Below are 115,343 nucleotides of genomic sequence, written 5' to 3' on the forward strand. Positions count from 1 at the left end.
ATTATGAGAAGATGTATTTTTTTAATGTTATGATGGAGAATTTTCATGAGAAAATTCTCATAGATAATTTACTGAATAAAAATAATAATCCTCAGACTGCCGAAGGCTGTTTATTCTATTTAGCAAGAAAAAAACTCATCACTGAGCTTTTTAAGAAACCAAAGAACTTTAAGGAGTTTGTTTTTAATTATTTTAAGCTCAGTGATGAGGAAATGAAAGTTTTTGATGTGTTTTTAAGAAATTGCGTTCGATACGATATTAAATGGTCCATCACTCCTTATCCAAAAAGCAAGATTCGTGATTTTGCAATTAAATATGGTCTTGGTCAAAAAAGAATTGCTTTAGGTTATTACTCTTTTGAAGATGACGAAAGAATTTTGATTGATGAGATTATTGATAAATTCTTATAACAAAATCCCTATAAATAGGGATTTTATTATATCTATTAAATTTTCTCAATTATATAATCCTCTGTATATGGTAAAATAAATTGGTTCTTTCCAAGGTTACTTGATATTTACAATTTTCCATCCCTTTTCTTTTGTAAATTCTATAAGTGTAATTTTTTCTTCTTTGGCCAATGAAATTAGATTTTCTTCAAATCCGCTTTTTGATACCAAAATAAAATTATCCACACTTATTTTAGATTTTTCTGTTTTGAATTTTAGGTTATAAAAATCTTTTATATTCATCTTCCTATTTCTCCATTTTATTTCTGCAGCATATATTTTATTTTCAAAATCCTTTCCAAGCATATCTATTTCAATATTTTTATTCCAATAATTACCTGCTTCAGCAAGATTAAATTTTTCTTTCAAAAATATTATGCTTTGTTTTTCAAACTCAAAAGAAACATATTGCGTCAAATCATTTTTTATAATTTCAATAACATTGGAATAATCATTTAAATCAACACTATCTTTATGTGGGAAAATGTATCTATACCAGAAATTAAATAATTGATCATCGATTTTATATATAAAGTTCTTTATTCTATGTGGATTTTTAGTAAAAGCAGGATATTCCCTTTTTACTATTTTTAAAAGCTGCAATGATTTTAAATAAGGCTGTATCCTTCTTGAATCGGTTTCACCAATAAATGAGGTTATTTCGTTAATTCTTGTTTTTCCACTGGCGACTGCTTCAAGAATTGATTGATAAATAGATGTTTCTCTTAATTCCTGTGTTAAAATAAAATATGGCTCTTCTTTTAAGGGTGCCCCAAGAGTTAAAAATAAATTTTCTATGTTTTTTAATATATCTAATTGACTATTCCACAATTGAAGATAATATGGAACTCCACCAATAATGGAATAAATTGTCATTAATGAATGGTAATCATTATCTGGAATAAATAAATTAATATCTTTAAAGGCTATGGGATTTAATTTTAGATTTCCTGTTTTTCTACCATATAATGGATTATTATAACTTAAAATACCTTCCATAAAACTTATGCTCGAACCACATAGGATTAATTTCATTTTTGATGATACAAACTCATCAATTAATAATTGTAATATAGAAAGTATTTCCTGATTTTTTTCAACTAAATATTGAAATTCATCAAGAACCATGATTATACTTTCTCTATTTGAATATTCGAATAAAACCCTAAAAGCATCTTCCCAATTTTCAAAAGATATTTTTCCAAATTTCAAAAATTCTCCAACTTTATTGGAAAATGTTTTTAATTGCTCTTTTGGAGAAATTTTTCTAGCTGTATAATATAATATGTTTTTATTTTTTGTAACTTCTTTTAATAAAAAACTCTTTCCTATTCTTCGACGACCATATAATACAAATACCTCTTTTTTATTTGAATTTAATATCTTTTCAAAAAATTCTCTTTCTTCAAATCTGTCTATAAAAATAATATCACCTCACAATTAATTATACTAAACTAGATTAGTATAATTTAAATTAGTATAATAACACTTATAATTATATCATAAAAATCTAAATAAAAAAACAAGCTGAAAAATCTCAGCTTGTTTTTATTCTGACAAGTCTATAATTTCTTAGAAATTTTTAAACTTCACCTTTCAAATATTTTTTTCTTTCAGTTTCTGGATACTTTTCAATTGCATATCTTAACATTGTTCTCGGCATTTTCTCATAATATTTCTTTAAAAATTCATCTTCAACTTTTTTATTTCTTTTTCCTATTTCACGTAACATCCATCCAACTGCTTTATGAATTAGATGATGTTCATGATTAATAAGAATTTCAGATATTCTAAGTGCATCACTAAAATCATTCCTTTTAATAAAATAAAAAGTTGATAAGATGGCTATCCTTTGCTTCCATAAATTATTTGACTTCGCAAAATCATACAGAAGACTTTTATCCTTTTCATATAAATATGCACCTAAAATGTGTGGTGCAGAACTATCTACAAGATCCCAATTGTTTACATTATCAATATTTTTTAGATATACTTCTACTACTTTATCAGGATATTTTTTATATTTGTGTGTCAATATAAAAAGAGCTAATAATCTAAATTCATGATATTCAGAATTTAAAAATTTCTCAATTTCTGAAAAATCTAAATCTTTGTATTTTTTTGCAAATCTTCTTATAATAGGAACTTTTATTCCCAAAAATTTATCTCCTTTTCCATACCCATCATTACCTTTAAAATACTTTTGAGAATGTTCGGCTCTTTCACTATTTTTAAATTCAGATATTTCAGAAATGATTTTTTCAATTCTTCCCATTATATCACCACCAAAAAATTCAATTTTTTTCATAACACTTCTCTTTTTTAACTTCTTGATAAGTTTTTAAAAAACTCCAATTTAACCACTTTCTTTTTAGATTAAATTCTATATTCTTATATAATATCATAATTTTTCTGGAATAAAGTCAATAATAATATTAAAAAATTTTGACTATATTCCAATTTTATTTTATCATTTTAAAGTAATATTTCTATTGACAAATAAATTTAAACGGTATATAATTATACTGGATAGTATAATTATATATAGTATAATACTGATTAGTATAATACCGAGGTGAGAATATGAAATTCTATAATAGAAAAAAGGAATTGGATTTTTTTGAAAAAATTAAGAATTCTAAAGATAAAAAATTTATTGTTTTATATGGAAGAAGAAGAATTGGAAAGACTACATTAATTAAAAAAGCTTTTAAAAATGAATATAATTCATTCTATTATTTTGTTGAAGTAAAAAAGGAAGAAACACTGTTAAAAGAGTTAAGTTTAGCTTTTTCAAAAAGTATATATATGCGTTGGTATGATTTATTTACAGAGCTGTTTGAAAAATATGATTATGTTATTTTTGATGAATTTCAAAATTTCTATAAAATCAATCCGGAAATTTTATATGCTTTTCAACATGCCTGGGATGATACTGAAAATAATATTAAATTAATTGTTTTAGGTTCATATGTTGGAATGATTAAAAAAATATTTATGGAAGAAAAGATGCCATTATTTGGGCGAAGTGATTATTTTTTGAAAATAAAAGATTTCTCATTAAAAGATTCTCTTATTATGCTCAAGGATTTTGGATATAATATTATTGAGTCTCTGGAAATTTATGGGATGGTAGGAGGAATTCCAAAATATTTATGGCTTTTTAAAGAAAAAAAAGATATAAAAAGTTTAATTTATGATATTTTTATTGATGATTTTTCCCCTTTACGAGAAGAAGCCAAGAATATTTTAATAAGCGAATTCGGCTCTGAACATAAGTCATATTTTTCAATTCTTGAAGCACTTGCTGGTGGCATGAAAACAACATCTGAAATAAAGGATATTTCTAAAATCCCACAAACAAGTCTGCCAAAATATTTAAATGAATTGAGCGATATATACGAAATCATTTCAAGAGAAAAATCGTTGTTTTCAAAGAAAAATAAAGATATTCGTTATTCTATAAAGGATAAGTTTTATAATTTCTTTTTTTATCATATTTATAGAAATTACTCTTTAATTGAATTTTTTCCTGAAAAGGCAATTAAAAAGATTTATAATGAATTTAATACATATATGGGTTTTCAATTTGAAGAGATATGTAAAACTTTTATCCAGGAAAATCCTCAATTATTTGACTTTATACCTGAAAATATTGGAAAAGTATGGGGACGGGTTCCTTATAAGAAAAATGAGTCGTATGATATTGACATTGTAGCTTATGATGAGAATAATATACTTTTCGGCGAATGTAAATGGAATAACAAAAAAGTTGATTTATCCATTTATGATAAATTAAAATTGAGGAGCGAATTTGTAAATTACGGAAATAAAAATAAGAAATTTGTGATTTTTTCTAAAAGCGGATTTGCAGAAGATTTACTTAGTTTAAAAGATAAAAATTTATTTTTGCTTACCCCTGAAGATTTTTAAAAAACAAACTCTTCTGGATTGTAATTTCCAGAAGAGTTTTAATTTATCAGTCTCTTTCCTCAAAATATTTTTTTAATGTAAGATATGTATCGTTTTTTGAAAGTTCAAATATAATTGCATGCGTTTTTTCAGTCATTTTTATGGCATTTATGCTTTCGCCTATATATTCAATAATTTTTTCTTCACTTAATATATTTATTGTTTTTTTCAACATACCGATTTTATTATGAATACTGCTTCTTTCTTTTGTTAAATCACTTCTCGAAATTTCTTTCATTTCATCCCATATTTTTATAAGCCCTTCAAAATTCCAATTGTATTTTTGATTGATATTTTCTTTTGAAAGGTCTGTTTTTATTTTGTTTATATACTCTTCTGCTATTTCATATACTTTATCAACCTTCACGCTAATTTCCTGTAAGTCATTAAAGATATGCAATATACAAAATGTATAGAACATAAATAACATATATGAATTTTTTTCTAATCCGTATCGCTTATATATATCATCTTTAGTGTAGGCGTAAATACTTCTTACACTTCGTGGAATAATACATATATAATTTTCCGATGGAGATTCATATAATGAAAGGTTGGCTTTTTCAGCAAATATTTCAACAATTTTTTTTACTTCTTCATCATTGAAATATATATGAATTAATTCTCTATTTTCCTCTTCTGAAATCTCTGTTTTTTCTATTAATTTTGTTATTATCTGTATTGCATTCTCTATGGATTCCATTTTCTCACCTTGATTTTTTAAATATGTATTCTGTAAATGTAAAATCTTCAATTGTTATTTCCTCTTCAAGGGGTATAATATGTATTTTTTTAAATTCAAATATTTCGTTGAAATCTTTTAAAGCTTTTTTAAATAACGGCTCTCTGGTAATATTTATTGTCTTTAGCTGGTGCATATATAAGACTGTATCCAGGATAATTTTATTTGGTTTTTCTATAATCTGACTTAAATATATTTTATTTTCGACCTCTTTTAAAGCTTTTAATAATTTTTTTAGAAAAGAAATTTGCATTTCTTCTATCATTTTTTGTTCGTCTATATTTTCTACTTCATTTTCATCTAAAATTATACTGCTCTTTTGATTATGTTCATATGAATTATTAAAGAATACATTAAAGGCTATGCTTTTTTTTGGTTTTAATGATGAAAATATGTATATTGAAAAAGGATTTAATTCTTTGTATAAAAATAATTTATCAAGGTATTTCTTTTCAATATTTATTTCATTTATTATATGTTCCCAGAAGTTCTTTTCACCAGCTCTCATGATTTCCGTTGTTATCTGTTGATACTTTGTAAGCAATCTGGAATGCATTTCCCTTGATTCTAATAATATTTTCTTTATATAATTCAGATTTTTTGCTTTTTCTTCTGATAAAGTATCAAGATTGTATTCATCAATTAAAAAGAATATCCTGTCAAATATTTGTTTTTCATTTTGTAATTGATTTAGAGTAAAATCATACGTTTCCTCTATTTTTTTAAATTCCACTCTCCATGGAGCTCTGCGGATTTCATATATTAATTTTTCAATATTTTCCAGCTCTGATGAAACCACTAATTTCAATTTTTCAGCTGAGTTTCTTGCATTTATAAATGTTCCTTTTCTAAATTGTTCTTGAAGAAATAATAATTCCATGGTTATCTGTAGCTCTTTATAAACTTCCAGTGTTTTAAGCATAAAATCCTTGCCTGACTTTGTTAAAGAAACCACCGTTTTTATTCCGCTAATATCCCTTTTGGGAAGTATATCAAGAAAGTTATATTTTATTTTTTTCTCTATTCCCTCTACATAATCATAATATTGAAAAGACAAACCATTAAAACCATTTTCAAAGATTAGTCTTTCAAATATTTCCTTTAATAGATCCTCAGATATTTTATTATCTATATTTTTCATATTTTCTATTATAGATTTAACTTCAACCTCTTTTTCACCTTCAAGTGTTTTATTAAATATATATATTAGCATGAGTATTCCAATTGAGAAAGAACGTGAAGGAGAAATTTTTTTAAAGGATGTGAGATTTCTATATAATGCTGCAAATTCTCCAATTGTAAAAACTCTTTCATGAAATGTTTTAAACACTTTCACTCACCAGCTTTTTTAATAACTGATAATTAATTGCTTCCTGAGGAATATTCTTCCCTTCTCTTATTATATTTAATAACTCTTTTATAAGGTTATTTTCACTTTTTATACTGAACTTTCTTTCCTTGCTTTTTTTAGATTTTTGATTAAGCATAGCTTTATATCCCTTTTCCCAGGGGATAATATGATGTTTATTATATCTTTCTATTAATTTGTTTAGAATAAATATACCATCATAATCTATATCTCCCCAATAATAAAAAATGGTATTAACAGGCACATATTCATATATAAATTCAAAACTGCGTAAAATCTTTTTTCCTTCGCCAAATATAACTGCATCAAAAGGATTTATTCCTTCTTGGTGTAAAAGATAAAAATTATAAAATGGTGTTTGATTTTCTGATATTAAAACCTTTTTTATATTGTTATTAAATGCAAATATATAAAATGGTTCTCTTGAATCAAAGGTATATAAATCTTCTTTTATGTTTATTTTTATGTTTCTTAATACATTTAGTACTTCTCTATCCCTTTCAAATGCCTTTTCATTATCAAATATTTCATAGGCCCTTTCACGCATAGCAACATACTTTTTATCACCGTTTTTCAAGTAATTATCTATCTTCAAAATAATTTCTCTATCTTTTTGATACTCATTTATATGGTTTAAATAATAATCTATATTTATTTTAGGATGTAATAAAAAGAGTTCGTCTTTTTTATTATTTATATTTATACGATATTTGGCCGGTAATGAGGGATATCTTCCATTTTCTTTTTTATTTTTTACAGGTATTAGAATTCCTTTATTCATTAAATTTGTTATTTTTTTATATATTTCTTCATATTCATTATTTGAAATTTTTTCCAGTTCTTCATAGGTGATATATTTCTTTTTATATGATTCAAGATATTTTTTTAAATTCATATTTTCACCATTCCACATAATACCCTTTTTCAAATGTTTCTTTATGTTCTTTTCTGGCTATTTTTAATATGTTATTAGAAACAACCTTATTTTTTACAAGGACAAGGCTATAATTATAATTAAAATATCTGGATATATTCATGTCATTATGTGCCGTAAAGGTGATGAATTGTGCATTATTCTTTTTCATGAGTATCATTAATGGTGAAAGTATATGTTCTGAACTTGCCTTTCCAAATGGATTATCTGATATAACAACCATATTTCCGCCAATATTATTTTTTAATACTTTTACAATTGATATGTATATTGAAAAAAATGCAAAGAACTTTTCTCCACCAGACCAGGCTGATACATTTTCAAGAAAATACCATCGTGGATTTTCAAATGTTTTATCCGGTTTTAATATTTTAATCTTTATCGGTCCATTATTAACCACTTTTAAGAGATTAAAAATTGAAAAACTAATATTTATATACTTCGTTATCTCCTCTTCGCTTTTAAACTTTTCGTTGTTTTTATCTGTGATATGCTTTATTATTTCATCTATATACTCTGAAATTTTTGAATATGCTTCTTCTTCGTTATATTTATTAAATATTATTTTTATTGTTTCAATTTTTCTATCTTCAACATATATTTCTGAATATTTTGAGAGTTTTTTTAATGCTGACATGTATATTGAAACTTCACTCAGAATATTTTTTATCATCTCATTTTTAAATCGCATGGCTTTTTCTTTATAACTTTTTAATGTGTTAATTTTCTTTTCTATTAAATCTTTTACTGTTATATAGAGATTTTTAGCGGTTTCATAGTTAAATTGAAAATCATTTCTTTCATACAAAAATCCCATATTTACTATTAAATCAAATCCTTCTTCTGAAATTAATAATTTCATTTTCTGCCAACCATCTGATATCTCTTCCCTTTTCTTCTTTTCGGTATTTTCCAGATCTTTTAATTCCTGAAAAACTGCTATAAAATTATTATGCAAATGTTCTTTTTGAAATACTGATAAATTTGTTATTATCTGTTTTCCAGGGAATTCATATGGTTGAAGTAATTTTTCTTCATCATTTATATTCATTTCCAGGCGCTCTATATTTTTTTCAAGCGCGTTTATTTGATTTTCAATTACTGATAAATTTTCTTTTTTGTCGGATAATTCTTTTTCAAATTTTTCTTTTAAAATAATATATTTTTCTTCAGGAATTTCTTCTACTTCAAAATTGGTTATATCCTTTTTCAACAATTTTATTTCGGCTTCAATTTTTCCAATTTCTCTATTGAATTCACCTATTTCATTTCTATAACGCCTAATATTACTTCGATAATAACTTTCATCTTTTAATTCTGCATTTTTAAGATTTTCAAGTGTTTCCAATTCATATTTATAGCGTTTTATTTTCTGTAATTTATTATTGAGCTTTTTCTGTAATTTTTCTTTCCTTTTATATAATTCTTTTGTATCAATTTGCTGTATAAGATATTCATAGCGTGAAGACAATTCATAAATATCTTCGTTTTCATATTTCCATATTCCCTTTTCATATATATTTAAATATGATTTATATTCAGACTTTTTTAAAAATGTTTCATCTTTTTCTGCACTGATGTATCTCTTTTCTTCTTTAAGTTTTTCCAGCTCTTTGTTTAATTCCAATAATTTGAGATCTATAGATTCTTTTTCTCTATATAATTTTTTATTGAATTCATTTATCTGGAATATATCTATTCCAAATCGGTCATTTAATGTGTTTCGAATATCTCTAATTTTCATCTGTTTTTCCAGTAACTGATTTAACTTATTTGATATCTCTTTTATTTCCGTTTCTAATCTGGATTTTTCATTGATAAGTTCTGCTTTTTCAGAATTTAATTTTGAAATCTTTAATAGGATATTATCTTTATCTTTTTCTAAAACCTTTATTCTTTCTTGAAATTCATTATCTTTTTCAATATCATTTTTTCCATATAGATTTTCAAATTTAATTACAATATCCTGATATTCTTTTATACGATTGTATTCTTCGGATATACTTTCCAGTTCTTTTTCTAATTTTTCTTTATCTGTTTTATATCTCTCATATAATTCTTCAATAGAAATTTCACCAGAAACAAATTTATGATAATCATTCATAATTATCTGAATTCCAGAATTATAAATACTATCATTTATTTCATAATTTGCAAGATTTTCCCTATTTTGTATAAAAATTATGTCATTTGAAAATCTATATTTTCTAAGTTTTTCAGATAATTTTTTTATATCCTTTTTTTCCACTATAATAGAATTTAACAATATTGGATTTTTGTGTTCTATTCCATCTCTTAATAATTTATATCCTGTTGTATAATCATAAAAATTTTTCTCCTGAAGATAATTATCAAGTTTTTCTATAGATTCCGGTATTGGAATATAATTATCTCTTTTAATTCTATCCATTAAAATATCTATAGCTGTTATTTTTTTTGAAATTGATTCTTTTTCAATAAGCAACTTTTTTGAATTTTCTAAAATCTCTATATATAACACTTTAAAAGTTTTTACTCCATACAGTTTTTTTAGAGCATCAATATCATTATATAACTCCTTAAACTTTTCATATTCATCTTTTAATTCTTTTATTTTTTCGACTAAGTTTTCTTTTTTACTTGTATTACCTATTAAATCATTATCAATGGTTTTTATATTGATGTTTATTTCACTAATCTTTTCCTGAATAACATTTACTTTATTCTTTATCTCTTCTATTTGAATATCAAGTGTTTTTATCTTTTTAATTTCAATTATTTTATTTATCTCGGATAGCTTTCTTTCAAGGTATTTTATATCATTAACAAGTGTTTTGATTCTATTATTTTTTTCAGATATGATTTTTATAACTTTATCTCGTCTAACTTCAAGTTTATATATATTTGATTCCAGATCCCTTAATTTTTTATTTAATTCTTTTATTTGCATATCATAATAATCATATAATTTTGAAGATACCTTTTTTATTTCTCTTTTTAAATCTTTATTTGAACTCTTATTTTTTATTTCTTCATCAATAACATTTATCTCATTTTCTAATTCACAATATTCGAGATACTCATCCAACGCTTTTTTTAAGGATATTTTTTCTTCCTCTTCTTCAATTAACCTTTCATATTCGTATTTTGAATCTTCAATTTTTTTAAGTTTTTTCTCATTATTTTTTAATTGATATAATAAATAACCGTTTTTTATATTTTCAATTTTATGATAAATAAAATTTATTTCATTTTGAAGATTTTCAAAAATAGCCGTGTTTTTCACATACTCTTCTTTATATTCTTCTTTTTGAATTTTTAATAATCTATTTATTTCAAATAATGTATATATCTTTTTATTAATTTCAATCTGCGTTTGATATAATTTTTCCAGTTTTTCTACCTGCACTTTAAATAGATTTTCTACCCTTTTACTATCTTCAATCTGTTTTTCCCATATTGGTAGATTTTTAATATTGTCAATTTGTTTTTTGAAAGCTTCAGCAATTTCATTATTTGATTTCTTTCTTTTCAAAGAATACGTAATATTCGGTATAATAAATTGAGAAAGTAGTTTTTCTGTACTTTTCCTTGCTCCAGAGGATATAAACTCCGATACCCCACCTTCGATACGATTGGTACGTGCCATCATTTCCCATTCACTTTTAAATATTCTATATGTTTCAAGATATTTTCTATATTCACTTTTTAAGGTTTCACCGAATATTCTTATGTTATATACTTTCTTATTTCTTTCAAGGTATTCACGAAATTCATTATATTCTACAACTTCACCATTTTCTTTTACATATTCTATATCCTTTAATGTATAATCATATGGAATTTCTATAGTGTAATTATAATAATTTATCCTTTCCGCCTTTTTAGCAACAAACCCTGTAATTAGTTTCTTATTGTTATCGAGTATATGACATAATGTTATATGTGCTGTTCCCTCAATATCCTTTAGCATTGTCTCAAAGGTTCTACCCTCTGCAGAGATTTGTCCAGGAATAATTGTTTGGAATAACAATGAAATAATAAAGGTTTTACCAGAACCATTAGCTATTATAATATTGGTATTTTTTCCAGACATTTCAATATATAGATCATTTATTTTCTTTGTTTTATTATCATAATCAACATTAATTATTCTAAAACTATCTATTTTAGGCATATTAATCTTCTCCCAGATTTATATATTAAATTAGTTTTCAATTATCAATACATTATATTTCAATATCGACATCGCCACCATGTCGCTTTATTTTTAACATTATATCATTTAACGATTTTTTTAATGCAAATATGTTATGTTCATTATCAAAGTACGTAAATACAATCTTTAGAGGTTTTATTATTAGAAGCCCATCAACTACCTTATTTATCTTTTCAAGAACTCTCCCGCTTATTGGTTTTTTTATATATATCTTTAAAACTCCATCTATATTGTAAACTTCAACTATATCTTCTTCATCCTGTTTTTTGTACAAATTCCTTATTTTAGAAACTTTATTTGGTGAAATAAAGATTTTATTAAGTGCTTTTCTTAATTTTTCTTCGGTGATTGGTTTTATGATAAAATAATCAGCACCGAAATTTAAAGCATCAAAAATTTCTTTTTTATTATTTGTAACACTAATAATTATTACTTTTGAATCCGGGAAATTTTTTTTAAGTTTTTTTAATGCATCTAATCCATTGCTCTTTTTCAAAACCAGATCCAGGGTTATTATATCCGGTTGTAACTTTTGATACAAATTAACTAAATTATTACTATCTTCTAATTCGCCAATTACTGTATGGCCAAGACTTTCAATAATTTTCTTTAAGTCTTTTCTTACAACTATATTATCTTCAACAATTAATATTTTGGCCATATATATTCAATCACCTCTATTAAAAATTTTCAGGAAGTATAAACTCAAATGTAGTCCCTTTATTTTCTTCTGAGTAAACCAGTATTTTACCATTAAGTTTTTCAATTTCTTCTTTTACTGCAGATAAACCAACACCTTTACCTCCATATTCATCAGGATTTTCTTTCGTTGTAATTCCATCTCTAAATATAAGATTTAGTATATCTTTTTCTTTTATATTTTCTTTCTCAGCCTTCTCTTTTAATTTTTGCTTATCAATACCTTTACCATCATCGGAAATTTTTATATGTATTTCATTATTTTCAGTATAAACTTTACAATATATATTCCCACCGTAAGATTTTCCTAATATTGAACGTTCCTGTGGATATTCAATCCCATGAACTATTATATTTCTAAATATGTGAATAAGTGATTTATTGAAATTGTAAAATATTTCTGGATCAAAAAGTATATTATCATCAACTTCAACTATAAAATTATCTATTTTCTTTTCAAATTTTTCAGCAAGATCTATAGTATAGTTTTTATACATATTAAAAAGATTGTTGAAATCTTTATAATATAATCTTTTTAATTCTTTTAATATATATTCTGCCTGATCTTCTGGAATACTCTTTTGTACATATTCTTCTAAGGAAAGTATCTTCTTTTTATCAACCCAGATCATCTCATTATTTAGAAATTCTTTACCCAATACTTTTTTTATTAGATCCAGTTCATACATTAAATATGTATCCATTTTTTTCTTTTTAATAAAAGATATTATTTCAGCTTTACTCTTGATGTTTGATTCTTTTAATATATTTATCTCATTTTCAAGTTTATCCAATTCTTTACCAAATTTCAACATATTCCATTGTAAAAATATTCCTTTATATGTATGAATTTTTCTATAAAATTCTGATATAAATTTTTCAATGGTATATAATTCTATATCTTCATATATTTTAGAAGTAACATATTGAAGATAATCGTCTATGTATTTTTTTACTAAATCTTTATATATTATCACATTTAATAACATTTTATTGTTATTTTTTTCTATTTCGAGATTTTTTTCCAGCTGTTTTTTTTCAGTTATGTCTTTTATTATACACATAATTCTTTTTTCAGAATTCATATATATAATCTTATATCTAACCTTTAAAATTTTATCTTTTCTTTTTATTTCCTGCGGTAAAAGTTCTAAATAAACATCTTCCTTTTCCGAATCTTCAAAAATATGTTCAAAAATTCTTTTTTCTATGTCATAATCCTTTTCAAAGAGTAACTCGAATATATTTTTTTTTGAAATATCTTCCATGTTAAAAATATTCAAACATTCGTGACTATATTCATTGTAAACTAAAAAATCCTTCCCAAATGCAAGAAATCCTTCTTCTGAATTATCCAGAAGTAATTTCAGATGCGTTTTGGTTTCATTAAGTAATCTATGATTAATATCGCTTATTTTTGAAATTTTTTGTGTTTGTTTTAATAAGCGTTTATAACTCTTTATTAGATCATTATAATGTGATTTTAATTCTTCGTATGAAATATCTTTTTTGATAAATTCTTCATGTTCTTTTAAGTTATTAATTTCATTAAAAAAGATATTTTCAGACATATTTTTCATAATGTCACCTCAAGAGTTTTACTTTTTTATCATTTCAAATGGAATATTTAAATCCTCCATAAAATTTTCTGCAATTTCATATGAAAATTCATTATCTTCATCATAATACCAGTTTATTTTTATTTTTTTATTTTCTTCATAAGCTTCTTCAAGTATATCTAATATAAACATTATAGATTTTGTGCTGCTTGTATTTAAATAACTAATTTCAAATTCAAAAATTACTTCTTCATCAGAAATTTCATTAAAAAAATCTTCTAACCATTTAAATATTGGATTATAAAATTCAAAAGAATTTTCCGGATAAGATTCACCACGTATAGATAATTTCCTTTTTTCTGGATCAAAATTTATTTCAGGTGTAGATTTTGTTGGTTTAATATATAATTTTTCCATTATTGTCCCTCCTATATTTTTACTATTAGTATGAAATAATAAAAATTATTTTCAAGTTTTATGAATTCATACTCTAATTTTCCTTTTGAATGTCTTGCCATTTCCAAAAAACCCAATCCAGCCCCACCAGTATTACTATTTATACTCTCGCGTAATTTCTTTTTATATAATTTTTTTATTTCAGACTTTTCAAGAGAATTAATCTCATCCAATCTTTTTTTTACTCCATTTATATGCTCTTCTCTTATTGCATTTCCTGAACAAATAAAATAATTTTCACCATCTTTACCTACTAATAAAATAGAATCAAGATGAACTTTATTAATATCCTCTTTTGAAAGAATACGTTCATAGTTTTTTATATTCTGGCTTTGTTCAATAAATACTGAGAAAACATTATTTGATCCTACACTCAGATCAGGATCATTTTTTAAATGTTCTCGTAACGCACTTCCAATTTCTTCTATAATACCCTGCGAAAAAGGTCCTATAAAACTAATTATTACATTATTTTCTGTAATTTTGTTTTTCAATTCTAAAATCTTTTTTGGATTCAATTCTCTCCCCCCTAAATAATTAAGAAATCATATTTCTCCCATTTTCTTTAGATTTATATAAAGCTTTGTCTGCCAATTCAATAACCTCATCTATACTCAAACCCTTTTTATATTCTTCAACTCCAAAGCTAGCTGTTAAATTAATCTTTTTCAGAAATTTATCCTGCAAAATTTTTCTTTTTAGTTTTTCAGCAACTTTATGTGCTTCAAATTTATTTGTTTCCGGCAAAAGGATAATAAATTCATCTCCGCCCCATCTAAAAACATAATCAATTTTTCTTAAATTTTGAATCAAAAGCTTTGAAAACGCTACTAAAACTTCGTCTCCAAAGTTATGACCATAGGTATCATTAATATTTTTAAAATAATCAATATCACACAAAACTAATGAAAAAATACGATTATACCTTTTAGCATATTCTATCTCCTGAGAGATTACTTTATCAAATTTTAATCGATTATATAAATTTGTCAATTTATCTCTTTCAGATAAATTTTTCAATTTTTTATTTGAAATTAATAGCTCATCTTTTAGTTTGTGTAAATAGTTTCCCTGAATATCAGAAATATTGGTTATCTTTACAACCTCTTTTAGTAATTTTTCATATTTTTCAATTAGATATTTATATTCCTCTTTTAATTTCTCAAAAGTTATTTGTTCATCTTTTAGTATTTGTTTAGCGTGATTTAATATTTCCATTTCTATTTTAAAATTTTTTTCTAAAATAATATCACCTCAATTTAAACCCTAAAATGGTTATATCATCTCGCTGTTCTTCTCCATTCATATGTTCATATAATGCTTTTTGTAATATTTCCTTTTGTTTTTCCATTGGATATATTTGTATTTCACGAAGCAACTGTATAAATTTCTTTCTTCCAAATCTCTTATTTTGTGGATCATTTTGATCTTCAAATCCATCAGTTGCTAGATAAAAATTCATATTTTTTTCTATATCTATCGATATCTCTTCAAAATCATAATGTGTTTTTGATCTTTTATATCCTATTCCAATATTTTTCCCTTTTATTCTTGTTACTTCTCCATTATTAGTATAATATAAAGATATCCCGGCACCGGCATATAATAATCTGTTTTCATCAGGAATTATATGACAGATACCAATTTCTAAACCATCGTCCATTCTAAAATCCTTTTTATTTGAATTTAATGTTTTTTTAAATATGAGATTTAATCTATTAAGTATTTCTGAAAGGGATAAATGATTAAAATCTTCTGTTATTCTATTTAAAATGGAATTTACTGTCATTGTCATCAATGCACCTGGAACTCCATGTCCAGTACAATCAACTATTGCAAGATAATATGATCCGTCATCATTTTGTTTAAACCAATAAAAATCGCCACCAACACCATTTGCTGGATTCCAGAAAACAAAAATATCTTCAAAATAATTTTTTAAACTATTTTCAGATGGAAGAATTGAATTTTGAATATGCCTGGCATAATTTATACTATCAGTTAATTTTCTATTAGTTTTTTCAAGAACTTTATTCTTTTCTTCAAGAGTCTTTTTTAATTTTAAATTAGAATATACTATATTTTGAATATATAAGAATGCTATTAATAATGTCAATAGAACTACTGAATACAAACTCACACCCTTTATAACAGGCGAAGTAATTTCCGAAGCTTCAACCATTGTAATAACATACCATCCTGTTGAAGGCAATCTTGTGTAGGCAATATAATATTTTTTCGAATTAAAAGTTGATTTAATAATTCCATTATTTCCTTTAAATTCACTTAAATCATTAAATAATTTTTTATTTATATATTCAAGATCTTTATGTAAGATAACCATTCCATCTTTATTTATTACAAAAGATTGTCCTGTTTTATAGCTTAATTCACTGTTAATAAGATTTACAAAATCTTTTATTGAACAATCGGCAGAAAGGACACCTACAACTTCTCCATCTTTTATCAGAGCCTTTCCTGTTGAAATTAACCATTGTTTGCTTGTATATTCTCTATATGGTGTTCCAATATACACCGAATTCGGATCTTTAAGACCTTCTGTATACCACGGCCTTATAGTTGGATCATAGTCTTCAGGAACTTCCCAATTATCAATGATTATTTTTTTATTTTTGTATCCAGTATATATAAACTCAATATTTTTATTTGCGTTTCTATAATTTCTTAATGTTTCCAAAACTTTTTTCTCACTTTCCTTAGAAAAACCGCCATTAATAAAATCTTTATCATTGGCAAATGTTTCAATGATATGTATTAATTCAGTAAAGTAATCATCAATAAATGTTGAGATTACAGAATTTTCACTTTTAATATAATCCTGTGATTTATTTAAATTTGTATTATAATAATATACAGCAGAAATAACGCTGATAGTTGTAATAATTATAAATGAAATAATCAAAGCTAAACTAAGCAGTCTATTTTTTTTAAAATCACTTATAGCCATCATTCACCTCTCGATAACAAAATATTATAATATCATTATATCAAAAAAAATAGGAATTGTAAATTCAAGAAAATCATACTGTTTTTTTATTTTTGAAAAGAGTCTTTTTAACAGTATAAATTACAAATATACACAATAAGAGTTAGTTATTAAGTGTATAATCTAGTATAATTGATTATACACTTAATTTTTTATATTGAAAAATTTTTCAATAAAGGTTATAATGGAGATGAAATTGAATTTTTGGAGTGATCAGGTTGCATTATTGGTTAGCTGTAGTCTCAGCATTTTCATCATCTATAACGTCTGTATTAGGTAAATTTTCCTATACTTTAGGTGCTACTGTTACGCAAATCCTATTTTTAAGATTCTTTTTTTCTTTTTTAATTGCTCTTGTTTTATTTATGGGGTTTGGGTATAAGTTTAAATTTAAAAAATTTTTTATTTTTGGCAGTTTAGGAATTGTTAATTATGGAATAGCTGCCTATTCATTTTTTTTGGGACTTCAATATCTAAGCCCAGCTTATGCAACTGTAGTATATTTCACCAACCCTATTTTTGTTTCTCTATTACAAACGAAAACTACTAATAGAAAGCTCAACTTTTATAATGCAGTTGCGGTAGGCTTATCTTTTGCAGGAGTTTTAATTGCCAATATGGGTGAAAAAGCATTTTTGCAAAATGAAAGCCTGATTTTTGGAACTATAATGGTTTTATTTGCTGCTTTTGTAAACGCTCTTTTTGTAGTTACTGTAAGTGAAAATATAAAAACAAAATATCCAAATCCTCTGGAAAATAGTTTTTACACTTTTTTAGGAACATTTATTTATTACTTTATTTTAATGTCAATTACCAACGGTTTTGAAACTTTAAGTTCCAAATTCTTATTATCAGGATTTTTATTGGCAGTTTTTGCAACATTTGTACCATTAACTTTAAATTATTTCGCACTTAAAAAATTACAATCTCACACTTTAGCCTTATTAATGCCTTTAGAATTAATTTTTGCTTCGGTTTTATCTGCAATTTTTTTATCAGAACAATTTAATGTTTTAAAAGTTTTAGGCTTTTTAATGGTTGCTTCTGCTCCAATTATAGACATTACCTCTATTGAATCACAGGAATCCAATTTTTAAATTAAAATAGATATAGGAGGTTGAATATGTTAAAAGAAATACTTTTCGATCAGGTTAAACCCGCATACGGCTGTACAGAACCTATTGCTGTTGCTTTGGCCGTTGCAGCTGCTAAAAAACATTTTGAAGGCGAAGTTGAAAGGATAGAAGTAGAACTTGATAAAAATACATATAAAAACGGTCTTGAAGTAAATATTCCTGGAACTCCATTTATAGGCTTAGAAATTGCAGCTGCATTATCTTACACATGTGGCGATGCAAGTTTAGGCCTTGAAGTTTTAAAGAATGTTAATCAGAAATGCATAGATGAATCGCATAAATATCTTGGAAAAGTAAAGATTAAGGTGAATAAGGATTTTAATGGTTTAAAGGTTAATTGTGTTTTAAGAGGAAAAAGCAATGTTCAGGTAATTATTGAAGGAAAACATGATAATATCGTTCACATAGAAAAAGACGGGACACCTATTTTAGATAAACCTTTTGAACCTGGTGGAACTTTACTTGATAAAATTAAGGATTATTCAATTGATGAAATTTTGGATTTTATTGAAGATTTTGATGAAGATATTAGAGAATTACTTGAAAAAGCAATTGAAATGAATACTGGTATTGCAGAAAGAGGTTTAAAAAATCCTCAAAATTTCGGAAATGTACTTGATTATGAACCGGTAAATATTGTTCAGGCTGCTGTTGATGCAAGAATGAGTGGTGAGTTAATGCCTGTAATGACTGTTGCAGGAAGTGGCAATCAAGGATTATCCTGTACATTACCTGTAATTGAAATTGGAAAAAAATATGATAATGAAAAAGTATTAAAAGCTATATTATTAAGCATGTTAGTGACTATCTATATAAAAGCATATACAGGAGTTTTAACTCCAATTTGTGGTGCAGGTTCTATTGCGCCAGCTGGTGCTGCTGCAGGTATAGTTTATCTAAAAGGAGGAAATCGTGATCAGATAAAAAACGCTATTAATAATGTTCTCTCTACATTATTTGGTTTAACCTGCGATGGAGCTAAAAAAGGCTGTGCGCTAAAAGCAGGAACTGGAAGTTTTACGGCACTTCAAAGTGCTCAACTTGCATTAAATAATATAAATATTCCGTGTGGTAACGGAATAGCTGCAGACGATGTTGAAGAAACTATTAAAAGAGTTGGAATTTTAACAACTTCTATTAAGAAGTTTGACGAAGATGTTTTAGATTTTATCGGAAAATGCTAATATAAAAGGCGAGTCCATATTAGGATTCGCCTTTTATAATTATATTTTATATTTTTCAAAAAATTCTTCTTCTGTCATTATTGGAATTCCAAATTTCTGTGCTTTTTGTAGTTTGCTTCCTGCATTTTTCCCAACTACCAAAAGGTTGAGCTTCTTAGTTACTGTATCTTTAAAAATACCTCCATTTTTTTCAATTAACTCTTTCAATTTACTTCTTGGCATTCTTTCCAATTCACCTGTTGCACATATTGTCATTCCAGAAAAGACACCTTCTGTATTTTCTTCTGTTTCATATGTTAGAGAAACTCCAGCTTCTTTTAATTCTTCTATAATTTCTTTTACATGTGGATCTTTAAAGAAATCATAAATCTGTTGTGCAATATCTTCTCCAATTCCTTCAATTGCAAGAAGTTCATCATAATTTGCATTCATAAGATTATCTATTGTTTTAAATTTTTTAGCAAGATCTTTTGCTATTTTTTTACCAACATTGGGAATTCCTATAGCATATAATACTCTATCTAATCCACTATTTTTTGAATTTTCAATTTGTTGAAGTATATTACTTATCATCTTTGGCCCAATTCCATGACCTAATGTTGCAAGTTTAAAATGGTCCAATTTGTACAAATCGGGTATTTTTTCAATTAATTTTGCTTCAACCATTCTGTCAATTAATTTTGGGCCAAGCCCCTGTATATTCATTGCATCTCTTGAAACCCAAACTTCAAGATTTCTTTTTAATTTTGCTTTACATAAAGGGTTTAAACATCTTATAGCTACTTCCTCAGGATTTAATTTCCCAACCTTTCCACCACATACTGGACATTCTTTTGGTTCTTCTATTGGAATTTCATTACCTGTTCTTTTTTCTGCGAGCACTGTAACAACTTGAGGAATAATTCCTCCTGCTTTTTCTATTTTTACATAATCCCCAATTCTTATATCTCTTTCTTTTATATATTCAAAATTATGCAAACTTGCCCTTTGAACAGTAGTGCCTTCTAAAAAAACAGGTTCAAATATGGCAACGGGAGTTATTACTCCAGTACTACCCACCTGATATTTTATGTCTTTTACTTTAGTTATAGCCTGTTCTGCAGGAAATTTAAATGCTATAGCCCACCTTGGAGAACGAGCGGTATTTCCAAGAATTTGTTGTTCTTCAAAACTATTAACTTTTATTACAACGCCATCTACATCATAATTTAACTTTGCTTTATTTTCTGTCCAATATTTCCAGTATTCGATAACTTCATTTATATTTTTAGCAAGTTTTGTATTTTCATTTATTTTAAATCCTAATTTTTTTAAATATTTTAAAGCATCAATTTGAGTTGTTATATTGTAATTTTCCGGTGAAATTATATAATATATATATGAATCAAGATGTCTTTTGGCAACTTCCGAGGTATCCAATAATTTAATTGTTCCAGCAGTTGCATTTCTCGGATTTGCAAATACTTGAAGACCTTCACTTTCCCTATATTCATTTATTTTCAAGAATTCTTTTTTGGGCATAAATATCTCGCCTCTAACTTCAATAGTTACATCTTCAGAAAGTTTTAAAGGAATACTTCTTATAGTTTTTACATTATCTGTTACATCGTCGCCTGAAATTCCGTTTCCCCTCGTTATAGCCTGAACTAAATATCCATTTTCATATTTTAAGGCTATTGATATACCGTCAATTTTTAATTCACAGGAATATTCGACATTTTCTTTGTTTAATAATCTTTTGACTCTATTATCAAAGTCTATTATTTCATTTTCATTATATGTGTTGTCAAGACTGAGCATTGGAATAGAATGCTGAACAGTTTTAAATTCACTGATAATTTTACCGCCAACCCTAAAAGAAGGTGAATCAGCTGTAATTATTTCAGGATATTTCTTTTCTATTTGAAGTAATTTTTTAAATAATTTATCATAATCCGTATCGCTTATAATAGGATTATTCAACACATAATATTGATAATTATGTTTTTCTATAACTTTTTTAAGTTCTTCATATTCCTTTTTTATGTCTTCTGGTATCATCTTTTTTCCTCCATACTTCATTAATGTTCGTCAATTATATTTATATTTTCTATTCCTTCTAAATATGCCAGTTGTTTCTGAAGTTTGGATAATACTTTTGGTTCAATCCCTTTGAATATAAAATACAACAAACCATCATTTTTTTGAGAAAAATCTACATTCTTTAAAATTAGATCTTCATTATTGTTTAATATATCAAGTATTCTTTTTATAGTTTTATTATCTTTTACAGTAATTTCAATAGTTGTTTCGTCTGTTAGGTGTTTTGAAAATTTATTAACGTATAGAATAATTAATGTTGCTATTAACGCCGAAAATCCTATAAAATATTCTCCTGCACCAAATGTCATTCCAATTGATGCTGCAACCCACAATGTAGCAGCTGTTGTAAGACCTTTTACTTTATTTCCATTCTTTAAGATAGTACCTGCTCCCAAAAAACCTATTCCCGAAACGATTTGAGCTGCTATTCTTCCAGGATCTCCCATTTTTGTTACCGGATCAAAAAATACATAGATTGAAAGTATTGTAAGAATACATGATCCGAGAGATAATAAAGCATGTGTTCTAATTCCTGCTGGTCTATTTATTTTTTCACGATTATATCCAATTGCTGCTCCGGCAATTGTTGCAAAGAATATTTTTAATATTACATCATATGTTAAAATCATTTATTCCACCTCTTCTATAACTACCATAGTTACAACGTAATGTTTTTCATGAGAAATAGATATATGTATATTCTTTTTGCCAAATTTTTTGAATAGATACTCTTTTGATTCTTCAATTATATAAGGCTTACCAATTTCATTATTTAAAATAGCAATTTTTTTTAATGGAATATATTCTCCAAATGCTTTAATAAGAGATTCTTTTAAAGAGAATCTCCCGGCAACAAATTCTTTTTTTCGTCGTTCTCCATTAAATTTTTCAAGGATTTCCAATTCTTTATCATGCAATACTTTTTTCTCTAAGCCTTGAGAAATTCTATCAATTTCAACGATATCAACACCTATTCCTTTGATCATTCAAATTCCATCCTTATTTCATCACCAGGATTAAGTTTTTCATTAAAACTGAATATTTCTTTGTTATTTATATATATTTTGTATTTTGTAAAATTTGATACATCAAAATCTATATGAGTAAATAAATCCAATAAACGTATTTCTTTTTCTCTTTTTTCTACTTTCAAATGCATATCATCATATACTTTACTGTTTATATTTACTCTCTTTTCTCTGTCCTTTACTATTATTTCTTCTAAAGGTAATTCTATTGGTGAGCCGTTTAAAACTATACTCATAACTTTTTCGGGATTAACATCTATAAAATCTTTTATTAATGGTACTTCTACCATTTGCGTATATAATTTATCGTTATCATATATTTCATCAAAATCATTCAATATTTCATTTTTTCTCATTAATACTTTACCAACAGGTATTTCATAAAATTTGTCATTGATAGAGAATTTTATTGTTTTTGATTTTAATTTGCTTTTTAATTCTTTTACAAGAGGATTCCTTATTTCAAATTTATCGCCATCATGAACAATATCTTCTAAATTTACTTCTTCATTGTTTTTATATACTCTGGGATAGATAGAATATAATTCGCCATCAATAAATATTTTATAAGGTTTTATAATCTCTTTCACAGTTGGATAATGAATCTTTCCATCTTGAGGTTTACCAACCTCCAATACATCACCAGGTTTAACAGGACTTTTTAAATCTGCTTCTTTTCCATTTATTTTTATAGGTGCTTCTTTACCTTTTTCTCCCGGCAAGAATTTTAATTCACCATTTATTTCATACGATATCGCAGGTGCCGGTTTTCCAACAATATCATTTATTCCAAATCCAGCCTGTAATAAAACCTGCATTACACTTAATTCTCCACCAACAAGCATCATATTTATTGGCTTATCATTTACTATAATTCTTGCAAAAACATTCCCTTCATTTTTATGTGCAACATATGCAATTCCAACAGGTGTAATAAATTCGCTTCCTTCAAGTGTTTCATCAGTTAAAAATTCAACATATTCTATATTTTTTATATCCTTTAAAGTAATTCTATTTCTGGAAAGGTTGAGTTTTAATGCAAGTTTATCAATAAATTGCGGTACTTTCCCTCCACCACCAACAACCATAACAGCTATTGGAGGTTTTCCATTTAATTCAAGTATTTTTTCTGCTATTTTTGAAGTTATTTCCTCAACTACAGGTTCGATAATTTCAAGAATTTTTTCTTTTGAAATTTCCTGTTCAAAATCAAGTATATCTTTGTATGTAAATACATCTTTTTCCTGATTATTTAATTCTCTTTTTAGTCGTTCTGCTGTTTTAAAATCCACTAATAATTCTTTTGAAATGGCTTCAGAAATTTCATCTCCTGCCATTGGAACCATACCATATCCGATTATTGTTCCATCTTTTGCTATTGCAATATCGCTTGTTCCAGCTCCTACATCAACCATGGCGATATTTAATGTTCTTAAATCTTCCGGAACAATTAGATTCATAGCTGCTATAGGTTCAAGAGTAATGTGAACTGGCTCTAAATCATTTAATTCTAAAACGGCAAGCATTGCATCAACAACATTTTTAGGCAAAAATGCTGCAATAACCTTTGCCTTTGCTTTTTCACCTTTTTGTCCTTCTAATTTTTTTATCCATTCTCCATCTATTTCATAATATAATACAGAATAACCTACGCAATAGAAATTTTTTTCTATTTCTAAATTTTTAACTGCATCTTTTACTGCTTCCAATTCCAATGTCTTAACGGTATTATAATCAATATAATTCATGTTAGAAATTTCCATTTCATATTCGCCTATTGTTGTTACTAAAAACCTTCCTGCAAGAGCAACGGCTACATTTTTTATTTTGGATTCATCATCTATGTTTTCTTTTAATTGTTTAATTATCTTTTCAACACCTTTTGAAACCTTTGTAACATCATGTATTTGTCCATCAAGCATTGCACGATTTTCATGTTCTTTTACAGCAAAATTTTCTATAATAATTTCTCCATCTTCTGTCATTTCTGATATTATTCCAACTATAAAGCGTGTTCCTATATCAAGAGCAAACATTTTTACACCTCCACGTAGGTAACTCCTGTACCCCCTTCATTATCATTTCCTAATCTGAAAGATTTTATTCTCCTATTTTTTCTTAGATATGCCCAGATTCCCATTGCAAGTTTTCCGGTACCTTTCCCGTGAATAATATATCCACCTTTCATATTAGAGGCTATTAAATCTGATATGAATTTTTCTATTTCTGGAATTGCGTCTTCTACTGTATAACCTCTAATATCAATTTCATTTTTTATAGGTTTTAATACCGGAATATGCATAGAATTTTTTTGATTTTTATTTTTTTCGTCTTTACTTTTTTCTAATTTGATTTCATCTGGAGAAACAGTCAATTCAAATGGTTTTTCAATAAATTTTACCTGTATTTTATCTTTTAAAATTTTTATTACCTTTGCCTTTTCACCACTGATTAATACTATATCTCCTATATTTATATTATTTTCATTCTTTTTATTATTGTTTTTTATCTTAGTTTTTTCTAATTCTCTTTTTTTCTTTTCAATTTTTTTATTTAAATCCTTAATTTTGTCTATATTCTTTTCGTTTTTCAATATGGAAATATAATTTTCTACATCTTTTTTTAGATTTTTTAGATATTCCTTATACTCTTTTATTTCTTCATCAATTTTTTCTAATTCTCTTTTCTTAATTATTTCCAATTGTTCTTCAAGATTTCTTTGAAGTTGTATAACTTCTTTATGCTTTTGTTTATGTAATTCTTTTTCTTTTTCTAATTCTTCATATATTTGCGAAAGATTTTCTATTATTTTTTCATCATATACCTGTTCTTTACTTAAAAAGTTGTTGGCTTTAACCAATACATCATGAGGAAGCCCAAGACGTTCTGCAATATCAATTGCATGTGATGCACCTGGGACACCTATTAATAACCTGTACGTTGGAGATAATGTATTTTTATCAAATCCCATAGAAGCCGATAATAATCTTTCATTTTCTATAGAGTACATTTTTACTGCGGATAAATGTGAAGTAATAAAAAATGTGCTGTTTAATTCGAAAAGTTTTTCTATTATGGCTATTGCTAAAGCGGATCCCTCAATAGGATCGGTTCCCGTGCCAAGTTCATCAATTAATACCAATGTTTTTTCATGTGCATTATCCAATATATTTTTTATATTTTTCAAATGCGAAGAAAAAGTACTCAATGTTTGTTCAATACTTTGTTCATCACCAATATCAGTAAAAATATTTGTTATATATGGGATATTCGCCATTTCCGCAGGTACTGGATATACAGCATGAGAAAATACAACGCTTATCCCTACAGATTTTAAAACTACAGTTTTTCCGCCTGTATTTGGCCCTGTAATAATCATTCCAGACTTATCTTTAGGTAATTTTAGAGTTACTGGAACTACCTTTTCTTTTTCTATTAAAGGATGTCTTATATCGGAAAGATATATATACTTTTTATTTTTCTCTGGTTTTGAAAATACATATCTATTTTCTTTAGCGTATTTTATTCTAGCCTGTAATGAATCAATATACTCAACTATACTTATAGTTTTTTTTACTTTGGGAAGTATTTTTACAAGTTTAAGGTATATTTCACCTAAAATCCTTGATATTTCTGCTTTTTCCTGAGCAAATAAATCAGAAAGTTCAGCATTGAGTTTTCCTACTTCATACGGTTCAATATATACCGAAACTCCTCTATCTGAATATGCAATAATAGAACCATTTATTTTATTTTTATATTCACTTCTTATAACTATGCAATATCTATTATTTTTTACAGTAGGCTGTTGAATACTTACATATTTTTGATATTTTCCTATTATTCTTCTTAAAGTTACAGAAATGCTTTTTTTATTATTTTCTATTCTTTTTCTTATTCGTCTCAATAAATCGCTTGCGGAATCTTTTACATTCCCATCTTCATCAATAGCTTTATATACAATATCAATAAAATTATCTGTTTCAGGAATAGAAAATATTAAATCCTGTAAATGAGTATATTTAATAAGATTTTTTCTATTTTCTTTATATAAATTTTGTGTCTGAGAAAGAAAATCAGCAATTCTTTTATATTCAATTGGATCTAAATATGTACCATTTTCAACTTTTTTTATTTCATCATATATTATAGGGATTCCGCGAATATCAAATTCACCGTATTCATATATATAATTATTAATCTCATCTATTATTTTGTATTCTTCTTCAATTTTTTCATAATCTTGGAAATATTCAAACTCTTCAAGTATATATCTTTTTCCATATTTTGAAGAGGCTTTTGAGGATATTAAATTTAGTATTTTATCTATTTCAAGATCTTTATATGTTTTGGAATTCATATTTTATTAAAAAGACACCTCCAGAGCTATATTAAGAGGAAAATAATTGATAGTTGCCATTTTATTATCAGTAGAGAAATATCTTGACTCGTATCCACCCAATAACATAATATTGAAATTAGAAAATTCATATGACAATCCAAGATTAATGTTTATTATTGTAGAAAGAGTTTTAAACTCATCTTCTGTATGCATTCCACCAACTGCTAATACATTGAATTTTGTATTAAATAAAAAATCGGTGTTATATGTTGTAATTATCCCGATTTCATAACCAGTATCTTCTATAATTGCATTTAAATCTTTTAATTGTGTTTGTGATATATTATCATAAACTGTATAACCAAAATATGGACCAAATGACATTTCTGGAGAATCTTCTGCTGGAAAGAGCAAACCTATTCTAACTGTATAATAATCAAAGTTTTTAAATGTATCATCCCAACCAGCTATATCAATAGATGTAGAAGATGCAGTAATTCCATATGTTCCCATAACAGCTATGTTAATAGTAAAAGCAGTAATGGCAACAACAAATATAGAAATCAATAATAAAACTTTTTTCACTTTCAACGCCCCTTTCATTTTGTTTTATGGGTAATTCCTATTTTTTCTCTTAAATACCCTGGTTTTACTATATATTCATCTAATAATTCTTTTCTTGTTCCCTGAGGAATAAATTCATCGTTAGCTCCTAATTCTACTAATGAATCTATATTTATTTTATTCTTTATAATATATGTTTTTATTTCTTCATTAAATCCGCCTTTTATCGCATTCTCCTCTACAATAAAAATATTTGTATTATCCTTTATATATTCTTTTAAAATCCCTTCATCAATTGGTTTAACGCTTCTAACACCAATAATTGTTGCATTAAGTTCATCCCATAATTCTTTATATTCTTCAATTAATTGTCCAACAACAAAAACAATATTTTCTTTTGATTCTTCTTTTATTACTTTCCATTTTTCATCCACTAATTCTAAATTATTTATTATATCTTTTATATCTATATATTCTCCACCTCTTGGAAATCTTATAAATGTAGGTTTTTCTAGATCGTTTTCCAATACGGTATATAGCATATTAGCTAAATCCTGGGCATTTAATGGTGTCAATATTTCAATATCTGGCACCAATCTCAAATAAGATATATCAAATACACCATGATGAGTTGGTCCGTCTTCTCCAACGATACCAGCTCTATCGAGCAAATATAATACAGGAATTTTTTGTAAAGCTATATCATGAATAATTGAGTCAAATGCTCTTTGCATAAATGATGAATATATATCAACAATTGCGAATGTCCCTGCAAGTCTCGTCGCTCCTGCAGCTGTAACTATTGATGGTTCTGTAATTCCCATATCAATAACCTTTTCAGGATATCGGGACTTTAAAATATTTAACCCTGTTCCTTCCTCCATAGCAGCGGTAAAGGAAACAAAATTATATTTCTCACCTAATTCTTTAAGAACATTACCAACTACCTTACTATAAGAAAGTTTTTCTGATTTTTTATTGCTCACTCCATGATATTTTGTTGGATTTTCTTCAGCAAAGTCCATTCCTTTACCTTTAATGGTTTTTAAATGTAAAATACATGGACCATCATCATAATTTTTTATAAATCTAAGATATTTTTCAAGGGATTTTATATCGTGCCCGTCTACTGGACCATAATATTTTATTCCCATACCTTCAAATATACTCATTGCTTCATTATATACTGTATGTTTAATACCATCACGTATTTTTTTCAATGTGTGTTCAATATCCTGACCAACTTCTGAACTTTCAAGAGTATCTTTTATTTTTTCCTTTATTGCATAATAATCATTTGATAATCTTACTTTATTTAAAATTTTTGCAATAGCTCCAACATTTTCTGAAATAGACATTTCATTATTAACAAGTATTATTTTTATTTTAGAATGAAGTGATTTTAACTGATTTAATGATTCAAGTACCATACCACTGGTAAATGCACCATCACCAATAATAGCGATAATATTCTTATCAATATTTTGATTTTTAAACCCTATTTCATATCCCAAAGCAGCAGAAATAGAAGTGCCAGCATGCCCAGCACCAAAATAATCATATTCACTTTCGAATATATTTGTAAATCCACTAATTCCATTTTTCTGTCTTAATGTTTTAAATGCTTCCCATCTTCCAGTTAGTAATTTATGTATATATGCTTGATGACTTGTATCCCAGATAACAATATCCTCTTTCGGGTCAAAAATTCTATATAGTGCAAGGGTTAATTCAACCACTCCAAGATTTGAGGCAAGATGTCCTGTATTTTTTGTAACCGTTTCATATATATAATTCCTTATTTTATTCGCTAAACTCTCTAATTCTTCATAATCCATTTCCCGTATCTTGTGGTACAAAGGGTTTTCCATATCCATCCAACCACCTCTATAGCCTTTTAAATTCTTCTTTTGCTATTTTATCTAAAATACCGTTTATAAATTTGGCACTTTTTTCATTGGAATATTTTTTTGCTAATTCAACAGCTTCATCAAGAATAACCTTAGGCGGAATATCCTTTCTTTTTTCTAACTCAAATATTGCAAGTCTTAAAATAGTTTTTTCAATATTTGCAACTCTATCAAAATCCCAATTAATAAGATATTTTTTTATATATTCATCATATCTATCTTTATTTTCCAAAATATTTTGTAAATAAATTTCCCCTTCTTCAAATAGGTTTTGAGGGACCTTTTTTTCTTTTAAAAGGTCCCTCAATAAATCTATTACATTTTCATATTCTATACCCTCAATAAAATCAAGTTGAAATGTCGCTTCTAATACTGCTTCTCTAACATATCTTCTTTTTGGAATCAATTTTCAACACTCCCATTTTCATCTTCGATTTTTTCATAGTCTATTTCTTCTTCAATTTCTGGTTTTTCTGCTTCTTCTAATTCTTCATAATTATCTTCCGTAGAAGAAATAATTAATCCATCAAGAACAATATCAACATTTCTTACAGGCACTTCTGTCATTTTTTCTACTTCTGATTTTAAGAATTCCTGTAAATCTTTTGCAAATTTTATTATGCTTTCTCCATATTTTGCTTTTGTTTTTACGAATACAGATATTGTTCCATCATCATTTTCATTTACTTTAATTAATTTTGCTAAATCTCTTTCATTTAAGTCTGCACCTTCAACATTTTCTTTAAAAAATAATTGATACGATTTCATGGCCAATTCTTTTAATGCACTATCAGTGAAGGTTAATTCACCAAATTGATTTTTTTCATACATGGCCATATTATCCCTCCCTTCTCAGGCTCTTTCAATATATTCACCGGTTCTTGTGTCTACTTTTACTTTTTGTCCCACTTCAACAAAAAATGGAACTGTTGTTTTTAATCCTGTTTGTAAAATTGCTGGTTTTCCTCCTCCTGAAGCAGTATCTCCTTTAAAATTAGGTTCTGTTTCAACAACTTCAAGTACCACAACTGTTGGCAATACTATTCCAACAGGTTTTTCATCATAGAATGTTAAAGTAACTTCGAGATTGTCTATTAAATAATCTTTAGCATCTGCAACATCTTCTTCTGATAATAAATATTGCTCATATGTGTTTAAATCCATGAATACATAACTATCTCCATCGTGATATAAGTATTCAGCTGGTCTATATTCAAGAGCAGCTTCTTCAACCTTTTCACCAGAGTTGAAATTTTTATCTATTACATAACCTGTTTTTATATTCTTTAATTTTGTTTTTATTATTCCACTACCTCTACCTGTGAAATGTTTCTGCATTCCTAATACTCTGTATAATTCCCCATCTAAAAGTATAATCATTCCTTTTTTTAAATCTCCAACTACTACCATTCTTACATTCCTCCTATCTTTTTTCTTTTTTATATTATAATAAGATTTTTATCAAAAGTTGTTAATAATTCATAACCATCTTCTGTTACCAATACATCATCTTCAATTCTTATTCCAACTTCTCCTGGAATATAGATTCCCGGTTCTATTGTAATTATATCACCAGGTTGTGAGGTTTCAGTTGATAATTTAGATACTCTTGGACTTTCATGAACTTCAAGCCCTACTCCATGTCCAAGTCCATGTGAGAAATATTCACCATACCCTGCTTCAGAAATAATGTCTCTTGCTATCTTATCTATTTCAGAATATGCCAATCCAGGTTTTACACCTGCAACAGCAGCTTTCTGTGCCTTTAAAACTATTTCATATATTTCTCTATGTTTTTCTGAAATTTCACCAATAGCAATGGTTCTTGTAATATCTGAATTATAACCATTTGCATATGCTCCAAAGTCAATTACTACCAATTCACCTTTATTAATAGTTTTATCTGATGCAATCCCATGAGGTAAAGCACCTCTTGGACCTGATGCAACTATTGTTTCAAATGCATAAGTGTCTGAACCGAAAATTTTCATATTATATTCAAGTTTTGCTGCAAATTCTTTTTCTGTCATTCCTAATTTAAATGTATCCAATGTTTCTTGCAAAGCTTTTTCAGCTATTTCAACAGCTTTTTTTATATATTCTACTTCTTCCATTGATTTTGTTCTTCTTAATTCCAATAAAAGTTCTTCAGCTGGAACAAATGTATATTTTTCAAATTTCATTAATATATTTAAATATATATGAGAAGAAACAGTGTTAGCTTCAAATCCTATTTTTGCTCCTTCAGGTAATTCAATAAGTTTTTTTATTTCTTCTTCCAATTTTCCTTTTAAGATAATTGGTTTTTCTCCTGTTTGTTTTGTAGCCTGTTCTATGTATCTTCCATCTGTCATAAACTTTACTTCTTTTTCTGTTATTAAAACAACAGAAAAAGATCCGGTAAATCCTGTTAAATAGTATGATGATGGTTTTGAAGAGCTTTCAATATTAATAATTAAATATCCATCTAAACCTTTATTTGCCATTTTTTCTCTTAAGAGATTGATTCTGTCAAAAAACATGATCTATCCCCTTTCATAAATATTTTAATAAAACACTAAAATATATTATATCATAGTTAGGCTAAAAAAGTTTTAATTGTTTGGTATTTTTTTGATACTTTCTATGTTTTATTTTTTTCATACTCTTTAATTTATTTTCAAATTCAGTTTTGTTTGAAATTTCTTCCATAACCTCTTTTGCACGTGAAACAACTTCTGCCGGTAATCCTGCAAGTTTCGCTACTTCTATACCATAACTTTTATCACTAATTCCATCTTCTATTTTATGCATAAATATTATACCTGATTCTGTTTCCATAACCTTTACTCTTTTATTTAAAATCCCATCATAAAAATCCGCCAACATAGTAAGCTCCATATAATGTGTAGCAAAAATAGTATATGATTTTAAAATCTGATATATATATTCGGATGTCGCCCATGCAACACTTATTCCATCTATTGTTCCCGTTCCCCTTCCAACTTCATCAAGAAGAACAAGACTTTTTTCGTCAGCATTATTTAGAATACTTGAAACCTCTGACATTTCCACAAGAAAGGTTGATTTCCCGCTTACAACATCATCTTTTGCACCTATTCTCGTATATATATTGTTTAATATAGGCATTTCAGCATATTCAGCCGGAACAAATGATCCTATTTGTGCCATTATTGAGATAATTCCAATTTGCCTTAAATATGTAGATTTACCGCTCATATTTGGTCCAGTTAAAATAACAAATCTCTTATTTTCATCAAGCATTATATCATTTGGCGTGAATTGTTCTACAAACCTTTCTACTACAGGATGTCTTCCATTTTTTATAATAAATTTATTATCAGAAAATATAGGTCTCACATAATTATATTTAATCGAGGCTTCTGCAAAACCACGTAAAATATCTATTTTTGAAATATTTTCAGCAAATATTTTAAGTGTTTTTACATATCTTTGTAAATCCCTTATTAAATCTTCAAAAATCCTCTTTTCAAGTTCATCTATCTTCTTTTCTGCTATACTAAATTTTTCTTCTAACTCTCTAAGTTCTTCTGTAATATACCTTTCAGAATTAACCAAAGTTTGTTTTCTTATATAATACCCGGGCACTTTATCGCTGTTTGCTTTTGTAACTTCAATATAAAAACCATATATTTTATTTCTTCCTACTTTAAGATTGGTAATTCCAGTTTTTTCTTTTTCTTTTATTTCTATTTCCTTTAGAAAATCTGAGGATTTTTCAAATATTTTTTTATATTGGTCAAGCTCCTCATTAAATCCTTCTTTTATTACTTTTCCTTTACCAATTTGATTGGAAGGCTCATCTACTATTGCACGATTTAGTAATTCTTTTAATTCAAAAAACTCTTCAAGCGTTTCAAGACCTAACATTAGAAGTAATTCATTTATATATGGAATTACTTCTAATGTTGTTTTTAATGCCGTTAAATCGCGCGGAGTAGCTTTCATTAAAGAAATTCTTGATGCAATTCTTTCAACATCTCTTACAGCAGAAAGATACTCCTTTAATTCTTCCATAACCAGCTGATCATTTCTAAATATTTCCAGAATATCCTGCCTTTCTTCTATTTCTTTTTTTGATATTAATGGCTTTGATATCCACTGTTGAAGATGCCTTGCACCCATTGAAGTTTTTGTAAACTTCAATACATCATATAATGTTTTTCCTTTAGTTTCTTTATTTGGTAATAATCCGAGATTTAAAATAGTCGTTGAATCAAGAATCATATTATTGGATGTTTTAAATCTTTTAGGAAATGAAAAATGCGTTATTTTTTGTTTTTGGGAAACTTCAAGATATTTAAATACAGCTCCAAGAGCATAAATTTCTTCATCATTTAATTTTAGAACATCCGGGTTTAATATCCCATAACTTTCTTTAACTATATCAATATTATTTTTATTGAAATACCAATCTTCTAATTCTTCAACGTACAAACCTGGATAAGAATTTTTGATATTATTTTTTATATTTCTAAGATTGTTTGTTAATAACACTTGCACAAATGAATAGGAAGAAATAAAGTCCATAATTTCATTTTCAGTATATTCAAATGTGTCTATATACAAATCACCTGTACTAAAATCAAAAATCACAAAAACATATCCTTTTTTTGCAGGATATATTAATAACGAATATCTATTATTTTCATCTATCATATTTTCCTCAACAACTGTACCCGGAGTTAAAACCTGAGTAACCTCACGTTTTACTATACCTTTTGCTGTTGAAGGATCCTCCATTTGTTCACAAATAGCCACTTTAAAGCCCTGATCAAGCAGTTTTTTTAAGTAATTATCAAGCGCATGATGAGGAATACCGGCCATAGGATGACCATTTCTCTGGGTTAAAGTAATTTGAAGGGCTTCGCTGGTTATTTTTGCGTCTTCAAAAAAGGTTTCATAAAAATCACCTAGTCTAAATAAAACGAGACAATCCTTGTAATCTTCCTTTATTTCAAGATATTGTCTCATCATAGGGGTAAGAGTTTTAATAATATCACCTTCCCATTATTTCAGGGTGCTTTCGCACCCTGAATTTTTACATATAATAATGTTATTAATCAGGGCAAAAATGCCCTGATTAATGTTATTTTATTTAATTTCTTTTCGACTTTTTATTACTTTATCAATTAATCCATATTCTTTTGCTTCTTCAGCAGACATAAAGAAATCTCTATCTGCATCTTTTTCAATTTGAGAAACATCTTTTCCTGTATGTTCGCTTAATATTTTATTTAACATTTTCTTCATCCTTAAGATTTCCTGAGCCTGTATTTCTATATCCTTTGCAGTTCCCTGCGCTCCACCCCAGGGTTGATGAATCATAATCCTTGAATTTGGAAGAGCAAATCTTTTCCCTTTTGCACCAGCAGTTAACAACACAGCACCCATTGATGCAGCCTGACCTATACAAATTGTAGAAACATCTGGCTTTATATATTGCATAGTATCATATATTGCAAGACCTGCTGTAATAGAACCTCCAGGACTGTTTATATATAAATAAATATCTTTTTCTGGATCCTGAGCTTCAAGAAACAGCATTTGTGCTACAATAAGATTAGAAACATAATCATTAACTTCTGAACCAAGAAATATAATTCTATCTTTTAAAAGTCTTGAATAAATATCATAAGCTCTTTCATATCTACCACTTGATTCAACAACAACTGGTATAGGCATGCTCACTGTTCATTCACTCTCCTTATCTTCTCAAAAATCTTGTTTACTGGTATTGCTAATAAAAACATATGGCCGCTATCTGTAAATAATATTGATTTCACACTTTTTCCATAGGTTAAATCTACAAGACTTGTAGTATTTCTATGTTCTTTCTTTAATCGCTTAAAATGGGAGAATTTTTCTGGTATAATTGAATGTATCCTTTCTGCGATAATAAAAGAGTTTTTTGTTACATTTATGATAGCCATATTTTCACCTCCATCCTTTATATTATACACTGAAAATATTAAAAAATCAAAACGGAGGCGATAAAATGAGTGAAAATAATTTTATAGATGAAGTTATTATAACCGTATTCGGAGGCAAAGGTGGCGATGGTGCTGTAAGTTTTAGAAGAGAGAAATTTATTCCAAAAGGCGGCCCTGACGGCGGTGATGGTGGTGATGGCGGTAATGTAATAATAATGTCTACTGTAGAAAAAAACACATTAATGGATTTCAAACATAAAAAGAAGTTTAGAGCTGAAAACGGAAAAAATGGTCAGGGAAAGAAAATGTATGGTAGAAACGGTGAAGATTTAATAATAAAAGTCCCTGTTGGAACCCTTGTATATGATTATGAAACTAATGAATTAATAGCCGATCTTAAATATCCAAATCAATATGTTGTAGTCGCACGCGGCGGAAAAGGAGGAAAAGGAAATATTCATTTTACAAATTCCAGAGTTCAGGCTCCAACTATTGCAGAAAAGGGAATCGAAGGAGAATCAAGAGTTTTAAGATTAGAATTAAAGGTTTTAGCAGATGTTGGAATTATAGGATATCCTAATGTTGGTAAATCTACCTTAATTTCTGTTATTTCACGAGCTCGACCCAAAATAGCTAATTATCATTTTACTACTTTAATACCTAATCTTGGTGTTGTTGATATGGGTGATGGAAATTCTTTTGTTGTCGCAGATATTCCAGGATTAGTCCCTGGTGCTCATGAAGGTGTTGGGTTAGGAGATAAATTTCTAAAACACGTTGAAAGATGTTATTGTTTAGTGCATATACTCGACATTTCAGAAAGCGAAGGAAGAAAAGCTGAAGATGATTATTATACAATACGAATGGAATTGGAAAAATTTTCTGAAGAACTTGCTAAAAAACCTGAAATCATAGCAGTAAACAAAATTGATTTATTACCTGAAGACGAATTAGAAAAAAGGTTAAATAAACTTGAAGAAAAATTGGGCAAAAAAATCATTCCTATTTCCGCTGCTACAAGAAAGAATATAGATTTACTTTTAAATACTATATGGGATACAATCAAAGAAATGCGTATAGATAGGCAAAAACAAATACTTGAATCCTTAAAAAATGCTCCTGATAAAATAAAATTAAAAATTAAACCTGTAGATGTTGATATACCTAAAAAAGTTAGATTTGAAATTATCAAATGGGATGAAGGTGTTTATGAAATTACCGGTCATGATGTTGAAGTGTTATTGAAAAAATATCCTATTGACCAAAAAGATGCAAGGCTGAAGATTTTACAAATACTTGAAAAAAGCGGTTTAGAAAGATTCCTTAAGAAAGTCGGTGTAAAAGAAGGAGATACCGTTTATCTTGGTGATTTCGCATTTGAATATATGGAGTGATATAAATGATTGTAATATTTGGTGGAACATTTAATCCACCTCACATTGGACATAGAATTATAGCCGAATATGCATATGATTATTTAAAACCAGATAAATTTTTAATTATCCCGGCTTATACTCCACCACATAAACTTGAAAATTCAGATATTGCAAATTATGACAAACGAATTGAATGGTGCAAAAATACTTTTCCATCTGAAAGATTTGAAATTTACAGAATTGAGGAAAAACTTGATAAACCTTCTTATACACTACAAACGGTAAAATTTTTAAAAGAAAAATATAATGACGAAATATATTTATTAATTGGCGAAGATTCACTAATTAGCTTTCATACATGGTATAAATGGAAAGAATTACTAAAAAATGTTACTCTTGTTGTTTATAAGAGATTTTCTGAAAAATTAAAATTTGAAAATTATAATATTGAACATATCTTTTTAGATTCTCCAATAATAGAAATATCTTCAACAAATATAAGAGAAAGAATTAGAAAAAAACTCAGCATTTATGGAATGGTATCAGATTCTATAGTAGATGATATTTTAAAAACTTTTTAGAAAAATGAGGTGAATAAAATTAAATTAGGAATTCTACAATTTCCTCATAAAATAACCCTTTCAGAAAAAGTTTATACTGAATATTTTAAATTTCTAAATAGTGATTCTTCTTATAATTCTATAACTATTAATCCTGAACTTTTTGATTTTGAAATTGAAAAAATTTTAAATAGTTATGATGGTCTAAATGTCACTGTTCCTTTTAAAGAGAAAATAATGAAATATATTGATGTTATAGAAGACGCTTCAGTTTTAAAAGCAATAAATAATATTTACAATAAAATTGGTTATAACACTGATTGGATCGGGTTCATAAATTCATTAAAAGAATCAAATTATAACTTAAATGGAAAAATATTAATTTTTGGCGCTGGTGGTGTAGCACGCGCCATTGTTTATGGATTATACAAATTAGGTATCGATAAAGTCACAGTAATTAACAGAACATATGAAAGGGCTTTAAATTTAAAAGTTGAATTTCAGAAAATTATAAATATTATTCCATATCCGCTGGAAAAATTAAACAATGAATTAAAAGATACATCTATATTTATAAATGCTTCATCGTTAGGCATGTTTAATGAAAAATTGCCTATAGAACCCTCATATTTGAAAAACATTAAACTCGTATATGACGTTGTTTATTATAATACTCCTCTTCAAGAATTGGCAAAAGAATTAAACATAAACCTTATCACCGGTGAAAAAATGTGGTATTATCAGGCTATTGAAAATCTTAAAATATGGAATATATACGATGAATCAAAATTTAAGAAAGCTTTTCAGAACTTCAAAAAATGATATAATATTCTATGAATCTATTTAAATAAGGAGAGATTTTATGGCAAATGTATATTTGAAAAAAGGAATTAAAAGCAGGGTTGTAAATGGCCATCCCTGGATATATGAAAATGAAATAAATGAAATTCAAGGAGAATACGCTAACGGCGAGATAGTAAATGTTTTTTATAATAAGAATTTCATTGGAAAAGGATATATTAACGATAACTCAAAAATAAGAGTTAGACTTTTAACAAAAAAGAATGAAGAGATCGATAAAGAATGGATAAAAGGAAAAATTAAAAAAGCTATCGATTATAGAAAAATGATTTTTGGTAATGAAAATACCTTTAGATTAATATTTGGCGAAGGCGATTATTTCCCAGGACTTATCGTAGATAAATTCAATGATTATTTAGTCATTCAAATTAATACTCTTGGAATATATAAACTCAAGAATCATATTATCGATTCGTTAGTAGAACTCATTAATCCAAAGGGAATTTTCGAGAAAGATGATGAAAAAAGTGCTAAAATAGAAGAATTCGAATACACTGAAGGGTGGATATATAAAACAGGCCCTGAATTGATTCCATTTGAAATCAACGGAATAAAGTTTTTTGCCGATACGCTTGGACAAAAAACAGGATTCTTTTTAGATCAAAGATATAACGCTCTTAAAGTAAAAGAATTAGCTAAAGATAAAAATGTTCTCGATGGATTTTCATATACAGGAAATTTTGGTATCCATGCATTATCTGGCGGTGCAAAACATGTCACATTCCTTGATTATTCTGATAGAGCTTTATTTGTTCTTGAAAAAACTTTAAAAGAAAATAATATCTCAAAGGACAAATATGATTTATATGAAACAAATACATTTGATCAGCTTAGAAAATTTGACGGCGCAAATATCTATTTTGACTTTGTTATTATTGATCCTCCATCTCTAGCCAAGTCAAGAAGTTCAATAAAAAATGCTATAAGAGGTTATAAAGAATTAAATTTAAGAGCTATGAGAATAACAAAAAATGGTTCTTTATTTGCCACGGCATCATGTACACAATTGGTATATGACGAAGAATTCAAAAGAATCATTTTCGATGCAGCTAAAGATAATAAACTATTATTAAGACAAATATTTAAAGGAAATCAATCACCAGATCATCCTGTAGTATATAATATTTTAGAAACAGAATATCTTAAATTCTATATTTTCCAACTTGAAAATATGAAATTGTAATTATTTCTTGTTCTCTATAATCTATAAAAAAACAGCGCTTTCAAAAGCGCTGTTTTTAAATTATAGTTACAAATAGACTCATTATAAGAAATATGAATATCTGAAATTTTATATATTTGAGTTTTTGTTTCCCTAAATCTTCCTGAAAAACCAGAAAATTATTAATAAGAGTAATCAAAATATATAAAATAATAACTGTTTTAATTGACGGACTAACTAAATATAACATGAGTATATTTATAAGAGAGGTTAATCCATTTATTATAAGAAAAGCAAGAAAAAACTTCACTTTATCAATTTTGACTCTTAATATTTTTAGAATTAAAATATTGGCAATCATTTCTAAAGAAATAATCACAAATAACAAAATAGCGGAAAAAATTACTATCTTTTTTAAATCAACTGTATTTACAAAGATTTTAAGAAAACCATAAAAGTGTTCTTTAAAAATAATGTTATTGTTTATATATTCTAAAACAAATGATGTAAATATATATATTGTTCCAATTAGAGTAATAAAAAGAACAAGAAAATCCCATAACTTTTCCTTTAATACTTGATCCATATAATCACCCCATCTTTTAATTCATTTTTTATTATATCAAAAATATACGATTATTAATGTTAAAAAATAGTAAAAAGAACTTTTAATTTTTATTTTCTAATTTATTTCTATTTAAATATGATTTATTGAAACTAATTTACAAAGAAATATATTGTAAAAACGTTTTTTTTGATGTTATCTGAAGTATTTTTATAAAAAAAAACTCTGCATATCCATAATAGATATACAGAGTTTCTTGTAAATCTAAGTATTTCTGAAAACAAGAGGCATTACCTGTTTTTTTCTTGATACAATTCCTTCAAGATAGGATATTTTATCTGAAAAATCACGTCTAAATATTTTTTCAGCCAATTTATATTGACCAGCTGCAAATATATAAGAACCTTCTTTTAAAACATCAGTTAAAAGGAATAAAAATAAGATGTATCCTCTTTCTTCTACAATTTTTTCCATCTCATTTAAAATCTTATCCTTTCTTTTTAAAATACTTTCTACATCAATTACCTCTATTTGAGCAATTGCAATGGTTCCGCGAGATAATCTTGATTCTTTCAAATCTATTGTTAAAATTTGTTTTTCACTAAAATCTTCAAGATCAGTTTTAGCTTTATACATTTCTATACCATAATTTATAGCGTCAAGTTTTAATAAATTTGAAATTTCTTCAACTGCTTTTTTATCTTCATCAGTAGTAGTAGGTGATTTTAAAAGCATGGTATCTGATAATATTGCTGAAAGCATTACACCAGCGATTTCTTTTGGAGGAATAATATTGTGTTTTTTATATAAATCCCATATTATTGTATTTGTACATCCTACAGGTCTAATATGAGCAGTAATTGGAAGCCCTGTTTCCAATCCTCCTAATCTATGATGATCCACAATTTCAAGAATTTCAGCTTCTTCAATTCCTTCTACACTTTGGGATTTTTCCGAGTGATCTACTAATATAACTTTTTTCTGTTTTGGTTTTATCAAATCATGTCTTGTTATAATACCTTTTACATATCCATTTTTATCTACTACAACCGCAACACCTTTCTTATCCTGCATTAATTCCTCTTCAAAATCTTTTAGTATTTCATCAGGTGATGTGGTTAATGGATTTCTGCTCATTATTCTTTCCACATGAGTACTTAGACGTAATAACCTCCCTGCAACATATGTAGGATGAGGAGTTACAACTATCGGAATATTTTTCTCTTCAGCAAGATTTATTATTTTTTTTGAAGGAATAAAATCCCCTGTTATTATTAAACAGCTTACTCCACTCTCCAGAGCTATTTTTTGAACATCTTCCCTATTTCCTGTTATCAATACATCATTCTTTTTTAAGTATCTTTTAACTTCTTCTGCTGTCATTGCTCCAATTGTTGGACAACCCATTAATTTTTTATTTTCATCTCCAACAATTAATTTTGCATCCATTGTTTTTATAATATCTTTAACCTTTGGAGGATTCTCTTCAAGTGTAAAATTCTGTATTTCTTTCAAAAAATTTCTGGCTAATTCTCTTTCAGTTAAAAGGCCTATTAATTTATTCTCTTCATCAACAATTGGGATACTCTTAACATGTTTCTCTAACATCGTGTTTCCAATTTCAAATATTGTTGATTCTCTTTTAGCTAAAACAACATCTTTTACCATTGCATCTTTTACTTGAATGTATACATGTTCTAATAATTCCGGCTTATTTATGCTAAAATAATTCAAAACAAAATTACTTTCAGGATTTATATCTCCCAGTCTATATGGTTTATATGTATTATCATTATCTATTTGATTCTTTAAATAAGCATAAGATATTGCAGCAGCAATACTATCAGTATCAGGACGCTTATGACCTATTACATATATTTCATTTTTCATTTATATCACCTCACAATTTTTACAGAATATAATATCATTTTACCACATAAAAAAAACGGAGCTTACGCTCCGAAATTCCTTAATTTATTTTAAGGAGGATAGGGGTATTATTATGATAATACTAAAATGTTAAGATTAATATCAATTTATTATTCAAGTTCATGTATTATAAATTAAGAAATAAATAATCTTTTTTCAAAAAAAATGTTTTTTAAATTATACAAATAATGATATAATATACAGAGATTAAAAATTTTTCAGGAGGTGTTTTTGGTGAAAAAAACTTCAAAACTCTTAGTGGCAGTAGCGCTTATTGCAGCATTTTTATTTATTCCTAAAATTGGAATTTCTGAAAATTCCAGAGAAACAGGGAAAAACTTAAAAATAGCATTTGTACAAATGGAAAAAGTAACTCAGTCCTATTACAAATGGCAGGACTTACAGGAAAAATACAAAAACGACTTACAGTATTATCAGGGAAAAATCAATAAATTACAAAAAGAATTTGAAGACTTAAAAAACTCAGGTGCTACAAATGATGAATTGGTAAAAAAACAACAGGAATTACAGTTAAGAATTAATGAATATCAAAAAGCTATTCAGGATGAATACACAAAGAAGACAAATGAATTATTAGCAGAAGTAAAAGAAAAAATAGTGAAATACGCTAAAGATAATGGTTACAACTTAGTATTATATGAACCATCAGTTTTATATGCTGATGAATTAGTAGATATAACTCCGCAAATTATTGAAATGTTAAAAACAGCGGGTGCAAATTAATTCGATGGAAAAACATACACTTGTTTGCAAAAAAATTATAAAAAAGTATGGAAGAAAAATAGTTTTAAATGGAGTAGATTTTGAAGCCGGCACTGGTGAAATTGTTGGGATCCTTGGTCCCAACGGTGCCGGAAAATCTACTTTATTTAAAACTATTCTTGGTATTGTAGTACCTAAAAGCGGTGAGGTATTATTGGACAATATTAAAATAACTCATTTACCTGTACATATACGTGCAAAGAATGGAATTGCATATCTTCCACAGGAACCTTCTGTTTTTAGAAATTTAACTGTATGGGATAACATGGATTTAATTGCTTCCATGTTAAAAATTGAAAACAAAGAAAAAATCATTACAGATATATTAAGCGAATTTGGAATATTAGAACTTAAAAATCAAATTGCTGACTCCTTATCCGGTGGTGAAAAAAGAAGATTGGAGTTTGCAAGAACATTGCTAATGAAACCTAAATTTATTCTTCTCGATGAACCGTTTGTAGGAATTGATCCTATTACAGTAAAAGATATACAAAAAATCATCAAATCTCTTTCTAAAAGAGGGTTAGGTGTAATTGTTACAGATCACAATGTTGATGAAATTGCTGAAGTTGTTGATATATTATATGTCGTTCATAAAGGTAATGTTATTGCTCATGGAAAACCTGAAGAAGTTTTAAAAGATGAAAAAGTTATTGAAAATTATCTGGGTTGGTGATATAAATGTTGAAAATTGGAGTGATTGGATATTCGGGAGAATTAACCGAAGAAAAAATTAAAAATCTTTCTGAAATTACCTTTGAAATTGGAAAAATGATTGCAAAAAATGGATGGATATTATATAGCGGTGGAAGAAATGGAATTATGGAAATTGTTTCAAAAGGTGCTAAAGAAAGCAACGGAGTTACTGTGGGAATTCTTCCCTGGGAAATAGATGGAAATCAATATATAGATTACCACATAAAAACCGGCCTGGATTTTTCAATGAGATCATTTGTTCTTGTAAAAAGCGTTGATGTAATTATTAGCATAGGTGGTGAAATTGGTACAGCCATTGAATTATTGGGTGCATATGCAAACGGAAAACCTATTATTTTAATGAATAACACAGGTGGATGGACTGATAGAATAAAAAAATGTTTAATAGAAAATACATATCTTGACAATAGAAAAACAGCAAAAGTTTATTCTGTAAATACCATAGAAGAACTTGAAAAGTTATTGAAAAAAATGGAGGTTGAAAAATGATACGTCTAAGATTTGCTCCAAGCCCTACTGGGCATTTACATGTTGGCGGAGTTAGAACAGCTTTATTTAACTGGTTATATGCAAAAAAAAATAACGGAAAATTTATTCTGCGTATTGAAGATACAGATTTAGAACGTTCAAGTAAAGAATTTGAAAATGAAATACTTGATTCAATGAAATGGTGTGGTCTTGACTGGGATGAGGGACCTGATAAAGGGGGAGATTTTGGTCCTTATAGACAAAGCGAAAGATTGGAAATTTATAAAGAACATATAAATCAATTATTGAAAGAAGAAAAAGCTTATTATGCTGTGTATAAGGGTGAAGAAGTTATACACAAATCATATGAATTTCCTGAAGAATATAATACAAAAGATTTTTCTATTGTTGTAAAATTTAAAATAAATAAAGAAGGTTCTGTAAGATTCAATGACCTTTTAAAAGGAGAAATTGAATTTAAAAATGAATATATTGATGATTTTATAATCCTGAGATCAAATGGAATTCCCGTATATAATTTTACCGTTGTAATTGATGATCATTATATGGAAATTACTCATGTAATTCGTGGTGAAGACCATATTTCAAATACTCAAAAACAGATATTATTATATCAGGCTTTTAACTGGAATATTCCAGAATTTATGCATATCCCTTTAATCCTTGGAAATGACAGAAAACCTTTAAGCAAAAGACATGGAGGCACCACTGTTGACTTTTTTAGAAAAGAAGGTTACTTAAAATCAGCTTTAATGAACTACCTTGCTTTATTGGGCTGGACAATAGAAGATGAAATCTTTAATTTCAAAGATAAAATAGATAATTTTGTTCCGGAAAAAATCTCTAACAAAGGTGTTATATTTGATTATGAAAAACTTGAATGGATTTGTGGAAAACATTTAAGATTATTGGATATAGAAGAATTATATTCTGAACTTAAAGAATGGCTTGGATATATTAATGATATTGAATTTATTAATATGCTGGAAAAAGACATAGATTTTTCAAAAGAAGTAATAAAAATCTCAAGAGAAAAAATTAACACATTAAAACAATTAAAAGATTTTTCATATAATTTTTTCGATGATAATTATGATTATGATGAAAAATACATACAAAAGTTTCTAAAAAAAGAATGGGCACCAGAACTTTTAAAAACAACTATAACAAAATTTGAAGAATTACAAGAATATACAATAGAAAGCGTTGAAAAAACTATAAGAGAAATTGCCGATTTAAAAATCACTTCCAAAAAGAACACATTTCAAACAATTAGAGGGGCTGTATTGGGAAAGTTAGTGACTCCGGGATTATTTGAGTCAATAGCCGTATTGGGAAAAGAAAAAACAATTTCTCGTCTTAAAAAAACAGAGGTGTTTTTAAATGAACAGATTCAAGGATAAAAAAATTACGCTTGGCGTAAGTAGCGGAATTGCTATATACAAAGCAGTAGATCTTGCATCAAGATTAAGAAAAACAAATGCACAACTTAATATAGTTATGACAGAAGATGCAAAAAAAATGATTTCACCTGTAGTTTTCTCTGCTGTTGGAAATTGTCCAGTTTATAGTGATTACTTTAATGAAGTTAAAGATGGTTGGATTCCCCACACACAGCTTTCAATGGAAAGCGATGTTTTTGTTGTTGCACCAGCTACTTCAAATATAATTGCAAAAATTGCGAATGGAATTTCAGATGATCTTGTTTCATTAATAGGTTTAGCCTTTAGAAAAAAAGCGAAAATAGTAGTTCCAACAATGAATACAAGAATGTATGATTCACCAGCATTTCAACGAAATTTGAAAAATTTAAAAAATGATGGTTGGACAATTGTTGAACCAGAAGTTGGTCATCTTGCATGTGGCGAAATAGGAAAAGGAAGATATCCTGACAATGAAATAATCATGGAATATATAGAAAAATTCTTATCTCCACAAGACTTCAAAGGAAAAAAAATACTAATCACTGCTGGTCCTACTGTTGAGCCGATAGATCCTGTAAGAAATATAACAAATAAATCAAGTGGAAAAATGGGATATGAAATTGCAAAAGAATTCGCATTAAGAGGAGCTGAAGTAATATTAATTTCAGGTCCTACAAACTTAAAACCTTCTCCATTAATAAAAGAAATTATTAATATAACTACTGCTGAAGAAATGTTAGAAGCAGCAAAAGATAAATACGAAAATATGAATATTATAATAATGACAGCTGCTGTGTCTGATTTCAAAGTAAAAAATGCTTCAAAACAAAAGATAAAGAAAGATAAAGACTCAATAACCTTAGAATTAATAAAAAATCCTGATATTTTAAAAACAATAGGAAAAATAAAGAAAGAAAATCAATTACTAGTGGGCTTTGCCGCAGAAACTAATAATCTCATTGAATATGCAAAGAAAAAACTCAAAGAAAAAAATTGCGATTTGATTATTGCAAATGATGTATCAAAAGCAGAAACAGGTTTTAATGTGGATTATAATGAAGTTTATATTCTTAATAAATTGGGAGATGTTACCCATGTTGAAAAAAACACCAAAAAGAATATTGCTATTAATATTGCTGATTATATTTCAAAGCTTATTAATAGCTAACACTCTAAGTATTGATGATTTTCATGACAATATTATATTTTTAAAGTTTATTACAAAAGAAAAAATGATAAATCCGCATGTATCTGTTTATTCAGGTGGATTCAGAGTAATACCTGAATATTCTACAACTCCATCGTATATAGGAATAAAAATTAATATCAATGATTTTTCAAAAAACGATATTCTCACATTCAATATTGAATTTGATTCCTTAAATGGTCATAAAACTCTTACTTTTCATAATTTTATTAAATTAAAACATTTTTCTACACCTTTAAATGCAGAAATTTCAACAATTGAAACACCAGATGGCTGGAAAGGAGTTCTTGTAAATAATTCAAATAATGAATTCAAAATTACAGGAATTAAAATTGATAATAAAATTGAACTATTAAATACTGAAAATAATATTTTCTATCTTCCACAAAATCTTGATAACGGATTTCACACTCTCGATATAACCTATGAAAATACATATAAAATCTCTTTTTCAAAAAAAATAAAATTCTTTAAAAAAGATTGGTTTTTTGGTTCTTCTAATCTTAAAGGAGCGTCTTATAGAGTTGAATTTATAAGCAATTATCTTGTCAAAAAAGGTGATTCAATATATAAAATCGCCCGAAAATTTGGAGTAAAACCCGGTGAAATTGTTCTATATAATAATATTAAAGATCCTAAAAAAATATACTCCGGACAGTTACTAAAAATAGGGAAATTACGATTTGGTGAAAGTCCTTTGGTTATTACGGTAGATCTTGATAAAAGTATTTTAAATCTATATTATCTTGGTGAAAAGGTTTTAACTTTTCCAGCTGCAGTTGGAAGAAGCGATGCAACACCACCTGGATATTATAGAATTATGTATAAAGAAAAAGAACCTGCATTATATTGGTATGGTGAATACATAAAACCGGGATCAATAATTAATGGAATTGGAAGTAGATGGTTACAACTCTCAGAAGAACAATATGGAATTCATGGTACTACAAAGCCATGGGAAATCGGGAAACGTATTTCTCACGGCTGCATAAGATTATTTAATCAGGATGTTGAACTTCTCGACTTTTTAACAGGAATTGGAACAGAAGTATATGCTATAAAATCAGTGAGGTGAATAGATGTTATTTTCTCTTGCTTTTTTCAAGGTATTACCTCTTTTCATTATAATCTCTATTGGATATATTCTCGGCAAAACATTTGAAGAATATGACAATAAAATTCTAAATAAAATTACAATATGGGTTGCAGGAAATGTTTTAGCATTTACAGCAATAAATTCTCATCCACCAAAATCAGATGAATTGAAAGTATTTTTTTCAGGATATATAATCCTTTTTATATTAGCTATTTTAATTCCATTTATCCTAAAAAAATTGAACCTCATAAAATCTGAATGGGGAATTATATCTTTTGCATTGATGTTTTCAAATGGCGGATATTTAGGATATCCCGTTGTTGGTGCACTATTTGGAGATGAATATATTGCTAAAGCTGTAATTTACGTTATTGCAATGACATTACTTTCATTTTCAATAGGTATAGTTATTCTTACAGGAAATATAAAAAAAGGATTATTAAATATGGTTAAATTACCCATGTTATGGGGATTCTTAATTGGATGGATATTAGGTGCAAATAATATATTCTGGTATAACTTTCCAGCTGTTATTTCTGAACCAATTGAAATGATAAAAAATGCAAGTATTGTGATCATTCTTATAAACATCGGTGTTTCTTTATCAAAAATAAAAATTAAAATCTATGATTTATACGATACCATTTTAACTACTTTTTTCAGATTAATTGTATTTCCAGTTCTCGCCATTTTTATAGTAAAACTATTAAAATTTGACCCTATTCTTGGAGCGATATTTGTAATTGAAGCAGGAATGCCTGTTGGAATGAATGTATCATTTATTACTGAAGAATTAAAGATAAATCCTGCATTAGGTAATTTGCTTGTTTTTGTAAGTACTCTATTATCAATTTTAACTGTTCCATTATTATATTATCTTATTAATCTTTAGGAGGAATTAATATGATAGATATATCAAAAATAAAAAAAATCGCGTTAATAGGTGCCACAACAAATAAATCAAAATTTGGATATAAAATCTTAAAAGACCTTGTAAAAAAAGGATATGAAGTATTACCAGTAACTCCAAATTATGATGAAATAGAAGGAATTAAAACATATAAATCAGTTAATGAATTACCAGAAGTTGATGTTTTAAACTTTGTTGTCCCGCCTAAAATTGGATTAGAAATTACAAAAGAGGCTTATAAAAATGGATTTAAAAAATTCTGGTATCAACCAGGTGCCGAATCTCAGGAAATCAAAGAATTCTTGGATTCATTAAATGATCCAGAAGTTGATTACCTGTTCTATAAATGTATAATGGTTGAAACAATATAAAAGCCCTATTAAAGGGCTTTCTTTTATAATAGTAAATAAAAAGGGGCTGTTATAATGTCTGGGATTTTAAAATACACCGCAATATTTGCATCTGCCACAATGGTAAGTCGTTTTCTTGGATTATTCAGAGATATGCTTTTCGCATATTACTTTGGAAGAAGTGGAGAATATGATGCCTATATTATAGCAATACTTCTTCCATTTTTTCTAAGAAGAATATTTGCTGAAGGTGCTTTTTCTACTGTATTCATTCCTTTATACAATAGAAAAAAAGGAAAAGAGGCTGATCTATTTGCAAGCACCGCAATAAATATTTTATTTTTAATCACATTTTCTCTATATATTCTAGTATTTTTTTATTCACCAATTTTTGCTAAAATACTCGGAAGTGGTTTAGATAAAGAATATTTAAACCTTTCTGCCTTTTTAATGAAAATCACATTTCCATTTATTACTTTTATTTCCATATGGTCGATATTTGCCAGTATTTTACATAATGAAAGCAATTTCTTTATCTCGGGAGTATCACCAGCAATAACCAATGTTTTTACCATATTAGGTATTTTATTTTCTGTATATTTTCCTATTAAAATTTTAGGTCCAACAATTGGGTTTCTCCTTGGCGGATTTTTTCAATTATTCTTTGTTTATATTTACGTACATAAGAAAAAATATTTTAAATATTATCCTGTTATAAAAAAAGACTATATAAACGAAATAATGGTAATGTTTATTCCTGCATTATTTGGTGTTGCCATTTCTCATATTAATAGTATTGTGGATACAAATGTTGCAACCTGGACTGGAGAAGGTGGAGTTGCAACTATCCAATATGCATTAAGATTATATCAATTGCCTTTAGCAATTTTTTCTGTGAGCATCGCAAACGTTATTCTTCCAAGATTATCTAAATTATCTGCAAAAGATGATATGGAAAATTTTGTAAAAGAGTTTAAAGAAGCGATAATCATATCCTTATTTTTAACAATTCCCGCTGCATCTGGATTAATTATATTAAGCAAAGAAATAATTAAATTAATATATCAGCATGGTAGCTTTACTTCAAATGATACAACAGCAACTGCCTACACATTAATTGCATATTCTATTGGTATTGTTTTCTATTCCATTCACGGTATTCTTGTAAGAAATTATTATTCAAAATTAGACTCCAAAAAACCAACAAAAATTTCATTTATAATGGTTACAATTAACATAATACTCGATATTATACTTGCTAAATATTTTGGAACTGCCGGAATTGGTTTGGCAACATCAATTTCAGGAATGATTGGTATGATAATTCTGGGCTGGGATTTATTTGCACATTTTGATAAAAATGACATAATTGAAGTATTAAAAATCTTTATTGCATCATTTATTATGGGAACAATATTATATATATCAAAGAAATTATATATATCAAACATCTACACACTTATACTTGTTATTGAAGGAATGATAATATACGCTGTTGCGGCATATTTGCTAAATTGTAAATACTTCACCGAAATATCAAAAATGCTAAAAAATAAACTCAAAAAAAATGGTTAAAAATTCACAAAATTTGACATTTGTGGTATAATAAAGATGAATATAACAAATAATTTTGAGGGGGCTAAATTATGGATGTAATGACCGTAACATTAAATCCTTCACTAGATAGAGAAATAATCGTAGAAGACTTTAAATGCGGACATATGTTTAGAATTTCTAATCCATCTAATTCTGTAATGGAACCTGGTGGAAAAGGTATCAATGTATCAAAAATGCTTAGTAAATTAGGCGTTGAAAACATGGCCTTGGGTTTTTTAGGCGGATTTGTTGGAAGAGTGTTTTTAGAAAAATTACTCGAAGATAAAAATATAACTGCAAACTTTGTTTTTGTTGAGGAAGAAACTCGTGAAAATATCGCTATATTGGACCTGAAAAATCACACAATTACTCAAATTAATTCAAGTGGTCCAAAACTTCAGGAAATAGATATTAACCATATGATTCAAAGATATAAAAATTCACTTTCTCTTGTAGAACATGTTTTAATTTCTGGAAGCATTCCACCTAATGCACCAGTTGATATCTATGCAAGAATGTTTGAACTTGCAAAGAAAAATGGGGTTACAACATATATGGAAGCAAATGGTCCTCATTTTAACGAGGCAATTGAAAAATCATGTCCTATGGTAGTAAGAATTGACTTAAGAAGAGAGAAAAAATATTTTGATAGAGAATTAAAAGAAATGGATGACTATGTATATGCTGCAGAAGATATTATAAAACATGGCGCAAAATTAGCTGTTCTCAGTTATCATGTTGAAGGAGATATAATTGCAACCCCTGAAGGAATCTGGTTATTCAAATTAGAAGAAAATGTTGATAGATCTCATTTATTTGGTGTTGGTGACTCTTTCATGACAGGAATTATATATTATATATTAAAGAATGGATATAATTACCTTGAAGCTGCAAAATTTGGTATGGCAACTGCTATTGCCAAAGTTCATCATATCGAAAAGTATATTGAAGATATAGAAGAGATTCATAAATATCTAAATTACTTTGAAGTAAAGAAGGTGAAATAATGAAAGTAGAAGATATTATGTTAAAAGATGTAACTTCCTTAGCAGAGGACGTAACTATAGATAGATTTATAACTTTATGTGAAAGGCATGGATACTCAGCGTTGCCTGTTGTAGATTCCGAATTTCACCTCGTTGGATTATTAAGCGAATCAATGGTAATAAAAGCTTCTATCCCGGGATATTTATCTCTAATGCAATCTACTTCATTTATCCCTGATTCTCAACAATTCATAAAAGGATTAGGTCATATTTTAAACAAACCCGTTTCAGAAATAATGGATAAAAATCCTACAAAAGTTTATTATGACGACACAGCTTTACATGTTGCCGATGTAATAATAAAAAAGAGTTTAAAAATAGTTCCTGTTGTTGATTATGATAACAGGCTTATTGGTATTGTAAGAAGAATTAAACTTTTAAGTTTAGCAGCAAAGGGTATTTTGGAGGAATAATATTGGAAAAAGTTAATATAGTTACATATGGATGCAAATTAAATCAGGCTGAAAGTGAAGTAATTGGTGAGAAATTATCTTCTTTAAATTATATTGTTGAATATGACAAATCAACTAAGAGTGATATATTAATTATAAACTCATGCACAGTAACTTCTGAAGCCGAAAGGAAAATTCGCCAATTAATAAGGAAGACCAAAAGAGAAAAACCTGATACCAAAGTCGTTGTTGTTGGGTGTTACACACATACAGATACGAAATCATTACTGGAAAATGGTGTTGATCTAATCTTAGGAAACCTTGAAAAAAAATACATAGAAAATTATATAGATAAAAATGGTGTCTTTGTAGACCTTGATTATTGGCATTCAAAAAATGAAAAAATATTTCTACCTCAAAAACCTTATAATAATTATTCAAGATATTTCCTGCCAATTGAAGAAGGATGTCTTGAGTTCTGTACATATTGTAGAATAATATTCGCAAGAGGAAATAAAATAAGAAGTGTCTCAAAAGATGAGATATTCAAAAAAATTGATTCTCTTATTAAAAAAGGGGTAAAAGAATTTATTATTACTGGCATCAATTTAACCTATTATGGTTATGGAACAGATTATAATTTATTAAATCTGATAATGGATATTGAAAAAAAATATCAATCCCAAAAAATTCGTTTTAGGATTAGTTCTTTATATCCCGATTTCATCAATGAAAATATCATTCAATTTCTCAATGAGAGCAAAATTTTCGAAAAACACATACATTTATCACTCCAGCATGTTTCCACAAAAGTTCTGGAAAATATGGGAAGAAAATATAATGAAAAATATCTAATAAATTTATTCGATATGATTTTTAGAATAAACGATATTTTTTCCATATCCTCAGATATAATTGTTGGTTTTCCAGGCGAAACTAATGAAGATTTTGAAATATTATTAGAATTTATTAATAAATATCCATTCTCAAGAGTTCATGCATTTAGATATTCATCACGTCCAAATACCAAAGCGTCAAAAATGCCTCACCAAATTTCAGGTGAAATAAAAAAAGCCCGCATGAAACAATTGCAACAATACATAAAAAATTCAAATGAACAATATTTAAAAAAATTAATTAACTCTGGTATAACCCCAGAAATTCTTATAGAAAAAAAGAATAATCAATACAGTTACGGATATGATGAATATTATATATACCATAAAATATTAAATAATAGTATAAACTTAAATGATTTTCATAAAGTAAAAATAAATAAAATTGAAAATACTGGAGTGATATCAAGTGTTTTATAATTCAAAAGAATGGATAGAAAGTACTGAATATAAAAGTGAAGATTTTGAAATATTTAACGGATATTCTACTTACGAAACCATTAGAACATACAACAAAAATCTATTTGCCCTTAACTTTCACTATGAAAGATTAAAAAAATCTGCCATATTTTTGGGATTAGAATTCCCTGAATACAATAAACTAAAAGAAACTCTTCTTGAAGGAGTTAAAAAGTTTAATTGCAAAGAAGACATAAGAATAAAAATATTAATTAACAAATACACATCAAAAAATAAAAGTTTTTATGCGTTTATTGAGCCGATATATGAAGTTGATGATTTAAGAGAGAGTGGAGTTGTTTTGGCAATATCTCGAGAAAGAAAACCAAAAAATCCCGTTATTCCATATTATGTAAAAACTTCTCTAAATGGCTATGGATTATATTTAAGACAAAAATACAATGTGTATTATGATGCAATAGTATTAAACGAATTTGGTTATGTAACTGAAGGAACAAAATCAAATCTATTTATGGTAAGTGCTGGAGTAATTATAACTCCTCCTTTATCAGCTGGTATATTACCTGGAATTACAAGAAAAGTTGTTATCGACCTTATAAAAAGCTTCAATATAGACTTTGAAGAAAGAAATATTGAATTATGGGAATTATTATCAGCAGATGAAATATTCTTAACTCATACAAGTGCAGGAATTGTTCCAGTAAGAAGAATAGTTCCTAATTTTACCTTTAATGCCCCAGGTATTACAACTGAAACATTAATAAATTACTGGAAAGACTTTATTATACAAAACAACGAATATTGGGATTAATATGAAAGAAATCAAAGATATCTTATATGAATTATCTTCAAAAAACAATGTTATAAAAAAAATTATGTTGCTTGACGAGATAAAAAATAAGATATCAGCAATTTTAGATAAATATAATTTTACCTCAGTGGAGGTGGTTGATATAGATTTAAAAACCTCCACGCTTTTTTTGTATGTTGAAAACAACTACATAAAACAGGAAATTCTATTTAAAAAAAATAAATTAATAAAAGAAATTAATAATTCATTGCAAATAGACAGGATAAAAAGCATAAAATTTACTGGAGGTGCTGTTAGATGAGCCATTATTCTCAAGAAGATATTAAAGTATTAAAAGGTTTAGAACCTGTTAGAAAAAGACCTGGTATGTATATTGGATCAATTGGAAAAGCAGGTTTAAACCATCTTGTATATGAAATTGTTGACAATAGTGTTGATGAATATATGAGTGGTTTCTGTACCAAAATAATGGTAAAAATAAATGAAGATGATACTATAGAAGTAATGGATAACGGAAGAGGTATTCCAGTTGGTCCACACCCTACAGAAAAAAAAGACACTCTTGAAGTTGTATTTACAACTTTACATGCTGGAGGTAAATTTAATACAGAAACATATAAAATAAGTGGTGGGCTCCACGGAGTTGGTGCATCTGTTGTTAATGCATTATCAGAATTCTTAGAAGTATGGGTTCATAGAAATGGAAAAATTTATTATCAAAAATATTCAAGAGGAAAAAAGGTAACTGAAGTAGAAATATTAGGTGAGACGAATAAAACAGGTACACATATAAAATTTAAACCTGATGCTGAAATCTTTGAAAATGGAGATATTGAAGTTGAAGGTCAAATCATAGAAAATAGATTAAGGGAATTGGCTTTCTTAAACCCTGGTCTCGAAATAGAATTTATAGATGAAAAAAGAAATAAAAAACAAAAATTCCTTTTTAAAGAAGGACTTTCTGAATTTCTTGATTATTTAATAAAAAAGAATAAAAAAGCACCTATTCATGAATCACCAATTTTTGGAAAAGGTTCTTTTAAAAATCCTCGTGGCGAAAACTTTTCAGATATAATAGTTGAATTTTCAATGATGTATACAAGAAACGATTATCCTCACATATTCAGTTTTGTTAACAATATAAGAACTGTAGAAGGCGGGGAACACGAATCAGCATTTAAAACAACACTTACAAGAGTAATGAATGACTATGCCAAAAAAGCTGGATTTTTAAAAGAAAAAGATCCTAATTTTACGGGCGAAGATGTCAGAGAAGGTTTAATAGCTATATTAAGTATTAAACTTCCTGATCCTGTTTTTGAAGGACAAACAAAAGCAAAACTGGGAAGTAAAGAAGTTAGAGCAGCTGTAAACGATATAGTCGCGGAATATTTAGTAAAATATCTTGATTCACACCCAAAAGATACAAAATTAATATTTGAAAGAATAAAAGAAGCTGCAAGAGCAAGAATAAGTGCAAGAAAAGCAAGAGAAAAGGTAAAAAGAAAATCTATATTTGAAAATTCGCCATTACCTGGGAAATTGGCAGATTGTACATCAAATAATCTCGATGAATCAGAATTATTTATTGTTGAAGGTAATTCTGCTGGTGGAAATGCTAAAACCGCAAGAGATAGAAATTTCCAGGCTATATTACCTTTAAGAGGTAAAATAATAAATGTAGAAAAGCATGATATTGAAAGATTAATGAAAAATGAACAGGTAGCTAACATAATTTCGGCTATTGGAACGGGAATTGGCGAAAACTTTGATATATCAAAATTACGTTATGGAAAGATAATAATAATGACAGATGCTGATGTTGACGGAGCTCATATTAGAACATTGTTATTAGCATTATTTTACAGGTTTATGCCAGAATTACTTAAAGCTGGAAGAATATATGCAGCTCAACCTCCTCTATACAAATTTAAATCTGGTAAATTTGAAAAATATTTATACTCAGATGCTGAATTAGAGGAATTAAAAAAAGAATTTGAAGGAAAAAAGTATTCACTTCAGAGATATAAAGGTCTTGGTGAAATGAATTCAGATCAATTATGGGAAACCACAATGAATCCTGAAAAGAGAAAATTAATTCAAATTAATATTGATGATATTGTAGAAACAGAAGAAATTCTTGAAATCTTAATGGGAAGTGATCCTTCAGCTAGAAGGGAATTTATTGAAGAACACGCATTAAAGGTTAAGGAGTTAGACATCTAAGATGAACGTTCAACGTTCGATAATACTTATTACAACAGTATTATATGTTTTTATAATATTTTATATAATACTATCTTATTTAATTATCCCTTCTAAACCTGTTCGTCCTATATTAGATAATATATCTCAGCCAATATGCGTTGTAGAGATAAATCATAGGTATTTTTTACTAAACAAAAATGGTTATATTTTTAAAATATCTGATATTCCTATTTTAGGTTTTCCAAACATAGAATATAATGACTTCTTAAAATACAAAGATAAAATAAACAAATTGACTCTTGACGAATTAAATTATATATCTACTATAGATTTTAAAAATAAAATTATATATATAAATCCAGAATACAAAATATTTTATAACTCATGGGATGAAGTTGTAAATTATTTAAATCAAACATTAAAAAAACTTGAAAAATATGAACCGGGAAGTTATTATTTACTCTCTGGTGGTAGTTTAATCAGCATTTATTAGGAGGGATTAAAATGGCCAAAAAGGTAATTTATGCTATCGATATTGGAAATTACTATGTAAAAGGAATCGCAATTGAAGAAAATAGAGGTAATTTTCAGTTAATATCAAGTGCAATAGAACGTGCTGAAGGAATCGTCAAAGGACAAATACAGGATGTAAAATCATTAAGAAAAAAGATAGAAAATGTTATATACTCACTTGAAGGGGAAAATAGTAAAGCAAGAGAAATAGAAATAATAATTTCATATGCAACAAACGAATTAAAAATATCAAGAGAAAATTATACACTTGAATTCACAGAACCAAAAGAAATAACAGAAATGGATCTTGAAAAGATAAAAGCAAATATACAGCAAAAATATTCTGAATCCAATAAAGAAGTATTAGATATAAAATTTGTAGATTTCGAAGTTGACGAAAAAAGAGTTAAAAACCCTGTTGCATTTGTAGCAAATTACTCATTAAACTCAACAATAAATGTTGTATGGGTACCAGAAAACTCGTTTGCACCTATTAGAAATACAATAAAAAATCTAATCGAAGGAGAAATCCCTATATACGATTCGACACTTGCAGCAGCATATGGTGTAACCAATACATCAGATAGAAACTTAGGAGTTGGAATAATTGATTTAGGTCATTCAAAAGCACGTATGCTTTTATTCAAAGATGGAATACCAAAATTCTATCTTGACTTTGAAGTTGGTGTGGAATATGTATTAAAAGATATAATGCACGTATTAAAAACTTCTGAAAAAGAGGCTCTTAGGCTTTTAGAAGACCATGCTGTATGTCTTCAGGATACAAAAGCTGTTAAAAAGATTGATTATTTAAGCCTTGTTGGTGATCACTATGAATATACAACACAAAATCTTTTAAACAAAATTGTATTTGCAAGAGTAAGAGAAATCATAAACAAATTAAACAGCGATCTTGCAAAATTAGAGTATGAAAACACTGTTGAAATTGCTGGAGGATTACAGGCTGGAGTTGTTCATACAGGCGGAGGCGCAAGAATCAAAAACATAGAAAAAACAATATCCGATTTTATGGGATTGCAAACAAGATTGGGTATTGCAGTAAACAATTCATCCAATTTCTATATTGAAAATGCTGAAGAAATTTACAAAGATCCTCTTTTTGCACCACTTATTGGTACAATTAACCTATATTTTAGCGGTACAAATATTCCAAAATTATACATAGAAGAATCTGAAGAAAATATAATTGAAAATAATCCAAGAATTCAAGAAAAACAGGAAAAAAAGAGTGGATTCTTCGCAAAATTAGGTAGAATCCTGTTAGGGGGTAATGAAGATGCCATTTAATTTACCTATGCCAGATGAAAATAAAGAAATTTTCCATAAAAGACCTAAATATGTAATAAAAGTAATGGGGGTCGGCGGCGCTGGAAATAATGCCATAGAACGAATGGTTCGTCTTGGTGTAAAAGATGTTGACCTTATCGCAGCTAATACAGATGTTCAGGTCCTTGAAGCAAGCAGTGCAAAATTCAAACTTCAACTTGGTAAAGAACTTACCAGAGGACTTGGGGCTGGTGGAAATCCTGATAAAGGAGAAAAGGCTGCCGAAGAAAGTATTGATGAAATACGTGAAATGATTCAGGGAACTGACCTGTTATTTATCACTGCTGGCTTAGGTGGTGGAACAGGTACCGGTGCCTCTCCTGTAATTGCAAGAGTTGCAAGAGAATTAGGAATATTAACTGTTGCTGTAGTTACAATACCTTTCCACTTTGAAGGTTCTACAAAACAAAAAATCGCAAACAGAGGTTTAAACAAATTAAAACCATATGTAGACACATTAATAAAAATATCAAATGACAAATTACTTGAAGACAATGATGATATCCCAATTAGACAGGCATTTGCTAAAGCTGATGACATATTATACCAGGGTATCACAGGTATTTCAGACTTAATTACCAAAAAAGGTCTTGTTAATACAGACTTTGCTGACGTTGAATCAGTATTAAAAAGAAGAGGTTCAGCAATGCTTGGTATAGGTTGGGGTAAAGGAGACAATAGAGCAGAAGAAGCAGCTAAAAATGCTTTAAACTCTAAATTCCTTGAAAATTCTGTTCAAAATGCAACAGCAGCATTAGTTAATGTATCTGGTAAAAATCCTACATTAAAAGATTTAAAAATAGTAACTTCTATACTTCATTCTTACTCAACAGATGAAGTAAATTTAAAATACGGAATTACTGAAGTTGAAGATATGCAACCAGATGAATTAAAAGTAACTATTGTTGCAGCTGGCTACAACAAAATCATGAACGAATATGATGGTGAAAACATTTACGAAATACCTGCAGTATATAGGTTATTTGGAAACAATGTTGCAAATGAAGAACGAATAAAATTAGAAAAATATCTTGAAGCTCAGCAGGGAGATTATGAAGAGTAAACTGGAAAAACTTGCTATTGAACAATTATTTACAAATTCAACTGTGGATTTTTTCAAAAAAACTGAAGATACAAATTCCTCAAGATTATCTTCATTTGAAGATATAATGATGTATTTATTAAATAACAATATAAGTGATCTTCACTTTTCTTCTAAAAAATCATGTGTAACAATATATTATAGATATAATACTGAATTAATAAAATTATCAGAACTCGAAAAAGATGAATATAAGAAAATATTAACAAAAATACAGATAATGAGTAAAATAGACATAATAAATAATAGGGATCCAGCAGATGGGTCCTTTACTTTTTTGAATAATTATTTTAGAGTTTCATTGATAAACAATAATTACGGAACAAATTGTGTAATCAGGAAATTAAAAACAATAAATGACTTAACAATAGAAAATCTTAAATATCCTGAAGAATTCTTAAAAAGTATTGAGTCAATAAAATTACATAAAGATGGTTTAATTATTTTTTCAGGGCCAACAGGTAGCGGAAAAACAACCTCATTAGCCTTTATAATACTTCAACTTTTAAAAGAAAAAACTAAAAAAATAATAACTATCGAAAATCCCTTAGAATATATAATTCCCGGTGCAGAACAAATTGAAATAAAAAATGATTCTCAAAAAACTTCTATATTAAAAAATATATTACGTCATGATCCAGACATAATAATGACTGGAGAAATAAGAACAGATGAATTTGCAAAGCTAACTCTTGAATCAGCAATGACTGGACATTATGTATTTTCAACAATTCACGCAAATAATGTATTTAATGCAATTCAACGATTAGAATTATTAGGATTAAATAAATCATATCTTCTTGACACTTTAAAAATTATCTACAATCAGCGATTTGTAAAAATACTTTGTTCTTGTAATAAAAAAGGGTGCGAAACCTGTAAATACACTGGATACTCTGACATAATTCCTGTTTTCGAAATCCTTCACATAAATGAGTATACAAAACAAATGATTCTTTCTAACAAAATAGATGAAATTAAAAACTCCATTTTTTATATATCACCAGAAATTCAGCTAAATAGATTATTAATTCAGGGAAAAATAGATACAGAAGAATACAATCAATTCATCACTAGCATAGGGGGATGATATAATGGGTTATTATTCAAAAAGTCCTGAAGAATGGAAAAAATTAGATGAGGAAAAAGCAAAAAAAGATAAATTGCGTCAAATTCAAAAAAGAAGACAAAAAATAAACAATATGCTTATTATCTTTATTTCAATACTCGCAATAGCTTTTATATTCATTTCAAAAAAATATTTTCCTCGATATAATTTCGGATTTTATGTTTTAGTTGACAAAATTTCTTATTCAATATTTTCCTCAGACAAATACACATACCCTGATCCTTTAACAGTCTCTGTTTCTATGAACAATAGTACTACCTCACCAATAGATGTAAAAATAGATTCATTTAAGTTTATAATCTACAAAATAACAGGAGATTCAAGCGAAACATTCTATAAATTCGAATATCCAAAAATAATAAAATATCAATTATCGCCATATGAAACAAAAAAAATATTTGATCTAATGAATATAAACCCTCTTTCAAAAATTCCTGACGGTAAATACATAATATATTCCACATTTAATTCAAATGGAAAAGAAATAAAATTGCACAAAGAAATAGATTATATACATACAGTTAGATATAATGTCTATCTAAAAAAAGGCTTCTTCCTTGAAAATGAGTATCCTCAACTCATCATAGAGGCAAGAAACTATTCTGAAGAAACCAGACAATTTGAATTTAAAGGAACAATTCAAATATATACCAAAAAAAAGAAATTAATAAAAGAAATTCCTGTAGATTTTGGTTATTTAACATTAAAATCTCTTGAGAAAAAAGTAAATGATTTTAATATACCAAGAATAGAAAAGGGAACATATGATCTATATTTCGTTTCAAAACAATTTAATCAGGCTGTATATATTCCGTTCCCAATTACAGATAAAATTGAAACAAAATTAAAAAACATAAGTCTGTCAATGGATACTTATCTCTTTTATCCAGTAAATGAAAAATTTCAGGGAATATTTTATATCAATAACAAAGACCTCAAAAAAGAAAGATTTATTGAAATTACGGGATATTCGTTAAGACTCATTAATCTTGATAAAAACACAGTTGTATTCAACTATGAAAATTCCGACAAAAGGAGAATATACATAAATGCTGGTGGAAAGGCTATAGTATATTACCTCTCACCTTACGATCGTCCTGTAACTTTATCAATTCCAGGAAAATATCAATTAATTTATACTGTAAAAACAAATGAAAGTGTAATCGAAAGAAAAGTAACTGTATATGTTGGAATTAATCAAAATAAATAATTAAATTACATGGAATAAACTATTAATATGGGGGATGGTAAAATGCATTTAAAAAAAGAACGTTATTTTTTAGGAATTGGTATAATCCTTATGTTTATCAATGAATTAAATACCATAGGAATTATCCTTCAATTCATCGGTATTTATTTACTTAGCGAAAAAACAAATAACAAAAAAACATTTTATTATTTTGTAATATCACTATTTTTATTTTATTCTCTAATTAGTTTCTTTGTTCCACAAAGCATAATTATGATTTTCAAAAATTATCCAGGTCTTGCTAACAATTTTGATTCTCTATTCACCCTAAGATACTCTTTACTTGAAAGCATAAGAAATTATTTCTTTGTCATTTCTTTATCCTTTTTTATTTATCTAATCTCTTTAATATTAGAAAGAATAGCCTATAAAAATTTATATGATATAACTTTATCAAAAGAACTTTCCATAGCAATAAAATTAATATCAGTAGAAGCTGTCGTACTTACCTTTTCTTATCTATTATTGGCAAAATTTGTAATAGACGATGTAATTATTCTAAATTTATTAATTATATTATTTGTCTTAAACCTAACCTTAATTTTCCTAATAAAATTATTTGAAATTATTGGGTTTATAAACATTGAACAGTAAAAAATCCAGCCAGAAAATTGGTTGGATTTTTTATTAAGAATCTGGACATGCTGTATTTTTAGAAAAATTTGAAACATATTGTAATATAATAAAGGGCTTTTTACTACTATAGATTTTTGTAATTCAAATAATAAAAAACTTGATTCCTTAAAATTATTATATAAAAAATGACCGGAATATCTGTGGAACTTCTGGAGAATTAGTAATTTAACAAAAACTTGACAATAATTAGAAAAAGAGTTATAATATTAGTAGAAACTACGGGGGATGGAGATGTTAATTATGGTAAAAAGAATTAACAAAAAATCAATAGATTTTCTAAAATAAAGAGACCTTTATATGGTCTCTTTCTATTTTTTTACATTTTATTAATATATCAGGTGATAAATTAATATATTCAAATTTTTAAAAGAGGTGAGTAAATGAGATTAAAATTAGTTTTTAATTTAAAAGAAAATGCTTTCCCAAAAGATTATAGAAGAGTATTTATGAGTTTTATAAAAAAATCTCTACAAAGTTATGATGAAATGTTATATACAAAATACTATAAAAATCAAGATCCTATATTAAAAGATTATACATTTTCTGTTTATTTTGGAAAATGCAAATTTCTGGATTTTATCGAATTAGAAAATACAAACTTATCCCTTTTCTTTTCTACACCTTCATATACAACTGGAGCATATTTTTATAATGCTTTTATGAATATGAAATTTGAAGCTTTCCCTATAAAAGGAAATTCTTTAAAACTAACAAAAATTATAAAAATACCTGAAAAAGTGATACATAAAAATGAAGTCATAGTAAAAACATTATCTCCTATTTTAATTAGAGAACATACAAAAGAAACTGATAAATTTTATTATTTTGATGAAGATAAGGCTATTGATATTCTAAAAGAAAATATAAAATATCAATATACTAAACTATTTGATTACAAGATATCAGATTTTACAATAAAACCTCTAGACATTAAAAAAACTACAGTTTTGAATTATAATAAAAAAATAAAATCGAACCTAGGGATTTTTAAAATCAGTGGAGACACAAAATTATTAGGGTTCTTATACAAATCTGGTATTGGCAGTAAAAGAAGTTCTGGTTTTGGAATGGTAGAAATAATTTAGGGGTGATATATATGGAAGAAATAAAAAATAATTTTCTAATTTTTAGAACATCAGACTGGTTATATAACGCTGGTCTTGTTGGTTTAATAGAAATTTTAGGTCATGATAATGTTAGATATAGAACCAATGAAGAAAATGAGGATCTTGACTTTGATGAAGTTAAAATTTCAATAAATGCTTTTGAAAATTTTGAAGAAAAATTTTTTAATTATTTTATAGAAACATATACTAATTTACCATGGCATCAATTGGTTTCATATAAAGAAGCTGTTGAAACATTAAATGAAAAAAATGAATACAATATAAAAGATTTAGAATTATTAAATAAGATGATTGACTATTTCAAAAATAATCTTAAGAAAAATAGTTTTAAAAGCGTTTATCCACTAATTGAAGAAAAAGAAAATATAAAATTGGATATATTAAATGAAATAAAAAAGCTTAAAAAAATTAAAAAAGTTGAAAAAATAGAAGATATTAAAAATAACTTATTGATACTTGAAAATCTAATAAACTTTTTAAATCTAAAATCTTCAAAAAAATATATTGCCGCTAAAAATGCTATTTATACTTTAATAAGAAATGCCTGGGATGGCGTAAGCTTTTTAAATCCTCAAACAAAAGAAAAAGACGTATATATAGATTATAAAAAGCATTTTATAGATACATTTTTTAATTACATAAATATAGATGATGAAGAATTTAAAAAATATAAATATAAATGCTTCTCCTGTAATAGACCTATAAAAAGTCTTGAATATAATATGTCCTTTTTGAAGAATATAGGATTTGATGATGCAAGAAAACCTTCAAATGTATGGAATTTTGTTAATGATACATACATATGTCCAATCTGTAGATTAGTCTATTCATGTGTTCCTGCAGGATTTACATATGTATATGATAAAGGAATATTTATTAATCTAAATCATTCAATAGAAGAATTAGTAAGAATTAATAAAAAGATAAAAATGCAAGTCCTTAATGATCCACACAATAATTTAAACAATAGTTATTCCGAATTATTAAAGTCAATCTATGAAAATAAAAACAAAACTGCTTCGTATGAATATTCAGACATTCAAATAGTTAAATTAAAAAATGAAAAATACGAATTTAATATTCTATCGAAAAAAATTTTATCAGTTTTAAAAAATTCAGAAGAAGAACTGGATTTTCTAATTGCTCAGTTTTATTTTCCTTCCAATAATAAAAATTGGAATGAGAAAATATCCATATATGAAGAAGTTATATATAGAATATCAAATAATATCAGTTTGTATTCTTTGATAAACACTCTTTTAAGATTAAAAATCTCAAACGTAAACAACGGCTATTTTAACACTTTTACAATTAAACAATTAATAAAAATAAATTTAAATTATTTGAAAGAGGTGAAAAATATGGAATTTCCTGAAAATTTAGTTGGTAATGCAAATTATCAAGGTTACTTGTTAAAAAAAGAATATAACAGAAAAAATAGCGAACATAAACTTGGAGGTATCTCTTATAAATTATTAAATGCACTAAAAGTAAATAACAAAGATGGTTTTATGGATGTAATTTTAAATTGTTACTTATATGTAGATAAACCTGTTCCTAAAGTAATTATAGAAGCTTTAGAAAATGACGAAGTTTTCAAAACTGCAGGATATTCATTTGTAGCAGGATTAATAGGAGAATCAAATACGAAAGGAGAGGAATAATATGGAAAGAAAAGGATTAACTTTAACAATAGTTTTCGAAGCAGAAAGTGCAAATTATGGTGAAGGAATTGGAAATGTAACCTCATTAAAAAAACTATCTCGTGAAAATGGAATGTATACATATATTTCAAGACAGGCATTAAGATATAATATTGTAGAACAATTAGAAGAAGATTTGGCCCCAGTTGTTGCAGAAGGTAGCGGGGATAAGAAGGTAATTCAATTTCATCCTGATGCAACAATAGAAAAATATCCAGAAATAGATTTCTTTGGCTATATGAAAACAGAAAAGGGGAAAGGCAGTTTAACAAGAGATGCAAAGGTGAGATTATCCAATGCAATAGCATTAGAAGAATTTTATGGAGATCTTGATTTCTTAACAAACAAAGGATTAGCTGATAGATTAAATGAAAACATGAATATTGCTCAGTCAGAAATTCACAGAGCATATTATAGATATACTATAAATATTGATCTTGACGAGATAGGAATCGATCTTAATGATGAAATTAATTTACCTAATGAAGAAAAAGCAAGAAGAATTGAGAAATTATTGGATACAATAGCCTTTTTATATAGAGACATAAAAGGTAGAAGAGAAGATTTAAAACCTCTCTTTGCTATTGGTGGAGTATATAATATAAAAAATCCATTCTTTCAAAATTTGGTAGAGGTAAAAAACAACAAAATTAAGGTTGAACCTTTAGTTTCAATGCTTGAATATCCAGAAATAAAAGAAAACACATTATGTGGTGTAATCAATGGAAAATTTGATAATGAAAATGAAATAAAAGAAAAATTAAATGCCATTTCTATTCCTGAGTTATTCAAAACTCTAAAAGAAAGGGTTAGAAAATATTATGAAAGCAATTAAAATAAAAATAGAACAGGAAACAGCAAATTATAAAATTCCAACAAGTTTTGGATTGAGGGAGACATATCCTCTCCCTCCTTATTCAACAGTAATTGGAATGATTCATAAATTATGTGATTTTAAAGATTATAAAGAAATGAAATTAAGTATTGCAGGTAAATATAATTCTAAAACAAATGATTTATACACAAGATATGAATTCAAACCTGGTATGAAATTTGAAAAAGGACGACATCAACTAAAAATTGAAGAATATAATTACGGAATAACCAGAGGTATAGCAACAACAGAACTATTAGTGAATGTAGAATTATTAATACATATAGTTCCCAAAGATGAATCATTACTGGAAATAATTGAAAATGCTCTAAAATATCCACGAGAATATCCTTCACTCGGAAGGAGGGAAGATCTTGCAATAATAAGAGATGTAAAAATTATAGATTTTCATAAAAAAATTCTCGAAAAAAGCATAAGAAGTAATTATTCATATTATATACCTGAAGAATATATAAATACAATAAAATCTATCAATAAAGTATCTGGTATAAAATTCACAGGAACAAAATATACATTAAATAAAGATTATACACTGCAAAGTATTGGTAGTGGAAAAAACACTAAAATTTTTAGAAAATGGAATAAAATAAAAGTATTATACAATTCTAATATAAGCATTCTTAGAAACCATGAAGCATATATAGACGAAGATAATGATGTTTTATTTTTAGCTTAGGAGAGAAAATATGAAATTTCTTGCTAAATCTAACCCCGAAGAAACTATTCAAGAACATACTGATAACTTACTTTTTCAATTAAAACATTTAAAAAATATTTATAAACAAATCCCTATTAATTGGGATTTGCTTGAATATGTCTGTTTATATCATGACCTTGGAAAAATAAATGAAAATTTTCAGAATAAATTAAGATACCACAAAAGATATAATAAAGAAATTCCACATGCGCTATTAAGCCTTTTATTTATAGATCCTGATGAATTGTCAGAAAAATTTAGTGATGAAGAGATACAAATATTATATCAAGCAGTTGCATATCATCATGAAAGGAATTATGCAGATTACTCAAATGAAATCATTGAAAATCAATATGAGAGTTTAAAAAAACAACTTAAAAATTTCAAATATGAAAAAATCCCTAATTTACATCTAGTTGATTACATTGACGATTATTATTTTCAGCTAGGAGATAGAACTTATAAAGAAAATAGTAACTTTAAAAAATATGTTTTAATAAAAGGTTTGCTAAATAAATTGGATTACGCAGCAAGCGCTCACATTGATGTTGAATTGAAAAACGATTTTCTTATTGAAAACCTGGAAAAGATTGGATACCAATGGAATGAGCTTCAAAAGTTTATGATAAAAAATAGAGAAAAAAATGTTATAGCAATAGCTCAAACAGGAATGGGAAAAACAGAAGCTGGTTTATTATGGATAGGAAATAACAAAGGTTTTTATACTTTACCTTTAAAAATAGCGATAAATGCTATTTATGACAGAATAATAAAAAAAATATTAAAAAAAGAATATATTGAAAAAGTTGGGATTTTACACTCTGATACATATTCAGAATATTTAAAAAGAGAAGAAATACTTGAAGAGCTTGATTTGAATTATTATTACACCGCTACAAAGCAAATGTCTCTTGCTTTAACAATTACTACTCTTGATCAACTACTAGATATAGTATATTTATACAGAGGATTTGAAGCTAAACTAGCCACGTTATCATATTCAAAAATTGTATTTGATGAAGTTCAAATGTATTCAGCAGATTTGTTATCATATTTACTTCTTGGAATAAAACTAATAACCGATTTTGACGGAAAATTCTCAATACTTACAGCAACCTTACCAACATTTTTGATTGATTTTATGAAAAAAATGAAAATAAACTTCATAATACCTGAAAAACCTTTCATTAATGATAGAATTAGACACAGTGTAAAAGTAATAGATGAAGAAATAAACAGTGATTTCATATATAACATATACAATAAAAATCAAAAAGAAAGAATTCTTGTAATATGTAATACTGTAAAAAAAGTGCAGGAAATCTATAATAATTTAAAAGATTACGGAATAAATGAAATAAATTTACTTCATTCAAAATTTATAAAAAAAGACAGATTGAAAAAAGAAAAAGAAATAATTGAATTTGGAAATAATTATGCATCCAACGGAATATGGATAAGCACTCAAATAGTAGAAGCTTCTTTAGACGTGGATTTCGACATACTCATTACAGAACTATCTGATTTAAATAGTTTTTTTCAGCGTTTGGGGCGCGTATATAGACATCGTGATTGGGAAAAAGATGGTTATAATACTTATCTCTTTTTAGGTGGAGAAAAAAATAAAATCTCAGGTTTAAAAAGTTTTATTGATAAAGATATATTTAAATTATCAAAAGAAAAACTTAAAAATGTAGATGGTGTATTAACCGAAAAAGATAAAATTGAATTAATCAATTCAACATATACAGTAGAAAATTTAAAAGATACAGAATATTATAAAACCTTAGAAAAAATGATAGAGTATGTAAAAAGCTTCAATCCATATGAAGCTGAAAAAAAAGATATAAACAAAATATTCAGAAATATAGAAAATGTTATTGTGATACCAGAACCTGTATATCTCGAAAATAAAAATATAATAGAAACTCTTATATCAAAATATGATGATGTTAATTTAACTAAAAAAGAAAAATACAATGTAAAAATAAAAATAATGGAATATACATCCTCAATTTGGTTTAGAGAACTTAAAAAAATCGACGAATTAAAACTAAATAAATATGAAAAAATATATATTCACAAATGTGAGTATTCACCTGAAGTTGGAATTTATTATGAAAAAAGTGAAGAAATTGATGATGAAAATCAATTCTTTTGAGGCGATATTATGAAAAATATTTCCGGAATAGAATTTTATTATTATTTCATATGTAAGAGAAAACTCTGGTTTTATTCACATAAAATTCTGATGGAAGAAGAAAATGAGGATGTTCAAATTGGAAAAATTATTGAAGAAAATTATTATAAAAACAATACAAAAAACATTATGATTAACGATGAAATAAATATAGACCTTATAAAAAATAAAAAAATTCTTCACGAAATAAAAAAATCTCAAACATTTGAAGAAGCTTCAATATGGCAATTAAAATATTATATTTATTACTTAAGAAATTATGATATTGATATTTCAGAAGGAATTATAGATTATCCAAAACTTAGAAAAAGAATCAAAGTCAAGTTTTCAGAAGAAGATAAAACAAAAATAGAAGAAATAATAAAAAATATAATTCAAATAAAAGAAACGGATAAAATTCCTGACGTCGTCAATAAAAAATACTGTAAAAAATGTGCATATTATGAATTGTGTTATATTTAAGGTGATATAATGAAAAAATCCATATATATTTTCTCAAATGGAGAATTAAAAAGAAAAGATAATAGTTTAATTTTTATTACTAAAGAAAATAAATCATATATTCCTATAGAAAAAACATCTGAAATATATGTTTTTGGTGAATTAAATATCAACAGCAAATTATTAAATTTTTTATCTCAAAAAAATATTATTATGCATTTTTATAATTACTATGGATTTTATTCAGGAAGTTACTATCCAAAAGAGAAACAGGTATCAGGCTTTTTATTAATAAAACAGGTAGAACATTATTTAAATACTCAAAAAAGAGTTGAAATTGCCTCTGAATTAATCACTTCAGCAAGTTATAACATATATAGAAATCTAAGATATTACAATGAAAGAAATAAAAATTTAATTGAAGAAATTAAAAAAATAGAATCCTTAAGAAAAGAAATAAAAAAACAAACATCAATAAATTCATTAATGGGAATAGAAGGAAATATAAGAGAACATTATTATTCTTCATGGAAAAAAATAATTAATTATGAATTTACCAAAAGAGTAAAAAGACCACCTGATAATATTGTAAATACACTAATATCATTTATAAATTCACTTATATATACCACTACATTATCTGAAATTTACAGAACATATTTAAATCCAACAATTTCATATTTACATGAACCAGGAGAACGTAGATTTTCTCTAAGTTTAGACCTTTCAGAAATCTTTAAACCTATTCTTGTAGATAGAATGATATTTTCATTATTAAATAAAAAAATAATTTCTGAAAAAGATTTCAGTAAAGAATTAAATAATCTGTATTTAAAAAAAAGTGGGATGAAAAAAATTCTTCAAAAATACGATGAAAGGCTTAAAGAAACTATATATCATAAAACACTAAAAAAGAAAGTATCTTATCGGTATTTAATACGATTAGAAGCATATAAATTGGTAAAGCATTTATTAGGGGAAAAAGTTTATGAAGGTTTTAAACTATGGTGGTGATAAGATTGTATATTATTTTAGTATATGATATTAAATTCGATGAAGAAGGAAAAGGGCAAAAAATATTACCTAAAGTTTTTAAAATATGCAAGAAATATCTTTATCATATTCAAAATTCTGTTTTTGAAGGAGAGCTAACAAAAGCGGAAATTCTAAAATTAAAATCGGAACTAGAAAAAGTAATAAGAAAAGACGAAGATTCTATAATAATTTTCAAAAGTCGGCATGAACGTTGGCTTGAAAAAGATTTTTGGGGATTGAAAGAAGATAAAACATCAAACTTTTTGTGATTGTCGATGTTCAATATTGTAAAAATTATAAGGCAACGACAGGAATTGTAAGTCACTATTATAAATTATTCTAAAAACATATTACTTTATATAAAGAAATTTTTTCTTACTCTTTGATATTGCGACAATAAAAATATACTAAATTCTCTTATAAAACTCATTACAAATGGCGGTGTCTTTAATAATCCATATTGGAATGTAAATTTTTTTAAGCTTGTAAGTCATAATCTTCGCCTTTCTTGTCTTTAATAATCCATATTGGAATGTAAATGATTACGATACAGCTTTTGAAGAATTAACAAGATTAAGTCTTTAATAATCCATATTGGAATGTAAATCAATTAAATCGGGGTAATAAGAGTCTCTTAATTGAGTCTTTAATAATCCATATTGGAATGTAAATTCGGCATTGCAATACATCGAGAAAATAGAAGCACAGTCTTTAATAATCCATATTGGAATGTAAATGTAATTACCGTCGATGCAATGCCAGCATTAGCAGATAGTCTTTAATAATCCATATTGGAATGTAAATTTGAAGAATACAGCGTAACTCTTTCAAAACTCTTGGGTCTTTAATAATCCATATTGGAATGTAAATGAGTTTAAAGAGGCTGTTAAAAAAGGTAGGGAAGATGCGTCTTTAATAATCCATATTGGAATGTAAATTTTTCGCTATTTAAGGGGTTTTGAGAGGTTGTTATGAGTCTTTAATAATCCATATTGGAATGTAAATCGTTTAAGATTTGTTATAACAATTCTATTGAGAAAGTCTTTAATAATCCATATTGGAATGTAAATTGGTATTCTACAACGTCTTTTATAGTAGCATTTTTAGTCTTTAATAATCCATATTGGAATGTAAATCAACCTTTCCCAGTTTGGGACGAATTGGGGTTCAAAGAGTCTTTAATAATCCATATTGGAATGTAAATGCCTGAAGAGATAGACTTTGAAGAAAGGTCTATCTCTGGTCTTTAATAATCCATATTGGAATGTAAATTTAAACGACTTTGCATGGAATATTGAGCATTTAATGTCTTTAATAATCCATATTGGAATGTAAATATTTCATGTTTTAATCGTTTTCAAACAGCTTTAATGTCTTTAATAATCCATATTGGAATGTAAATTAGCTAGAGAGATCAAGGTGCTTATCACCTTTAATAGTCTTTAATAATCCATATTGGAATGTAAATAATGAAGTAATTTTTTGGTACATTCAAAGAGGTTTCAGTCTTTAATAATCCATATTGGAATGTAAATTAATAAAGACATTTTCATTTTTGTATTGATATGTGAGTCTTTAATAATCCATATTGGAATGTAAATATTTAAAGCTTTAACGAATTCAAATACATCTTCCCAGTCTTTAATAATCCATATTGGAATGTAAATAACAGTATGTATGATTGGTATATACGCGCTGACGGTAAGTCTTTAATAATCCATATTGGAATGTAAATTAATTAAATCAGGATAATAAGAGTCTCTTAATTGGTCTTTAATAATCCATATTGGAATGTAAATAAAGGTGATGTAATTGGAATTGGAGAAACGGAAAGAGTCTTTAATAATCCATATTGGAATGTAAATTTTAATACAATCGTATATTTAAATATATCCATATCAAAGTCTTTAATAATCCATATTGGAATGTAAATGTAGTGCCAAGGCAAAAACCGTTGGATACAGAAACAGTCTTTAATAATCCATATTGGAATGTAAATTCTGGATTACAAGCTTATTTCAACAATGCAGTAACAAGTCTTTAATAATCCATATTGGAATGTAAATTTTTCAGGAGCTGTATAAGATATTGTTTTTGTTTCAAAGTCTTTAATAATCCATATTGGAATGTAAATGTTTTAGACAGAGGTAATTTTTCTCACGTTGAAGAAGAGTCTTTAATAATCCATATTGGAATGTAAATTCAAATTCTGTTGCTTTACCAAATTCAGGCATTATACTGTCTTTAATAATCCATATTGGAATGTAAATATATAAATATAATGGTAAGCTTATATTCCCGGTTGGGTCTTTAATAATCCATATTGGAATGTAAATCAACCACACCACAACCAAAAACATCGCTTTTTGGTAGTCTTTAATAATCCATATTGGAATGTAAATTATTATCATCTCCTTACTTTTTCATAAACATCATAGTCTTTAATAATCCATATTGGAATGTAAATAGATAAGCAACAAATGTTTTCCTGTTGAACCTGTTTGTCTTTAATAATCCATATTGGAATGTAAATGCTAGATACCCTATGCTTGAAGATTTAGACTATTAGTCTTTAATAATCCATATTGGAATGTAAATAATCACTCCCAGCACCCGCCCCTAAACATGCCCGGTCTTTAATAATCCATATTGGAATGTAAATAGTTGCGAGATTTTCTCGAGCATCCCACGCTCGAGGTCTTTAATAATCCATATTGGAATGTAAATTTGATAGACATCACTTAAAAATTCAATATTCCAAAAGTCTTTAATAATCCATATTGGAATGTAAATAGACAGGTAGCTTGGAGTATTATAAAAAATCCAAAGGTCTTTAATAATCCATATTGGAATGTAAATACTTACGAAGGTATTAATACATCTGCTGATGTTGCTGTTGGTCTTTAATAATCCATATTGGAATGTAAATTAAAACATATCTCTAAACATACATTATAGCTATAGGTCTTTAATAATCCATATTGGAATGTAAATCCAAAAGAAACTAATTGATAAGGGTTGATTAGAATAGTCTTTAATAATCCATATTGGAATGTAAATTTAATCACTACTGCAGCTTCTGGTCTTAACCCACCAAAGTCTTTAATAATCCATATTGGAATGTAAATGAGGGGTCAATAGACATGTAGATGCCTTGATAAGGGAGTCTTTAATAATCCATATTGGAATGTAAATGAAGGTAATTGTTTGCATCTAAAACCAATATAATCAATTAGTCTTTAATAATCCATATTGGAATGTAAATTTGGAGGCCATCAACTTTTGCCTCCAATGTGAGGTCGGTCTTTAATAATCCATATTGGAATGTAAATTGCAAGATTGTTTAAATCTTCATTAATGAATATTTCATTAGTCTTTAATAATCCATATTGGAATGTAAATATTTTCTTTTTTATATAAACTGATTTTATGTTGTTGTCTTTAATAATCCATATTGGAATGTAAATCCGCCAAAGTGAATATAAAATTATTTTTCTTATTAGTCTTTAATAATCCATATTGGAATGTAAATAAAAGCGATGTTTTTGGTGCTGGTTGTTTAGTTGCTCGTCTTTAATAATCCATATTGGAATGTAAATCGGAGACGGGAAGACGCTGAGAAGGTGGAGGAGAGAGTCTTTAATAATCCATATTGGAATGTGAATTAGTGCAAATATTTTGAAACTGAGGTTTTCGTTAAAAAAGTTCTGGAAAATTATGATATAATAAATAAAGAGAATTTTATTGTAAAAACTAATGCTCTATTTGGAAAAATTAAAACTGTGTTTATTGAAAAAGAAAAACGACTTGATAAAATTATGAAGAAAGAGGTTTTATTATGGAAAAGGAAATAGATGCTTTAACATATGCATATAGATATAATTCAGCAATAACAGATTATGAAGATGATCCATATTATGCTGAAGATGCAGCATATTTTCGTGAAATGGCAATGAGAAAATTGAAGAAAGTAACTAATCCTCGTATAAAAAAAGAGGCTACCAAAATAATTGAAGAAACAGATCAAATTCTAAAAAAAGAACGTAAAAATATAATTAGAATACTATCAGGTCTTTCTGATATAGACAAAAAAGAACTAAAATATTTAGAAAGAATATAACCTGTAAACTATATTCATACCTATTATTTTCATTACTATATAGAATTGATTGCAAATGAAATTAAATAGGATGGTGATAAAAATCAAAAAAATAAAATTATATGATTATGAAGAATATAAGGAAAATGCTTTTAGAAAAAATCCAAGGTTAAAAGAAGCTTATGATAGTCTTGAAGAGAAGTATAAAGCAATAAGTCAAGAGATAATTAATAATATGAATTTGGTTAAAAAGGATAAAGATATTTAAATGCGCAACAACTTGTTTCGCAATTTTCAATTTTGTTAATTACCAAATTAGGGCAACAAGCTGTTGCCCTGTTTATTAAAATCTTCCTCTTCCACCATGACCTCTACCTCTTGGTGCTGGTTTTGCATATGCTCCAGGTTGTGCTGGATATTGTGTCTGTGATGCATATCCTGTTCCTCTTGCTGAACCTCTAAAACCGTTTAATAATACTTCTTCTCCGTCTATTTTTGTTTCTGCTGGTCTAAAGATTTTTTCTCCATTTATTTCCACCGACCATCCTGTTACTTCCATTGTTTGTCCTATTTCTAAACTTCCAGCAAAATATGCATTTGCATGTAATTCTATTTCTTCTCCTGCTTCTGTTTTAACTTTTATTTCCAATAATCCTGGATAATCCTCATTTTCTTCTATTGATTCAATTACTCCAGTTACTGTTATCATATTTTCTTCAGTAAATAAATATCCACCTGGTACTCCTTGATAATTTTGATACATTGGTACTGTTCCTGACGTTTCTTGATATACCCTTGATGCATTTGCATTAAATGCAAAAATTGAACCTGTCATCAATCCACCTACTAATAATGCTGTTAATAATTTCTTCATAATAACACCTCCATAGTAATTTTGTTTTTTTATTTTTTGTTTTCCTTCCTGTCTTTCGATACTTATATATTAACCTTTAAAACTTAAAGAAAACTTAGTTTTCACTTAGAAATTCCTTAAAATTTTTACTCATTAAGAAAAAATTGGTTTTTTGGTTATAACTTATAATAATTCCGTTTAATTAAAAGTCATTATTAATAATAGCATTTTTTAATATCAAAAAAATATGTTATATTGTAAATAATGAAAAATTTCACGGAAGGAGGGTATCACATGAATAAATTAGCATTTGTAAGATTTGAATTATTACAATTTGATAGTGGGAGAAGTGTGTCTACTTCATGTGATAACCTCGCTCAAATAAAGGTCGATTGTTGTTGAATATAGACATAAAATTTGGGCTATGGTTATCACACCATAGCCCATTTTTTATATTTATCTACATAAAGGGCTATGGTGTATTTATACCATAGCCCTTTTTTATAAATTTTTCACAAAATTTAAGGAGGGGATTTTTATGAAAAAGTATAAGCATGATTTTTTGCTGAAAAACAAAAAAACATCATATTATGAAGGTTTTGACGTTATGGACAAGTTAAAAGATATTCTAATTGAACTAAAACGCTCACAGATTTAGGAGGTTATATCATGAAAAGTATTTTAAAATATGTTTCTCAACAGAAAAGATTTATTATTATTGCATCTTTATGCCTAATTGGCGGAGTATCAGCAGAGCTGATACTCCCATACCTGAATAAAATTGTTATAGATGACATTATCGTTGGTGGGAAAAGAAACTTATTATTTCCTGTTTTATCCGGTATATTTTTTATAACTATCTTCAGAGCATTAATGGGGTATTCTCAGGAATTTTTATTTGATTTTACTGGTTCTCAGATAAGCAAAAATATCAAAAACGACCTTTTTAAACATATTCAAAAGTTACCTTTTACCTATTTTGATAAAACTAACACTGGAGAATTAATGTCCAGAATAGGAGAAGATGTAGATAATATCTGGAATGCTCTTGGTTTTGGAATAAGTATTGCTGTTGAGTTTGCATTATATTTTATTCTTGGAAGTCTTGTTTTATTTTATTTAAACTGGAAACTCGCTTTAATTAGTTTAATTTCAGCTCCTGCTATTGCATATCTTGCAACTAAATTAGAAAATGAAATAGGAAAAGCATTTGATAAGATAAGCGATCAGGCTGCTGTGATAAATACCACAGCTCAGGAAAATATTTCTGGCGTTCGTCTTGTTAAAGCCTTTGCAAGAGAAAAATATGAAATCATGAAATTTTTAAAATTAAATAACGAAAACTATGAATTAAATCTTGAAAAATCTCGAATATGGGGCAAATATTTTCCCACAATTGAATTTCTTGGCAATGGCGCTTTAATACTAGTTGTAACTGTAGGTGGAGCTTTAGTAATAAAAGGAAATATATCTATTGGTACTCTTGTTGCTTTCAACGGTTATATGTGGATGATTGTATGGCCAATGCGACTAATAGGATGGCTTTCCAATATTTTTTCTCAAGCAAATGCTTCAGCTAAAAAAATAGAAAAAATTTTAAAGGAAGATACGGAAGATTTTAAAGGAATAAAGATTGAAAAATTAAATGGTGAGATTGAATTTAAAAATGTAAGTTTTAAATATGATAATGAATACATATTAAAAAATATAAATTTTAAGATTAAACCTGGAAAAACACTTGCAATAATGGGTCCAACTGGATGTGGAAAAAGTACATTAATAAGTTTATTATCCAGATTTTATGAAATCGATGAAGGTGAAATTTTAATTGACGGAATAAATATAAAAGATTTTTCTTTAAACACACTTAGAAAAAATATAAGCTATGTTTTCCAGGATACTTTTCTATTTTCAGATACAGTAAAAGAAAACATAAAATATGGAAATGACAATATTGATGATAAAGAAATAATAAGCGCCTGTAAAGAAGCACAGGCTTATGATTTTATTATGAAATTACCAGAAAAATTTGACACAATTATTGGAGAAAGAGGGCTGGGATTATCGGGAGGCCAGAAACAAAGATTAACAATTGCAAGAGCGCTTATAAAAAAAGCTCCTATAATAATTTTTGATGATGCAACTTCAGCTCTTGATATGGATACAGAATATGAATTATTAAAAAGTATATATTCAAAAGAACTACAAAACACAAAAATTATTATTGCTCATAGAATCTCTGCTGTAAAAAATGCCGATGAAATAATCTATCTTGATAATGGCGAAATCATCGAAAGAGGAACACATGATGAATTATTAAATATGAAAGGAAGATATTATGAAATTTATGCTGAGCAATTTAAGGACTTTGAGGATTTAATTGAAGATGAGGTGGTATAAATGAATTTAAAATTTGAAAAAACAAAAACTATTTTAAGAATATTTTCATACTTAAAACCGTTCTTTAAACAAACAATTATGGTTATTTTTCTTATGATTATAGTAATGGGTATTAATTTAATAAATCCCTATTTCTTTAAAATAGCTATAGATAAATACATTGCAAATAATAATCTCAACGGTTTAATAATAGTTGGAGTAGCTGTAATGTTTTTAAACCTGCTCTCACTTTTTATTTCAAGAATGCGCATTATATTAATGGGTAAAATTACAAATAAAATCGTTGTGAATATTAGACATGAATTATACGAACACATACAAAAACTTTCATTTTCCTTTTTTGATACTAAACCTGTAGGAAAAATTTTAGCACGTGTTGTGAATGATGTAAATTCACTTCAACAACTATTTTCTAATAGTATAACAAGTTTAGTACCTGAATTTTTAACTCTTGTTTTTGTAGCAATAATAATGTTTTCGATGAACTTTAAGCTAGCCCTTGCATCAATGATAATATTGCCATTTCTGCTTTTTGGTTTATTTCTAATTGAAAACATTAGTAGAAAACGATGGATGAATTATAGAAAAAACCGTTCTGAATTAAATGCTTTTACACATGAAGACATATCAGGAATTAGAATTATTAAATCGTTTACTGCTGAAAATAAAACAAATAAAAAATTCAGATTTTTAACTCAAAAAATGATGAATTCATTTGTTAATGCTGTAAAAATAAATGATTGGTTCTGGGCAATGGTTTTGGTTTCCTGGGGAATTGGAAGTGTTGTTGTATTTTATTTAAGTACCAAAATGATAGATTTAAATGAAATAACCGTTGGAACTGTTGTAGCTTTTATTGGTTATATAGGTATGTTCTGGAGACCTATTATGAATTTAAGTAATTTTTATAACTCGCTTGTTACCAATATTTCAGCAGCAGAAAGAATATTTGAGATACTGGATACTAAACCACTTATTGTTAATTCAAAAAATGCCAGAATTATGCCTGAAATAAAGGGAAAAGTTGAATTTAAAAATGTATATTTTTCATACGATAAAGAAATTATATTAAAAGACATGTCTTTTAAAGTAAATGCAGGAGAAACTATAGCTCTAGTCGGACCAACCGGCGCAGGAAAAACAACTGTAATTAATTTAATTAGCAGATTTTACGATCCCCAAAAAGGTAAAATATTAATTGATGGAATAGATATTAAAAACGTGGATCTTGAATCTTTACGCTCTCAAATGGGAATTATGCTGCAGGATACATTTCTATTTTCAGATACTATAAAAGAAAATATTAGATATGGAAAATTGGATGCCACAGATGAAGAAATTATCAATGTTGCTAAAGCTGTTCATGCTCACGAATTTATTATGAAATTAGAAAAAGGTTATGATACAAAAGTTAACGAAAGAGGTGTGAGATTATCAATTGGAGAAAGACAATTAATCTCTTTTGCAAGAGCCTTACTCGCAAATCCAAAAATCTTAATTTTAGACGAAGCGACATCAAATATTGATACACACACAGAAAAATTAGTACAAGATGGGATTAAAAAATTATTAAAAGGTAGAACATCATTTGTTATTGCTCATAGACTATCCACAATCAGAAATGCCGATAGAATATTTTATATTGATAATGGAAAAATCATTGAATCCGGGAATCATGATGAACTAATGTCTAAAAAAGGATTTTATTACAATTTATATCTTTCACAATTTAAGTTTCTTGAAATAGGTGCATAAACAAAAGTGGAACCTTAAAAATTAGAATATATTGTGATAATAAATGAGTTTATACTATAATTTAAGCCAGCCAGGATCAATCCTGGCTGGCTTTTTTATTAAGAATACGCTGTTAAATCAAGAAGCCCATGACCGGACAATGTAAATACAATAACCTTCTCTTCTTTATTTTCTTTTGCTTCAATTGCTTCCTTAATTGCACCAGCAATTGCATGGGAAGATTCAGGAGCTGGAACAATACCTTCTAATTTCGCAAACAATTTTGCAGCTTCAAAAGTTTCATCCTGTGAAAAAGCTACAGCATCTAAAAGCCCTTCGTGTTTTAACCTTGCAATAATTGGTGCAGAACCGTGATAACGTAATCCACCTGCATGAATCTTAGGAGGAATAAATTCTTTTCCCAGTGTATACATTTTCATTAAAGGAGTTAAACCTGCAGTATCGCCATTATCGTATCTATACTCACCTTCAGTTAAAGAAGGACAGGACTTCGGCTCACATGCAAGAAATTTAATATTATCATTAGAAAGTTTTTCTGGAACAAACGGCAAAATTGTTCCACCAAGATTGGAACCTCCACCGTGACATCCTATAACAACATCAGCACTTTCATTAATCTTTTCAAGCTGTTTCTTAATTTCAAGTCCTATTATACTCTGATGCAATAAAACATGATTTAAAACACTGCCGAGAGCATATTTTGCATTCTTTTTGGTAAATACAACTTCCAATGCTTCACTAATTGCTATTCCTAAACTACCTGGATTATCTTCATCCATTGAAATCATCTTTTTACCAAATTCAGTATCTAAACTTGGACTTGGAGTAACCTTACCATTAAAAAGATTAATAAGATGTTTCCTCATTGGCTTTTGTTCAAAACTTGTCTTAACCATATATACCTCTATGTTCAATCCAAATTTTAGACCTGCATAAGATAAAGCGCTTCCCCATTGTCCAGCACCTGTTTCAGTGACAAGAGTATCAACACCAGAAATTTTATTATAATATGCCTGAGGAATAGAAGTATTAGTCTTATGACTGCCGGTTGGAGAAACACCTTCATATTTATAATAAATCCTTGCAGGTGTTTCAAGGTATTCTTCAAGATTAGTTGCTCTAATAAGTGGTGTTGGCCTGAAAATTGCATATTCCTCTAAAACTGCATCAGGAATCTTTATATATCTCTCCTTTGTAACTTCCTGCTCTACAATTGGTTTTGGAAAAATTGCCTCTAATTCTTCTGGTTTCATTATTTCCTTAGTTTGTGGATTTAAAGGTGGATCAAGTTCAAATGGCAAATCAGCTAATGCATTATACCAGTATTTTGGCATCTCCTCAACAGACAAATAAACTCTTTCTCTTTTACCCATAAAACCAACCCCTTTCTTTCAAATTTGTAATTTAAAATAAAAAAACCGGATATCCAATTTGGATATCCGGTGACTGCCTACATTAATTAATAATCACTCGCTTTAATGCCTCATTTTTCCGAAGCATGACAAAGCAGTAGACACCCACCGGGCGTCCACCACCAATTTACGCTATTAAAATTTGTATTTACAACTATATTTCTATTATAATAATTTCCCATACACAAAACCTCTTTATAATAATTTTCATATATTATACTACAAAAATTTCAAAAAGTAAAGTCTTCCACCAAAAATAATGTATAATATATTATATTAAATATAAAAACTCATGAAAGGAGAAAAATGGAAAATGAAAATAAATACAGAAATAATAGATACATATTTAATGGAAAAAAATTTAAAAAAAATCTCAAACAATAAAATCTTTTCTCTTATTGAAAATGGAAAAATTTTATTTGAAGCACCTCCAGAGGAATCTTATCAAAAAATTAAAAACACTTATAATTTATTCAAAAATATCATTTTTTCATTTAAACCTTGTAATTATAATATATGGAAAAATATATTTGAAATATCTGATAATACAGATAATAGCTTCATTATTTTCCCAATCATTGGCGCTCCATCTCCCTACGAAGCAATGATAAGATATGATGAAAACGGAAATACTTTGATGATTTTCGATATATATTTACTTGGAAAAAATATTGACAATCTTCCAAAGTTAAAAGAAAATATATCCTTATTAATCACTCATGAATTAGCTCATTACTACATTCATCAAAGATTTCAATATCCACAAAAAATCGAAAATCAATTAAAATATTTATTTTTTGACGAGGGATTTGCACATTTTTTATCCTATTCAAATAACATAGAACAAATTAATTGGAACGAAAAAAAAAATATTAAAAAAAGAGAATATTCATATGAAATGTTAAAAGAAAAATTGAAAAATAAATTAGATAAAAATCTTTTAATAAAGGGAATTACAGCAAATAATTATTGGGATAAATATATTGCAATATCAGGAATGTTCGCCATTATAGATTTCTGGCATTCAAACAATAAAAAACTTGATTCATTAAAATTATTATATAAAAAAGGACCAGAATATCTGTGGAATTTCTGGGAAATCAATTATTTAACAAAAACTTGATAAAAAAACAGCGACGTTTTAATAAACGTCGCTGTTTTTTATGGCAGCCCCACGGGGAATCGAACCCCGACTCTCGGACTGAGAATCCGATGGACTAGCCGTTATCCTATGGGGCCATAAATTGCAATCCTATTATACCATAAAATTTTATATTTGTAAATATCATAAAGAACCTTGATCTTTAAAAATTGCTAAAAAGGTTAATAATAATATTTTTATATCGAGTAACAAACTTTTATTTTTTACATAATAAAGATCATATTCTGTTTTTATTTTATAATCCTCCAGGTTTGTTGTATATTTAAATTTAACCTGAGCCCAGCCTGTAATACCAGGATTTACCAAAAGACGATAATTATAAAATTCTATATTTTCCATGCACATATCATGAAATGAAATCATTTCCGGTCTTGGACCTATAAAATTCATATTTCCTTTTAATACATTAAAAAATTGTGGCAATTCATCAAGCCTTGTTTTTCTTAAAAACTTACAGAATTTATTAATATGATTATTGTGTATTGTTCTAAATTTATACATCAAAAAATTTTTTTCATTTTTCCCAACTCGAGTTTGTTTGAATATTACAGGTTTCCCTAACATAAAATAGTTTATGGTATATATTACTATTAATAATGGTGAAGCAATAATTAAAAATAATAAAGTTATAATTATATCAAGAAATCTATTTTCACTTTTTTCAATAAAAAATTCAGAATAATAATATTTGAATTTTTTTAATACAATTAAAGGAATTCTCTGTAAATATTTTTCAGCAATTTCAGGTAATATTTCTATAATATAACCATTCTTTTGTGCATCTTCTAACTCTTTTTTTATATAGTGTTCCAATGAAGGATCGGCAATTAAAATCCTATCAAAATACTTTAGGTTTTCTTTAAACGAGGTCGGATTCGGATTTAAATATCCGCCAAATTGCATTTTATTATTTGTTTTTAGTGTTATTTCATCTAATATTTTTTTAAAATCTTCCTTTTTACCAATTACAAGATATTTCATTTTAATCGCTCCTGAATTTACATTAAATAGGCTTCAATAAATATTTCACCGTAGTTTTCAATAATCCTAAATATTTAATAACCATTCAATAGATTCATCAGATAAATTTTGTTTTAATGTGTTTAAAACACCAAGTTGTTCAAAATGATTTATTAAAAATGTGCTATATTCCAATACATTAAAGAAATCAGATTGCTGGATATTTTTTCTTCTATATTCCAAAATCAATTCATCCATATCATCAATTACAAATTTCAAATCTCTTTTTATAATAATATCCAATTCTAAATCTATAAATTCAATACTGTTATTTTTTGATGAATATTTACCGAAGTCAATGTAAATCAAATAATCTTTAAGAGGTGAATTAAAAGCTGTTTTAAATGTGGTAAGCATTATTAATTTTTCAGGTATAACTAATCTTTTAATTTTTTCTATGGAATTATGATTATCAAGTGTTATCCACTTTCTTTCTATACCATAATAATTATCAAATTCCATTATTTCATCAATATTAACCTCTACTTTTCTTGTAGGTGAAACAAGAGTTTCTTTTTTTTCATTTAAATAGAAAATATAATCTTTCATTTTCATCTCTCCCTCTTAAACTAAAGTAAAATTAAGGTTAAATTTATTATAACATAAATGATTACAATCGTCAAATTTTTGAATTCATTACAATGATTTCTAAAATTAAAGAAAATGAGGTAAAATATAAATAATCTACGGATGTTGGAGGTGCCATATGATTCATTCATTATCAATAAAAAATTTTGGATTATTTAAAGATATTTCTGTTGATTTCTCCGAAGGGTTAAATGTTATAACCGGAGAATCTGGTGCTGGAAAATCCATGTTTATTAAAGCCCTAATATCATTATTAAGTGGTAATATACCAAAAAATTTGAGAGGAGAAAATGGATCTATTTCAGCTTTTATTACTGTTTCTGATGAAATAAAAAAAGAAATTGAAGATTTTTTAAATTTAGAAAATGACGAGATTATTTTAAATGTAAATTTCACCGAAAAAAGAGCTGTCTTTAGAGCTAATGGAACTATTATCCCAAAAAGTTTTTTAGAAAAAATTGGTTCATATGTTATGGAAGTTCATACTCAAGATTCCCAAGTATTATTAAGGACACCTTCATATCACAATTTATTGGCATATAATATACTAAAAAAGGAATTGAATTCTCTTATTGAAAAATATAATTTAAAATTTAAAGAATATACTACTTTAAAAAACAAAATGAGTAAAATTCCTGATGATCCTTCTGAAATTTATAGAAAAATTGATATATTAAAATACCAAATTGACGAAATAGAAAGCATTTCCCCAGAAGAAGATGAAGATGAAAAATTACGTGAAGAATATAAGAAATTAAGCAATATAGAAGAAATCAAGAATAAACTTTCGAAAACATTAGCTTTATTGAAAGATGAAGAAGAAAACATAGATGTTTTAATTGGAGAAGTTGTTGATGATTTATCTGATATTTCTGAATATGGATATTCTTCAGAACTCGATATTGCCGTTTCAATTCAGGATTTAATAAACGAATTATACAGTGAAGTTGAAAATAAATTATACGAAATTGAAAGTGACCCGGAAAAATTTGAGGAAATATCAAATAGATTAAGTGAAATCAATAATTTAAAAAGAAAATATGGGCCTACTCTTGAAGATGTTTTTGAACATTATAATTCATTTAAAAAAGAATTAGATGAACTTCTTTCATTGGAAAAGCTTATAAACGAATTAAAACCAACTATGGATAAAATAAAAAAAGAGCTATTCAAAATTGGCGAAGAAATAAGGATTCAGGGTGAAACAGTTCTCAAAAAAATCGAAAAATCCATTAAAACAGAACTCAAAAATTTAAATATGGAACATACAGAAATTAAGTTTGAATTTTCAAAATTAGAAGAACCTTCAAGATATGGAACATATAGTATAAGATTAAAAGCTAAAACTACTAAACAATCGCCATTACTACCTATTGAAAAAATTGCTTCAGGCGGTGAACTCTCAAGGATTGTTTTAGCTATAGAAAAGGCGCTTGGAGATATGCATATTGTCGAAACAATGCTTTTTGATGAAATTGATTCTGGTGTTGGCCAGAGAATGGCTGATATTATAGGTAAAAAATTAAAGGACTTTTCTAAAAACAAACAATTAATTGTAATAACACATATGCCTCAGGTTGCCAATTATGCCGATAAACATTTTAAGATTTACAAATACGAAGAGGATGGAATAACCTTCTCAAACTTAAAGGAATTAAACAAAGATGAAAGAATAGAAGAGATAAAAGAAATGTATGGTGAAATAGTATTTGAAAAAGAGGTGGAATAATATGAAAAGAGAAGATGTTATACAAAGAATAATCGAGGAAAAAGGGGTAACAGCTATTCCTATATTGATTGATATGATGGAAGACAGTGATGCTGAAACATATGAACTAATAATGGATATAATAGATATAATGGGTGCTGAAGCAAAAGAATACTTATTTAAAGAATTTTTAAAAAGATTCAATCAAAAAAATCTTGATGATGTAGTCATGTTATATTTAATAGACATCTTATCAGAATTAGAATGTAAAGAATTAGCCCCATATCTTGAAAGAATGCTCGAACTTTATTCTGATGAAAGAGCTTTTCCAATAATCATAGAGGCACTATTAAGACTAACAAAAGATGAGAAATATCTTGATATTCTTGCTACTTATTTAAACGATGAAGGCGAAATACAGGAATTGGCTGTTATGGCAATGGCTGAACTTCCTGTTAGCAAAAGCATTAACTATTTACTCAATAAGTATACTGAAAATATTTCTAAACAGCAAAAAGCATTAATTCTTGATTCTATACAAAAAATGTTGGTGAAAAATAAAGATTTATTACCTATAGTTAAAGAACATCCAGCAGGTGATGAAATATCAGAAATGCTGGAGTGGATGTTGAAATGAACAACCTTGAAACAATAGCAAAAGATTTATATCTTATGGGTTGTAATGTTTTAATAAACGAACCCATGTCTAAACACACAACATTTAGAATTGGGGGAAAAGTAGCATTATATGTTACTCCAAAAACAAAAAATATTTTTATTGAGGTTTTGAATTATCTTGATAAAAATAATATAGAGTATAAAATAATAGGTGGTGGTGCTAATTTAATTGTTAGCGATAAATTTCATGATTTTGTTGTTATAAGTACTGAATATATTTCTGGATATGAAATTGAAAATGAAAAAATTATTGCTGAAAGTGGAATTCCGCTTTCAAGATTGTCTTTTATTGCTATGGAAAACAGTTTAAGCGGAATGGAATTTGCATGTGGAATTCCCGGAAGTTTAGGCGGTGCAATATTTATGAACGCCGGTGCGTATGGTGGAGAAATGAAAAACATAATCGAAACTGTTGAAGTTTATGATCTAAAATCAAAAAAAATACTTTTTTTAGGTAATTCAAGCTGTAAGTTTGGTTATAGAACAAGTATTTTTCAGAAAAATAATCTGATTATTTTAGGGGCAACAATTGCATTAAAAAAGGGAATTCATGAAAAAATAAAACAAGAGATTTTTAATTTGTTGGAAAAGCGCTGGAGTAAACAACCTTTAGAATATCCAAGTGCAGGAAGCATATTCAAGCGACCAGAACCAACTTTTTATGTAGGCACCACAATTGAAAAACTCAATTTAAAAGGATTTTCAATTGGAGGAGCTCAAATTTCCGAAAAACACGGAGGTTTTATTATAAATAAAGAAAATGCTACTTTTGAAGATGTTCAGCAACTTATTAATCATGTAAAAAAAATTGTTAAAGAAAAATATAATAAAGACTTAAAAGTTGAACCGGAAATCTGGGAATAATTTTTCAAATGCTAAAAGGAGGGTTTTATGGTAATAATACTAAGAAAAATTATACAATCTTTTATTGAATTACCGGGTTTATTTGTTGCCCTTGTAATTCTCCTTTTATTAAAATCAAAGGAACAGAAAAATTTCAAAAAATATGTTATAATTGTCGCGGCTATAATTTACCTATTATCAATTCCATATAGTGCAAGATATATTACTCGCCCTTTGGAAGATTTATATCCACCAATTAACTATGAAAAAATAGATAAAAATATTCCTTCTATAATAGTAATTCTCGGTGGAGGTTCTATTCAAAACATTCCTGGTGAAGAAATAGGAGAATTATCTGATCAGGCTTTCAAAAGGGTTTTTAAGGGATATGAATTATATAAAAATACAAAATTTCCTATAGTCATTAGCGGTGGAAGTTTACCAGAAACTGATTATATACCAGAAGCATTAGTAATGAGGGAATATCTTGTAAGATTTGGGGTTTCACCATCAGACATATTTATGGAACCTGATTCGATGACAACAAAAGAAAATGCTATTTTTGTAAAAAACTTAATTGATAATATGAAATTAGAAAAGGTATATCTTGTTACATCGGCTATTCATTTACCACGTTCATATAAAATTTTTAAAACATATATAAAAAATGTTGAAATTGTTCCTGTTCCTTCGAACTATTTAGTTACCAGAGGAAAAGTTACATGGATAGATTTTAAACCTGATATATCTGCATTATATGCTAATGCGCTCGCATTTCATGAATATCTTGGTTTAATTTTCTTTTCAATAACAAAATAAAAATGGGGTGATTGTATATGAAATGTCACGGTTGCGGAGTTGAAATACAAACTGTTGACCCTCAAAAGCCTGGTTTTTTACCTGAACATGTTTTTGAGAAATTCCTTTCAAATGAAGAAGAAGCATTATGCCAGAGATGTTTTAAATTAAAACATTATGGCGAATTAATGCCTATGAAAATCGATATTAATTTCCTTTCTGAATTAAAAAAGATTATCAAGAATTTCGATACCGTTCTATGGGTTATTGATATAATTGATTTTGAAGGTACCTATGACAAACAAATACTTGAATTAGTAAAAGATAAAAATGTATTCTTAATCATCAACAAAGTTGATCTACTTCCCAAAAGCGTTGCTTTTGCTGAATTAAAGGATTGGGTATTAGAAAGAGTAAAAAATGACTTAAATATTAAAAAAGATAATATTCGTTTAATAAGTGCGAAAAAGAATTTTGGTATAAATAGATTGATGAAGATTTTAAAAGGGCAAAATATTAATAAGGCTATTGTTGTTGGCACAACAAATGTTGGGAAATCATCTTTACTTAATACAATAACAAATGTAAAAATAACAACAAGTTCATTCCCAGGAACAACTTTAGGAGTTGTAAGGAGAAAAATTCCTGATTATGGTATTGAATTATATGATACACCTGGAATTGAAACAAATAATAGATTTACAGATTTTTTTGACATATACACTCAGGTTGAAATGATTCCTAAAAGAACTATTAGCAGAAAAACATTTAAACCCGACGTTGGAAAAGTTATATTTATCAGTTCACTATTTAGATTTAAGATATTATCACCTGCTCATGATGATTTAAAACCAATATTCTTAATATTTGCACCTGAAAATATTTCTTTCCATCAAACCAAAGAAGAACGCGTGGAAGATTTATTGCAAAATAGAATAGGCGAAGTTTTATATCCGCCATATGAGAAAAATTATCCTTTAGATATTGAATATGAAAAGGAAATAGTGATGATTGAAGAAAACGAAGAGTTGGCATTGCCGGGCCTTGGGTGGATATCTGTAAGAAGAGGTCCTTTGAATATTGAAGTAGTAAAACCTAAAAATATAGAAATGGTAATAAGAAAACCTTTAATTTCTCCTAAAAAAGGAAATATTATTTAAATACGGAGGTGTATTATAATGAAAGTAAAGGAACCAGGCATTGTTGTTGGCGTTTCAAACAGACATGTTCATCTTTCAAAAGAAGATTTAGAAATTTTATTCGGTGAAGGATATGAATTACATCCAATTAAAGATTTAAAACAGCCAGGTCAGTATGCAGCTGAAGAAGTTGTTACTCTTGAAGGCCCTAAAGGAAAAATAGAAAGAGTAAGAGTTTTAGGTCCTGTTAGAAAAGAAACACAGGTTGAAATTTCACAAACAGATGCTTTCAAATTAGGAGTAACAGCACCTGTTAGAGATTCAGGAGACTTAGATGGAACACCTGGAATTAAATTAATAGGACCAAAAGGTTCAGTTGAAATTAAAAAAGGTTTAATTCTTGCAAAAAGACATATTCACATGTTACCAGAAGATGCAGAAAAATATGGCGTTAAAGATAAAGACCTTGTATATGTAATTGTTGATAAAGGAGATAGAAAACTTATTTTTGGTGACGTTTTAGTAAGGGTAAGTCCAAAATATGCTTTAGAATTTCATGTTGATACAGATGAAGCAAATGCTGCATTATTAAAAACAGGAGATGAAGTTAAAATAGTTGAATTATAAGAAGCCGGGTAAAACCGGCTTTTCTTTATTTTTATAGATTATTTTTTTAGAAAAACTCTTGACTATTTTATAAGTTTATAGTATAATAGACTGGGTTTGCAGGTGTAGCTTCAACAGGTTAGAGCGCTGCCTTGGTAAGGCAGAGGTTGTGGGTTCGAGTCCCATCACCTGCTCCATAGTAACACCCCGATTAATTCGGGGTTTTTATTTTATATTTTTATTTTTCTCTGGAGGAACATTTATGAAATCATGGGAATATTACAACAAAATAGCAAAAGAATATGATGAAATGTATGAGGATTCATACTGGCAAATGCATAATGCTGTTTCTGAAAAAATTATTTTTAATAATATAGATATTTCTAATGGAAAATTGCTCGACATTGGAGCAGGAACTGGTTTTTGGAGTAAAATTTTCCTTGATAACGGTTTCGATGTTTATGCCTTAGAACCTGCTGAAAATATGGTTAATATGCTTAAAGAAAGATTTAAAAAAACAAATTTAAAAGTTTTTAAAGGAATTGGAGAAAATTTACCTTTTGAAAATTCCTCATTTGATATTATAATTGCTATGGGAGATGTATTAAGCTATTCTGAAGATATAAACTTATTTATCTCAGAAGTATACCGTGTTTTAAAAAAAGACGGTATCTTTATTGGAACTGTCGATAATTTAAATAAATTTATCCTCGATGCTTTTTTTTCAAAAGAATTTGGTATAATAAAATCAATGGAGAAATTCAAAACTGCGAAGGTGGGGGTTTCAAATATAATGTCATTTAAATCTAACCTTTTTACTTATGATTCCTTATATAATCTTTTACACAAAAAATTTAAAAAAGTTGATATTTTCTCAATAATGCCATTTACCTGGGAATTTAATGAAGATTTCTCAAAATATTGGGCTGACGTATTAGAATTAGAATTGCATTTTTCAAAAAGTTTTTATGATACTGCTGAACACCTTTTATATATGGTTGTGAAATAATATGAGTAAATATAAATTACGTACCTTAAGAGAAAAAGCACTTGTTAAATTAGCACAAGCTGGAGATAATGAAGCATTAAATATGATCATTGCTAAATTCGAGCCAATGATCATATCTATTGCTTCTAAATATTTTGGTGCCTGGGCAGAATTTCAAGATTTAATGCAAATTGGTTATGTTGGATTAATTCAGGCTGTCTATTCATATAATGAAGAAAAAACCACCAAATTCTCTACATTTGCTTATCTTAATATTTCTTCTGAAATAAAATCTTTTATTACATATCTCAACAGAGAAAAAAATAAAGTTCTTTCTGATGCTGTAAGTATTGAATCAATGTTTGAAAACTATTCTGAAGATTCCGATTATTACTTTGAAGTACCTTCAGAAGTTGATCTTCATCAATCGGCTATATATAATTATATTTTTGAAAGAACTATAGATCAAATGAAAGACCTGGAAAAAGATATTGTAAAAATGTGGTTGGAAAATAATTCATACGATGAAATTTCACAAAATATTGGCGTTCCAAAGAAAAAGGTTGATAATACCATTCAAAAATTCAAAAAAATAGCAAATAGAGTAATGAAATATGTAAATAATACCATATCCAATGGAGGGACATTATGAAGTTCACACGCATTCTTTTATACATAGCAATATTGCTTTCAATAATATCTATTACATTATCAATTTCTAATGAATTTAGATATGCTAAATTCAAAAATTATATGGAAAGTATGTTCAATAGACAAAATGCCAAGGTAACTGACTCACTTTCACAAATGAATTTGAAACTATCAGAATTAGAAAAATATTTTGCTCCTAATGGCGTTGTTGAAAAATTTATAAACTATAAAACAAACCTTGAAAAACATCTAAGCGACCTTGAAAAACTTCTAACTCTAGCTCAGGAAGATCAGAATGTAGGATACTTTCAAATATATATTACCGGCTCAAGAGAAGTCTGGATAGGAATTAAAAATAAAAATAGCAAATATATATTTCAGGGAATGCTAAAACCAGGATTAAATCCTTATAAATTTTATTTTTTTAAAGATCCGTCTGTAAAAACCTCATATACAATTGATATACCTTATGACGCCAAAATACAAACAGCAAATCCAGATAATGTTTACTTTTTAATTCAAGAACCTGGCCAACGCAGATTAAAAAAAATGCCTTCTTCAAAGCTTGATAATATTTCAGAGGACCTAAACCTTTATATTCCAACAATAAGAGGTAAATAAAATTTGATATTTCACAAAAAATCTGGTATAATAAATGAGAAAGTTATCACTTGGGTAATAGGAGGGAAGATCATGGAATTCGATCATATTCAAATAGAGAAAAAATGGCAAAAAAAATGGTCCGATAAAAATGTTTTTAAAACGGAACAAAGGAATGAAAAAGAAAAATATTATGTACTCACAATGTTCCCTTATCCTTCAGGAACTATTCATGTTGGACACGTTAAAAATTATGTTATAGGTGATGTTGTTGCAAGATATAAAAAAATGCAGGGATACAATGTTTTGCATCCTTTTGGTTATGATGCATTTGGATTACCTGCAGAAAATGCAGCAATAAAACGTAACGTAAATCCTGGAGAATGGACATTTAAAAATATTGAAACGATTAGAGAACAGATTAAAAAAATCGGTATAAGTTATGATTGGGATAGAGAAATTGCTACATGTACAGAAGATTATTATAAATGGACACAATGGATATTCTTAAAATTATACGAAAAAGGACTTGCATACAAAAAACATGCAGCTGTAAACTGGTGTCCAAGCTGTAAAACTGTTCTTGCAAATGAACAGGTAGTTAATGGGAAATGTGAAAGATGTGGAACAGATATTGAAATGAAAAAACTTGAACAATGGTATTTCAAAATAACAGATTACTCTGAAAGATTGTTAAATGATCTTGAAAAACTTGAAGGATGGCCTGAAAATGTAAAAGTAATGCAGAAAAACTGGATAGGAAAAAGTGTTGGTGCTGAAGTTAACTTTAAAATCGACGGAACAGATAAAGAATTAAAAGTATTTACAACAAGACCTGATACATTATGGGGCGTTACATTTATGGCATTAGCTCCAGAATCACCACTCGTTGAAGAATTAACAACCCCTGAACAAAAAGAAGAAGTAGAATCATTCTTAAATAGAGTAAATAAAGAAGATAAATTTAAGAGAATTGCGCAGGGAGCTAAAAAAGATGGTGCATTTACTGGAAGTTATGCTGTTAATCCTGTAAATGGAGAAAAAATCCCTATATACGTTGCTAATTACATTTTATTTGAATATGGAACTGGTGCTATTATGGCTGTCCCAGCTCATGACCAGAGGGACTTTGAATTCGCTAAAGAATTCAATCTTCCAATTAGAGTTGTTATTACTCCAAAAGATAAAGAATTAAAAGCAGAAGATTTAGAAGAAGCTTTCACAGAAGATGGAATAATGATTAATTCCGACAAATTCAATGGAATGAAAAACAGAGAAGCTCTTACAAAAATTGTAGAGTGGCTTGAAGAAAATGGTTATGGTAAAAAAAGTATTCAATACAAATTAAGAGACTGGTTAATTTCAAGACAGAGATACTGGGGAGCACCTATACCTGTAGTGTATTGTGAAAAATGTGGAACAGTTCCTGTTCCTGAAAAGGATTTACCTGTAAAATTACCTACAGATGTAAAATTCGAACCTACTGGAAAAAGTCCATTGGCAACAAACGAAGATTTTATAAATACAACATGTCCAAAGTGTGGAGGTCCCGCACGAAGAGAAGTTGATACAATGGATACATTTGTTGACAGTAGCTGGTATTATTTGAGATATATTAATCCAAAAATGGAGGACAAACCATTCGATTCAGATGACGTAAATTACTGGCTTCCCGTAGATCAATATATTGGTGGTGTAGAACACGCTATATTGCATTTGCTTTACTCAAGATTTATAACAAAGGTTCTTCATGATCTTGGTTATGTTAATTTTGAAGAACCATTCTCAAATCTCTTTACTCAGGGTATGATTTACAAAGACGGAGCAAAAATGTCAAAATCTAAGGGAAATGTAGTTTCACCAGATGAAATGATAGAAAAATACGGTGCTGATACCTTGAGATTATACATGTTATTTATGGGTCCTCCTGAAAAAGATGCTGAATGGAATGATGCAGGATTAGAAGGTGTTGCAAGATTCATGAATAAAGTGTGGAATTCAATGACAAAGATCATTGAATTCTCAAAAGATGGCAATATTAATAATATCAACTTAACAACAAAAGAAGAGAAGAATTTAAGAAGAAAATTACATCAAATGATTAAAAAGATAACAAATGATATTGAAAAGAACTTCCAATTCAACACAGCAATTAGTGGTATGATGGAGCTTATTAACGAATTAAATGCCTATCTAAATTCTGTTCCACAAGAAAAATGGAATAAAGATTTACTTAAAGAATTATCTGAAGATTTTGTTATACTTATTTCACCATTTGCGCCACATCTTGCTGAAGAATTGTGGGAAATGATGGGACATGAAGATTTCGTGCTAAATGCACAGTGGCCTACAGTTGATGAAGAAGCTCTAAAAGTTGATGAAATTGAAATTGTTATCCAGATTAATGGAAAAGTTAGAGATAAAATGATTGTTGATGCATCTGCAAGCGAAGATGAAATAAAAGAAAAAGCATTTGAATTAGATAAAATTAAAAAATATGTAGAAAATGCAGAAATTAAAAAGGTTATCCTTGTAAAAGGAAAATTATTAAATATCGTTGTGAAAAATAAATAAATTTTTATAGGCAGGGGGTAATTATGAAAAATCCAAAAATACCTAAACCAACAATTAAAAGATTGGCAATATATTATAGATGCCTCGAAAACAAGGAAAGTGCTGGAATAAAAAAAACATCATCTAAAGACCTTGCAGAATCACTTGGAATAAAAGCAAGTCAAATAAGAAAAGACTTATCTTATTTTGGAGAATTTGGAAAACGCGGTGTAGGATACGATATTCCAAAACTAATGAAGTCAATTAAAAATATTCTTGGTTTACACAGAAGATGGAATGTAGCTATCATTGGTGTAGGTAATCTTGGTTCAGCTATTGCAAATTATACCGGTTTGGAACAAAATGGTTTCTTTATAAAAGCTGCTTTTGATAAAGATAAGAAAAAAATCGGAACTCAAATCGCCGCAGGAGTTCTTGTGTATGATATCAAAGAGTTAAAAAAAGTTTGTTCTGAAAAAAATATAGAAATCGCTATATTATCAGTTCCTGGTAAAACTGCACAAAAGGTTGCTGATCAGTTAGTTGAAACAGGAATAAAGGGAATTTTGAATTTTACACCTATAGCTTTACAATTGCCGGAAAATATTGCTGTTGAAAATGTTGATTTCACAGTTTCATTAAAGGCATTAACTTATGAAATTGTTTCTCAATATAAAGAAATATACGAAGTTGTCGAAGAAAACAATAATAATACTGAAGAACAATAAAGTCATTCAAAAATAAAATTGTGCCGAGATGGCGGAACTGGCAGACGCGTATGACTCAGGATCATATGGGCTTTTGCCCGTGCGGGTTCAAGTCCCGCTCTCGGCACCACCAAACCGGCTAAATGCCGGTTTTTTCTATTAATTATTTTTTATACTGAGGTGAATTTATGGGAAAATTATACATAATTGGAACACCAATTGGAAATTTGAAGGATATATCTTTAAGAGCTGTTGAAACTCTAAAAGAATCCGACGTTATTTTCGTTGAAGACAAGAGAGTTACCGTAAAATTACTAAATAGTCTTGAAATTGGAAAAAAAGAATTATTTACTTTTAGCGAATATAATGCAAACAAAGTACTTAAAAAAGCTCTTGATATTGTAAAGCAAAAAAACATTTGTTCTCTTGTTAGCGACGCTGGTATGCCTGTTATTTCTGATCCGGGATACCAATTGATTAATAAATGCTGGGAGGAAGGAATAGAAATTGACATTATTCCGGGTCCAAATGCTCCTTCTGCTGCAATTGCTTTAAGTGGATTCCCTGGATCTAAATATATGTTTTATGGCTTTTTACCAAGAGGAAAAAATAAAAGAAGAGTTTTAAGAAATATAAAGGATATCGATATACTTTTCGTATTTTTCGAATCCCCACAACGTCTTGTCAATACATTAAAAGAAATTCTGGAAATTATTGGCGATAGGGATATTTTTATAGCTCGTGAAATGACGAAAATACATCAGGAATTATTTAGAGGAAAGGTAAGCGAAGCATTGGCTCATTTTTCTGAAAATAAGGTTCGTGGTGAAATTACTGTAGTTTTATCCGGGAGAGATAGCAATAATGAAACAGTTTAAAGATTTAATTTCTTTAATAGATTGGGTAAGTTCAGAATTAAAAACAACTGAATTATTTTCTGATTCTATTACTTTTATAGGAGATATATCAAGAGCTAAATTAAGTACCTCAAAAGATTTATTTATTGAGGTGTCTCAGCGTTTAGGAACTGGTAAAACATACAAAATAAACATATTCCTTTCACGTTATTATGTAAAAACTTTACTTGAAAATTTAGAATTAAAAGATGTTTCTGAATTAGAAAATAAAAGCTGGAAAATTGTTGGAAGATTATCTTTTTGGCCATCATCTTCAAGTATTGCTATTACTTTAAAATCTCTTTCACCAGTAGGTGAATCCAAACTTGAAAAACGTAGAAGAGCCATTTTAAATAAGCTTAAATTGGAAGGGCTTTTAAGAACAGCAAATAATACTTTGGAAATGTTACCTCCAATAAAAAAAATAGCTGTAATTTCTTCAGAAACTGCAGCTGGTTATGGAGATTTTGTAAAAAATATAAACAAAACAAAATATCCACCATTAATCCATCTTTATCCATCACCCATGCAGGGGGTAGAAGTTCCTGTAGGGATAATAAGTGCTTTAAAAAATATTTTAAAATCAAAAATAGATTATGATTTAGTAGTTATTATAAGAGGTGGCGGTTCTCAGGCTGATTTAATGTATTTTGATGATTTTAATCTGGCTCAACAAGTTGCTTATTTTTCAAATAACAAAATTCCAATTGTTACTGGTATAGGGCACGAACAGGATACCACAATTCTTGATTTTGTTTCATATATAAGATTTTCAACTCCAACCGAAGTTGCAAGGGCTATTAATAATCAAATTGAGTTCTTTCACCAAACATTACATGAAAAATTTCAGAATATTATATATGAAATAAACTCTAATTTTACAACAACAGAAATTAAGCTAAAAAACTTATCTGAAAATCTATCCATTTATTTTAATAACATCACAAAAAATCAAGAAAAATACTTAAAGGAAATGTCGAATAAAATCAATAACATAAACAAATTCTTTGAAATGAATGAGAAAGCACTTAATTCCAGATTAGATTTTATAAACTTAATTTCAAATCATATTAATAATAAACTGATAAACTTTTCTTCTGTAATTAATAATGAAAAAAATCTTATTCAAAAAAATATGGAAAATAAATTAAATATGTCCTTTCAACGCATTGATGAATTATATATCAAAATAACTCAAAATAGCCCATTTAGTGCATTTTTAAGCAACGGTGCAATTGTCATTCAAAATGGAGAAATTGTCAATACCATAAAAAATTTAAAAATAGATCCTGTAGAAATCAAATTCAAAGATGGTGAAGCCAAAGGGAAAATAGAAAGTATAAATTATTATAATAATATTGGAGGAGAAAAAAATGACAATAGATGAAATTTTATCCTTAAAGAAAAGTGATATTAAAAAAATGACCTTTAAAGATATTTTGTCTATGCTTGAAATGATTTCATATACTTTTCAACATAACAATGATCTTGATGTGGAATATGCTTTGGAAATATACAAAAAAAGTCTTGACCTTCTTATAATAGCAAGAGAAAAACTAATTCTTGCAAAAGAAGAAAAAGAAAAAATAGATAAAGCTTTCGAAGAAATTAAAAAAAATTTTGATTGATTTCAATTAAGGAGGCGTCCTGTTGAAAGTAGTTGAATATATAAAAAAAGAAAGTTATGAAGTTTCAAAATTTCTCTTTAAAGAACCAGAAATACGAGAAGCTTTATTTTCACCAAATAAAAAGTATTATAAAATAATTCATCATTTTAACTTATTCTTTTCTCTTATAAATATAATTCCCATCATTGGTTCAATTTACAATTTTAATCTCCCATATTTTATTGGATATACAATATACGCATTAGGAGTTTATTTTGTATGGGCTTTTGAATGGATGACAAATTTTGTTATTTTTGAAGAAATTAAAACTTTTACCATAATTCAAATAGCTCTACATAGTTTTTTTGGACTTTTCCTTGATTTTTACGACAAATATGATGCTTTTGATGATATTTTGCATTTAACGGGAGGAATATGGCTGGCATTAATTATTTTCCCGTTGATATTATCTCTTGAACTAACTTTTTCAAGACAAAAAATCCCTACTCTTATTTTAAAAGTCAACTTTTATACCTTTTCAGTTGCATTAAGCATGGGAACAATTTGGGAAATATTTGAATTTACTTCTGATTTAATCTTCGCAGGATATCCCGGTTATCGTTTAGCTCAGGAAGGAAGCTTATTTGATACAATGATGGACTTAATATACGATTCAATAGGTATTATTGTAGGCATATGGTTATTCTGGACCATATTAAAACGATTAAATAAAAATAGAGATATGTATTCTTTACTTGAAAAAATTGGATTGGCATTAAGAAAATTCATTGATAAAAACCAATTAAACGAGGGATGAAAATGTTGCAAATAATATTATATTCACTTATTTTATCCATGATGTTCCAGTTGCTGGGTAAATATATAAATTTATATAGAACAATGTTTAAAATGAAAGATTTAAAGGATATACAACATCCTAAAATCACTATAATCATACCAACTTATAACGAAGAAAAGGTTATAGAAAAAAGTATTCTAAGTATTGAAAAGAATTCATATAAAAATTACGAAATAATTGTAATTGATGACAATTCAAAAGACAATACTTATAAAATATTAAAAGATTTAGAAAACAAATTTTCAAATCTCAAAGTTTTTAAAAAAAAGGGAAAACAGGGAAAACCACAATCATTAAATGAGGCCTTTGAATATGCTTCAGGGGATGTTATATTATTCTTAGATGCTGATGCTATTCTTCCAGATGATTATCTTGAAAAACATATAAGATACTTTGCCAATAAAAATACAGAAATGATATATGTAGACTTTGAAGCTTATAATTACCATAAAAAATTAATCTTTGATTATCAGGAAATCTATTTTGAATTTAGTAGAAATATTTTATATTCAAATATATTTTCAAAAGCTGTTTTTATGGGAAACGGTGTATTTATTAAAAAAGATATTCTTAAAAAAATTATGCCAATAGATGTAAATACCCTTGTTGATGACGTACACATGGCAATAAAATTAAATGAAATAGGTATTACGCAGTTTTTTATCATTGAACCAAAAACAGAAATTCAATACGCAACTTCTTTAAAAGATTTATTTTTTCAACATAAAAGATGGTATATTGGAGGATTAGAAGAATTTTTTAAAGCATCTGTTAATAAAAGGTTTGATGTATTTATATTAAATGCTTTCGTTATTATAATGCTTTTTATTCCAATTTTTGCTGTTGCTATATCCTTTAAATATCCATTACTCACAAAAAATATTTTATTATACTACTTTACAATAATCTGGGGAACTCTATTAGCCTCTGTTTTCTTAAACAAAAAAATTAAACTTCCTGGAATTATTTTTAATTCATTAATCACAATACCTTTTATGATTATTTTTGAATATATTATTGTATTCAATTCATTTATTTCATTATTTAAAAAAGAAAGAATATGGTACAAAGTTAATAGAGATGAGGTAAAGTAACTCTCTAATATGGTATAATAATAATAACCTATATTATTATAAAATCAATATGGAGGGGGATTATGGTTGTAAACTTATCTAACAGCGGATTACATCTTTCAAGAATAATACATGGAATGATGAGATTAAACACCTGGGGATACACAATTGAAGAGTTTGAATATTTTATAGAAAAAGTCATGGATCTTGGTATTACCACATTTGACCATGCTGATATATATGGAAATGGAGAATGCGAAGAAATATTTGGAAGGTTATTAGAAAGAAATCCCGAAATTCGAAAAAAAATGCAACTTATTTCAAAATGTGGAATAATAAGAAAATCGGATAAATTTCCAGATAGGCGTGTAAAACACTATAACACGAGTAAAGAACATATAATAGAATCTGTAGAAAAATCTTTAAAAAATCTTCATACCGATTATCTTGATTTACTTTTAATTCATAGACCCGATCCGTTTATGAATCCAGATGAAATCGCTGAAGCCTTTTATGAACTAAAAAAATCAGGAAAAGTATTATATTTCGGTGTTTCTAATTTTACAATACAACAGTTTAAAACTTTGCAATCGCGTTTAAGTTTTCTTTTAATAACAAATCAAATAGAAATTTCACCATATAATCTAGAACACTTTTTCAATGAAAATATATATTTTTTACTTGAAAAAAGAATTAATCCAATGGCATGGTCTCCATTATCTGGCGGTAAATTATTTGACCCTGATGATGATAGGGGAGAAAGAATCAAAAAAGCTTTAAAAGAAGTGGCAAAAGATTTTGGAATTTCAGAAATTGAAAAAATAGTATATGCATGGTTATTAAACCATCCTGTTGGTATTTTACCAATTGTTGGAAGTGGGAAAATTGAAAGAATCAAAAATGCTGTAGAAGCTCTGGAAATAACCTTAACCCGCGAACAATGGTTTATGATTTATGAAGCTTCATTAGGATATAAAGTTCCTTAATATATTGGGGGGGAGAACAATGATTTTTACATTAACAATGAATCCAAGTTTAGACAGGTATATTTATATTGACAAGCTTATACCCGATGACACAATAAGAGCAAAAAAAATAAAAGATTATCCAGCAGGAAAGGGAATAGACGTTTCAAGAGTAATAAAAGAATTAGGCGGTGTTTCAGTAGCTGTTGCATTATTAGGTGGGGATAACGGTCGAAAAATAGAAGAAATGCTTGACCAGGAAGGTGTAATATATTCTTCAGTTAGAATATCCCATGAAACACGTATGAATATAATCCTTGAAGAAGAAACTCAATACAGAATGAGTATGCCTGGAGAACATGTTAAAAGAGAAAAACTTCAAAAAGTTTTTGACATATTACAATCGCTGGTAAGAGAAGGAGATACTGTTGCTATATCAGGAAGTTTACCAAAAGGTGTTGATCCTGATTATTATACTGGTCTTATCTTTTCATTAAAACAATGGGGAGCAGAAGTTTTCTTTGATGCTGATGGAAAAAATTTAATTGCTGGTCTTGATGCTGAACCAGATTGTATTAAGCCGAATACTCATGAATTATCCCGTTTATTGGGAAAAGATGTCCCTGAAGATGATAAATATGAAATTGCCAGAGAAGCACGATATGTTCTTGAAAAATATCATTTAGATGAAATACTTGTATCAATGGGAAAATATGGAAGTGTTTATGCTAATTGGGATATGGCTATGTATGCTTATCCTGTTGATTTAGAAGTAAAAAGTGCAGTTGGAGCCGGTGATTCATTCTTAGCTGGATATATATTGAAAAAAAACGAAGGAATTGAAGAAGGATTTAGATGGGCAAATGCTGCAGGAAATGCTGCTGTATTAACTCCAGGAACAGAATTATGCAAAAAAGAAGATGTCTTAAAGCTACTTCCACAAATAAAAATTGAAATGTTATAAAAAACAGAGGCATATCGCCTCTGTTTTATTATTTTCTACTTCCAGGTTTTACTGCTGGAATATTCTCTTTACATAAGGGGCAATTGTCTGGTTCATATGTTTTTGCATCAATTTCTACCAATGATTGAATTTTAATATTATTAAGATCTTTTTTCTTGCTTCTATTTACAATACAACCAATGCCAATAATCTGCGGCTTATACTTTTCAAGAGCCTTTACAACCTCCAATGTGGATTTCCCTGTTGTAATTACATCCTCTATAATAATAACCTTTGCATTCTCTTCAATAAAAAAGTTTCTTCTAAGCTCCATAACTCCTTCCTTATTTCTTTCGGTAAATAAAAACGGTGTTTTAAGTCCTCTTGCAACTTCATATCCAATAATCAATCCTCCAAGCGCAGGAGAAACAACATAATCAGGTTTCTCATTAAATTTTTCTGACAAAGCTTTTCCAAGCATCTCTGCATATTCTGGATATTTTAAAGCCTGAGCACATTGAATATATGTATCTGAATGCAACCCTGAGGATAATAAAAAATGTCCATTTAATATTGCATTTGTCTTTTTCAATATCTCCATTATTTCCATTTTTTAACCCCCTTAGAAATTATAGTATTTTGAAATTAATTCATTGTATTCCTTAGCCTTTTCACGTGGATTTTCATTGAATATAATACCCCTTGAAACATTTATTACAATATTCTTATATCCTTTAAGATTTCTGAATAATTTCTCTACATTTCCCTGCTGTGCTCCGATTCCCGGTATTAAAAAAAGCATGTCTTCTGAATTTTCAACTATTTCATCAATAAATTCACTATTTGTAGCTCCCACTACAATTCCAATTTTATTTTTATATTCCTTATTCTTTTCATTCATCATCTTTGTTATTTTCAAATATAATTTTTCCGGAATTTCAAAATCATAAGCCCCTTTGTTTGTTGTTAATGCCAATGCAAATAGATGTGCATTTTGATATTCGAGATATGGAAGCATTGTATCAAATCCCATTAGAGGATTTACCGTCAATGAATCAACTTTTAATACATTAAAGTAATAATATGCATAAGCTGCTGCTGTATTTCCTATATCACTTCTTTTAGCATCGAGAATTATTGGAATACTCTCATCCTGTTTTATATATTCAATTGTTTTTTCCAGTATTTCAATACCTTTATGTCCCATCTTCTCATAAAAAGCTATATTTAATTTATAACCACATACAATATCAGAAGTTTCATCAATAATCTTTTTATTAAAATCCAGAACATCTCCATCTATTTTTTCAAAATCACTATCCAATCCCGCAAACAAAACGGATTTTTTACTTTCTCTTCTTTTCAAATATTTTTCAAGCATCTATTATCCCTCCAATGCGCAGTTAAATATTTTTTGATAGTCATGTACTTTAAAATATTCTTCTAATTCTTTTATAATATTTATTGGTCGTTCTGGATCAGACATAACTCCTGCTCCAATTCCAACAAGATTTGCCCCGGCCATTATAAACTCTATTGCATCTTCAAAAGTAAATACACCACCCATTCCTATAATTGGCAAATCTCTAAAGACTTTTCTTATTCTATACACAGTTGCAAGTGCTATAGGTTTTATAGCCGGTCCGCTAAAGCCACCAACTGCTCTTTTTAATATTGGTTTTCCGGTATTTATATCTATTTTAAGACCTTTGGGCGAATTAATAAGCGTTACTCCATCAACTCCACCTTTTACAGCACTTTCAACAAGATCTTCAAGAAATGTTTCCACACCAAGTTTTATAAATATAGGTTTTTTGGATATCTTCTTTGCTTCTTTTACAAGCAAATAAATACCTTCTTTATCAATTCCAAGTGGAATTCCATTTTTACCTACATTTGGACATGAAAGGTTTAATTCAAATATAACTGCTTTACTATCGTTTAATCTTTCTATTAGATTCAAATAATCTTCTTTTTTGTCACCACCTATACTTAAAATCACATTTGTATCCAGTGAATCAAGAAAATTCAAATCATCTTCTATAAATTTATCTATTCCAGGATTTTGCAAACCTATAGAATTTAATATACCAGCCTTTACATTTACAATACGTGGTGGTGGATTTCCTTCTTTTTCATCTGGTGTAACCGTTTTTGCTGTAAAACCTCCTAATTTATTTAAATCTATATATTTTGCCAATTCCTGACCATTTCCCCCGGGACCGGAAGCTATTATTATAGGATTTTTAAATTCTATCCCACATATATTTACCATTCTAAATCCACCTCACTTAAATCAAAAACGGGACCATCTTTACAAATCATCTTAATTCCATCTTTAGTCTTTATAGGACATCCTTTACACATTCCGACGCCACATCCCATTCTTGCTTCTAATGATGCATAAACCTTATATCCTTTAAATTCATTTTTTACTGCTTTTATCATATTTAAACTTCCACACACAAGAAATCCTGTATTCTTTGATGGATTTTCTCTTTTTATTCTTTCAATAACTGAAATTCCTTCTTCCTCGTCAATATGTAATTTATCCGTATCCAAAATACTTTTTATCTCATTTGTTCTAAAACCATAATATTCATTTTCCACAAGCTCAGGATATTCATTTTTAAAATGCATAAGAGGTGCTGAACCACAATCTCCGCCTATGAGAATATATTTTTTATTTTTATCTATAGTTTCTATAAATGACTTTCCATAAGGCCCTCTAATATCAATAAAATCTCCTATCTTCAATTTTTTTAATCTTCCTGTTAAATCTCCAACTACAGCAATTAAAAATTCTATTACCTTTCCTTTTTGAAAAATAACTGAAAATGGTTTTGGAAAATCATAATCCTCTGTTTTTACCATAAAAAAGTGACCTGGTAAAACATTTATTATTTCAGATGTTTCTACTGAAAGAAACAAATAATTCTCTGTATTCTCTTTTCCTATAACCTTACATTTCATTTTCATTCATCCTTTCATCGTATTTTATTTCACCATTTACAATAGTCATTACTACTTTACCTTCCAATTCCTTATACGGCATATTTTTTCCTTTTGAATATATTTTTCCATCCCATTTTGAATTCAAATCTACAATAGTTATATCTGCAAAATATCCAGTTTTTATATCTCCTACCTTCTCTAAATTAAAAATCTTCGCAGGATTATATGTAACCTTTTCTACAATATCTGACAATGGAATATTGTATTTTCTGGATACTGTATAAATTGCCGGAAAAAATATATCAAGCCCGGATATTCCTGGTGGCGCCTGATTATAATCCCTTGATTTTTCTTCCATTGAATGTGGTGCATGATCGCTAATTATAATATCTATATATTCAAAATTATCTATTAAGTATTTTTGTGTATTTTTATCCGGCAATGGCGGATTTATTTTGTATATTGGATTACTTTTCCCGTGATTTTCGAATAATAAATGATGAAATGTAATTTCGCATGTTGCCTTTATTTTATTGCTTTTTGCGTATTTTAATAAATCTATTGAATTCTTAGTTGAAATATGGGCTATATGTATATGTGCATCTAAATACTTTGCTATCTCTATATTTCTTGCTATATTTAACGATTCAAATAAGGGTGTATTTCCAAATCTACTATCTTCACAATGGTCAATAACTATTCCATCATATTTTTTTGTTTCTTTTAATGCTTTAAACATTATTTCTGAATCATAAACCGGGGAGCCATCATCTGAAAAGAATTTAAATCCATTTTTTATATGTTCTTCAATATTAACAAGATCTTTTCCTTTTCTTTCCTTAGTAATTGCGCTTATAGGCATAACCTTTGCAAGATTTACTCTTTTGCTTTTTTCTACAACAAATTGAAGCGTTGTTAATGAATCCATTGCCGGAGAAGTATTTGGCATTACTCCAACAGTAGTTACTCCTCCATGAACAGCGGCCTTAAGGCCGCTTTCTATTGTCTCTTTATATTCAAATCCAGGTTCTCTTAAATGAACATGCATATCTATAATCCCCGGAATAATAGTTAATCCTTCTGCATCAATTATTTTATCAACATCATCTTTAATATTTTTCGCTATATCAACAATAATATTATCTTCAATTAAAATATCCTTTTTCCCCGATGTTGAATGTGAAATAATATCCCCATTTTTAATTAAAACTCTCACATCAACCACCTAAACATTCCAGATTTCTTCAAATGTATGAGGTGTTTCACAGAATTCACATACCAATTTACCTTCCTTATTTTTTATAAACGATCCTTTTATTCCTTCACCATTATTTGGATGTGAAATACAATTTTCATTTTTACATCTCAATTCTTCAAAACCATATACTCTTGGCGGAAGTGTAATTCTATATTTTTCAGTTACTCGAGCATTTTTTATAATATTAACTGTCACATTTGGTGAGATAGCTGATAACTTTTTAATTTCCTTTTTAGTTAAATATCTATCCGGCAAACTAATATATCCCTTAAACACACCATCCTTTGACTTAAAAATTCCATCTGCACTATCTACATCATATAACTTCAATATTTTTCTAATCTTCATAATCATATGATAAATTTCTTCTTCCGTTTTACCCTTAGCAATATGATCTATTACAGTTCCATTTTCTATAGGTTTAATTCCTCTTTTCCCTTCCTTTTGCACTCCATGCGTTCCATCAACAATAGGAGCTTTCACAACAAAATCCTCCTTTATTTCTTTTACGCTTTTCGAAGTATCAAAATCTGCTTTCAATGCTCCACCAAACATTGACAATAAAATTATTCGTGTCCAGTATCCGTTAATTGCCTGTCTTTCCCAACCATTTAATGGCAAATCATCTAAAAATGTTGGAATAGTAGGATAAAGTTTATGTCTTGGAAGAGGATGATAAAACTTAATATTATCAGGAATTTTTTCAAGGTAGGATTTCTGGAAAGTAACTGCTTTTCTTAAAATATGCTCTTTTTCTAAAATATCTTCACCCATTCTTTCTAATTGCAAACGTGTAAAATACCATATATTTGCAACGTTACCATATTTTAAATACGAATCTATAGACTCAAATATTCTTACTTCAAAACCATTTTCTTTCATCTGGGAAATATAATGTGAAGGCATAGAAATTTCCTGCGGAGCAATAAGGTCAACCTTAACATTTTTGAAGATTTTTAATCCATTGACCTTGGAGTGTACTGTTCTACCATGGAGAAGATCGCCAACAAGCGCAATATGAATAAAGGAGTTATCGAAGTTATTTTGTTCAAGGAAGGTAAATTCGTCGAGGAGTTCTTGAGTGGGGTGTTCGTGTTTTCCATCACCGGCATTAATAAAAGAAGGAATAGGAAGGCCATTTCTAAGTGCAAATTTTGAAACAGATTGTTCTAAATATCTACATGTTCCTTCAAGTTTAGAACGTATCACAAAAATGGAATAATCACTGTAACCGGTTAGCATATTAAATGTATCTAAATAGCTTTCTTTCTTATTAAACGAGGAATGATTGGAATCAAAGATAGTAACTTTAGCTTTTTTGTGGAATTTTGCAGCATTAATGAAGGATTCTTTAGTGCGGGTACTTGGTTCTATAAAAACAATATAAATACCAACATTCTTATTAATCATAAATTCGGATAAATCCTGTTTCTCAAGCCATTTTTTCTTTAATTGTTTTGTTTTTTCATAAAGGAAAAGTTGTTCCTGAATAGAAAGATCGTTAATAACCGCAAGTGTTCTTCCAAGAAAATCGTGTTTCACGTTTTCCATACATCCACCTCCAGGAAAAAATTTTTTCCTGAAAATCATACAGAATTTTTCAGAAAAAATCAATTAAAATAAAGTAACTTTAATGTTAAAAAATAATATATTAGTATCAAAAATTATTTCAAACACTACTAAATAATGAGTTTAATAACTTTAAAATAAAAAAATCCCCGAACTAAGTTCGGGGATTTTTTGGTGGCCAGGGACAGAATCGAACTGTCGACACCTGGATTTTCAGTCCAGTGCTCTACCAACTGAGCTACCTGGCCACTATTTAAAAATGGTGGGTGCTGCAGGGATCGAACCTACGACCTTCTGCTTGTAAGGCAGACGCTCTCCCAGCTGAGCTAAGCACCCACTCATGTTTTTATCTGGCGCCCCCAACGGGATTTGAACCCGTGTCTTTGGCGTGAAAGGCCAATGTCCTAGGCCGCTAGACGATGGGGGCAATCTCTTTCACAACCGAGTTATATATTACCAGATTTTTCTTTAAAATTCAAGGAAGCAAATATTGAATTTATGTAAAAATTTGTTATTGTTGAATTCACGTTATTTTAATTATTTGGTTATTCCATTTTCATATTTTTTTTGATAGAATGCCGGTGTAAGGATATTTAAATTTATATAAGTTAATAAAAAATGTTTTTCCTCTTCCTGTATAATCCCGGGAATATGGCTCGGGAGTCTCTACCAGGCAGCCGTAAACTGTCTGACTACAGGAAGAGGGGTGTGGGATTATTGTATAGAATCACGCCTCTCTTCCTGAGAGGCGTTTTTTGTTTTTATTAAGATTTTTAAAAGGAGGTCTATTATGTCAAAAGTTTTAATTATTGCTGGTAGTAAATCCGATGAAACTTTTGTAAAACAGGCTCTTGATTTATTTGATGAATGGGGCATAGAGTACGAATTTAAAATTTACAGTGCCCATAGAAACCTCAAAGAATTAACAGAATTCCTCTCTACTCTCTCCTCCGAGTTTAAAGTTATCATAGCCGTTGCCGGTCTTGCCGCTGCTCTCCCAGGCGTTGTTGCTTCATTAACTACTCTTCCCGTAATAGGTGTACCAAATGCTGTTGGACCTCTTAATGGTGTTGATGCTTTACTTTCCATAGTTCAAATGCCCAAAGGTGTTCCAGTAGGAACAATGGGAATTGGAAATCACGGAATGAAAAACGCTGCATATTTTGCAAAAAGAATTCTGGATCTGGAGGGGAAAAAATGAATATAGAAAAATTTGAAATGTTATATGAAGGAAAAGCAAAAAAAATATTCAAATATAACGATGAAGAAGTTATTATATATTTCAAAGATGATGTAACTGCTTTTAATGGCATAAAAAAAGATTCTATTTCCGGGAAGGGAAAAATCAACAAAAAGATAACAACATTTTTCTTTGAACTGGTAGAAAAAGAGGGAATTCCAACACAATTCGTAAAAGATTTAGATGAAAATTCTTTTATCGCTAAAAAGGTTGAAATTATTCCTCTTGAAGTTATTGTAAGAAATTATACCGCGGGTAGTTTTTGCAAAAGGTATGGAGTAGAAAAAGGAATAAAACTGGAAGATCCTATAGTTGAATTTTCATTAAAAGACGACTCTTTAGGTGATCCCATGATATGTGAAAATGTCATTTTATCCTTAAACCTTGTGGAAAAAGACGTTCTTGAAAAACTTAAAGAATATGCTTTAAAAATAAACGAAATACTTTCAAAATTCCTTACAGAAAAAAATATAATACTTGTTGACTATAAGCTGGAATTTGGAAAATACAATGATAAAATATTATTAGCCGATGAAATTTCTCCTGATACTTGTAGATTCTGGGATAAAGATACAATGGATTCACTTGATAAAGACGTATATAGAGAAGAAAAAGGTGATTTAATTGACAAATACACAGAATTTTTAAGGAGGATTGACATATGAAAATATATAGATTTGAAGCTTTAATTACATTAAAAAACGGAATTTTAGACCCTCAAGGTGCAGCTACTCAAAAAGTATTGAAAAGATTGAATTATAAAATCGATAATGTAAGATTTGGTAAATTAATTACTTTTGATCTTGAAGCCGAGAATGAAGAAGATGCTAAAAAAATCGCCGAAGAAATAACATATAACTCTTTAATCAATCCAGTTTTGGAAAATTATGAATTAAAATTACTTGAAACAAGGGAGTTAGAAAAATGATAAATGCAGGAATAATAGTATTTCCAGGATCTAATTGTGATAGAGATGCGGAGTTTGCATTAAGAAAAGCTGGATTTAATACAGAATATGTATGGCATGATTTTAAAGAAATTGGAAAATACGATTTAATATTTATTCCAGGTGGATTTTCATATGGAGATTATTTAAGAGCAGGAGCTTTAGCAAAGTTTTCTCCTGTAATGAATGAAATAGAAAAATACGTTTCAAAAAAACAGGGATTTGTTCTTGGAATATGCAATGGATTTCAGATATTAACTGAATCTGGAATATTACCAGGTGCTTTAACTAAAAACACATCATTAAAGTTTATATGTAAAGATGTAGATGTAAAGATAATTAACAAAACATGTTCATTTACAAAATTCGTTTCAAAAGAAGTTTTAAGAATACCAATTGCTCATGCTGAAGGAAATTATTATATAAGCGAATCAGAATACATAAAGTTAAAACAAGAACACAGAATAGCCTTTGAATATGTGGAAAATCCAAATGGTTCTGTTGGAAATATTGCAGGAGTTTATAATGAAAATTTTGCTGTGCTTGGAATGATGCCACACCCTGAAAGAAATTCTGTAAGAACACTTGGAAATGGTGATGGACTTGAAATATTGTTATCTATCAGGAGGTCTATAGAAGATGGAAAAAAATAAATTATATCTTGAATTGGGATTAAAGGATTTTGAATATGACAGAATAAAAGAATTGCTTAATAGAGAGCCAAATGAAGTTGAAACATACATGTTCTCCGCTCAATGGTCTGAACATTGTGGATACAAACATTCAAAAGAATTATTAAAAAAACTTCCAAAAAATATAGAAAATGAGAATGCAGGTTATGTATTAATAGACGATTATGCTGTTGTGTTTAAAGTTGAAAGCCATAACCATCCAAGTGCAGTTGAACCATATCAGGGTGCTGCAACTGGTATTGGTGGAATTGTCAGGGATGTACTCGCAATGGGAGCACGTCCTATTGCTTTGCTTGACTCTTTAAGATTTGGAGACATTAAAGATCCAAAAGCAAAAAATATATTCGAAGGTGTTGTATCAGGAATTAGCGGGTATGGAAATTCCATAGGCGTTCCAACAGTTGCTGGTGAAACCTATTTCGACGATAATTACCAGACAAATCCACTTGTAAACGTAATGTGCGTGGGGCTTGTGGAAAAGGATAAAATAGCCTCTTCCAAAGCTCCTGCTGCAGAAAAATTATATGTGTATATTGGTTCTAAAACAGGAAGAGATGGAATACATGGTGCTTCATTTGCTTCAAAAGAATTATCTGGAAAGGACGAAAGGCCTTCAGTACAGGTTGGAGACCCATTCTCAGAAAAAAATCTCATTGAAGCAACACTTGAAATACTTGATATTCCTGGTGTTCTTGCATGTCAGGATATGGGAGCTGCTGGAATATTGAGCTCTTCATCAGAAATGTCTTTTAAAGGCGGATTCGGCTGCGAATTACACCTTGATAAAGTACCTTTAAGAGAAGAAGGAATGTCAGCATGGGAAATATTATTATCTGAGTCTCAGGAAAGAATGTTATTTCTTGTAGAACCAGGAGTTGAAGAAAAATTAGCCGAAATTGCAAAAAAATACTTCCTTGATTATGCAGTTATAGGCAAAACAATTGAAGGTAAAAATATGAAAATATACATGAATGGCAAATTAATGTCAGATATGCCTATAAATGCTCTTGTCGATGCCCCCTCCTTTTACAGAAAAACATCAACACCTTCATATATCCAAGAACTAAAGAAAGAAATTCCAAAAAGCGATATACCTTTAAAAAACGCCTTATTTAAAATATTAAAAAATCCTAATATTGCCAATAAATCCTGGATTTTCGAACAATATGATTATAAAGTAGGAACAAACACTGTAATAATTCCTGGCAAAGCCGATGCTTCTATACTCTGGATTAAAGAAACAAATAAAGGTATTGGTGTAACCATAGATGGCAATGGATTATACACATATATTAATCCATTCGAAGGAAGCAGAAATGTTGTATATGAAGCAGCAAGAAATCTTGTTGCTACGGGTGTAAAATCTCTCGGTGTAACAGATAATATGAATTTTGGAAATCCTGAAGATGACATGGTAATGTGGCAATTTGAACAGAGTATAGAAGGTATTACACAGGCATGTAAGGAATTATCTGTTCCTGTTACCGGAGGAAATGTTAGCTTTTATAATGAATCAGGTGAAAAAGCCATATTACCAACACCTGTAATTGGCATGGTTGGTGAAGCTGACTTAAATCATATTATGGATATGCAATTTAAAATGGCCTCAGATAAAGTATATTTAATTGGAAAAACTGAATTAGATAAAAATAAGCTTGGTGGAAGTCTTTACTTAAAAATCCTTTTTGATTTTATAGGAGGAGAATTGGATACAATAAACTCAGAATTTGAATTAAATTTACAAAACACAGTGCTTGAATTAATCAAAAATCATCTTGTAAATTCTGTTCATGATGTTTCAAAAGGCGGTCTTGCAATTGCAATAATAGAATCTGCGTTAAATGGCAAAAAAGGATTTAAAGGTAATATTGGCAATTCACTTGAAGAACTCTTTGGTGAAAATCAATCAAGATTTATTATTTCCGTTTCTCCGGAAAAAACAGAACTCTTTGAAACATTTATGAAGAAAACAGGAATACCATATAAAGCTATTGGTGAAGTAATGCCTATGAATTACGGTATAGACTTTGGATTTGGACAGATATATTATAAAAATTTATACGATGCATATTTCAATTCCATCAAGGAATATATGGAGGACTAAATATGTTAATGGAAGAATGCGGAATTTTCGGAACATTATTAAAAAACAATAATAACGCTGTGCCATATGTTGTTGAAGGGTTAATAGCCCTTCAACATCGCGGCCAGGAATCAGCAGGAATAGCATATGTCACAGAAGATGAATTAAAAGTATTTAAAAAAATGGGAATGGTAATGGATGTATTCCATAATGGAACAATGAAAAAACTAAATAGCCATATGGTTATAGGCCATGTAAGATATTCCACAAAAGGACGTTCTGAAATTCAAAATTCACAACCATTCCACGTTAGATTCAAAAATGAACATTTTGCTATAGCACATAATGGACAAATTGAGAACGCTGAACAGTTAAGAAAAGAACTTGAAGAACAGGGAACAATATTTTTGACAGAAACGGACACTGAATTAATATTACATATACTAATAAAAAAACTAAATAAAAAAATATCAGAATGGACATTCGAAGAAATAGCAAAAACAATATTTGAAAACATCTCACCTTCATATTCATTATTATTGTTATTTAAAGATAAGATAATAGCATTAAGAGATAAATATGGATATAGGCCTTTATATTACTATACAGACGAAAATGGAATATACATATCTTCTGAAGATAGCGGATTTTATTTCCTGGGACCAGATAAAAAAAATATCCAGGAAATAAAGCCTGGTGAAGCATATGAGTTTTCATTAAATGGAATTAAAAAATTTTCTGTAAATTCACAGGAAAAAAGATATTGTTTCTTTGAACATATATATTTTGCAAGACCAGATTCCAATCTCTTTGGGAAAAACGTTCATATGATGCGTGAAGAGCTTGGAAAAATGTGTGCAAAGGAAAATCCCGTAGAAGCCGATATTGTTGTCCCGGTACTTGATAGTGGTCTTTCCGCTGCATTAGGATATTCAAAAGAGAGTTGCATTCCCATAGACCTTGGTTTAATGAGAAATAGATATGTTGGAAGAACCTTTATTTCACCAAATCAAAGCGATAGAGAAATAGGTGTAAGAAGAAAATTACCTCCAATAGAAGGAGTTATAAAAGGCAAAAGAATAATACTTGTTGATGATTCCATAGTAAGAGGGACAACAATGAGAAAAATAGTGGATATGCTAAAAAAAGCCGGAGCAAAAGAGGTTCATGTTAGAATAGCCAGTCCAAAAGTAGTAAATATATGTAAATGGGGAGTGGATATTCCTGAAAAAGATGAATTAATTGCTGCAAATAAAAGCATAGAAGAAATGAAAAAAGCTTTTAATGCCGACTCTCTTGGATATGTCTCTCTTGAAGGAATTAAAAAAATACTAAAAGACGAATATAATAACTATTGTTTTCATTGTTTCATGAAATAAAAGCGAGAGGTGAAATTATGGATTATAAATCAAGCGGTGTAAATATAGATGAAGCAAATAGCATGATTTCAAAAGTTAAAGATAAATTAAAAGAAAATGCCGGGCTATATGCTGGACTTTTTCCATTAAAAAATATAATTAACGAATATGAAAATCCTGTACTCGTTTCAAGTACAGATGGTGTTGGAACAAAAATGATACTCCTTGAAGAAAGAAACAGATGGGATATAGTAGCTAATGATCTTGTTGGAATGGTATTAAATGATCTTGTATGTATGGGTGCAAAACCTTTATTCTTTTTAGATTATTATGCTACAGGAAAACTCGATGGAGAAAAAGGTGCTGCATTTTTAAACGAATTAATAAAAGTGCTTGAAAAAGTAAACTGCGAATTATTGGGCGGCGAAACTGCAGAATTGCCAGGAATGCTTGTAAAAGACAGAGTGGATGTTGCTGGATTTGCTGTTGGAATAGTAGATAAAGATAAAATTCCAGGAAAAGAAAAGGTAAAAGAAGGAGATATCGTTATAGGGCTTCCTTCTTCCGGGTTTCATTCAAATGGATATTCACTTGTTAGAAAATTATTGGACGAAAATAGAATGAAATTTGATGAAAAAATCATAGCTCCTACAAAATTATATGTAAATGAAACACTTAAAATAAAAGATTATATACATGCTGCTGCACACATAACCGGTGGCGGAATTGGAGAAAATCTTTCAAGGGTTATTCCTGAAGGATATCTGGCAAATATTCATATTAACTGGAAAATACCTGAAGTATTCGAAAGAGCTCTAAACGCAGGTGTGAAAATAGAAGAGGCTTTTAGAGTATTTAATATGGGAATAGGAATGATTTATATATTACCTCAAGAAAATTTGCAAAAAGTAAAAGAAATACTCGAAGAAATGGATATTTCTATATATGAAATTGGAAAAATAATAAAAACAGATGAAGATGAAAAAGTTCGCATAAACCTTTAAAAGAGGTGAATTCAATGAAAAAAAGAATAATTGTACTTGCATCAGGAAATGGTTCCAATTTTGAAGCTATAGTAAAAAAGCTAAGAAACAAATATAAAATCAAACTAATAAGCGAAAATAAAAACGCTTATGTTTTACAAAGAGCCATAAAACTTGATATTGATTATGAATTAATAAACTACAAACTATATAAATCAAGAGAAGAATACAATCAAAAATTATTCGAATATCTAAAACGCGAAGAACCTGATTTAATAGTTCTTGCCGGATATATGAAAATACTCCCTGAATATATAGTTGAACATTTTGAAAATCAAATTATCAATATTCACCCCTCGTTATTGCCTGCATTCAAAGGCCTGAACGCTATAAAACAGGCCTTTGAATATGGCGTAAAATACACCGGTATAACCATACATTATGTTAATAATGAACTCGACGGAGGAAAAATAATAACACAGGAAGTTGTCAAAATAGAAAGAGAAGATACATTGGAAACACTTGAAGAGAAAATACATAAACTCGAACATAAATTATATCCAAAGGTAATAGATAAAATATTAAGACTTCAGGAGGTTGCATATGAAAAGAGCCTTAATTAGCGCTTATGATAAAAAAGATATAGAAATATTGGCAAAGAATCTTATTGAAAACGACTATGAAATAATATCCACTGGAAACACCGCAAAATATCTTAAAAAAAACGGAATAAATGTAATTACTGTAGAAAGCATTACAGAATTCCCGGAAATACTTAATGGAAGAGTAAAAACATTACATCCCAAAATTCATGGAGGCGTTCTTGCAAGAAATATTGAAGAAGATTTAGAAGTTTTAAAAAAACATAACATAGAAAAAATAGATCTCGTATATGTAAA

106 protein-coding genes, 6 tRNA genes, 1 pseudogene, 1 CRISPR repeat array and 1 riboswitch (1 of these 115 running past the window's edge) are annotated in these 115,343 nt (G+C 27.9%); of the genes and pseudogenes, 71 read left to right on the top strand and 42 right to left on the bottom strand.

The genetic code is table 11. From position 1 onward, the window contains the following. Positions 1–410 (top strand): annotated as a pseudogene (locus XO10_RS01450) (hypothetical protein); the annotation flags it as partial. Between the two features lie 96 nt (positions 411–506). Here the strand turns inward: XO10_RS01450 and XO10_RS10770 are convergent. Together XO10_RS10770 and XO10_RS01460 are read right to left on the bottom strand one after the other, a co-directional pair. After that, positions 507–1,877 carry an ATP-binding protein gene (locus XO10_RS10770; RefSeq protein ID WP_368494256.1) on the bottom strand — a complete coding sequence of 457 codons (1,371 nt, stop codon included), beginning with the start codon at positions 1,875–1,877 and terminating at the stop codon, positions 507–509. Positions 1,878–2,031: 154 nt separating this feature from the next. After that, positions 2,032–2,757, bottom strand: coding sequence for a DNA alkylation repair protein (locus XO10_RS01460; RefSeq protein WP_014295741.1), 726 nt, complete (start codon positions 2,755–2,757; stop codon positions 2,032–2,034). Positions 2,758–3,032: 275 nt separating this feature from the next. Between XO10_RS01460 and XO10_RS01465 the strand changes: the two genes are divergently transcribed. Continuing rightward, positions 3,033–4,382, top strand: coding sequence for an ATP-binding protein (locus tag XO10_RS01465; protein ID WP_175421044.1), 1,350 nt, complete (start codon positions 3,033–3,035; stop codon positions 4,380–4,382). Positions 4,383–4,428: 46 nt separating this feature from the next. Here XO10_RS01465 and XO10_RS01470 read toward each other — a convergent pair whose 3' ends face one another. From XO10_RS01470 to XO10_RS01515, 10 genes are read right to left on the bottom strand one after another with little or no spacing between them, the layout of a single operon-like run. Then, positions 4,429–5,124: a DUF6063 family protein gene (locus XO10_RS01470; RefSeq protein ID WP_156865364.1), complete on the bottom strand. Its 696-nt coding sequence runs from the start codon at positions 5,122–5,124 to the stop codon at positions 4,429–4,431. A 4-nt stretch (positions 5,125–5,128) separates the two neighbouring features. Beyond that, positions 5,129–6,493 carry a hypothetical protein gene (locus XO10_RS01475; RefSeq protein WP_175421045.1) on the bottom strand — a complete coding sequence of 455 codons (1,365 nt, stop codon included), beginning with the start codon at positions 6,491–6,493 and terminating at the stop codon, positions 5,129–5,131. Next, the gene (locus XO10_RS01480; protein WP_014295745.1) at positions 6,486–7,445 is read right to left on the bottom strand and encodes a Wadjet anti-phage system protein JetD domain-containing protein; all 960 of its coding nucleotides are present in this window, start codon (positions 7,443–7,445) and stop codon (positions 6,486–6,488) included. The genes XO10_RS01475 and XO10_RS01480 overlap by 8 nt, the downstream gene beginning before the upstream one ends. Then, positions 7,432–11,622, bottom strand: a complete 4,191-nt coding sequence (locus tag XO10_RS01485) for a hypothetical protein (protein ID WP_075780165.1) — start codon at positions 11,620–11,622, stop codon at positions 7,432–7,434. The genes XO10_RS01480 and XO10_RS01485 overlap by 14 nt, the downstream gene beginning before the upstream one ends. Before the next feature lie 52 nt (positions 11,623–11,674). After that, a complete protein-coding gene (locus XO10_RS01490; RefSeq protein WP_014295747.1) occupies positions 11,675–12,325 on the bottom strand; it encodes a response regulator in 651 nt (216 codons plus the stop codon). Positions 12,326–12,344: 19 nt separating this feature from the next. Further along, on the bottom strand, positions 12,345–13,943 hold the full coding sequence (locus XO10_RS01495) for an ATP-binding protein (RefSeq protein WP_175421046.1): 1,599 nt from the start codon (positions 13,941–13,943) through the stop codon (positions 12,345–12,347). A gap of 18 nt (positions 13,944–13,961) precedes the next feature. After that, a complete protein-coding gene (locus XO10_RS01500; protein ID WP_014295749.1) occupies positions 13,962–14,339 on the bottom strand; it encodes a DUF1987 domain-containing protein in 378 nt (125 codons plus the stop codon). An 11-nt stretch (positions 14,340–14,350) separates the two neighbouring features. After that, a complete protein-coding gene (locus tag XO10_RS01505) occupies positions 14,351–14,896 on the bottom strand; it encodes a SiaB family protein kinase (RefSeq protein WP_014295750.1) in 546 nt (181 codons plus the stop codon). 19 nt (positions 14,897–14,915) lie between these two features. Continuing rightward, complete coding sequence (locus XO10_RS01510; RefSeq protein WP_014295751.1) at positions 14,916–15,596, bottom strand: GGDEF domain-containing protein; 681 nt, start codon at positions 15,594–15,596, stop codon at positions 14,916–14,918. A 31-nt stretch (positions 15,597–15,627) separates the two neighbouring features. Then, positions 15,628–17,346 carry a cache domain-containing protein gene (locus XO10_RS01515; RefSeq protein WP_014295752.1) on the bottom strand — a complete coding sequence of 573 codons (1,719 nt, stop codon included), beginning with the start codon at positions 17,344–17,346 and terminating at the stop codon, positions 15,628–15,630. Positions 17,347–17,603: 257 nt separating this feature from the next. Between XO10_RS01515 and XO10_RS01520 the strand changes: the two genes are divergently transcribed. Continuing rightward, on the top strand, positions 17,604–18,482 hold the full coding sequence (locus XO10_RS01520; protein ID WP_014295753.1) for a DMT family transporter: 879 nt from the start codon (positions 17,604–17,606) through the stop codon (positions 18,480–18,482). Between the two features lie 26 nt (positions 18,483–18,508). Beyond that, positions 18,509–19,705 (top strand): serine dehydratase subunit alpha family protein, encoded by a 1,197-nt coding sequence (locus XO10_RS01525; protein ID WP_014295754.1) that lies wholly within the window; start codon positions 18,509–18,511, stop codon positions 19,703–19,705. A gap of 39 nt (positions 19,706–19,744) precedes the next feature. Here the strand turns inward: XO10_RS01525 and ligA are convergent, their stop codons facing one another. The 14 genes from ligA to XO10_RS01595 all read right to left on the bottom strand — a co-directional run bounded on the left by ligA (position 19,745) and on the right by XO10_RS01595 (position 35,585). After that, positions 19,745–21,745 (bottom strand): NAD-dependent DNA ligase LigA, encoded by a 2,001-nt coding sequence (ligA, locus tag XO10_RS01530; RefSeq protein WP_175418068.1) that lies wholly within the window; start codon positions 21,743–21,745, stop codon positions 19,745–19,747. A 20-nt stretch (positions 21,746–21,765) separates the two neighbouring features. Beyond that, positions 21,766–22,416: an MgtC/SapB family protein gene (locus XO10_RS01535; RefSeq protein ID WP_014295756.1), complete on the bottom strand. Its 651-nt coding sequence runs from the start codon at positions 22,414–22,416 to the stop codon at positions 21,766–21,768. Next, positions 22,417–22,773 carry a holo-ACP synthase gene (acpS, locus tag XO10_RS01540; protein WP_014295757.1) on the bottom strand — a complete coding sequence of 119 codons (357 nt, stop codon included), beginning with the start codon at positions 22,771–22,773 and terminating at the stop codon, positions 22,417–22,419. It abuts the gene before it with no gap. Then, the gene (locus tag XO10_RS01545) at positions 22,770–24,851 is read right to left on the bottom strand and encodes a cell division protein FtsA (protein ID WP_014295758.1); all 2,082 of its coding nucleotides are present in this window, start codon (positions 24,849–24,851) and stop codon (positions 22,770–22,772) included. The genes acpS and XO10_RS01545 overlap by 4 nt, the downstream gene beginning before the upstream one ends. A 2-nt stretch (positions 24,852–24,853) precedes the next feature. Continuing rightward, positions 24,854–27,175 (bottom strand): endonuclease MutS2, encoded by a 2,322-nt coding sequence (locus XO10_RS01550; RefSeq protein WP_175421047.1) that lies wholly within the window; start codon positions 27,173–27,175, stop codon positions 24,854–24,856. A gap of 6 nt (positions 27,176–27,181) precedes the next feature. Beyond that, positions 27,182–27,742, bottom strand: coding sequence for a hypothetical protein (locus XO10_RS01555; RefSeq protein ID WP_041638418.1), 561 nt, complete (start codon positions 27,740–27,742; stop codon positions 27,182–27,184). 14 nt (positions 27,743–27,756) lie between these two features. Beyond that, complete coding sequence (gene dxs / locus XO10_RS01560; protein ID WP_254871278.1) at positions 27,757–29,598, bottom strand: 1-deoxy-D-xylulose-5-phosphate synthase; 1,842 nt, start codon at positions 29,596–29,598, stop codon at positions 27,757–27,759. Between the two features lie 10 nt (positions 29,599–29,608). Then, on the bottom strand, positions 29,609–30,037 hold the full coding sequence (gene nusB / locus XO10_RS01565; protein ID WP_014295762.1) for a transcription antitermination factor NusB: 429 nt from the start codon (positions 30,035–30,037) through the stop codon (positions 29,609–29,611). Next, positions 30,034–30,468, bottom strand: coding sequence for an Asp23/Gls24 family envelope stress response protein (locus tag XO10_RS01570; RefSeq protein ID WP_014295763.1), 435 nt, complete (start codon positions 30,466–30,468; stop codon positions 30,034–30,036). Before XO10_RS01570 ends, nusB begins: the two co-directional genes overlap by 4 nt. A 15-nt stretch (positions 30,469–30,483) precedes the next feature. Further along, on the bottom strand, positions 30,484–31,041 hold the full coding sequence (efp, locus tag XO10_RS01575; protein WP_014295764.1) for an elongation factor P: 558 nt from the start codon (positions 31,039–31,041) through the stop codon (positions 30,484–30,486). Between the two features lie 29 nt (positions 31,042–31,070). Next, entirely contained in the window at positions 31,071–32,153 is a 1,083-nt protein-coding gene (locus XO10_RS01580; RefSeq protein ID WP_014295765.1) for a Xaa-Pro peptidase family protein, read from the bottom strand. Between the two features lie 61 nt (positions 32,154–32,214). After that, positions 32,215–34,629, bottom strand: coding sequence for a DNA mismatch repair protein MutS (gene mutS / locus XO10_RS01585; protein WP_217671589.1), 2,415 nt, complete (start codon positions 34,627–34,629; stop codon positions 32,215–32,217). A 117-nt stretch (positions 34,630–34,746) separates the two neighbouring features. Next, positions 34,747–35,337: an ATP-dependent Clp endopeptidase proteolytic subunit ClpP gene (clpP, locus tag XO10_RS01590; RefSeq protein WP_041638420.1), complete on the bottom strand. Its 591-nt coding sequence runs from the start codon at positions 35,335–35,337 to the stop codon at positions 34,747–34,749. 2 nt (positions 35,338–35,339) lie between these two features. Then, positions 35,340–35,585, bottom strand: a complete 246-nt coding sequence (locus tag XO10_RS01595) for a DUF370 domain-containing protein (RefSeq protein ID WP_014295768.1) — start codon at positions 35,583–35,585, stop codon at positions 35,340–35,342. Positions 35,586–35,650: 65 nt separating this feature from the next. Between XO10_RS01595 and obgE the strand changes: the two genes are divergently transcribed. From obgE to XO10_RS01615, 4 genes are read left to right on the top strand one after another with little or no spacing between them, the layout of a single operon-like run. Continuing rightward, positions 35,651–36,979 (top strand): GTPase ObgE, encoded by a 1,329-nt coding sequence (gene obgE / locus XO10_RS01600; protein ID WP_014295769.1) that lies wholly within the window; start codon positions 35,651–35,653, stop codon positions 36,977–36,979. 5 nt (positions 36,980–36,984) lie between these two features. Continuing rightward, positions 36,985–37,542, top strand: a complete 558-nt coding sequence (nadD, locus tag XO10_RS01605) for a nicotinate (nicotinamide) nucleotide adenylyltransferase (RefSeq protein WP_175421048.1) — start codon at positions 36,985–36,987, stop codon at positions 37,540–37,542. A 9-nt stretch (positions 37,543–37,551) separates the two neighbouring features. After that, positions 37,552–38,343, top strand: a complete 792-nt coding sequence (locus tag XO10_RS01610; protein ID WP_083635616.1) for a shikimate dehydrogenase — start codon at positions 37,552–37,554, stop codon at positions 38,341–38,343. A 40-nt stretch (positions 38,344–38,383) separates the two neighbouring features. Beyond that, on the top strand, positions 38,384–39,565 hold the full coding sequence (locus tag XO10_RS01615) for a class I SAM-dependent rRNA methyltransferase (protein ID WP_014295772.1): 1,182 nt from the start codon (positions 38,384–38,386) through the stop codon (positions 39,563–39,565). 55 nt (positions 39,566–39,620) lie between these two features. On the opposite strand, the gene XO10_RS01620 is transcribed toward XO10_RS01615, so the two are convergent. Together XO10_RS01620 and XO10_RS01625 are read right to left on the bottom strand one after the other, a co-directional pair. Further along, complete coding sequence (locus XO10_RS01620; protein WP_014295773.1) at positions 39,621–40,130, bottom strand: hypothetical protein; 510 nt, start codon at positions 40,128–40,130, stop codon at positions 39,621–39,623. 243 nt (positions 40,131–40,373) lie between these two features. Then, positions 40,374–41,999 (bottom strand): putative manganese-dependent inorganic diphosphatase, encoded by a 1,626-nt coding sequence (locus XO10_RS01625; RefSeq protein WP_014295774.1) that lies wholly within the window; start codon positions 41,997–41,999, stop codon positions 40,374–40,376. 273 nt (positions 42,000–42,272) lie between these two features. On the opposite strand from XO10_RS01625, the gene XO10_RS01630 reads away from it, so the two are divergent. The 31 genes from XO10_RS01630 (at position 42,273) to XO10_RS01780 (ending at position 74,824) form a co-directional block, all read left to right on the top strand. Further along, entirely contained in the window at positions 42,273–42,782 is a 510-nt protein-coding gene (locus XO10_RS01630; protein WP_175418070.1) for an OmpH family outer membrane protein, read from the top strand. Positions 42,783–42,786: 4 nt separating this feature from the next. Further along, positions 42,787–43,497 carry an LPS export ABC transporter ATP-binding protein gene (gene lptB / locus XO10_RS01635; RefSeq protein ID WP_014295776.1) on the top strand — a complete coding sequence of 237 codons (711 nt, stop codon included), beginning with the start codon at positions 42,787–42,789 and terminating at the stop codon, positions 43,495–43,497. A gap of 5 nt (positions 43,498–43,502) precedes the next feature. Then, positions 43,503–44,027 carry a TIGR00725 family protein gene (locus tag XO10_RS01640; protein WP_014295777.1) on the top strand — a complete coding sequence of 175 codons (525 nt, stop codon included), beginning with the start codon at positions 43,503–43,505 and terminating at the stop codon, positions 44,025–44,027. Beyond that, on the top strand, positions 44,024–45,430 hold the full coding sequence (gene gltX, locus XO10_RS01645; protein ID WP_075780176.1) for a glutamate--tRNA ligase: 1,407 nt from the start codon (positions 44,024–44,026) through the stop codon (positions 45,428–45,430). The genes XO10_RS01640 and gltX overlap by 4 nt, the downstream gene beginning before the upstream one ends. After that, positions 45,411–46,619, top strand: a complete 1,209-nt coding sequence (gene coaBC / locus XO10_RS01650; RefSeq protein WP_014295779.1) for a bifunctional phosphopantothenoylcysteine decarboxylase/phosphopantothenate--cysteine ligase CoaBC — start codon at positions 45,411–45,413, stop codon at positions 46,617–46,619. The genes gltX and coaBC overlap by 20 nt, the downstream gene beginning before the upstream one ends. Further along, positions 46,546–47,733, top strand: a complete 1,188-nt coding sequence (locus XO10_RS01655; protein ID WP_175418071.1) for a L,D-transpeptidase family protein — start codon at positions 46,546–46,548, stop codon at positions 47,731–47,733. Before coaBC ends, XO10_RS01655 begins: the two co-directional genes overlap by 74 nt. Positions 47,734–47,737: 4 nt before the next feature. Beyond that, positions 47,738–48,646: an AEC family transporter gene (locus XO10_RS01660; protein ID WP_014295781.1), complete on the top strand. Its 909-nt coding sequence runs from the start codon at positions 47,738–47,740 to the stop codon at positions 48,644–48,646. Positions 48,647–48,660: 14 nt separating this feature from the next. Then, positions 48,661–49,035, top strand: a complete 375-nt coding sequence (locus XO10_RS01665; protein WP_041638713.1) for a CoA-binding protein — start codon at positions 48,661–48,663, stop codon at positions 49,033–49,035. A 54-nt stretch (positions 49,036–49,089) separates the two neighbouring features. Continuing rightward, the gene (gene murJ / locus XO10_RS01670; RefSeq protein ID WP_014295783.1) at positions 49,090–50,589 is read left to right on the top strand and encodes a murein biosynthesis integral membrane protein MurJ; all 1,500 of its coding nucleotides are present in this window, start codon (positions 49,090–49,092) and stop codon (positions 50,587–50,589) included. Positions 50,590–50,660: 71 nt separating this feature from the next. Next, the gene (locus XO10_RS01675) at positions 50,661–51,617 is read left to right on the top strand and encodes a 1-phosphofructokinase family hexose kinase (RefSeq protein WP_014295784.1); all 957 of its coding nucleotides are present in this window, start codon (positions 50,661–50,663) and stop codon (positions 51,615–51,617) included. Continuing rightward, positions 51,617–52,069, top strand: coding sequence for an HPP family protein (locus XO10_RS01680; RefSeq protein ID WP_014295785.1), 453 nt, complete (start codon positions 51,617–51,619; stop codon positions 52,067–52,069). The genes XO10_RS01675 and XO10_RS01680 overlap by 1 nt, the downstream gene beginning before the upstream one ends. A gap of 2 nt (positions 52,070–52,071) precedes the next feature. Beyond that, a complete protein-coding gene (gene mtaB / locus XO10_RS01685) occupies positions 52,072–53,364 on the top strand; it encodes a tRNA (N(6)-L-threonylcarbamoyladenosine(37)-C(2))-methylthiotransferase MtaB (protein ID WP_175421049.1) in 1,293 nt (430 codons plus the stop codon). Then, positions 53,354–54,175: an aminotransferase class IV gene (locus tag XO10_RS01690; RefSeq protein WP_014295787.1), complete on the top strand. Its 822-nt coding sequence runs from the start codon at positions 53,354–53,356 to the stop codon at positions 54,173–54,175. The genes mtaB and XO10_RS01690 overlap by 11 nt, the downstream gene beginning before the upstream one ends. Position 54,176: 1 nt before the next feature. After that, the gene (locus XO10_RS01695) at positions 54,177–54,476 is read left to right on the top strand and encodes a DciA family protein (RefSeq protein ID WP_014295788.1); all 300 of its coding nucleotides are present in this window, start codon (positions 54,177–54,179) and stop codon (positions 54,474–54,476) included. Beyond that, complete coding sequence (locus XO10_RS01700; protein ID WP_014295789.1) at positions 54,473–56,401, top strand: type IIA DNA topoisomerase subunit B; 1,929 nt, start codon at positions 54,473–54,475, stop codon at positions 56,399–56,401. Before XO10_RS01695 ends, XO10_RS01700 begins: the two co-directional genes overlap by 4 nt. A gap of 1 nt (position 56,402) precedes the next feature. Beyond that, positions 56,403–56,876, top strand: a complete 474-nt coding sequence (locus XO10_RS01705; protein ID WP_175421050.1) for a DUF4894 domain-containing protein — start codon at positions 56,403–56,405, stop codon at positions 56,874–56,876. An 11-nt stretch (positions 56,877–56,887) separates the two neighbouring features. Then, entirely contained in the window at positions 56,888–58,204 is a 1,317-nt protein-coding gene (locus XO10_RS01710; protein WP_014295791.1) for a cell division protein FtsA, read from the top strand. Then, the gene (ftsZ, locus tag XO10_RS01715) at positions 58,194–59,306 is read left to right on the top strand and encodes a cell division protein FtsZ (RefSeq protein WP_014295792.1); all 1,113 of its coding nucleotides are present in this window, start codon (positions 58,194–58,196) and stop codon (positions 59,304–59,306) included. Before XO10_RS01710 ends, ftsZ begins: the two co-directional genes overlap by 11 nt. Then, positions 59,296–60,435: a GspE/PulE family protein gene (locus XO10_RS01720; RefSeq protein WP_014295793.1), complete on the top strand. Its 1,140-nt coding sequence runs from the start codon at positions 59,296–59,298 to the stop codon at positions 60,433–60,435. The genes ftsZ and XO10_RS01720 overlap by 11 nt, the downstream gene beginning before the upstream one ends. 4 nt (positions 60,436–60,439) lie before the next feature. Next, positions 60,440–61,684 (top strand): hypothetical protein, encoded by a 1,245-nt coding sequence (locus XO10_RS01725; RefSeq protein WP_175418073.1) that lies wholly within the window; start codon positions 60,440–60,442, stop codon positions 61,682–61,684. A 42-nt stretch (positions 61,685–61,726) separates the two neighbouring features. Continuing rightward, positions 61,727–62,317 carry a hypothetical protein gene (locus XO10_RS01730; protein ID WP_014295795.1) on the top strand — a complete coding sequence of 197 codons (591 nt, stop codon included), beginning with the start codon at positions 61,727–61,729 and terminating at the stop codon, positions 62,315–62,317. Between the two features lie 422 nt (positions 62,318–62,739). Further along, entirely contained in the window at positions 62,740–63,444 is a 705-nt protein-coding gene (gene cas6 / locus XO10_RS01735; protein WP_075780184.1) for a CRISPR-associated endoribonuclease Cas6, read from the top strand. 11 nt (positions 63,445–63,455) lie between these two features. Next, complete coding sequence (gene cas8a1 / locus XO10_RS01740) at positions 63,456–65,150, top strand: type I-B CRISPR-associated protein Cas8b1/Cst1 (RefSeq protein WP_175421051.1); 1,695 nt, start codon at positions 63,456–63,458, stop codon at positions 65,148–65,150. Position 65,151: 1 nt separating this feature from the next. Then, complete coding sequence (gene cas7i, locus XO10_RS01745) at positions 65,152–66,024, top strand: type I-B CRISPR-associated protein Cas7/Cst2/DevR (protein ID WP_075780186.1); 873 nt, start codon at positions 65,152–65,154, stop codon at positions 66,022–66,024. Beyond that, on the top strand, positions 66,011–66,760 hold the full coding sequence (cas5b, locus tag XO10_RS01750; RefSeq protein WP_075780187.1) for a type I-B CRISPR-associated protein Cas5b: 750 nt from the start codon (positions 66,011–66,013) through the stop codon (positions 66,758–66,760). The genes cas7i and cas5b overlap by 14 nt, the downstream gene beginning before the upstream one ends. A 10-nt stretch (positions 66,761–66,770) precedes the next feature. After that, positions 66,771–68,942, top strand: coding sequence for a CRISPR-associated helicase Cas3' (gene cas3, locus XO10_RS01755; RefSeq protein ID WP_175421052.1), 2,172 nt, complete (start codon positions 66,771–66,773; stop codon positions 68,940–68,942). A gap of 9 nt (positions 68,943–68,951) precedes the next feature. Next, positions 68,952–69,443, top strand: a complete 492-nt coding sequence (cas4, locus tag XO10_RS01760) for a CRISPR-associated protein Cas4 (protein WP_075780189.1) — start codon at positions 68,952–68,954, stop codon at positions 69,441–69,443. Positions 69,444–69,452: 9 nt separating this feature from the next. Then, complete coding sequence (cas1b, locus tag XO10_RS01765) at positions 69,453–70,436, top strand: type I-B CRISPR-associated endonuclease Cas1b (RefSeq protein ID WP_175421053.1); 984 nt, start codon at positions 69,453–69,455, stop codon at positions 70,434–70,436. Positions 70,437–70,441: 5 nt separating this feature from the next. Beyond that, a complete protein-coding gene (cas2, locus tag XO10_RS01770) occupies positions 70,442–70,726 on the top strand; it encodes a CRISPR-associated endonuclease Cas2 (protein WP_075780190.1) in 285 nt (94 codons plus the stop codon). Between the two features lie 174 nt (positions 70,727–70,900). Beyond that, positions 70,901–74,122: a CRISPR direct-repeat array (repeat unit 30 nt; unit sequence GTCTTTAATAATCCATATTGGAATGTAAAT). Positions 74,123–74,295: 173 nt separating this feature from the next. Beyond that, positions 74,296–74,577: a hypothetical protein gene (locus XO10_RS01775; protein WP_075780191.1), complete on the top strand. Its 282-nt coding sequence runs from the start codon at positions 74,296–74,298 to the stop codon at positions 74,575–74,577. 55 nt (positions 74,578–74,632) lie between these two features. Then, a complete protein-coding gene (locus XO10_RS01780) occupies positions 74,633–74,824 on the top strand; it encodes a hypothetical protein (protein ID WP_075780192.1) in 192 nt (63 codons plus the stop codon). Positions 74,825–74,899: 75 nt separating this feature from the next. Here XO10_RS01780 and XO10_RS01785 read toward each other — a convergent pair whose 3' ends face one another. Next, positions 74,900–75,430, bottom strand: a complete 531-nt coding sequence (locus tag XO10_RS01785) for a hypothetical protein (protein ID WP_175421054.1) — start codon at positions 75,428–75,430, stop codon at positions 74,900–74,902. Between the two features lie 648 nt (positions 75,431–76,078). On the opposite strand from XO10_RS01785, the gene XO10_RS01790 reads away from it, so the two are divergent. Together XO10_RS01790 and XO10_RS01795 are read left to right on the top strand one after the other, a co-directional pair. Beyond that, on the top strand, positions 76,079–77,809 hold the full coding sequence (locus XO10_RS01790) for an ABC transporter ATP-binding protein (protein WP_075780194.1): 1,731 nt from the start codon (positions 76,079–76,081) through the stop codon (positions 77,807–77,809). Further along, positions 77,810–79,564 (top strand): ABC transporter ATP-binding protein, encoded by a 1,755-nt coding sequence (locus XO10_RS01795; protein ID WP_014295811.1) that lies wholly within the window; start codon positions 77,810–77,812, stop codon positions 79,562–79,564. 98 nt (positions 79,565–79,662) lie between these two features. Here XO10_RS01795 and XO10_RS01800 read toward each other — a convergent pair whose 3' ends face one another. Beyond that, complete coding sequence (locus XO10_RS01800; protein ID WP_014295812.1) at positions 79,663–80,937, bottom strand: TrpB-like pyridoxal phosphate-dependent enzyme; 1,275 nt, start codon at positions 80,935–80,937, stop codon at positions 79,663–79,665. A gap of 352 nt (positions 80,938–81,289) precedes the next feature. Between XO10_RS01800 and XO10_RS01805 the strand changes: the two genes are divergently transcribed. Then, positions 81,290–82,099, top strand: coding sequence for a hypothetical protein (locus tag XO10_RS01805; protein ID WP_175421055.1), 810 nt, complete (start codon positions 81,290–81,292; stop codon positions 82,097–82,099). Between the two features lie 41 nt (positions 82,100–82,140). Here XO10_RS01805 and XO10_RS01810 read toward each other — a convergent pair. The 3 genes from XO10_RS01810 to XO10_RS01820 all read right to left on the bottom strand — a co-directional run bounded on the left by XO10_RS01810 (position 82,141) and on the right by XO10_RS01820 (position 83,707). Continuing rightward, positions 82,141–82,215 (bottom strand) — tRNA-Glu (locus tag XO10_RS01810). 46 nt (positions 82,216–82,261) lie between these two features. Then, entirely contained in the window at positions 82,262–83,119 is an 858-nt protein-coding gene (locus XO10_RS01815; protein ID WP_075780243.1) for a sugar transferase, read from the bottom strand. 66 nt (positions 83,120–83,185) lie between these two features. After that, the gene (locus XO10_RS01820) at positions 83,186–83,707 is read right to left on the bottom strand and encodes a DUF402 domain-containing protein (RefSeq protein WP_041638434.1); all 522 of its coding nucleotides are present in this window, start codon (positions 83,705–83,707) and stop codon (positions 83,186–83,188) included. 157 nt (positions 83,708–83,864) lie between these two features. Here XO10_RS01820 and XO10_RS01825 point away from each other — a divergent pair, with 157 nt between their 5' ends. The 20 genes from XO10_RS01825 (at position 83,865) to XO10_RS01920 (ending at position 101,381) form a co-directional block, all read left to right on the top strand. Further along, positions 83,865–85,475, top strand: coding sequence for a DNA repair protein RecN (locus XO10_RS01825; protein ID WP_075780244.1), 1,611 nt, complete (start codon positions 83,865–83,867; stop codon positions 85,473–85,475). A 1-nt stretch (position 85,476) separates the two neighbouring features. Next, entirely contained in the window at positions 85,477–86,091 is a 615-nt protein-coding gene (locus tag XO10_RS01830; protein WP_014295871.1) for a hypothetical protein, read from the top strand. Next, complete coding sequence (murB, locus tag XO10_RS01835) at positions 86,088–86,996, top strand: UDP-N-acetylmuramate dehydrogenase (RefSeq protein WP_175421056.1); 909 nt, start codon at positions 86,088–86,090, stop codon at positions 86,994–86,996. The genes XO10_RS01830 and murB overlap by 4 nt, the downstream gene beginning before the upstream one ends. A 27-nt stretch (positions 86,997–87,023) precedes the next feature. Further along, the gene (locus XO10_RS01840) at positions 87,024–87,794 is read left to right on the top strand and encodes a YdcF family protein (RefSeq protein ID WP_175421057.1); all 771 of its coding nucleotides are present in this window, start codon (positions 87,024–87,026) and stop codon (positions 87,792–87,794) included. 17 nt (positions 87,795–87,811) lie between these two features. Further along, positions 87,812–88,933 carry a ribosome biogenesis GTPase YqeH gene (gene yqeH / locus XO10_RS01845; RefSeq protein WP_014295874.1) on the top strand — a complete coding sequence of 374 codons (1,122 nt, stop codon included), beginning with the start codon at positions 87,812–87,814 and terminating at the stop codon, positions 88,931–88,933. A gap of 18 nt (positions 88,934–88,951) precedes the next feature. Then, the gene (pduL, locus tag XO10_RS01850) at positions 88,952–89,539 is read left to right on the top strand and encodes a phosphate propanoyltransferase (RefSeq protein WP_014295875.1); all 588 of its coding nucleotides are present in this window, start codon (positions 88,952–88,954) and stop codon (positions 89,537–89,539) included. A 98-nt stretch (positions 89,540–89,637) separates the two neighbouring features. Continuing rightward, positions 89,638–89,715 (top strand) — tRNA-Thr (locus XO10_RS01855). A 65-nt stretch (positions 89,716–89,780) separates the two neighbouring features. Further along, on the top strand, positions 89,781–90,527 hold the full coding sequence (locus XO10_RS01860; protein ID WP_014295876.1) for a class I SAM-dependent methyltransferase: 747 nt from the start codon (positions 89,781–89,783) through the stop codon (positions 90,525–90,527). Position 90,528: 1 nt separating this feature from the next. Then, positions 90,529–91,158 carry a sigma-70 family RNA polymerase sigma factor gene (locus tag XO10_RS01865; RefSeq protein WP_014295877.1) on the top strand — a complete coding sequence of 210 codons (630 nt, stop codon included), beginning with the start codon at positions 90,529–90,531 and terminating at the stop codon, positions 91,156–91,158. After that, a complete protein-coding gene (locus tag XO10_RS01870; RefSeq protein ID WP_014295878.1) occupies positions 91,155–91,778 on the top strand; it encodes a hypothetical protein in 624 nt (207 codons plus the stop codon). Before XO10_RS01865 ends, XO10_RS01870 begins: the two co-directional genes overlap by 4 nt. Before the next feature lie 72 nt (positions 91,779–91,850). Beyond that, on the top strand, positions 91,851–94,331 hold the full coding sequence (gene leuS / locus XO10_RS01875; RefSeq protein ID WP_014295879.1) for a leucine--tRNA ligase: 2,481 nt from the start codon (positions 91,851–91,853) through the stop codon (positions 94,329–94,331). Positions 94,332–94,354: 23 nt separating this feature from the next. After that, the gene (locus tag XO10_RS01880; RefSeq protein ID WP_014295880.1) at positions 94,355–95,038 is read left to right on the top strand and encodes a redox-sensing transcriptional repressor Rex; all 684 of its coding nucleotides are present in this window, start codon (positions 94,355–94,357) and stop codon (positions 95,036–95,038) included. A 22-nt stretch (positions 95,039–95,060) separates the two neighbouring features. Continuing rightward, positions 95,061–95,147, top strand: a tRNA-Leu gene (locus XO10_RS01885). A 58-nt stretch (positions 95,148–95,205) separates the two neighbouring features. After that, the gene (gene rsmI / locus XO10_RS01890) at positions 95,206–95,895 is read left to right on the top strand and encodes a 16S rRNA (cytidine(1402)-2'-O)-methyltransferase (protein WP_014295881.1); all 690 of its coding nucleotides are present in this window, start codon (positions 95,206–95,208) and stop codon (positions 95,893–95,895) included. Beyond that, positions 95,882–97,300, top strand: a complete 1,419-nt coding sequence (gene xseA, locus XO10_RS01895) for an exodeoxyribonuclease VII large subunit (protein ID WP_175421058.1) — start codon at positions 95,882–95,884, stop codon at positions 97,298–97,300. The genes rsmI and xseA overlap by 14 nt, the downstream gene beginning before the upstream one ends. Further along, the gene (locus tag XO10_RS01900) at positions 97,287–97,541 is read left to right on the top strand and encodes a hypothetical protein (RefSeq protein ID WP_014295883.1); all 255 of its coding nucleotides are present in this window, start codon (positions 97,287–97,289) and stop codon (positions 97,539–97,541) included. The genes xseA and XO10_RS01900 overlap by 14 nt, the downstream gene beginning before the upstream one ends. A gap of 22 nt (positions 97,542–97,563) precedes the next feature. Further along, entirely contained in the window at positions 97,564–98,337 is a 774-nt protein-coding gene (locus tag XO10_RS01905) for a hypothetical protein (RefSeq protein ID WP_014295884.1), read from the top strand. Between the two features lie 2 nt (positions 98,338–98,339). Continuing rightward, positions 98,340–99,473, top strand: a complete 1,134-nt coding sequence (locus XO10_RS01910; protein WP_014295885.1) for a glycosyltransferase family 2 protein — start codon at positions 98,340–98,342, stop codon at positions 99,471–99,473. A 59-nt stretch (positions 99,474–99,532) separates the two neighbouring features. Beyond that, positions 99,533–100,438: an aldo/keto reductase gene (locus tag XO10_RS01915; RefSeq protein ID WP_175421129.1), complete on the top strand. Its 906-nt coding sequence runs from the start codon at positions 99,533–99,535 to the stop codon at positions 100,436–100,438. A 19-nt stretch (positions 100,439–100,457) separates the two neighbouring features. Further along, a complete protein-coding gene (locus tag XO10_RS01920) occupies positions 100,458–101,381 on the top strand; it encodes a 1-phosphofructokinase family hexose kinase (RefSeq protein ID WP_075780251.1) in 924 nt (307 codons plus the stop codon). A 28-nt stretch (positions 101,382–101,409) separates the two neighbouring features. Here the strand turns inward: XO10_RS01920 and pyrE are convergent, their stop codons facing one another. The 9 genes from pyrE to XO10_RS01965 all read right to left on the bottom strand — a co-directional run bounded on the left by pyrE (position 101,410) and on the right by XO10_RS01965 (position 107,569). Continuing rightward, positions 101,410–101,970, bottom strand: coding sequence for an orotate phosphoribosyltransferase (pyrE, locus tag XO10_RS01925; RefSeq protein ID WP_014295888.1), 561 nt, complete (start codon positions 101,968–101,970; stop codon positions 101,410–101,412). 12 nt (positions 101,971–101,982) lie between these two features. Continuing rightward, positions 101,983–102,741 (bottom strand): orotidine-5'-phosphate decarboxylase, encoded by a 759-nt coding sequence (gene pyrF, locus XO10_RS01930; RefSeq protein WP_014295889.1) that lies wholly within the window; start codon positions 102,739–102,741, stop codon positions 101,983–101,985. A 3-nt stretch (positions 102,742–102,744) separates the two neighbouring features. Next, positions 102,745–103,635, bottom strand: a complete 891-nt coding sequence (locus tag XO10_RS01935) for a dihydroorotate dehydrogenase (RefSeq protein WP_175421059.1) — start codon at positions 103,633–103,635, stop codon at positions 102,745–102,747. Further along, a complete protein-coding gene (locus tag XO10_RS01940; protein WP_175421060.1) occupies positions 103,629–104,333 on the bottom strand; it encodes an FAD-binding oxidoreductase in 705 nt (234 codons plus the stop codon). Before XO10_RS01940 ends, XO10_RS01935 begins: the two co-directional genes overlap by 7 nt. Continuing rightward, positions 104,323–105,531, bottom strand: a complete 1,209-nt coding sequence (locus XO10_RS01945) for a dihydroorotase (RefSeq protein ID WP_175418090.1) — start codon at positions 105,529–105,531, stop codon at positions 104,323–104,325. The genes XO10_RS01940 and XO10_RS01945 overlap by 11 nt, the downstream gene beginning before the upstream one ends. A 9-nt stretch (positions 105,532–105,540) precedes the next feature. Continuing rightward, positions 105,541–107,115 (bottom strand): bifunctional aspartate carbamoyltransferase catalytic subunit/aspartate carbamoyltransferase regulatory subunit, encoded by a 1,575-nt coding sequence (locus XO10_RS01950; protein ID WP_175421130.1) that lies wholly within the window; start codon positions 107,113–107,115, stop codon positions 105,541–105,543. A gap of 199 nt (positions 107,116–107,314) precedes the next feature. Next, positions 107,315–107,390 (bottom strand) — tRNA-Phe (locus tag XO10_RS01955). A gap of 12 nt (positions 107,391–107,402) precedes the next feature. Beyond that, a tRNA-Val gene (locus tag XO10_RS01960) sits at positions 107,403–107,478 on the bottom strand. Positions 107,479–107,493: 15 nt separating this feature from the next. Beyond that, positions 107,494–107,569: transfer RNA gene (locus tag XO10_RS01965), tRNA-Glu, on the bottom strand. Positions 107,570–107,755: 186 nt separating this feature from the next. Next, a riboswitch (purine riboswitch) is annotated at positions 107,756–107,857 on the top strand. A gap of 75 nt (positions 107,858–107,932) precedes the next feature. On the opposite strand from XO10_RS01965, the gene purE reads away from it, so the two are divergent. The 9 genes in view from purE to purH are tightly spaced (at most 17 nt apart) and all read left to right on the top strand, a layout consistent with a single transcriptional unit that may run on beyond the window. Further along, positions 107,933–108,343 carry a 5-(carboxyamino)imidazole ribonucleotide mutase gene (purE, locus tag XO10_RS01970; RefSeq protein WP_075780252.1) on the top strand — a complete coding sequence of 137 codons (411 nt, stop codon included), beginning with the start codon at positions 107,933–107,935 and terminating at the stop codon, positions 108,341–108,343. Between the two features lie 2 nt (positions 108,344–108,345). Further along, a complete protein-coding gene (gene purC, locus XO10_RS01975; RefSeq protein ID WP_175421131.1) occupies positions 108,346–109,047 on the top strand; it encodes a phosphoribosylaminoimidazolesuccinocarboxamide synthase in 702 nt (233 codons plus the stop codon). Further along, on the top strand, positions 109,044–109,310 hold the full coding sequence (purS, locus tag XO10_RS01980; RefSeq protein WP_014295896.1) for a phosphoribosylformylglycinamidine synthase subunit PurS: 267 nt from the start codon (positions 109,044–109,046) through the stop codon (positions 109,308–109,310). Before purC ends, purS begins: the two co-directional genes overlap by 4 nt. Beyond that, on the top strand, positions 109,310–109,981 hold the full coding sequence (gene purQ / locus XO10_RS01985; RefSeq protein ID WP_175421132.1) for a phosphoribosylformylglycinamidine synthase subunit PurQ: 672 nt from the start codon (positions 109,310–109,312) through the stop codon (positions 109,979–109,981). Before purS ends, purQ begins: the two co-directional genes overlap by 1 nt. Further along, positions 109,968–112,124: a phosphoribosylformylglycinamidine synthase subunit PurL gene (purL, locus tag XO10_RS01990; RefSeq protein ID WP_175421061.1), complete on the top strand. Its 2,157-nt coding sequence runs from the start codon at positions 109,968–109,970 to the stop codon at positions 112,122–112,124. The genes purQ and purL overlap by 14 nt, the downstream gene beginning before the upstream one ends. Before the next feature lie 2 nt (positions 112,125–112,126). Next, positions 112,127–113,482, top strand: coding sequence for an amidophosphoribosyltransferase (gene purF, locus XO10_RS01995; protein ID WP_014295899.1), 1,356 nt, complete (start codon positions 112,127–112,129; stop codon positions 113,480–113,482). Between the two features lie 17 nt (positions 113,483–113,499). Beyond that, positions 113,500–114,465 (top strand): phosphoribosylformylglycinamidine cyclo-ligase, encoded by a 966-nt coding sequence (gene purM / locus XO10_RS02000; protein WP_014295900.1) that lies wholly within the window; start codon positions 113,500–113,502, stop codon positions 114,463–114,465. 14 nt (positions 114,466–114,479) lie between these two features. Then, positions 114,480–115,067: a phosphoribosylglycinamide formyltransferase gene (gene purN, locus XO10_RS02005; RefSeq protein ID WP_014295901.1), complete on the top strand. Its 588-nt coding sequence runs from the start codon at positions 114,480–114,482 to the stop codon at positions 115,065–115,067. Continuing rightward, positions 115,048–115,343, top strand: partial view of a bifunctional phosphoribosylaminoimidazolecarboxamide formyltransferase/IMP cyclohydrolase gene (gene purH, locus XO10_RS02010; RefSeq protein WP_175421062.1) — the start only. It continues 1,204 nt past the right edge of the window; 296 of the gene's 1,500 nt are visible here — the first part of the coding sequence; its start codon is at positions 115,048–115,050; the stop codon falls past the right edge of the window. The genes purN and purH overlap by 20 nt, the downstream gene beginning before the upstream one ends.

Origin of the sequence: Marinitoga sp. 1135 (genome assembly GCF_013363245.1) — a bacterium.
Lineage (GTDB): Bacteria > Thermotogota > Thermotogae > Petrotogales > Petrotogaceae > Marinitoga > Marinitoga piezophila.

Coding starts and splice junctions, on each gene's coding strand:
- XO10_RS01460 (WP_014295741.1), bottom strand. CDS start 2,757: ATGAAAAAAATTGAATTTTTTGGTGGTGATATAATGGGAAGAATTGAA.
- XO10_RS01465 (WP_175421044.1), top strand. CDS start 3,033: ATGAAATTCTATAATAGAAAAAAGGAATTGGATTTTTTTGAAAAAATT.
- XO10_RS01470 (WP_156865364.1), bottom strand. CDS start 5,124: ATGGAATCCATAGAGAATGCAATACAGATAATAACAAAATTAATAGAA.
- XO10_RS01480 (WP_014295745.1), bottom strand. CDS start 7,445: ATGTGGAATGGTGAAAATATGAATTTAAAAAAATATCTTGAATCATAT.
- XO10_RS01485 (WP_075780165.1), bottom strand. CDS start 11,622: ATGCCTAAAATAGATAGTTTTAGAATAATTAATGTTGATTATGATAAT.
- XO10_RS01490 (WP_014295747.1), bottom strand. CDS start 12,325: ATGGCCAAAATATTAATTGTTGAAGATAATATAGTTGTAAGAAAAGAC.
- XO10_RS01495 (WP_175421046.1), bottom strand. CDS start 13,943: ATGAAAAATATGTCTGAAAATATCTTTTTTAATGAAATTAATAACTTA.
- XO10_RS01500 (WP_014295749.1), bottom strand. CDS start 14,339: ATGGAAAAATTATATATTAAACCAACAAAATCTACACCTGAAATAAAT.
- XO10_RS01510 (WP_014295751.1), bottom strand. CDS start 15,596: ATGGAAATATTAAATCACGCTAAACAAATACTAAAAGATGAACAAATA.
- XO10_RS01515 (WP_014295752.1), bottom strand. CDS start 17,346: ATGGCTATAAGTGATTTTAAAAAAAATAGACTGCTTAGTTTAGCTTTG.
- XO10_RS01525 (WP_014295754.1), top strand. CDS start 18,509: ATGTTAAAAGAAATACTTTTCGATCAGGTTAAACCCGCATACGGCTGT.
- ligA (WP_175418068.1), bottom strand. CDS start 21,745: ATGATACCAGAAGACATAAAAAAGGAATATGAAGAACTTAAAAAAGTT.
- XO10_RS01535 (WP_014295756.1), bottom strand. CDS start 22,416: ATGATTTTAACATATGATGTAATATTAAAAATATTCTTTGCAACAATT.
- acpS (WP_014295757.1), bottom strand. CDS start 22,773: ATGATCAAAGGAATAGGTGTTGATATCGTTGAAATTGATAGAATTTCT.
- XO10_RS01545 (WP_014295758.1), bottom strand. CDS start 24,851: ATGTTTGCTCTTGATATAGGAACACGCTTTATAGTTGGAATAATATCA.
- XO10_RS01550 (WP_175421047.1), bottom strand. CDS start 27,175: ATGAATTCCAAAACATATAAAGATCTTGAAATAGATAAAATACTAAAT.
- dxs (WP_254871278.1), bottom strand. CDS start 29,598: ATGGATATGGAAAACCCTTTGTACCACAAGATACGGGAAATGGATTAT.
- XO10_RS01570 (WP_014295763.1), bottom strand. CDS start 30,468: ATGGCCATGTATGAAAAAAATCAATTTGGTGAATTAACCTTCACTGAT.
- efp (WP_014295764.1), bottom strand. CDS start 31,041: ATGGTAGTAGTTGGAGATTTAAAAAAAGGAATGATTATACTTTTAGAT.
- XO10_RS01580 (WP_014295765.1), bottom strand. CDS start 32,153: ATGTTTTTTGACAGAATCAATCTCTTAAGAGAAAAAATGGCAAATAAA.
- mutS (WP_217671589.1), bottom strand. CDS start 34,629: ATGATGAGACAATATCTTGAAATAAAGGAAGATTACAAGGATTGTCTC.
- clpP (WP_041638420.1), bottom strand. CDS start 35,337: ATGCCTATACCAGTTGTTGTTGAATCAAGTGGTAGATATGAAAGAGCT.
- XO10_RS01595 (WP_014295768.1), bottom strand. CDS start 35,585: ATGGCTATCATAAATGTAACAAAAAACTCTTTTATTATCGCAGAAAGG.
- obgE (WP_014295769.1), top strand. CDS start 35,651: ATGAGTGAAAATAATTTTATAGATGAAGTTATTATAACCGTATTCGGA.
- nadD (WP_175421048.1), top strand. CDS start 36,985: ATGATTGTAATATTTGGTGGAACATTTAATCCACCTCACATTGGACAT.
- XO10_RS01615 (WP_014295772.1), top strand. CDS start 38,384: ATGGCAAATGTATATTTGAAAAAAGGAATTAAAAGCAGGGTTGTAAAT.
- XO10_RS01620 (WP_014295773.1), bottom strand. CDS start 40,130: ATGGATCAAGTATTAAAGGAAAAGTTATGGGATTTTCTTGTTCTTTTT.
- XO10_RS01625 (WP_014295774.1), bottom strand. CDS start 41,999: ATGAAAAATGAAATATATGTAATAGGTCATAAGCGTCCTGATACTGAT.
- lptB (WP_014295776.1), top strand. CDS start 42,787: ATGGAAAAACATACACTTGTTTGCAAAAAAATTATAAAAAAGTATGGA.
- XO10_RS01640 (WP_014295777.1), top strand. CDS start 43,503: ATGTTGAAAATTGGAGTGATTGGATATTCGGGAGAATTAACCGAAGAA.
- gltX (WP_075780176.1), top strand. CDS start 44,024: ATGATACGTCTAAGATTTGCTCCAAGCCCTACTGGGCATTTACATGTT.
- coaBC (WP_014295779.1), top strand. CDS start 45,411: ATGAACAGATTCAAGGATAAAAAAATTACGCTTGGCGTAAGTAGCGGA.
- XO10_RS01655 (WP_175418071.1), top strand. CDS start 46,546: ATGTTGAAAAAAACACCAAAAAGAATATTGCTATTAATATTGCTGATT.
- XO10_RS01660 (WP_014295781.1), top strand. CDS start 47,738: ATGTTATTTTCTCTTGCTTTTTTCAAGGTATTACCTCTTTTCATTATA.
- murJ (WP_014295783.1), top strand. CDS start 49,090: ATGTCTGGGATTTTAAAATACACCGCAATATTTGCATCTGCCACAATG.
- XO10_RS01675 (WP_014295784.1), top strand. CDS start 50,661: ATGGATGTAATGACCGTAACATTAAATCCTTCACTAGATAGAGAAATA.
- XO10_RS01680 (WP_014295785.1), top strand. CDS start 51,617: ATGAAAGTAGAAGATATTATGTTAAAAGATGTAACTTCCTTAGCAGAG.
- XO10_RS01695 (WP_014295788.1), top strand. CDS start 54,177: ATGAAAGAAATCAAAGATATCTTATATGAATTATCTTCAAAAAACAAT.
- XO10_RS01700 (WP_014295789.1), top strand. CDS start 54,473: ATGAGCCATTATTCTCAAGAAGATATTAAAGTATTAAAAGGTTTAGAA.
- XO10_RS01705 (WP_175421050.1), top strand. CDS start 56,403: ATGAACGTTCAACGTTCGATAATACTTATTACAACAGTATTATATGTT.
- XO10_RS01710 (WP_014295791.1), top strand. CDS start 56,888: ATGGCCAAAAAGGTAATTTATGCTATCGATATTGGAAATTACTATGTA.
- ftsZ (WP_014295792.1), top strand. CDS start 58,194: ATGCCATTTAATTTACCTATGCCAGATGAAAATAAAGAAATTTTCCAT.
- XO10_RS01720 (WP_014295793.1), top strand. CDS start 59,296: ATGAAGAGTAAACTGGAAAAACTTGCTATTGAACAATTATTTACAAAT.
- XO10_RS01725 (WP_175418073.1), top strand. CDS start 60,440: ATGGGTTATTATTCAAAAAGTCCTGAAGAATGGAAAAAATTAGATGAG.
- XO10_RS01730 (WP_014295795.1), top strand. CDS start 61,727: ATGCATTTAAAAAAAGAACGTTATTTTTTAGGAATTGGTATAATCCTT.
- cas6 (WP_075780184.1), top strand. CDS start 62,740: ATGAGATTAAAATTAGTTTTTAATTTAAAAGAAAATGCTTTCCCAAAA.
- cas8a1 (WP_175421051.1), top strand. CDS start 63,456: ATGGAAGAAATAAAAAATAATTTTCTAATTTTTAGAACATCAGACTGG.
- cas7i (WP_075780186.1), top strand. CDS start 65,152: ATGGAAAGAAAAGGATTAACTTTAACAATAGTTTTCGAAGCAGAAAGT.
- cas5b (WP_075780187.1), top strand. CDS start 66,011: ATGAAAGCAATTAAAATAAAAATAGAACAGGAAACAGCAAATTATAAA.
- cas3 (WP_175421052.1), top strand. CDS start 66,771: ATGAAATTTCTTGCTAAATCTAACCCCGAAGAAACTATTCAAGAACAT.
- cas4 (WP_075780189.1), top strand. CDS start 68,952: ATGAAAAATATTTCCGGAATAGAATTTTATTATTATTTCATATGTAAG.
- cas1b (WP_175421053.1), top strand. CDS start 69,453: ATGAAAAAATCCATATATATTTTCTCAAATGGAGAATTAAAAAGAAAA.
- XO10_RS01775 (WP_075780191.1), top strand. CDS start 74,296: ATGGAAAAGGAAATAGATGCTTTAACATATGCATATAGATATAATTCA.
- XO10_RS01780 (WP_075780192.1), top strand. CDS start 74,633: ATGAAATTAAATAGGATGGTGATAAAAATCAAAAAAATAAAATTATAT.
- XO10_RS01785 (WP_175421054.1), bottom strand. CDS start 75,430: ATGAAGAAATTATTAACAGCATTATTAGTAGGTGGATTGATGACAGGT.
- XO10_RS01790 (WP_075780194.1), top strand. CDS start 76,079: ATGAAAAGTATTTTAAAATATGTTTCTCAACAGAAAAGATTTATTATT.
- XO10_RS01795 (WP_014295811.1), top strand. CDS start 77,810: ATGAATTTAAAATTTGAAAAAACAAAAACTATTTTAAGAATATTTTCA.
- XO10_RS01800 (WP_014295812.1), bottom strand. CDS start 80,937: ATGGGTAAAAGAGAAAGAGTTTATTTGTCTGTTGAGGAGATGCCAAAA.
- XO10_RS01805 (WP_175421055.1), top strand. CDS start 81,290: ATGAAAATAAATACAGAAATAATAGATACATATTTAATGGAAAAAAAT.
- XO10_RS01815 (WP_075780243.1), bottom strand. CDS start 83,119: ATGAAATATCTTGTAATTGGTAAAAAGGAAGATTTTAAAAAAATATTA.
- XO10_RS01820 (WP_041638434.1), bottom strand. CDS start 83,707: ATGAAAGATTATATTTTCTATTTAAATGAAAAAAAAGAAACTCTTGTT.
- XO10_RS01825 (WP_075780244.1), top strand. CDS start 83,865: ATGATTCATTCATTATCAATAAAAAATTTTGGATTATTTAAAGATATT.
- XO10_RS01830 (WP_014295871.1), top strand. CDS start 85,477: ATGAAAAGAGAAGATGTTATACAAAGAATAATCGAGGAAAAAGGGGTA.
- murB (WP_175421056.1), top strand. CDS start 86,088: ATGAACAACCTTGAAACAATAGCAAAAGATTTATATCTTATGGGTTGT.
- XO10_RS01840 (WP_175421057.1), top strand. CDS start 87,024: ATGGTAATAATACTAAGAAAAATTATACAATCTTTTATTGAATTACCG.
- yqeH (WP_014295874.1), top strand. CDS start 87,812: ATGAAATGTCACGGTTGCGGAGTTGAAATACAAACTGTTGACCCTCAA.
- pduL (WP_014295875.1), top strand. CDS start 88,952: ATGAAAGTAAAGGAACCAGGCATTGTTGTTGGCGTTTCAAACAGACAT.
- XO10_RS01860 (WP_014295876.1), top strand. CDS start 89,781: ATGAAATCATGGGAATATTACAACAAAATAGCAAAAGAATATGATGAA.
- XO10_RS01865 (WP_014295877.1), top strand. CDS start 90,529: ATGAGTAAATATAAATTACGTACCTTAAGAGAAAAAGCACTTGTTAAA.
- XO10_RS01870 (WP_014295878.1), top strand. CDS start 91,155: ATGAAGTTCACACGCATTCTTTTATACATAGCAATATTGCTTTCAATA.
- leuS (WP_014295879.1), top strand. CDS start 91,851: ATGGAATTCGATCATATTCAAATAGAGAAAAAATGGCAAAAAAAATGG.
- XO10_RS01880 (WP_014295880.1), top strand. CDS start 94,355: ATGAAAAATCCAAAAATACCTAAACCAACAATTAAAAGATTGGCAATA.
- rsmI (WP_014295881.1), top strand. CDS start 95,206: ATGGGAAAATTATACATAATTGGAACACCAATTGGAAATTTGAAGGAT.
- xseA (WP_175421058.1), top strand. CDS start 95,882: ATGAAACAGTTTAAAGATTTAATTTCTTTAATAGATTGGGTAAGTTCA.
- XO10_RS01900 (WP_014295883.1), top strand. CDS start 97,287: ATGACAATAGATGAAATTTTATCCTTAAAGAAAAGTGATATTAAAAAA.
- XO10_RS01910 (WP_014295885.1), top strand. CDS start 98,340: ATGTTGCAAATAATATTATATTCACTTATTTTATCCATGATGTTCCAG.
- XO10_RS01920 (WP_075780251.1), top strand. CDS start 100,458: ATGATTTTTACATTAACAATGAATCCAAGTTTAGACAGGTATATTTAT.
- pyrE (WP_014295888.1), bottom strand. CDS start 101,970: ATGGAAATAATGGAGATATTGAAAAAGACAAATGCAATATTAAATGGA.
- pyrF (WP_014295889.1), bottom strand. CDS start 102,741: ATGCTTGAAAAATATTTGAAAAGAAGAGAAAGTAAAAAATCCGTTTTG.
- XO10_RS01935 (WP_175421059.1), bottom strand. CDS start 103,635: ATGGTAAATATATGTGGGATAGAATTTAAAAATCCTATAATAATAGCT.
- XO10_RS01940 (WP_175421060.1), bottom strand. CDS start 104,333: ATGAAATGTAAGGTTATAGGAAAAGAGAATACAGAGAATTATTTGTTT.
- purE (WP_075780252.1), top strand. CDS start 107,933: ATGTCAAAAGTTTTAATTATTGCTGGTAGTAAATCCGATGAAACTTTT.
- purS (WP_014295896.1), top strand. CDS start 109,044: ATGAAAATATATAGATTTGAAGCTTTAATTACATTAAAAAACGGAATT.
- purL (WP_175421061.1), top strand. CDS start 109,968: ATGGAAAAAAATAAATTATATCTTGAATTGGGATTAAAGGATTTTGAA.
- purF (WP_014295899.1), top strand. CDS start 112,127: ATGTTAATGGAAGAATGCGGAATTTTCGGAACATTATTAAAAAACAAT.
- purM (WP_014295900.1), top strand. CDS start 113,500: ATGGATTATAAATCAAGCGGTGTAAATATAGATGAAGCAAATAGCATG.
- purN (WP_014295901.1), top strand. CDS start 114,480: ATGAAAAAAAGAATAATTGTACTTGCATCAGGAAATGGTTCCAATTTT.